The sequence below is a fragment of the Phycicoccus sp. CSK15P-2 genome, assembly GCF_016888005.1.
Taxonomy (GTDB): domain Bacteria; phylum Actinomycetota; class Actinomycetes; order Actinomycetales; family Dermatophilaceae; genus Phycicoccus.
On sequence record NZ_JAFDVE010000003.1, the window covers coordinates 1 to 113,799 of the forward strand.

Annotated in this window: 103 protein-coding genes and 3 tRNA genes (1 of these 106 only partly in view); 65 read left to right on the plus strand and 41 right to left on the minus strand. The window is 73.4% G+C overall.

Annotated elements, in window-relative coordinates; translation table 11 throughout:
* Positions 1-177: 177 nt before the first annotated feature.
* The 6 genes from JQN72_RS01705 to JQN72_RS01730 form a co-directional block, all read right to left on the minus strand.
* On the minus strand, positions 178-342 hold the full coding sequence (locus JQN72_RS01705; protein ID WP_204133435.1) for a hypothetical protein: 165 nt from the start codon (positions 340-342) through the stop codon (positions 178-180).
* Positions 343-418: 76 nt separating this feature from the next.
* A complete protein-coding gene (locus JQN72_RS01710) occupies positions 419-829 on the minus strand; it encodes a type II toxin-antitoxin system PemK/MazF family toxin (protein WP_307812365.1) in 411 nt (136 codons plus the stop codon).
* The gene (locus JQN72_RS01715) at positions 720-953 is read right to left on the minus strand and encodes a hypothetical protein (RefSeq protein ID WP_204133437.1); all 234 of its coding nucleotides are present in this window, start codon (positions 951-953) and stop codon (positions 720-722) included. The genes JQN72_RS01710 and JQN72_RS01715 overlap by 110 nt, the downstream gene beginning before the upstream one ends.
* An 89-nt stretch (positions 954-1,042) precedes the next feature.
* Positions 1,043-1,732 carry a DUF998 domain-containing protein gene (locus JQN72_RS01720; RefSeq protein ID WP_204133438.1) on the minus strand — a complete coding sequence of 230 codons (690 nt, stop codon included), beginning with the start codon at positions 1,730-1,732 and terminating at the stop codon, positions 1,043-1,045.
* Positions 1,729-2,937 (minus strand): glycosyltransferase, encoded by a 1,209-nt coding sequence (locus JQN72_RS01725; protein ID WP_204133439.1) that lies wholly within the window; start codon positions 2,935-2,937, stop codon positions 1,729-1,731. The genes JQN72_RS01720 and JQN72_RS01725 overlap by 4 nt, the downstream gene beginning before the upstream one ends.
* On the minus strand, positions 2,934-3,494 hold the full coding sequence (locus JQN72_RS01730; RefSeq protein ID WP_204133440.1) for a DedA family protein: 561 nt from the start codon (positions 3,492-3,494) through the stop codon (positions 2,934-2,936). Before JQN72_RS01730 ends, JQN72_RS01725 begins: the two co-directional genes overlap by 4 nt.
* A 320-nt stretch (positions 3,495-3,814) precedes the next feature.
* On the opposite strand from JQN72_RS01730, the gene JQN72_RS01735 reads away from it, so the two are divergent.
* The 4 genes from JQN72_RS01735 to JQN72_RS01750 all read left to right on the plus strand — a co-directional run bounded on the left by JQN72_RS01735 (position 3,815) and on the right by JQN72_RS01750 (position 7,248).
* Positions 3,815-5,092 (plus strand): sensor histidine kinase, encoded by a 1,278-nt coding sequence (locus JQN72_RS01735; protein ID WP_204133441.1) that lies wholly within the window; start codon positions 3,815-3,817, stop codon positions 5,090-5,092.
* Positions 5,089-5,766 carry a response regulator transcription factor gene (locus JQN72_RS01740; RefSeq protein WP_204133442.1) on the plus strand — a complete coding sequence of 226 codons (678 nt, stop codon included), beginning with the start codon at positions 5,089-5,091 and terminating at the stop codon, positions 5,764-5,766. The genes JQN72_RS01735 and JQN72_RS01740 overlap by 4 nt, the downstream gene beginning before the upstream one ends.
* Before the next feature lie 136 nt (positions 5,767-5,902).
* The gene (locus JQN72_RS01745; RefSeq protein WP_239099986.1) at positions 5,903-6,604 is read left to right on the plus strand and encodes a phosphatase PAP2 family protein; all 702 of its coding nucleotides are present in this window, start codon (positions 5,903-5,905) and stop codon (positions 6,602-6,604) included.
* Positions 6,601-7,248 (plus strand): DedA family protein, encoded by a 648-nt coding sequence (locus JQN72_RS01750; protein ID WP_204133443.1) that lies wholly within the window; start codon positions 6,601-6,603, stop codon positions 7,246-7,248. The genes JQN72_RS01745 and JQN72_RS01750 overlap by 4 nt, the downstream gene beginning before the upstream one ends.
* Before the next feature lie 66 nt (positions 7,249-7,314).
* On the opposite strand, the gene JQN72_RS01755 is transcribed toward JQN72_RS01750, so the two are convergent.
* Complete coding sequence (locus tag JQN72_RS01755; RefSeq protein WP_204133444.1) at positions 7,315-8,025, minus strand: alpha/beta fold hydrolase; 711 nt, start codon at positions 8,023-8,025, stop codon at positions 7,315-7,317.
* Positions 8,026-8,299: 274 nt separating this feature from the next.
* Here JQN72_RS01755 and JQN72_RS01760 point away from each other — a divergent pair, with 274 nt between their 5' ends.
* From JQN72_RS01760 to JQN72_RS01810, 11 genes are all read left to right on the plus strand, one after another.
* Positions 8,300-9,118 (plus strand): amidohydrolase family protein, encoded by an 819-nt coding sequence (locus JQN72_RS01760; RefSeq protein ID WP_204133445.1) that lies wholly within the window; start codon positions 8,300-8,302, stop codon positions 9,116-9,118.
* Positions 9,119-9,200: 82 nt separating this feature from the next.
* Complete coding sequence (locus tag JQN72_RS01765) at positions 9,201-9,725, plus strand: MSMEG_0572/Sll0783 family nitrogen starvation response protein (protein WP_204133446.1); 525 nt, start codon at positions 9,201-9,203, stop codon at positions 9,723-9,725.
* Between the two features lie 11 nt (positions 9,726-9,736).
* The gene (locus tag JQN72_RS01770) at positions 9,737-10,801 is read left to right on the plus strand and encodes an MSMEG_0568 family radical SAM protein (RefSeq protein ID WP_204133447.1); all 1,065 of its coding nucleotides are present in this window, start codon (positions 9,737-9,739) and stop codon (positions 10,799-10,801) included.
* On the plus strand, positions 10,801-12,243 hold the full coding sequence (locus JQN72_RS01775; protein WP_204133448.1) for an MSMEG_0567/sll0787 family protein: 1,443 nt from the start codon (positions 10,801-10,803) through the stop codon (positions 12,241-12,243). The genes JQN72_RS01770 and JQN72_RS01775 overlap by 1 nt, the downstream gene beginning before the upstream one ends.
* Positions 12,240-13,130 (plus strand): carbon-nitrogen hydrolase family protein, encoded by an 891-nt coding sequence (locus tag JQN72_RS01780; RefSeq protein ID WP_204133449.1) that lies wholly within the window; start codon positions 12,240-12,242, stop codon positions 13,128-13,130. Before JQN72_RS01775 ends, JQN72_RS01780 begins: the two co-directional genes overlap by 4 nt.
* Positions 13,123-13,428 carry an MSMEG_0570 family nitrogen starvation response protein gene (locus JQN72_RS01785; RefSeq protein ID WP_204133450.1) on the plus strand — a complete coding sequence of 102 codons (306 nt, stop codon included), beginning with the start codon at positions 13,123-13,125 and terminating at the stop codon, positions 13,426-13,428. Before JQN72_RS01780 ends, JQN72_RS01785 begins: the two co-directional genes overlap by 8 nt.
* A complete protein-coding gene (locus JQN72_RS01790; protein ID WP_204133451.1) occupies positions 13,425-14,720 on the plus strand; it encodes an MSMEG_0569 family flavin-dependent oxidoreductase in 1,296 nt (431 codons plus the stop codon). Before JQN72_RS01785 ends, JQN72_RS01790 begins: the two co-directional genes overlap by 4 nt.
* Before the next feature lies 1 nt (position 14,721).
* Positions 14,722-15,576, plus strand: coding sequence for a carbon-nitrogen hydrolase family protein (locus JQN72_RS01795; protein ID WP_204133452.1), 855 nt, complete (start codon positions 14,722-14,724; stop codon positions 15,574-15,576).
* Positions 15,573-16,685 carry an MSMEG_0565 family glycosyltransferase gene (locus JQN72_RS01800; protein ID WP_204133453.1) on the plus strand — a complete coding sequence of 371 codons (1,113 nt, stop codon included), beginning with the start codon at positions 15,573-15,575 and terminating at the stop codon, positions 16,683-16,685. Before JQN72_RS01795 ends, JQN72_RS01800 begins: the two co-directional genes overlap by 4 nt.
* 97 nt (positions 16,686-16,782) lie before the next feature.
* Positions 16,783-18,084: an alpha-amylase family glycosyl hydrolase gene (locus JQN72_RS01805; protein WP_204133454.1), complete on the plus strand. Its 1,302-nt coding sequence runs from the start codon at positions 16,783-16,785 to the stop codon at positions 18,082-18,084.
* Between the two features lie 180 nt (positions 18,085-18,264).
* Positions 18,265-19,734, plus strand: coding sequence for an alkaline phosphatase PhoX (locus JQN72_RS01810; RefSeq protein ID WP_204133455.1), 1,470 nt, complete (start codon positions 18,265-18,267; stop codon positions 19,732-19,734).
* Positions 19,735-19,840: 106 nt separating this feature from the next.
* Here the strand turns inward: JQN72_RS01810 and JQN72_RS01815 are convergent, their stop codons facing one another.
* Positions 19,841-20,455, minus strand: a complete 615-nt coding sequence (locus JQN72_RS01815) for a TetR family transcriptional regulator (RefSeq protein ID WP_204133456.1) — start codon at positions 20,453-20,455, stop codon at positions 19,841-19,843.
* 86 nt (positions 20,456-20,541) lie between these two features.
* Here JQN72_RS01815 and JQN72_RS01820 point away from each other — a divergent pair, with 86 nt between their 5' ends.
* Positions 20,542-21,396, plus strand: coding sequence for an SDR family oxidoreductase (locus tag JQN72_RS01820; protein WP_204133457.1), 855 nt, complete (start codon positions 20,542-20,544; stop codon positions 21,394-21,396).
* Positions 21,397-21,564: 168 nt separating this feature from the next.
* Positions 21,565-22,572 carry a formylglycine-generating enzyme family protein gene (locus JQN72_RS01825; protein ID WP_204133458.1) on the plus strand — a complete coding sequence of 336 codons (1,008 nt, stop codon included), beginning with the start codon at positions 21,565-21,567 and terminating at the stop codon, positions 22,570-22,572.
* Between the two features lie 9 nt (positions 22,573-22,581).
* On the opposite strand, the gene JQN72_RS01830 is transcribed toward JQN72_RS01825, so the two are convergent.
* Both JQN72_RS01830 and JQN72_RS01835 read right to left on the minus strand, forming a co-directional pair.
* On the minus strand, positions 22,582-24,102 hold the full coding sequence (locus JQN72_RS01830) for an MFS transporter (protein WP_204133459.1): 1,521 nt from the start codon (positions 24,100-24,102) through the stop codon (positions 22,582-22,584).
* Positions 24,103-24,178: 76 nt separating this feature from the next.
* Complete coding sequence (locus tag JQN72_RS01835; RefSeq protein WP_204133460.1) at positions 24,179-24,883, minus strand: SDR family NAD(P)-dependent oxidoreductase; 705 nt, start codon at positions 24,881-24,883, stop codon at positions 24,179-24,181.
* A 180-nt stretch (positions 24,884-25,063) separates the two neighbouring features.
* Here JQN72_RS01835 and JQN72_RS01840 point away from each other — a divergent pair, with 180 nt between their 5' ends.
* Genes JQN72_RS01840 through JQN72_RS01855 form a run of 4 tightly spaced genes read left to right on the plus strand, consistent with a single transcriptional unit; the run spans position 25,064 to position 27,973 of the window.
* On the plus strand, positions 25,064-25,561 hold the full coding sequence (locus JQN72_RS01840; protein WP_204133461.1) for a DoxX family protein: 498 nt from the start codon (positions 25,064-25,066) through the stop codon (positions 25,559-25,561).
* Positions 25,561-26,487 carry a glucosyl-3-phosphoglycerate synthase gene (locus tag JQN72_RS01845; RefSeq protein ID WP_204133462.1) on the plus strand — a complete coding sequence of 309 codons (927 nt, stop codon included), beginning with the start codon at positions 25,561-25,563 and terminating at the stop codon, positions 26,485-26,487. Before JQN72_RS01840 ends, JQN72_RS01845 begins: the two co-directional genes overlap by 1 nt.
* Positions 26,484-27,359, plus strand: coding sequence for a dihydropteroate synthase (gene folP, locus JQN72_RS01850; protein WP_204133463.1), 876 nt, complete (start codon positions 26,484-26,486; stop codon positions 27,357-27,359). The genes JQN72_RS01845 and folP overlap by 4 nt, the downstream gene beginning before the upstream one ends.
* Positions 27,356-27,973, plus strand: a complete 618-nt coding sequence (locus JQN72_RS01855) for a hypothetical protein (protein ID WP_204133464.1) — start codon at positions 27,356-27,358, stop codon at positions 27,971-27,973. The genes folP and JQN72_RS01855 overlap by 4 nt, the downstream gene beginning before the upstream one ends.
* 108 nt (positions 27,974-28,081) lie before the next feature.
* On the opposite strand, the gene JQN72_RS01860 is transcribed toward JQN72_RS01855, so the two are convergent.
* Positions 28,082-33,112: a GH92 family glycosyl hydrolase gene (locus JQN72_RS01860; RefSeq protein WP_307812369.1), complete on the minus strand. Its 5,031-nt coding sequence runs from the start codon at positions 33,110-33,112 to the stop codon at positions 28,082-28,084.
* Positions 33,113-33,425: 313 nt separating this feature from the next.
* Between JQN72_RS01860 and JQN72_RS01865 the strand changes: the two genes are divergently transcribed.
* The gene (locus tag JQN72_RS01865; RefSeq protein ID WP_204133645.1) at positions 33,426-34,397 is read left to right on the plus strand and encodes a LacI family DNA-binding transcriptional regulator; all 972 of its coding nucleotides are present in this window, start codon (positions 33,426-33,428) and stop codon (positions 34,395-34,397) included.
* A gap of 26 nt (positions 34,398-34,423) precedes the next feature.
* Here JQN72_RS01865 and JQN72_RS01870 read toward each other — a convergent pair whose 3' ends face one another.
* Complete coding sequence (locus JQN72_RS01870) at positions 34,424-34,618, minus strand: hypothetical protein (RefSeq protein ID WP_204133466.1); 195 nt, start codon at positions 34,616-34,618, stop codon at positions 34,424-34,426.
* A gap of 40 nt (positions 34,619-34,658) precedes the next feature.
* Here JQN72_RS01870 and JQN72_RS01875 point away from each other — a divergent pair, with 40 nt between their 5' ends.
* The gene (locus JQN72_RS01875) at positions 34,659-35,315 is read left to right on the plus strand and encodes a hypothetical protein (RefSeq protein WP_204133467.1); all 657 of its coding nucleotides are present in this window, start codon (positions 34,659-34,661) and stop codon (positions 35,313-35,315) included.
* Between the two features lie 133 nt (positions 35,316-35,448).
* Positions 35,449-37,185 (plus strand): S8 family serine peptidase, encoded by a 1,737-nt coding sequence (locus JQN72_RS01880; protein WP_204133468.1) that lies wholly within the window; start codon positions 35,449-35,451, stop codon positions 37,183-37,185.
* Positions 37,186-37,471: 286 nt separating this feature from the next.
* Here the strand turns inward: JQN72_RS01880 and JQN72_RS01885 are convergent, their stop codons facing one another.
* Genes JQN72_RS01885 through JQN72_RS01895 form a run of 3 tightly spaced genes read right to left on the minus strand, consistent with a single transcriptional unit; the run spans position 37,472 to position 39,461 of the window.
* Complete coding sequence (locus JQN72_RS01885) at positions 37,472-37,837, minus strand: CrcB family protein (RefSeq protein WP_204133469.1); 366 nt, start codon at positions 37,835-37,837, stop codon at positions 37,472-37,474.
* Positions 37,834-38,247 carry a CrcB family protein gene (locus JQN72_RS01890; RefSeq protein WP_204133470.1) on the minus strand — a complete coding sequence of 138 codons (414 nt, stop codon included), beginning with the start codon at positions 38,245-38,247 and terminating at the stop codon, positions 37,834-37,836. The genes JQN72_RS01885 and JQN72_RS01890 overlap by 4 nt, the downstream gene beginning before the upstream one ends.
* Positions 38,244-39,461: a pyridoxal phosphate-dependent aminotransferase gene (locus tag JQN72_RS01895; protein WP_204133471.1), complete on the minus strand. Its 1,218-nt coding sequence runs from the start codon at positions 39,459-39,461 to the stop codon at positions 38,244-38,246. The genes JQN72_RS01890 and JQN72_RS01895 overlap by 4 nt, the downstream gene beginning before the upstream one ends.
* A gap of 220 nt (positions 39,462-39,681) precedes the next feature.
* Here JQN72_RS01895 and JQN72_RS01900 point away from each other — a divergent pair, with 220 nt between their 5' ends.
* The 12 genes from JQN72_RS01900 to JQN72_RS01955 all read left to right on the plus strand — a co-directional run bounded on the left by JQN72_RS01900 (position 39,682) and on the right by JQN72_RS01955 (position 50,967).
* Entirely contained in the window at positions 39,682-40,437 is a 756-nt protein-coding gene (locus JQN72_RS01900) for a response regulator transcription factor (RefSeq protein WP_204133472.1), read from the plus strand.
* On the plus strand, positions 40,427-41,437 hold the full coding sequence (locus JQN72_RS01905) for a sensor histidine kinase KdpD (protein ID WP_204133473.1): 1,011 nt from the start codon (positions 40,427-40,429) through the stop codon (positions 41,435-41,437). Before JQN72_RS01900 ends, JQN72_RS01905 begins: the two co-directional genes overlap by 11 nt.
* Positions 41,438-41,545: 108 nt before the next feature.
* Complete coding sequence (locus JQN72_RS01910) at positions 41,546-42,034, plus strand: thioredoxin family protein (protein ID WP_204133474.1); 489 nt, start codon at positions 41,546-41,548, stop codon at positions 42,032-42,034.
* 1 nt (position 42,035) lies between these two features.
* Complete coding sequence (locus JQN72_RS01915) at positions 42,036-42,767, plus strand: cytochrome c biogenesis protein CcdA (RefSeq protein ID WP_204133475.1); 732 nt, start codon at positions 42,036-42,038, stop codon at positions 42,765-42,767.
* A gap of 124 nt (positions 42,768-42,891) precedes the next feature.
* Positions 42,892-43,896, plus strand: coding sequence for a 3-oxoacyl-ACP synthase III family protein (locus JQN72_RS01920; RefSeq protein ID WP_204133476.1), 1,005 nt, complete (start codon positions 42,892-42,894; stop codon positions 43,894-43,896).
* 2 nt (positions 43,897-43,898) lie between these two features.
* Positions 43,899-44,642, plus strand: coding sequence for a glycosyltransferase family A protein (locus JQN72_RS01925; RefSeq protein ID WP_204133646.1), 744 nt, complete (start codon positions 43,899-43,901; stop codon positions 44,640-44,642).
* Positions 44,639-46,138, plus strand: a complete 1,500-nt coding sequence (locus tag JQN72_RS01930) for a class I adenylate-forming enzyme family protein (RefSeq protein ID WP_204133477.1) — start codon at positions 44,639-44,641, stop codon at positions 46,136-46,138. Before JQN72_RS01925 ends, JQN72_RS01930 begins: the two co-directional genes overlap by 4 nt.
* Positions 46,139-46,224: 86 nt before the next feature.
* Positions 46,225-47,283, plus strand: a complete 1,059-nt coding sequence (locus JQN72_RS01935) for a hypothetical protein (protein ID WP_204133478.1) — start codon at positions 46,225-46,227, stop codon at positions 47,281-47,283.
* Entirely contained in the window at positions 47,280-48,212 is a 933-nt protein-coding gene (locus JQN72_RS01940; protein WP_204133479.1) for an SDR family oxidoreductase, read from the plus strand. The genes JQN72_RS01935 and JQN72_RS01940 overlap by 4 nt, the downstream gene beginning before the upstream one ends.
* A gap of 21 nt (positions 48,213-48,233) precedes the next feature.
* Entirely contained in the window at positions 48,234-48,569 is a 336-nt protein-coding gene (locus tag JQN72_RS01945) for an MGMT family protein (RefSeq protein ID WP_204133480.1), read from the plus strand.
* Positions 48,570-48,612: 43 nt separating this feature from the next.
* Positions 48,613-49,878: a sorbosone dehydrogenase family protein gene (locus JQN72_RS01950; RefSeq protein ID WP_204133481.1), complete on the plus strand. Its 1,266-nt coding sequence runs from the start codon at positions 48,613-48,615 to the stop codon at positions 49,876-49,878.
* Between the two features lie 168 nt (positions 49,879-50,046).
* Entirely contained in the window at positions 50,047-50,967 is a 921-nt protein-coding gene (locus JQN72_RS01955) for a hypothetical protein (RefSeq protein ID WP_204133482.1), read from the plus strand.
* Positions 50,968-51,168: 201 nt separating this feature from the next.
* On the opposite strand, the gene JQN72_RS01960 is transcribed toward JQN72_RS01955, so the two are convergent.
* Positions 51,169-51,777 carry a hypothetical protein gene (locus JQN72_RS01960; RefSeq protein WP_204133483.1) on the minus strand — a complete coding sequence of 203 codons (609 nt, stop codon included), beginning with the start codon at positions 51,775-51,777 and terminating at the stop codon, positions 51,169-51,171.
* Positions 51,778-51,806: 29 nt separating this feature from the next.
* On the opposite strand from JQN72_RS01960, the gene JQN72_RS01965 reads away from it, so the two are divergent.
* From JQN72_RS01965 to JQN72_RS01980, 4 genes are all read left to right on the plus strand, one after another.
* The gene (locus JQN72_RS01965) at positions 51,807-53,153 is read left to right on the plus strand and encodes an MFS transporter (RefSeq protein ID WP_204133484.1); all 1,347 of its coding nucleotides are present in this window, start codon (positions 51,807-51,809) and stop codon (positions 53,151-53,153) included.
* A complete protein-coding gene (locus JQN72_RS01970) occupies positions 53,150-54,619 on the plus strand; it encodes an aminotransferase class V-fold PLP-dependent enzyme (protein ID WP_204133485.1) in 1,470 nt (489 codons plus the stop codon). The genes JQN72_RS01965 and JQN72_RS01970 overlap by 4 nt, the downstream gene beginning before the upstream one ends.
* Positions 54,620-54,719: 100 nt before the next feature.
* On the plus strand, positions 54,720-56,348 hold the full coding sequence (locus JQN72_RS01975) for an AMP-binding protein (protein WP_204133486.1): 1,629 nt from the start codon (positions 54,720-54,722) through the stop codon (positions 56,346-56,348).
* 92 nt (positions 56,349-56,440) lie between these two features.
* Positions 56,441-59,197, plus strand: coding sequence for a hypothetical protein (locus JQN72_RS01980; protein ID WP_204133487.1), 2,757 nt, complete (start codon positions 56,441-56,443; stop codon positions 59,195-59,197).
* Between the two features lie 15 nt (positions 59,198-59,212).
* On the opposite strand, the gene glpK (JQN72_RS01985) is transcribed toward JQN72_RS01980, so the two are convergent.
* The 5 genes from glpK (JQN72_RS01985) to JQN72_RS02005 all read right to left on the minus strand — a co-directional run bounded on the left by glpK (JQN72_RS01985) (position 59,213) and on the right by JQN72_RS02005 (position 65,539).
* Entirely contained in the window at positions 59,213-60,706 is a 1,494-nt protein-coding gene (gene glpK / locus JQN72_RS01985; RefSeq protein WP_204133488.1) for a glycerol kinase GlpK, read from the minus strand.
* Complete coding sequence (locus JQN72_RS01990; protein ID WP_204133489.1) at positions 60,703-61,458, minus strand: IclR family transcriptional regulator; 756 nt, start codon at positions 61,456-61,458, stop codon at positions 60,703-60,705. The genes glpK (JQN72_RS01985) and JQN72_RS01990 overlap by 4 nt, the downstream gene beginning before the upstream one ends.
* Positions 61,459-61,474: 16 nt before the next feature.
* Positions 61,475-63,193, minus strand: coding sequence for a glycerol-3-phosphate dehydrogenase/oxidase (locus JQN72_RS01995; RefSeq protein ID WP_204133490.1), 1,719 nt, complete (start codon positions 63,191-63,193; stop codon positions 61,475-61,477).
* Positions 63,194-63,260: 67 nt separating this feature from the next.
* Positions 63,261-64,781, minus strand: a complete 1,521-nt coding sequence (gene glpK, locus JQN72_RS02000) for a glycerol kinase GlpK (RefSeq protein WP_204133491.1) — start codon at positions 64,779-64,781, stop codon at positions 63,261-63,263.
* A gap of 41 nt (positions 64,782-64,822) precedes the next feature.
* The gene (locus JQN72_RS02005) at positions 64,823-65,539 is read right to left on the minus strand and encodes an MIP/aquaporin family protein (RefSeq protein ID WP_204133647.1); all 717 of its coding nucleotides are present in this window, start codon (positions 65,537-65,539) and stop codon (positions 64,823-64,825) included.
* A gap of 302 nt (positions 65,540-65,841) precedes the next feature.
* Here JQN72_RS02005 and JQN72_RS02010 point away from each other — a divergent pair, with 302 nt between their 5' ends.
* Entirely contained in the window at positions 65,842-67,392 is a 1,551-nt protein-coding gene (locus JQN72_RS02010; RefSeq protein WP_204133492.1) for a Re/Si-specific NAD(P)(+) transhydrogenase subunit alpha, read from the plus strand.
* Positions 67,389-68,792: a Re/Si-specific NAD(P)(+) transhydrogenase subunit beta gene (gene pntB, locus JQN72_RS02015; protein ID WP_204133493.1), complete on the plus strand. Its 1,404-nt coding sequence runs from the start codon at positions 67,389-67,391 to the stop codon at positions 68,790-68,792. The genes JQN72_RS02010 and pntB overlap by 4 nt, the downstream gene beginning before the upstream one ends.
* 216 nt (positions 68,793-69,008) lie before the next feature.
* On the opposite strand, the gene JQN72_RS02020 is transcribed toward pntB, so the two are convergent.
* Both JQN72_RS02020 and JQN72_RS02025 read right to left on the minus strand, forming a co-directional pair.
* Complete coding sequence (locus JQN72_RS02020) at positions 69,009-69,659, minus strand: hypothetical protein (protein ID WP_204133494.1); 651 nt, start codon at positions 69,657-69,659, stop codon at positions 69,009-69,011.
* The gene (locus tag JQN72_RS02025; RefSeq protein WP_204133495.1) at positions 69,656-70,000 is read right to left on the minus strand and encodes a PadR family transcriptional regulator; all 345 of its coding nucleotides are present in this window, start codon (positions 69,998-70,000) and stop codon (positions 69,656-69,658) included. Before JQN72_RS02025 ends, JQN72_RS02020 begins: the two co-directional genes overlap by 4 nt.
* A gap of 251 nt (positions 70,001-70,251) precedes the next feature.
* On the opposite strand from JQN72_RS02025, the gene purM reads away from it, so the two are divergent.
* Positions 70,252-71,385 carry a phosphoribosylformylglycinamidine cyclo-ligase gene (purM, locus tag JQN72_RS02030; RefSeq protein WP_204133496.1) on the plus strand — a complete coding sequence of 378 codons (1,134 nt, stop codon included), beginning with the start codon at positions 70,252-70,254 and terminating at the stop codon, positions 71,383-71,385.
* Between the two features lie 68 nt (positions 71,386-71,453).
* Here the strand turns inward: purM and JQN72_RS02035 are convergent, their stop codons facing one another.
* From JQN72_RS02035 to JQN72_RS02050, 4 genes are all read right to left on the minus strand, one after another.
* Positions 71,454-71,981: a cysteine hydrolase family protein gene (locus tag JQN72_RS02035; RefSeq protein WP_204133497.1), complete on the minus strand. Its 528-nt coding sequence runs from the start codon at positions 71,979-71,981 to the stop codon at positions 71,454-71,456.
* Positions 71,978-73,513, minus strand: a complete 1,536-nt coding sequence (locus tag JQN72_RS02040; RefSeq protein ID WP_204133498.1) for a cytosine permease — start codon at positions 73,511-73,513, stop codon at positions 71,978-71,980. The genes JQN72_RS02035 and JQN72_RS02040 overlap by 4 nt, the downstream gene beginning before the upstream one ends.
* 102 nt (positions 73,514-73,615) lie before the next feature.
* Complete coding sequence (locus JQN72_RS02045; protein WP_204133499.1) at positions 73,616-73,804, minus strand: DUF3073 domain-containing protein; 189 nt, start codon at positions 73,802-73,804, stop codon at positions 73,616-73,618.
* 188 nt (positions 73,805-73,992) lie between these two features.
* Positions 73,993-75,090 (minus strand): Glu/Leu/Phe/Val dehydrogenase dimerization domain-containing protein, encoded by a 1,098-nt coding sequence (locus JQN72_RS02050; RefSeq protein ID WP_204133500.1) that lies wholly within the window; start codon positions 75,088-75,090, stop codon positions 73,993-73,995.
* 292 nt (positions 75,091-75,382) lie between these two features.
* On the opposite strand from JQN72_RS02050, the gene fgd reads away from it, so the two are divergent.
* From fgd to JQN72_RS02065, 3 genes are read left to right on the plus strand one after another with little or no spacing between them, the layout of a single operon-like run.
* On the plus strand, positions 75,383-76,420 hold the full coding sequence (fgd, locus tag JQN72_RS02055) for a glucose-6-phosphate dehydrogenase (coenzyme-F420) (RefSeq protein ID WP_204133501.1): 1,038 nt from the start codon (positions 75,383-75,385) through the stop codon (positions 76,418-76,420).
* Positions 76,417-77,562: a CaiB/BaiF CoA-transferase family protein gene (locus JQN72_RS02060; RefSeq protein WP_204133502.1), complete on the plus strand. Its 1,146-nt coding sequence runs from the start codon at positions 76,417-76,419 to the stop codon at positions 77,560-77,562. The genes fgd and JQN72_RS02060 overlap by 4 nt, the downstream gene beginning before the upstream one ends.
* A gap of 48 nt (positions 77,563-77,610) precedes the next feature.
* Positions 77,611-78,372 (plus strand): enoyl-CoA hydratase-related protein, encoded by a 762-nt coding sequence (locus JQN72_RS02065; RefSeq protein ID WP_204133503.1) that lies wholly within the window; start codon positions 77,611-77,613, stop codon positions 78,370-78,372.
* A 13-nt stretch (positions 78,373-78,385) separates the two neighbouring features.
* On the opposite strand, the gene JQN72_RS02070 is transcribed toward JQN72_RS02065, so the two are convergent.
* Positions 78,386-79,072 (minus strand): haloacid dehalogenase type II, encoded by a 687-nt coding sequence (locus JQN72_RS02070; protein ID WP_204133504.1) that lies wholly within the window; start codon positions 79,070-79,072, stop codon positions 78,386-78,388.
* 62 nt (positions 79,073-79,134) lie between these two features.
* Here JQN72_RS02070 and JQN72_RS02075 point away from each other — a divergent pair, with 62 nt between their 5' ends.
* From JQN72_RS02075 to JQN72_RS02085, 3 genes are read left to right on the plus strand one after another with little or no spacing between them, the layout of a single operon-like run.
* Positions 79,135-79,893 carry a (Fe-S)-binding protein gene (locus JQN72_RS02075; RefSeq protein WP_204133505.1) on the plus strand — a complete coding sequence of 253 codons (759 nt, stop codon included), beginning with the start codon at positions 79,135-79,137 and terminating at the stop codon, positions 79,891-79,893.
* Complete coding sequence (locus JQN72_RS02080; RefSeq protein WP_204133506.1) at positions 79,890-81,431, plus strand: lactate utilization protein B; 1,542 nt, start codon at positions 79,890-79,892, stop codon at positions 81,429-81,431. The genes JQN72_RS02075 and JQN72_RS02080 overlap by 4 nt, the downstream gene beginning before the upstream one ends.
* Complete coding sequence (locus JQN72_RS02085) at positions 81,424-82,017, plus strand: LUD domain-containing protein (protein ID WP_204133507.1); 594 nt, start codon at positions 81,424-81,426, stop codon at positions 82,015-82,017. The genes JQN72_RS02080 and JQN72_RS02085 overlap by 8 nt, the downstream gene beginning before the upstream one ends.
* A 30-nt stretch (positions 82,018-82,047) precedes the next feature.
* On the opposite strand, the gene JQN72_RS02090 is transcribed toward JQN72_RS02085, so the two are convergent.
* Positions 82,048-82,509 (minus strand): SRPBCC family protein, encoded by a 462-nt coding sequence (locus JQN72_RS02090; protein WP_204133508.1) that lies wholly within the window; start codon positions 82,507-82,509, stop codon positions 82,048-82,050.
* A 117-nt stretch (positions 82,510-82,626) separates the two neighbouring features.
* On the opposite strand from JQN72_RS02090, the gene JQN72_RS02095 reads away from it, so the two are divergent.
* The 7 genes from JQN72_RS02095 to JQN72_RS02125 all read left to right on the plus strand — a co-directional run bounded on the left by JQN72_RS02095 (position 82,627) and on the right by JQN72_RS02125 (position 92,033).
* The gene (locus JQN72_RS02095; RefSeq protein WP_204133509.1) at positions 82,627-83,061 is read left to right on the plus strand and encodes a GNAT family N-acetyltransferase; all 435 of its coding nucleotides are present in this window, start codon (positions 82,627-82,629) and stop codon (positions 83,059-83,061) included.
* A 122-nt stretch (positions 83,062-83,183) separates the two neighbouring features.
* Positions 83,184-84,716, plus strand: coding sequence for an ATP-dependent DNA ligase (locus JQN72_RS02100; protein WP_204133510.1), 1,533 nt, complete (start codon positions 83,184-83,186; stop codon positions 84,714-84,716).
* A 22-nt stretch (positions 84,717-84,738) separates the two neighbouring features.
* Positions 84,739-85,461: an HpcH/HpaI aldolase/citrate lyase family protein gene (locus JQN72_RS02105; protein WP_204133511.1), complete on the plus strand. Its 723-nt coding sequence runs from the start codon at positions 84,739-84,741 to the stop codon at positions 85,459-85,461.
* 81 nt (positions 85,462-85,542) lie between these two features.
* Positions 85,543-87,039, plus strand: coding sequence for a pyridoxal-dependent decarboxylase (locus JQN72_RS02110; protein WP_204133512.1), 1,497 nt, complete (start codon positions 85,543-85,545; stop codon positions 87,037-87,039).
* The gene (locus JQN72_RS02115; protein WP_204133513.1) at positions 87,036-88,358 is read left to right on the plus strand and encodes a lysine N(6)-hydroxylase/L-ornithine N(5)-oxygenase family protein; all 1,323 of its coding nucleotides are present in this window, start codon (positions 87,036-87,038) and stop codon (positions 88,356-88,358) included. The genes JQN72_RS02110 and JQN72_RS02115 overlap by 4 nt, the downstream gene beginning before the upstream one ends.
* The gene (locus JQN72_RS02120; RefSeq protein ID WP_204133514.1) at positions 88,355-90,703 is read left to right on the plus strand and encodes a GNAT family N-acetyltransferase; all 2,349 of its coding nucleotides are present in this window, start codon (positions 88,355-88,357) and stop codon (positions 90,701-90,703) included. Before JQN72_RS02115 ends, JQN72_RS02120 begins: the two co-directional genes overlap by 4 nt.
* Before the next feature lie 184 nt (positions 90,704-90,887).
* Positions 90,888-92,033 (plus strand): hypothetical protein, encoded by a 1,146-nt coding sequence (locus JQN72_RS02125; RefSeq protein ID WP_204133515.1) that lies wholly within the window; start codon positions 90,888-90,890, stop codon positions 92,031-92,033.
* 135 nt (positions 92,034-92,168) lie between these two features.
* On the opposite strand, the gene JQN72_RS02130 is transcribed toward JQN72_RS02125, so the two are convergent.
* Positions 92,169-92,774 carry a TetR/AcrR family transcriptional regulator gene (locus JQN72_RS02130; RefSeq protein ID WP_204133516.1) on the minus strand — a complete coding sequence of 202 codons (606 nt, stop codon included), beginning with the start codon at positions 92,772-92,774 and terminating at the stop codon, positions 92,169-92,171.
* 395 nt (positions 92,775-93,169) lie between these two features.
* On the opposite strand from JQN72_RS02130, the gene JQN72_RS02135 reads away from it, so the two are divergent.
* Genes JQN72_RS02135 through JQN72_RS02145 form a run of 3 tightly spaced genes read left to right on the plus strand, consistent with a single transcriptional unit; the run spans position 93,170 to position 98,384 of the window.
* Positions 93,170-94,429: an MFS transporter gene (locus tag JQN72_RS02135; protein WP_204133517.1), complete on the plus strand. Its 1,260-nt coding sequence runs from the start codon at positions 93,170-93,172 to the stop codon at positions 94,427-94,429.
* Positions 94,426-96,924 carry a glycoside hydrolase family 2 protein gene (locus tag JQN72_RS02140; protein ID WP_204133518.1) on the plus strand — a complete coding sequence of 833 codons (2,499 nt, stop codon included), beginning with the start codon at positions 94,426-94,428 and terminating at the stop codon, positions 96,922-96,924. Before JQN72_RS02135 ends, JQN72_RS02140 begins: the two co-directional genes overlap by 4 nt.
* Entirely contained in the window at positions 96,921-98,384 is a 1,464-nt protein-coding gene (locus tag JQN72_RS02145; protein WP_204133519.1) for a carboxylesterase/lipase family protein, read from the plus strand. The genes JQN72_RS02140 and JQN72_RS02145 overlap by 4 nt, the downstream gene beginning before the upstream one ends.
* Before the next feature lie 155 nt (positions 98,385-98,539).
* Here JQN72_RS02145 and JQN72_RS02150 read toward each other — a convergent pair whose 3' ends face one another.
* The 8 genes from JQN72_RS02150 to JQN72_RS02185 form a co-directional block, all read right to left on the minus strand.
* Positions 98,540-99,541 (minus strand): S9 family peptidase, encoded by a 1,002-nt coding sequence (locus tag JQN72_RS02150; protein WP_204133520.1) that lies wholly within the window; start codon positions 99,539-99,541, stop codon positions 98,540-98,542.
* A gap of 22 nt (positions 99,542-99,563) precedes the next feature.
* Entirely contained in the window at positions 99,564-100,289 is a 726-nt protein-coding gene (locus tag JQN72_RS02155) for a TetR/AcrR family transcriptional regulator (RefSeq protein ID WP_204133521.1), read from the minus strand.
* A gap of 189 nt (positions 100,290-100,478) precedes the next feature.
* Positions 100,479-101,573, minus strand: coding sequence for a lysylphosphatidylglycerol synthase transmembrane domain-containing protein (locus tag JQN72_RS02160; protein WP_204133522.1), 1,095 nt, complete (start codon positions 101,571-101,573; stop codon positions 100,479-100,481).
* Between the two features lie 519 nt (positions 101,574-102,092).
* Positions 102,093-102,166: transfer RNA gene (locus tag JQN72_RS02165), tRNA-Phe, on the minus strand.
* Between the two features lie 227 nt (positions 102,167-102,393).
* Positions 102,394-103,941: an alpha/beta hydrolase gene (locus JQN72_RS02170; protein WP_204133523.1), complete on the minus strand. Its 1,548-nt coding sequence runs from the start codon at positions 103,939-103,941 to the stop codon at positions 102,394-102,396.
* Positions 103,942-104,207: 266 nt separating this feature from the next.
* Positions 104,208-105,515: an aspartate aminotransferase family protein gene (locus JQN72_RS02175; protein WP_204133524.1), complete on the minus strand. Its 1,308-nt coding sequence runs from the start codon at positions 105,513-105,515 to the stop codon at positions 104,208-104,210.
* 404 nt (positions 105,516-105,919) lie between these two features.
* Positions 105,920-105,993: transfer RNA gene (locus JQN72_RS02180), tRNA-Asp, on the minus strand.
* An 18-nt stretch (positions 105,994-106,011) separates the two neighbouring features.
* A tRNA-Glu gene (locus tag JQN72_RS02185) sits at positions 106,012-106,084 on the minus strand.
* 220 nt (positions 106,085-106,304) lie between these two features.
* On the opposite strand from JQN72_RS02185, the gene JQN72_RS02190 reads away from it, so the two are divergent.
* A complete protein-coding gene (locus tag JQN72_RS02190) occupies positions 106,305-106,517 on the plus strand; it encodes a helix-turn-helix domain-containing protein (RefSeq protein ID WP_239099988.1) in 213 nt (70 codons plus the stop codon).
* 222 nt (positions 106,518-106,739) lie between these two features.
* Positions 106,740-107,108: a Clp protease N-terminal domain-containing protein gene (locus JQN72_RS18815; RefSeq protein WP_204133526.1), complete on the plus strand. Its 369-nt coding sequence runs from the start codon at positions 106,740-106,742 to the stop codon at positions 107,106-107,108.
* A gap of 52 nt (positions 107,109-107,160) precedes the next feature.
* Here the strand turns inward: JQN72_RS18815 and JQN72_RS02200 are convergent, their stop codons facing one another.
* Positions 107,161-108,216, minus strand: coding sequence for a PHP domain-containing protein (locus tag JQN72_RS02200; RefSeq protein ID WP_204133527.1), 1,056 nt, complete (start codon positions 108,214-108,216; stop codon positions 107,161-107,163).
* Positions 108,217-108,318: 102 nt separating this feature from the next.
* Between JQN72_RS02200 and JQN72_RS02205 the strand changes: the two genes are divergently transcribed.
* A complete protein-coding gene (locus JQN72_RS02205) occupies positions 108,319-108,831 on the plus strand; it encodes a DUF1990 domain-containing protein (protein ID WP_307812381.1) in 513 nt (170 codons plus the stop codon).
* On the opposite strand, the gene JQN72_RS02210 is transcribed toward JQN72_RS02205, so the two are convergent.
* A complete protein-coding gene (locus JQN72_RS02210) occupies positions 108,821-110,041 on the minus strand; it encodes a cysteine desulfurase-like protein (protein ID WP_204133528.1) in 1,221 nt (406 codons plus the stop codon). The genes JQN72_RS02205 and JQN72_RS02210 overlap by 11 nt on opposite strands.
* Before the next feature lie 166 nt (positions 110,042-110,207).
* Positions 110,208-111,644, minus strand: coding sequence for a GuaB1 family IMP dehydrogenase-related protein (locus JQN72_RS02215; RefSeq protein ID WP_204133529.1), 1,437 nt, complete (start codon positions 111,642-111,644; stop codon positions 110,208-110,210).
* A 239-nt stretch (positions 111,645-111,883) separates the two neighbouring features.
* Here JQN72_RS02215 and JQN72_RS02220 point away from each other — a divergent pair, with 239 nt between their 5' ends.
* The 3 genes from JQN72_RS02220 to JQN72_RS02230 form a co-directional block, all read left to right on the plus strand.
* Positions 111,884-113,131: a DUF445 domain-containing protein gene (locus tag JQN72_RS02220; RefSeq protein WP_239100012.1), complete on the plus strand. Its 1,248-nt coding sequence runs from the start codon at positions 111,884-111,886 to the stop codon at positions 113,129-113,131.
* A 107-nt stretch (positions 113,132-113,238) separates the two neighbouring features.
* A complete protein-coding gene (locus JQN72_RS02225) occupies positions 113,239-113,418 on the plus strand; it encodes a YegP family protein (RefSeq protein ID WP_204133530.1) in 180 nt (59 codons plus the stop codon).
* Between the two features lie 29 nt (positions 113,419-113,447).
* Positions 113,448-113,799, plus strand: partial view of a DUF2177 family protein gene (locus JQN72_RS02230; protein WP_204133531.1) — the 5' portion only. It continues 107 nt past the right edge of the window; the window shows 352 of its 459 coding nt (coding positions 1-352); it begins with the start codon at positions 113,448-113,450; its stop codon lies off the right edge, out of view.

The window sequence follows — 113,799 nt, forward strand, 5'->3', positions numbered from 1 at the left end:
CCTGGGAGAGACCCTGCACAGTGACCGCGGTGATGACCAGCCTGGCTTTCGACACCCCCGCATCGCACCCCCACCAGGGTTTCCTATGTCTTGAGACATGCGTTTCCTATGTCCTGAGACTCAACACCTTCGGGCGCGCAGTGTGATGTCTCAGGACATCCCGGACTCCCCGAACCCCTAGGGTTTCGGGGAGTTTCTCTTGCTGGGCTGGTATCGGCGTGTGGGGTCGAGGACCAGTTCGCGGAGGATCTCGCCGGTGTGGGTGTCGCTGATGGTGATGTCGAGGTCGTGGACCAGGGCGGTGACCTTGCGGCCGTTGTGAGCGCGGCGGGACTGCTGCACCGATAGTGACAGGGTGACCCGTGGTGCTCGCGGAGGCAGCTGTCGTCACGGGCTGCTCGTTCGGGGAGTCGGCCGGCTACAGGTCGAGAACGAGGCGTAGCGCTGCCTCGACACGTCGGAGCTCGTCGAACGCCAGCTGGCCCGTGCTGTCACCGAGGCGGCTGGGATCGACGGCGGTCGTCTGCTCGACAAGCACGACCGTCCGTCGGCCGCCGATCAGGACCTCGGGTCTGAAGCTGGCCGCGCGTGCCGAGGTGGAGGTGGGAGCGACCAGCCACGTCGAGAGCGGGAGCGAGTCGGACTGGACGACGACCGCGTACCGACGGTGTGCATGTTCGTCTCCTCGAGCGCCGCGGGGCGCGAGCAGCCGGAAGACCTCACCCCGCACGCAGCGTCTCCATGTCCCGAAGCACTTGTGCGGCTTCCGCGCGGTCCTGCTCGTCGGCCGCCAGCGCTTCGGCCTCGGCGCGCAGCGCCGTACGGGCACGGTCACGGGCTGCGGTGATCAGTGCGGCCCGCACCGCGGTGGATACCGACGTGCCATCTGCGGTCAACGCGACCAGCGCTCGAGCGGCGTCCTCGTCGGGGCGGAAGGTGATCGTACCGGCCATGGCGACAACCGTAACACTGCTTGTAAGACACTCGAGGCCTCGGGCTCCAGCGAGTGCTGGCCCCGCCCCGGTCGGGTTCGTCACCCAGGTCACTGCGGGCCTCTCCCGGTGGTGAGCGGAGGAGGGCTGACGCTGGCAAGGCACGCCGCGGCCAGCACCGCGGTGGCCGTCATGCCGGCCAGCATGAGCCGCTCGACCAGCCCGAAGCCCGACCCGGGCTCGGCGCCCAGGAGCACGACGGGTACGTGCAACGCCACGAAGAACGTGCCCAGACCGGCCTGACCGACCACCGCACGACGTAGCACCGTGCGTGCCCTGGGGGAGCACGCGTTCGAGATCAGCAGTCCGAGCGCTGGAGGACCCACAACGACCGCGGCCGCGGCCAGCTGGTGCACCCGTCCCGCCGCCGTGGTGGGGTCGCCGGGCACGTCGCTCGGGACCGCCGCCACAGCGGCCAGACCGACGGACCACAGGGTCAGGAGTCCGAAGGCCGTGGTGCGCAGCCGGCCGGTCGTGAGATGCCGGCGGACCCCGAGGGCCGTCCCGGCCGCGGCGATCTCCATCCCCACGACGCAGCCCGTCAGCCACCACCAGCCGGCGGGCCGGTGCACGGCATGGCTGAGCATGTCGTCGAGGGGGTTGCCGCCGGTGAGGTCGGTACCGATCGCGCCCACGACCGCGAGTGCGACCCCGAGCAGCACGACCGGGAACCATGGCGCGTCCGGCGCCGGACGCTGCTCCGGCGCCCGCCGCCGCTCCGGCGCGGAGACCGCGGTCATGCCGGCGTCAGGGCGTCACGTCGGGGACGCCACTCCGTCCGGGAGCCGAGGCACGCTTCGTAGAGACCGAGGAATGCCTCGAGGGTGGCGCCGAGGTCGTGGCCCGCCGCCACGGCGCCGGCGTTCCGGCCCATCCGCCGCGCGGACTCCGGGTCCTCCAGCAGGGCGGCCAGCCGCCCGGCGAGCTCCTCGACGTCGCCGTGGGGGTAGAGCCAGCCGGTGCGACCGTGCTGGACGAGGTGCGGCAGTGCGCCGGCGTCGACACCCAGGACCGGCAGCCCCGTGGCCATCGCCTCCAGCGTCACCAGGCTCTGCAGCTCGGCGGTGCCGGCGATGCCGAAGAAGTCGGCGGCGGCGTACGCCTCGGGCAGCTCGGCGTCGTCGAGCACGCCCGTGAAGGTGACGGAGTCCGCCACGCCGCGCTCGGCGGCCAACGCCTCGAGTCGCGGACGCTCGGCACCGTCACCGACGACGAGCAGATGGACGTCTCGGTGGGCCCGCACCAGGGCGAGGGCCTCGATGAACTCGTGGACGTTCTTCTCCGGGTCCAGGCGACCGACGGAGGCGAGCACGGGACCAGAGGGAAGGCCGTACTTCCGCCGGAACCGTGCCCCGTCCCGGGCGGAGGAGAACCGGTCCAGGTCCAGCCCGCAGGAGATGGGCAGGACCGGCCCGGGAACACCGGCCGACTCGGCCAACGCCGCGGCGAACGGCGTGGGGCTCGTGACGACGTCGGCCAGGGCGAGCACGCCGGCGGCGTCCTGCCAGGCCCACCCGTGTGCCCGGCGCCGAACGGCGGCGCCGCCCGGCACGTAGTGCAGCAGGTTCTCCGGCATGAAGTGGTTCGTGGCGACGACGGGGATGCCCATCTCGCGCGCCGCGTGCAGCACCGCCCGACCCACGAGGAAATGGCTCTGCACGTGCACCACGTCCGGCCGCACGGACCGGAGCACCGACCGGACGTGGCTCCCCAGCCCGACCGGCGGGCAGAACCGGAACCCGCGGGACAGCACCACCGGCAGGGAGCGCACCCGGTGCTCGGTGATACCCCCGGCTCCCGTCGAGGACGAGCTGCGCGCCGTCCGCGAGGGGGCGATCACGTGTACCTCGTGGTCGGTGGCGAGCCCGGCCGCCAATCGCTGGGCGAAGTAGGACGCACCGTTGACGTCCGGGGCGTAGGTGTCGGCGGCGATCAGGATCTTCACAGGATTTCTCCTCCGGTACGTCGGGACGAAAGCTTCTTTGCGGTGAGGGAGACGAGCAGGAGGGAACCGCCCAGTGCCGCGCTGAGCGAGGCGACCGTCGCAGGGCTGTTCGCCAAGGCGTCGAGCTGGTGCCCGGCGAGGACGCCGAGAGCGACCAGGACGGCGGCCCGGACGGCGCTGGTCAGCGCCGTCCAGACCACGAAACGGCGGTACGGGACGCCGGCCAGGCCCGCGGCCAGGAACGCGGGCACGGCGCTGACGTCGACCAGCTTCGCGCCGATCATCACCCTGGGGAGGTGACGACCGATGCCGTGCTGGAGCCGGTCGAGCCGCTCCGCGCCCAGTCCGAGCCGTGCGAGTATCCGGCGGACGCGCGGATGCCGGCCCCACCGCCCGACCCCGAAGAGCACGCTGTCGGCGACCACGTCGGCGCCGACCGCCAGCAGCCACACCGGCAGGAGCGCCAGCTGTCCGGCGCCCACCATCGAACCGGCCGCCAGGGTGGTGGCCGGTCCTTCCAACAGCATCAGCGTCGCGATGACGAGATATGCCTGCACGAGGTGACTGCTCCCTCCTGATCCGCCCCGTCGACGAGGCGGAGAAGCGCCGGACCATCCGGCGGCGAGAGAGAAGGTAGGTCCGACGGCCGGGCGCGGACATCGGTCCGGGGGGCCGTTCGCTCCCCCTCGCGCGGGGTTGACGCCGAGCGCCGACCCCCGACCGCGGTAGGGGGTCGTCTGGCTCCGCAGAGGGATCTCGCCGCGCCGCGAGCGCCCTACCATGGAGCGCGGAGCCGGACCGAGCGCCGCCCGAGGAGTCTCATCGAGGGCCGGCGCCGAGCCGGGAGGCAGAGGATCGGCGGTGGAGAGGTATGAGGGTGGACCGGCTGGTCGACCGTGACGCGGGGAGAACCTGGACGGCCGGAACGGCGCTGGTCGGGATCCTGCTGGTGCTGCTGCAGCTGCCCACCACCACGGGCATCTACGAGCTGCCGCTGCTCGCCGCGCTGCCGATCCACCTGCTGCAGGGGTTCGCTCTCCCGCTGGCGTTGCGCCGTCCGCTGCTCGCCACCGTCGTCCAGCTCGCGACGGCGGCGGCCACCGCCCTGGCGGTCGACCCCGTGGACGGGCAGGCCTGGCCGCTCACCGTCCCGGGTGTCCTGCTGCTCGTGGCGCACGTCGGGCTGGTCGCGGTCTCTCGTGGCTGGCGACCTGCCGCCATCGTGTGGGGCGCCTCGATCGTCGGACTCGCCGTCCTGATGACAGCTCAGGTGGGGGAGTGGGGCAGCGAGACCGTCGGCGACGTCACCGTCGCGATCTACGCGGCCAGCGCCTTGCTCGTCCTGATGGTGGGGTCGGTCTGGCGGCAACGGTCCCTGCTGGCCCACGAGCTGTCGGCCGCCCAGCGCGACGTCGGCATCGAGCAGGCGAAGCGGGCCCTGGTCGAGGAGCGCACTCGCATCGCCCGGGAGCTGCACGACGTGGTGGCGCACACGATGTCCGTCGTCCACATGCAGGCCAGCACCGCACGCTTCCGGCTGCCGGACCTCACGCCCGAGTCGGCGGCGGAGTTCCAGGAGATCGCGGCCGCTGCCAAGGCGGCCATGACGGAGATGCGCCAGCTGCTCGGCGTGCTGCGGGACGACGGCGCGAACGCTCCGGTCGCACCGACCCCCTCGTTGGCGGACCTGCCCGGGATGGTCGCCGGAACGGCCCGCGCCGGAACGGCCGCCCGCCTGTCGATCGACCCTGCGCTGGACACCCGGAAGATCCCGGAGATCCTGCAGGCGGCCACGTACCGCGTGATCCAGGAGGCGCTGAGCAACGTCGTGCGGCACGCCCCGGGAGCACCCGCGACCGTCGACGTCCGGCTCGCAGCGGACGGACGCGCACTCGAGGCGACGGTCACCAACCCGCCGTCCGCCTCGCCGCATGCAGGCGTGGCGCCTCGGGACCCCACGCGACCGCGCCACGGGCTCATCGGCATCCGCGAGCGCGCGGTCCTGCTCGGGGGCTGGTCGAGCGCAGGCTCGTTGCCGGCCGGAGGCTGGCAGGTCGGCCTCCACCTGCCGCTCGAGCCGGACGAGCCGGACGAGCCGGTCGCGGGCGACATGCGCGGCCACGGTGTCGCAGTCGAGCCCGGGGGCACCTCGTGATCCGGGTGCTCGTCGTGGACGACCAGTCGATGATCCGCCTGGGCATCCGCTCCGTCGTCGACGCCCAGGCGGACATGACCGTCGTCGACGAGGCGGAGAACGGGGAGCGGGCGCTCGCCCTCGCCCGGCGGCTGCGTCCGGACGTCGTGCTGATGGACGTGCGGATGCCCGTCCTCGACGGGCTGCAGGCCACTCGCGAGATGCTCGCGGACGACCAGCCGAGCAGCCACCGGCCGAAGGTCGTCGTGCTGACCACCTTCGACCTCGACGACTACGTCTACGCCGCGCTCCAGGCGGGAGCCAGCGCGTTCCTGCTCAAGGACAGCGAGCCCGAGGAGGTGCTGCGGGCGATCCGGGTGGTGGCCGGCGGACAGGCCCTCCTGGCGCCCGGGGTGACCCGTCGCCTCATCGAGCAGTTCGTCGACGCACGCACCACCGCACGTCCACCCGACCCGGCGCTCAACGGGCTCACCGAGCGCGAGCGCGAGGTGCTCACACTGCTGTCGGCCGGACGGTCCAACGCCGAGATCGCCGCGGAGCTGTTCATCGCCGAGCAGACGACCAAGAGCCACGTGAGTCGGGTTCTGCAGAAGCTGCACCTGCGTGACCGCGCCCAGGCCGTCGTGTACGGCTACGAGAACGGGCTCGTCCGCCCTGGGGAGTCGGACCTCTGAGCACCTGACACCGTGCCGTCGCGGTGTCGCTCGTGCGTACTACCCCGTCCAGTACCGGGGTTGGATGCTCTCCTGCACGGGTCGCGCCTAGCGTCCGCGCCATGGACGCCACACACAGCCTCACCTGCGAGCGACGATGCCCCGGACCCTGACGTGGTGGGGCTCCGCCGCGCTCGTCTCGGCGATGTCGCTCGGGGCCGCGATCGAGCTCGGACGCACCGAGCCTCCGGCACTCGACCGCTGGTGGAGTGGGGTGGTGGCCGTGCTCAGGGACGACTGGACGCTGTCGTCCGCGCTGCTGCTCGACCGGGTCGGCGGGGGCTGGCTGGCGGTGCTCGTCGTCCCCTCGATCGTGGTCATCGTGATGATCCTGGCCCGACGATGGCGCGGTGCGCTGTTCGCCGTCGGCGCGTTCCTCCTCAGTGCAGTGTTCGTGCAGGTCCTCAAGAACCTGTTCGGACGTGCCCGCCCGCAGGACATGCTCGTCTCGAGCGACGTCGGGGCCTTCCCGTCGGGCCATGTCGCGAACGCGACCACGATCGTGGTGGTGCTGTGCCTGCTCTTCCCGCGCCTGTGGGTGGCGGTCCTCGGCACCGGGTGGATCGTGGCCATGGCGCTCTCCCGCACGCTGCTCTCGGTGCACTGGGCCACCGACACCGTGGGTGGTGTCCTCGTGGGAGCAGGTGTTCCGCTGCTCCTCGCCGCATGGGTCCTCCCCTGGGCGCGAACCACCTCGGTGCGGGTCCCTCCTTCACCGGAGCGGCGGACGAAGGGCCGGGAGGCGGCACTCCACGCGGAGGACCGACGGGTCACGCGCGGGAAGCACCCCGCGTCATGAACGACCTCGTCATGAGCATTCTCGACATGGTGCAGAGCGTCGACCCGCCACTCCGGATCGTCGTGGCCGGTCTCGCGATCCTGCTGGAGACCAGCGTCCTCGTCGGCCTCGTCGTGCCCGGCGACACGATCGTCATCGTCGCCGGGACGGCCGTGTCCTCCTGGCCGGAGGGGGTCGTGCTCGGCGCCGCGATCGTCGCCGCCTCCGTGGCCGGAGAGAGCATCGGGTTCGTCCTGGGGCGACTCCTCGGCCCCCGGGTCCGTGCGTCGCGTCTCGGCGACCGCATCGGGCAGGCCGGCTGGGCGCGTGCGGAACGCTATCTGGAGCGACGCGGGGGGACGGCGATCTTCCTGTCGCGCTTCCTTCCCGTGCTGCACTCGCTCGTCCCCCTCACCGTCGGCATGAGCGGGTTCACGTACCTGAGGTTCATCGCCTGGACCCTCCCGGCATGCGTCATCTGGGCGGGTACGTACGTCACGGCTGCAGCGGTGGCCGCTGCGACCTTCCGTGAGCTCAGCGACACCGTCCACTACGCCGGGTACGTGTTCGTCGCGATGATCGTCGGCTTCCTCCTGCTGGTCACGACCGCGAAGAAGCTCGTTGCACGTTCCGAGCAACGTCGGGGAGGGGCAGCTCGTCGGTGAGGATGTGTCCCATGGTGGCGCCCACGGGTTCGGGGATGGCGCTCTCGCAGTGATGGCCGGTCGCGGTCAGTCCTGCAGACGCAGGATCGCCTCGGCCACCGCGTCCGGGTGGGTGAGCAAGGCCTCGTGCGTGCCGGGGACGGAGACCGGCTCCACACCCAGCCTCTCGGCGAGGTCGGGTCCGGGGACGGCGAGCCCCTGGTCGTCGTCGGCCAGCACGTAGGAAAGGGCGACGCCGAGGTCGCTGACGTCCGGGCCCGGGTAGGGGTCCAGGAAGTACCCGCCCGGAGTGGGCGTGAGCAGCTGGTAGATCAGTCGCGCTGCGACATCGGGCAGATCCTGCATCAAGGCGCTCTTGGCGAGGTCGTAGTCCGGGACGCCGACCGTGCCGTCGGCAGAGCCGTCGACCATGTCGGCCACGTACTGCCGGATCTCGGGGGCGTTGGCGTCGTTCATCGACCGGCCGGGGACGGGAACGAAGGCGTCGACGAAGACGAGACGCCGCAGCCTGTCCCGCAACGCCTCCGCAGCTGCCGAGATCATCAGACCGCCCAGACTGTGGCCCACCAGGACGAGGTCGTCCGCGAGCTGCCGGTCAGCCCTGGAGACGATGTGCCGGGTGGCGTCCGCGAGACCGATCCCGCGCCTGTCCTCTCCGTCACCCATCCCGGGCAGGGTCAGGCACTCGGCCTCGTGGCCGGCCGTGCGGAGGCGTTGCGCCACGGCGTGCCAGGCCCAGCCTCCGTGCCACGCGCCGGGAACGAGCAGGTACTTCATGACGGGTCCTCCCGGGTCCGACGGGTCTTGGGCGTCCTCGGGTGTCCGGGCTTCGGGCACGGCGAGGTCGTCGAACAGAGTAGACATCCGCCAGTGGGGGATTGGACACCCGGTGCCAGGTGCGCCGCCCGGGCGTACACCCTCCCCGCGCCGAGCCCCGCGCCCGGGTCGGGGGTGGCGGTCGAAACCGCGCCGACATCGATTCCTGCCACTCGTAGCCGAGCCTTCGTCCGGCCGAAACCAGCACGAAACGCACCCTCCGTGGAATGGTCCCATGCCGATCCGCGACGGGCACCGTCACATCGGGGTGCTGCCGGAGCACCCCTTCTACGGGGGCCCTCCGGTGCGCGCCGACCTCGGCGCCCGGGCGACGGTCGACGAGCTCGTCGCCGACCTCGACGCCGACGGCATCGAGCGTGCGCTCGTCCTGCCCAACTACGGGGTGCCCGTCCCGGACGTCGCGTTCGAGCTGAACCACCTGGCCCTCGACGCGGCGCAGCGTGACGACCGGATCCGGTGTGGCCTGTGGGTGTCACCGAAGGCCTCGGACCGTCGGCGCAACGACGCTGCCCTCGCGCTCGCCGCCGAGGACGGCGTCGCCGCGCTCAAGACGAGCTTCCTCCTCGGTGGCAGCCCGACGGACCCCGACTGCGCGGACGAGCTCGACCGGATCTTCACCACCGCGGCCCGGCTCGGGCTCGTCGTCCACGTCCACACCTCCCCGGGCGCGGCCTCCGACGTCGACCAGGTGGGCACCCTCGTCGAGCGCTACGGGGACGCGACGAAGATCCACCTCGTCCACCTGGGCGGTGGGATGAGCGGCCACCTGAAGCTCATCGGGGGCCGGTTCTTCGACTGGGTCGAGGCCGGCAAGCAGGTCTACACCGACACCAGCTGGACGATCGGCTTCGCCCCGCGCTGGCTCGTCGCCGAGATCGAGCGGCGCGGCGTCGGCCACGACCGGGTCCTCTTCGCGACCGACACCCCCTGGGGCGACTTCGCCGGCGAGCACGCCCGGCTCGCGGCCGCCGCGGGCGACGGTGAGCTGGCCCGCGCCTTCTTCCACGACAACTTCGCCACGCTCTACGGCTGACCCGCCCGGCCCGGCCGGCGACGGCCGGGCGCCACCCCGACCGCACCCCCGCAGCGCGCACCACACACCAAGGAGAGACACGATGAGCACGTTCGACGACGAGATCATGGCGAACATCGAGAAGTCGGTCGGTGAGATCCCGCACCCCTCGCAGGCCGCCGGCACCAACCTCTACGGCTCGACGAAGATCTTCCCCGACTACCAGGCGAGCGAAGGCCAGAGCTACCTCACGCTCGTGCACGGCATCCCGCACGAGAGCTCGGTGAGCTTCGTCGCGGTCCTCCAGGCCACCCGGGCGCTGCGCAAGGGCTTCGACTCCACCATCTACTTCTACGGCCCGGGGTCGCTGGCGTGCATGGACACCCGCGGCTTCCCGACGACCGGCGACGTGGCGTTCCCCGGGAACCAGAACATGAACGACTCCATCAAGACCTTCATCGGGGAGGGCGGCACGGTGTTCTGCTGCCGGTTCGGGATGGCGCTGCACGGCTGCCGCGAGGAGGACCTCATCGAGGGCGTCATCCCCGCGCACCCGCTCGACGTGCAGGACTGCGTCATCCACTTCGCCAACCGGGGCGCCATCATCAACTCGGTGTACAACCTCTGAGGCGGGACGTCATGGCCTCAGCTCCCTCCACCCGGGTCGACGTCGCGATCCAGGGCATCCGTCTGCTCGACGCCCCGGTCGCCCGACGCGCAGGCGCCGGGCCGAGCGACGACGGGCACCTCCTCCTCGACGGTGTCGGTGCCGCGATCCCGCTCAACCCGCGCAGCCCCTACTCGGTGCGCGGTGGCCGTCTGCTGCTCGACGGGGCGGACACCGGGATGGGGGTCGAGGCCGTGGCCCGGCCACGCTTCTACGACCTGCGCACCGCGGACGGCGTGCCGTACGAGCAGATCGCCCGGCTCCACTCCAGCCACGTGCTCGCGACGACGGTCGTGCAGACCTGCGTCCGTTACGAGGAGTCCGAGCGGTGTCGCTTCTGTGCCATCGAGGAGTCGCTCCGCCAGGGGTCCACGATCGCGGTGAAGACCCCGGCGATGATCGCCGAGGTCGCTCGCGCCGCGGCGGAGCTCGACGGCGTGACCCAGATGGTCATGACGACCGGGACCTCGAACGGCCGGGACCGGGGTGCGGTGCACCTCGCGCGCTGCGTCCGGGCCGTGCGCGAGGTGCTCCCGGACCTGCCCGTCCAGGTGCAGTGCGAACCGCCCGCGGACCTGGGTGTCATCGGGGACCTCCACGACGCCGGTGCCCGGTCCATCGGGATCCACGTCGAGTCGCTCGACGACGAGGTGCGACGCCGGTGGATGCCCGGGAAGGGGTCGGTGTCCCTCGCGGAGTACCGCGCCGCGTGGCGGGAGGCCGTCCGGGTCTTCGGGCACAACCAGGTCTCGACGTACCTCCTCGTCGGGCTCGGTGAGGACCCCGACGAGCTCGTCGCCGGCGCCGAGGAGCTCATCGACATGGGGGTCTACCCGTTCGTCGTCCCGTTCCGTCCCCTCGCAGGGACGCTCGCCACCGACGTGGACCGGGTACCGGCCCCGCCGCCGGCCCTCGTCGCCGACGTGACCGTCCGCGTCGCCGCCGCGCTGCGGGCGGCCGGGATGCTCGGCAGCGACCAGGCCGCCGGATGCGCCGCGTGCGGGGCCTGCTCGGCCCTGTCCTGCGAGGGCGCGTGATGGACCTCCGGTCCGGTGAGACGTCCTCCGGCGACGTCGTCATCGCCGGTCGGCCGGTGCGCACGGTGGCGCCACGCCCGTTCACGATCGGCGAGGCCGAGGACTCGGCCGGTCTCGCCGCCCACCGCGCGCTGCGCCATCGGGCCTTCGTCGAGGAGCAGCGACTGTTCGCCACCCACGACGTCGACCCGGCCGACGAGGACCCGCGGACCCGGGTCCTCGTGGCCCGCGTCCCGGACGGGACGGTCGTCGGCGGTGTGCGGGTCCACCCGGCCCTCCCCGGGCCGGACCTCGGATGGTGGCGAGGCAGCCGGCTCGTCGTCGTCCCCGGGCGCGGCACCGCCGGGGTCGCCGCCGCGCTCGTCACCGCCGCGTGCGCCCTCGCGGAGACGCTCGGTGCCCTGCGGTTCGACGCGACCGTCCAGGCCCGGAACGAGCGGCTCTTCCGCCGTCTCGGCTGGAGCGCCCGTCAGGCCGTCGAGCTGCACGGACGTCCGCACCTCCTGATGGAGTGGCCGGTCGGCAGGGTCCAGCGGCTGGTCGACGCGACCAAGGCACCGCTCGGGCCACTGCTGCGCGAGCTCGGCCGGCATCCTGCGGCAGGCGGCGGCCCCGGCTTCCGCGGCGACGACGGTGCCCCGGTCCCCGGCACCGCAGCGGGCTCGGGGATGGTCGCCGCCTGCGACGCGATCCTGCCCTCCATGGTCGAGCGCGACCCGGAGTGGGCCGGGTGGTGCGCCGTCCTCGTCAACCTCAACGACCTCTTCGCGATGGGGGCCCGGCCGGTCGGGCTGCTCGACGCCGTCGGTGCCCGGGACGCCAGCTTCGCCCGACGGATCCTTCGCGGGCTCGCCGAGGCCGCCGACGCGTGGGACGTCCCGGTGCTCGGCGGGCACACCCAGCTCGGGGTGCCGGCGGCGTTGTCGGTCACCGCGCTGGGCCGGACCGACGCGCCCGTGCGCGGTGGCGGAGGCCGTGCGGGGGAGCGGGTGCGGGTCACCGCCGACCTGAGCGGCGCCTGGCGGCCGGCCTACCGCGGCACCCAGTGGGACTCCTCGTCGACGCGGAGCCCGGCCCAGCTCCGCCGGCTCGCCGACGTGGTCCCGGCGCTCGCCCCGACCGCCGCCAAGGACGTGAGCATGAGCGGCCTCGTCGGCACGCTCGGGATGCTCGCCGAGGCCGGCGGGTGCGGTGCGGTCCTCGACGTCGCCGACGTCCCGACACCGGCCGGTGCCGGCACCGCCGAGTGGCTCACCTGCTTCCCGGGCTTCGCCGTCGTGAGCACCGAGCCCGCCGGCCACCGCCCCGACCCGCTGCCCGACCTCGTCACCTCCGCCCGCTGCGGCGAGCTCGTCCCCGGCAACGGTGTCGAGCTGCGCTGGCCGGACGGCCTCACCACACGTGCCGTGGCCTCGACCGTCACGGGGATGGGAGCAGCATGAGCACCGACCGGAGCATCGGGGTCGCGGCGGCCGCCGCCCCCTTCGGCCGTGACCTCGACGCCTGTCTGGCCCGCGTCCGCGACCTCGTGAGGCGCGCCCGCAGGCAGGACGTGCGGCTGCTCGCCCTGCCCGAGGCATGCCTCGGCGGGTACCTCTCGGTCCTGGGCCGAGGTCGGGACGGGAGCCACGACGAGACCCCCGAGTCCCTGCCACCGGTCGTCGACCTCGACGGCCCCGTGATGCGCGAGGTGGCGGAGGCCGCCCGTGAGATGACCGTCGTCGTCGGGTTCTGCGAGTCCGACGGGGTCAGCCGCTACAACAGCGCCGCGGCCGTCACCGGTGACGGGGTGCTGTCCGTGTACCGCAAGGTGCACCAGCCGCTCGGGGAGGAGCTGAGCTACGACGCGGGCGAGCAGCTCCGCGCCTTCGACTCCCCGGTCGGCCGGATGGGCCTGCAGATCTGCTACGACAAGGCCTTCCCCGAGTCGGCCAGGGCGCTCGCGCTGGACGGGGCCCGGGTCGTCGCGTGCATCTCGGCCTGGCCGGCGTCCCGCACGGCGTCCGCCGCCTCGCTCGCCGAAGACCGGTGGACCCGTCGCAACGCCCTCTTCGACCAGGCCCGTGCCCTGGAGAACCAGGTCGTCTGGGTGGCGGCCAACCAGACCGGGACGTTCGGGTCGCTGCGCTTCGTCGGCAGTGCCCGGGTCGTCGCTCCCGGTGGGGAGGTCCTCGCCGGCACCGGGGTCGACGCCGGTCTCGCCGTGGCCCACCTCGACCTGGAGGACGCCCTGCTCACGGCGCGACGGACCATGTTCCACCTCGGCGACCGGCGACCCGAGGTGTACGCCGCGGCGAACGAGCGCGTGGCGGAGGTCAGCCGTGCCTGAGGCGACCGTGACCGTCCGCTGGCCCGACGGTCGGGTCCAGTCCGTGTACTCGCCGAGCCTCGTCGTCCACGACCACCTGAGGGCCGGGGCCGGCTACCGGGTGGCCGAGTTCGTCCAGCGCACCCACCTGGCCCTGGACGAGGCGAGCGAGCGGGTCCGGGCCAGGTACGGCATGGCGTGCACCGCGGCCGCCGCATCCCAGGAGGACGTGCGTGCGGCGGGGTCCCGCCACGACCCGGACGCACGGGTCACGGTCCTCGACATCCAGCCGCCGCTGCCCGAAGGAGAACCACGATGAGCCCGGACGCACCCGACCACGAGACCGAGGTCGTCGTCGTCGGCGGGGGGCAGGCCGGCCTCGCGGTGAGCTGGTACCTCACCCGTGACGGGGTCGACCACGTCGTGCTCGAGGCGCACACGGCGACGCACGAGTGGGCCGACACCCGGTGGGACGCCTTCACCCTCGTCACGCCGAACTGGCACTGTCGGCTGCCCGGGTACGCCTACGACGGGTCGGACCCCGACGGCTTCATGACCCGCGACGAGGTCGTCGACTGGTTGCGCGGCTACCCCGCGACGTTCGGGCCGCCGCTGCGCGAGCACCACCGCGTCGTCGAGATGGTGCCGCGAAGTCCGGGCTACGCGCTCACCGTCGAGACCCCGCAGGGCACGAGGACCTGGCACGCCTCCCAGGTCGTCGTCGCCACCGGCGGCTACCACGTGCCGATCGTGCCGGCCTGGGCGCCGGCGCTCGACCCCTCGGTGCTCCAGGTGCGCTCCGGGGAGTACCGCCGTCCGCAGGCCCTCCCCGAGGGGGCCGTGCTCGTCGTCGGGTCGGGGCAGTCGGGCGCCCAGATCGCCGAGGACCTGCACCTCGCGGGTCGGCAGGTGCACCTCGCTCTCGGTGACGCCCCCCGGGTCGCCCGCACCTACCGCGGACGGGACTGCATGACGTGGCTCGCCGACATGGGCCTCTACGACACCCCGGTCGCCTCCTACCCCGGCGGCCTCGCGGCACGGGAGAAGACCAACCACTACGTCACCGGTCGGGACGGCGGCCGGGACATCGACCTGCGCGCGTTCGCCCGGGAGGGGATGCGGCTCTACGGGCTCCTCGACTCCGGGTCCGGCATGAGCGTGAGCTTCCGCCCCACCCTGGAGTCCTCGCTCGACGCCGCGGACGAGGTGTACCGGTCCATCTGCCGCGACATCGACCGGCACATCGACCGGACCGGACTCTCCGCGCCGCCGCCCTCGCAGTACGAGCCGGTGTGGCGACCCGAGCACGAGCCGACCCGTCTGGACCTCGCGGCCGAGGGAGTCACGAGCGTGGTGTGGGCGATCGGCTACCGCCCGGACTACCGGTGGGTGCGGGTCGGGGTGTTCGACGGAAGTGGCCGGCCGACGCACGAGCGCGGTGTCACCGGCGCGCGCGGGCTCTACGTCCTCGGGCTGCCCTGGCTCCACACGTGGGGGTCGGGTCGCTTCCACGGCATCGCACGCGACGCCGAGCACGTCGCCGCTCGGATCCTGGCCCTCCGCTCGCTCCGACGCGGCTCTTCGCTCGCACCGGCTCTCGAGGCCGGGTGACGTGACGACGCTGACGCTCGGCGCGGTCGCCGCGAACTTCGGCCGCGACCTCGAGCGGTGCGTCGAGAAGGCGGTCCGGATCATGGGCGACGCCCGCAACGCCGGGGTGGGTCTGCTCGTCCTGCCGCACGCCACCCTCGGGGGGTACCTCGGCGACCTCGCCCGGCCGGACCCACGGGCCCTGCCACCGGCGCTGCCGGAGTCCTCGCCGCAGCTCGAGCGGGTCCGCCGGATGGCGGGCGGGATGGTCGTCTGTCTCGGCTACACCGAGGTCGAGATCGTCGACGGGGCCGCGACGACGTACAACGCCGCGGTCTGCCTCAGTGGTGATGGCGTGCTGGGACGCCATCGCAAGGTCCACCAGCCGCTCGGCGAGGCCGAGGCCACCCGCGCCGGTGACGGTTTCACCGCCTTCGACACCCCGGTCGGCCGGATGGGCATGCTCATCGACTACGACAAGACCTTCCCCGAGGCGGCACGCAGCCTGGCGCTCGACGGTGCGCTCGTCCTCGCCTGTCTCAGCGCGTGGCCGGCGAGCGTCACCGACCGGACCGACCGGCTCTCCCAGGACCGCCAGTCCCGGCTGTTCGACATCTACGACACCGCCCGGGCCGCGGAGAACCAGGTGGTGTGGGTGTCGTCGAACCAGACCGGGACGATGGGCAGCCTGCGCTTCCTCGGCCAGGCCAAGATCGTCGGGCCGGGCGGTGACGTGCTCGCCCGCACCCGGAACAAGGGCGGCATGGCGACGGCCCGGATCGACGTCGCGGCCGAGGTCGCCCGGTCGCGCCGCACGTTGAGCCACCTCGTCGAGCGGGTGCCGTCGGCTTACCGGAACGAGGGGGCGAGGCGGTGAGGGTCGCCCTGCTCACGTACTCGACCAAGCCGCGCGGTGGGGTGGTGCACACCCTCGCGCTGGCCGAGAGCCTCGCCGCCCTCGGGGTCGAGGTCGAGGTCTGGACGCTCGGCCGAGGCGGGGACGCCGGGTTCTTCCGGCCGGTCGACCCCGCCGTGACCGTCCACGCGGTGCCGTTCCCGGAGCGCGCGGACGAGGACGTCGGGACGCGGATCGTCCGCTCGATCCACGTCTTGCGCGACGCGTTCGACCCCGGTCGCTACGACATCGTGCACGCCCAGGACTGCATCAGCGCGAATGCCGCCCTGCCCTGTCTGCGCACGGTCCACCACCTCGACACCTTCACGACCCCCGAGCTCGCGGCCTGTCACGAGCGGGCCCTCGTGGAGCCGACGCTCCGGATCTGCGTGTCGGCGGCGGTGGCCGAGGAGGTGCGCAGCGGCTGGGGGCTGGAGCCGGTCGTCATCCCCAACGGGGTCGACGCCGCACGCTTCGCCGCCGGCGCGGACGACCGGCCCGGGCGGGCACGCTGGGCCGACCGCCTCGGGCCCTACGTGCTCGCCCTCGGCGGGATCGAGCCGCGCAAGGGCAGTGTCGACCTCCTCCGCGCGATGGCGGCGACGCAGCAGGCCCGTCCCGACGTCCGCCTCGTGTACGCCGGTGGCGAGACACTTTTCGACTACCGCGACTACCGGGTGGAGTTCGACGCCGTGGCCGTGGAGCTCGGCATCGACGTCGAGGTGCTCGGCGTCATCGACGAGCCGGATCTGCCCGCGCTCGTCGCACAGGCCGAGGCGCTGGGATTCGTCTCGACCAAGGAGGGATTCGGGCTCGCGGCGATGGAGGCGCTGGCCGCCGGGGTCCCCGTCGTCGCCCGGGACCTTCCGGTGCTGCGGGAGGTGCTGGGCGAGGCCGTGACGTACGCGAGGACCCCGGACGACATCGCGGCGCGGCTGCTCGACGCGCTGGAGGGCCGCCACCCCGGACCGCAGCCGGGGCGGGACCTGGCGGCGAGGTTCACCTGGGCGGCCGCGGCCCGGGCGCACCTGGACCTCTACACCGCCCACCTGGCGCGCGGGACGGAGGGACCGGACGCACGCCGGCGCTGACGCTCGGCCGGCTGTCCCCGGCTCCCTACGGCCGGGCGCGGACGTCGGCGGCGACCGCCCGGTCCGCCGGTGTGGGGAGGCTGCGAGGATGTCGGCGATGAACTGGGTCGAGCACGTCATCTGGTGGCACGTCTACCCGCTCGGGTTCCTCGGAGCCGACACGACCGGGGAGGACCGCACCCCCGGGCGGGCCCTGCGCGACCTCGAGCCGTGGCTGGACCACCTCGTGGCGCTCGGTGCGAACGGTCTGGCCCTCGGCCCGGTGTTCGACTCCGCCACCCATGGGTACGACACGACGGACTGGTTCCACGTCGACCCCCGGCTCGGCACCGACGACGACCTCGTCCACCTCGTCGAGGCCGCTCACGCCCGCGGCGTGCGGGTCATGCTCGACGGTGTCTTCAACCACGTCGGCCCGCACTTCCCGGCGCTCGTGGCGGCGCGTCGGGACCCGGCGGCCCCGGAGCGGGCGTTGTTCCGCATCGACGACGGAGACTTCGCGACCTTCGAGGGGCACGGCGGCCTTGTCGCCCTCGACCACGACAACCCGGACGTCGCCCGCACCGTCGCCGAGGTCATGACGTCCTGGTGCGAGCGCGCGGGGGTGGACGCCTGGCGGCTCGACGCCGCCTACGCGGTGCCTCCGGCGTTCTGGGCCGGGGTGCTCCCGCAGGTCCGGGCGGCGCACCCGGACGTCTGGGTGGTCGGCGAGGTCATCCACGGCGACTACGTCGGCATCGTGCGCGACGGCGGGCTGGACTCGGTCACCCAGTACGAGCTGTGGCAGGGCGTCTGGCACGCCCTGCAGGACGTCAACCTCCACGAGCTCGCCTGGGCTCTGCAGCGCCACGAGGACTTCCTCGCCCACTTCGTGCCGATGACCTTCGTGGGCAACCACGACGTGACCCGCATCGCCAGCCAGGTCGACGACGGGCGCCACCACGCGCACGCCGCGGTGCTCCTGCTCCTGCTCGGCGGGACGCCCTCGCTCTACGCCGGTGACGAGTACGGGCTGCGCGCGGTCAAGGAGGAGCGCGTCGGTGGCGACGACGCGATCCGGCCGGCGTTCCCGCCGACGCCGGAGGAGATGGCCGAGGCCGAGCCCGGCCTCCTCGACCGCTGGCGCGCGCTCGTCGGGCTGCGCCGACGGTACCCGTGGCTGCACACCGCGCGGACCACGGTGAAGGCCGTCGCCAACGCGACGATGGTCCTCGAGTCGGCGCCCCGGGGCGAGGCGGGCGGGACCGGTCCGCTCGTCGTCGCCCTCAACCTCGGCGACGACGAGCTCGTGACCCCGCTGGGTGCGTCGGGGACCTACCTCGTGGGAGCCGACTCCGGCCTGCGCGGCGAGGACCTCGTCGTCGGCGCGCACGGATGGGCCGTCGCCGCTCGCGGCTGACGCCCTCTCCCCGACGGCTCCGTGGTCGTGACGGGTGGCACGGGCGACCCGCGGCCGATCGGCGGCCGTCCGGCGTTCACGACGACGTCACGAGCACTTCATGATCACCGAGGCCGTCCCCGCCGCTGTGTGCGCATTGAATGGCGCCGTCCCTCGACCCGCGATGCCAGGAGCCGATCCATGCCCACCACCCGTCGTTCCCTCCTCACCACCGGTGCCGCCGGCGTCGGCCTCGCCGCCACCGGGGCGATCCCGTCCCTGGCGCAGGCGACGCCGACGCGCCGACCGGACCCGAGCGGGCCGCGCGAGCCGTTCCCGGCACTGGTCGACGACCCTGACGGCATCCTCGCGCTCGCCGAGGGGTTCAGCTACTCGATCGTGACCCGCACCGGCGTGACGAGGCTCGACAAGGCCCAGGGCGTCACCCCGTCCGACCACGACGGCATGGCCGTCGTGGCAGCGCGACGCGGCCGCTACACCCTGATCCAGAACCACGAGATCGACCCCGGCGCGCAGTTCGGCGTCCCGCATGTCCGAGGCACGGTCTACGACCCGGGCGCCGTCGACGCCGGCGGCTGCACGGTCATCACGACCGACCGCGAGGGTCGCAACCACGGGGAGTTCGTGGCCCTGTCGGGCACCGCCTCGAACTGCGCCGGTGGCCCGACCCCGTGGGGCACCTGGCTGAGCTGCGAGGAGACCGAGGACCGTGCCGGTGCCCCGTGGGAGGAGGGCGACCGGACGGGCGTCTTCCAGAAGGACCACGGGTACGTCTTCGAGGTCTGGGCCGACGGGAGTGCCGACCCGCGCCCCGTCCGGTGCCTCGGCCGGTACGCGCACGAGGCTCTCGCCATCGACCACGACCGCACCCACGTCTACCTGTCGGAGGACGCCAGCGGACCCAACGGGCTCTTCTACCGGTGGACCGCGCCCCGGGGGCTGCGGCTGGGCCCGCGCGTCCTCACCCGCCTGGCCGCGGACGCCGGGACGCTCGAGGCCATGCAGATCATCATGGACGACGGCTCGGTCCTCCCCGACGTCGCGTACCTGACCTCCGCCCAGCTCGGTCGTCCCTTCCCCGTCCGCTGGGTGAAGGTCCCGGACCGTGACGCCAGGACGACCTCGGTGCGCGAGCAGTTCGACGACTCCGAGGTGACCCGTGGCCGCAAGTTCGAGGGCGTGTGGGGCACCGACGCAGGCGTGTACGTCGTCAACTCGTACGCCTGGAAGGACGGCGACCTGCCCTCCGACGCCGTGCCCCACGACGGCATGGTCTGGTTCTACGACTACCGCGCCCGGACCATCCAGCTCGTCACCTACTTCCCGCACCAGCCGACGACCGAGGACGGCTCGCCGGCCCGGTTCGACGGCATCAGCTTCGACGGACCCGACAACGTCACCGTCACGCCGTGGGGCAGCCTCGTCATGGCCGAGGACGGCGAGGGCGCCTCGCACGTCCTCGGTGCCTTCCCCGGCGGACCCACCTATGCCATCGCCCGCAACCAGCTCAACGACTCGGAGTTCTGCGGGCCGGTCTTCAGCGACGACGGGCGGGTCCTGTTCGTCAACATGCAGGATCCCGGCCTCACCCTCGCCATCACCGGTCCCTGGGAGCGGTACCTCGGCGGGGAGCCGGCCGGGAGCCGCTGACTGGTGCGGTGAGGGCGACACCGTCGAGCGGGTGCTCTGGCTGCCGGCCTCCTCGTCACCCCGGCGACTGGTCCGTGGTCGCCGTCATCGTGTCCATTCGGTCGTGTCAGCGGCTGTATGGCCCGAGCGCTCGGTGCACGGCATCCACGACGGCTGCGCGATGTTCGGCGAGCCGTGCGGCACCGTGCGGGTCGGAGTCGACCGCCGAGTGCAACGCCGGGGTGGCGGTCAGCCAGCCTCGAGCCAGCGCGAGGAGCATGGCCAGGAGGTCGACCGCAGCGATGTCGTCCCGGACCTTGCCCTCGGCCTGTGCGCTACGGATGGCGGCCAGCTTGCGGGCGAAGGACTCTCGCTCCGGCGCGGTGGGCTCGACGTGCTCGACGCTGCGCCACATCGTCAGCCGGAGCGCCTCCGGATCGGCAACGAGCTGGTCGAAGTAGCCCCCGACGTACGCCGGGAGGTCGTCCGCGGTGAAAGGCACCTCATCGAGCAGCCGACCGATCGTCGTGTCGATGACGGCGTCGAACAGGCCCTGCTTCGAGCCGAAGTAGACGTAGATCATCCGCTTGTTCGTCTCGGCCTGCTCGGCGATGCGGTCGACCCGGGCCCCGGCCAGGCCGCGTTCCGCGAACTCAGCTCTCGCCGAAGCCAGAAGCCGTGCTCGCGTGGCCGCGGCATCGCGTCGGCCCGATCGGGGTCGCCCGGTCGAGTCGCTGGTCATGACAGGACCTTAGTTGTCGTGGCCGGGCGACGAATGGAGGCCGTCGTGATATAACCATCTGGTTAGTTATCTATGCAGGAGACCTGATGCCCTCCACCTGGTTGATCACCGGCACGTCCAGCGGACTCGGACTCGAGCTCACCCGGCAGCTGCTGGCCCGCGGCGACCGTGTCATCGCCCTCCAGCGTCGTCCGGAGCGCCTGGATCGGCTGCTGCTCGACCACCCGGATGCGCTGTGGGTCCACGATGTCGACGTCACGGACGGCCTCCGCGTCCGCTCGGCCGTCGACGGGGCGTGGCGTGACCGAGGCCGGGTCGACGTGGTCGTCGCCAATGCCGGCTTCGGTCTCTTCGGTGCCCTGGAGGAGCTCGACGACGACGACATCCGCCGGCAGGTCGAGACCAACGTCATGGGGTCGCTGGCACTCATTCGGGCGGCCGTCCCCCATCTGCGCGAGCAGGGGGGCGGCAAGATCGTGCAGATCTCGAGCATGGCGGGCCAGATGGCCGCCCCCGGAATGTCGCTGTACCACTTGACGAAGTGGGCCAACGAGGGCTTGGTGGAGGCCCTGCGCGAGGAGCTGGCGCCGTTCGGCATCGAAACCTGCATCGTGGAGCCCGGTTCGGCGCGAACGGAGTTCGGCGGATCGTCGATGACCGTCGCGAGGTCGCTACCCGCCTACGACGACACCCCTGCCGCGGCCGTCCGAGGCCGCCGCGAGCGTAGTCGGGAGTCGATCCCCGGGGACGCCGGCCGGATGGCCGGAGCAGTCATCGACGCCACCGGGCACTCTCCGATGCCTCGCCGGCTTCTGCTGGGCTCGGACGCGTACGCGCTGGTCACGGCATCGGTCCGCGCTCGCCTGGCGGAGGCCGAGGCGCAGGAGGCCATCGCGCGCTCGACCGACGCGGACGACTACGACCCCACCGCACCACACTGACCGACCCGTCGGACAGAACGGCAAGGCGTCCGAGGAGGACCTCGTCGACTTCTGGGGGGTCCGGGTGGACGTACGGCAACAGGCCGGCCCGGAGACCCAGGTCGCGGGCCGCCGCGGAGGCGTTCCGACGGCGCGCCGGACGCGCGCGAGGCCTCGTACCGTGGCTCCATGAGTACGAGAGCGAGCATCCGGGACCTCACCGAGCTCGTCGAGGTCCCGGCAGGTCGGTTCACGATGGGCTCGGCGGACTTCTACCCGGACGAGGGGCCGGTGCGCGACGTCGACGTCTCGGGCTTCCGCATGGAACGCCACCCGGTGACGAACGCCCGGTTCGCCGTCTTCGTCGCCGAGACCGGGTACGTCACGGTGGCCGAGCAGGAGCTCGACCCCGCGGACTTCCCCGGGGCGGACCCCGAGCTGCTCGTCCCCGGCGGCCTCGTCTTCACCCCGACCCCCGGTCCGGTACCGCTGTCGGACTGGAGCCGCTGGTGGCGGTGGCAGCCCGGTGCGTCCTGGCGGCACCCCGGTGGTCCGGGCACCGACCTCGAGGGCCGTGACGAGCACCCGGTCGTCCTCGTCTCCTACGAGGACGCGCTGGCGTACGCCGCGTGGGCCGGGCGGGACCTGCCCACCGAGGTGGAGGCCGAGTACGCGGCACGCGGCGGGGGACCGGCGACGACCTACGCGTGGGGCGAGCAGCCGGACCCGGGTGGCCGGATCATGGCCAACACCTGGCAGGGCCGGTTCCCGTACCGCAACACCGGGGCGAAGGGATGGGCCGGCACCTCACCGGTGGGTGCCTTCCCCGCCAACGGGTACGGCCTCGTCGACACCATCGGGAACGTCTGGGAGTGGACCCGCACGCTCTACCTCGTCGGCGCCGACCGGGACGCCGCCGATGCGCTCGCGGCCGCGGGAGACGACGGCGCGAGGCCGGCGCCGGACCCCGGGGCCTCCTCGTGCTGCGCCCCGCAGCGCGCCGAGGCGCTCCCGGCGGCAGACCTCGCGGCGTCCAGCCGCGCCCCCGGAGAGACCCGTCCGCGCCGGGTCCTCAAGGGTGGCTCACACCTGTGCGCCCCCGAGTACTGCCTGCGCTACCGGCCCCCTGCACGCTCGCCGCAGTCCGAGGACTCCGCGACCACGCACATCGGCTTCCGCTGCGTCGTCCGCGGCTGACCACGGAGGTCAGCGGCCGCTGCCCTCCGCGGCCTGTCCGGGAACCCGCGCGTCGGTCGACGTCGTGAGCGGCGGAGCGCCCACCCCGCAGTGCCGCACGTGGTGGGTGGGCTCCTCTCGGGGCTCCGGCTCGAGCACGTCGTCGCGGATGGAGACCGCCGCCACGACGGCCCCGACGAGCAGGGCGCCGACGGCGACCCACATGGCCGTCGTGAAACCGGCGTCGAACGCGTCCGGGTCGTCGTACACCCGGCCGGTGAGGCCGGCCAACGCCGGGACCGCCGCGACGGCCACCAGGCCACCCGTACGGGCGACGGCGTTGTTGACGCCCGAGGCCAGCCCGGCGTGCTCGTCCGGTGCGGCACCGAGGGCCGTGGCGGTGAGCGGGGCGACCAGCACGGAGAGGCCGAGCCCGAACACGAGGACGGCGGGCAGGACGTCGCCGACGTAGCCGGCGTCCCGCCCGACCCGCAGCATGAGGACCAGGCCGGCCGCGCAGACGACCGGCCCGAGGGCCATCTGCAGCGGCGGCCCGATGCGTGCGGCGACCTCGCCGGACCACGCGGACAGCAGCAGCATCAGGCCGGTGACGGGCAGCAGGGCGACGCCGGCGGCGACGGGTCCGTAGCCCAAGACGACCTGGAGCTGGATGACCAGGAGGAAGAACACGACCCCGAACGCGCCGTAGACGATGAACGTGACGACGTTGGCCGCGCTGAACTGGGCCGACGAGAACACCGACAAGGGCAGCATGGGGTGGGCCGAGCGCCGCTCGACGACGACGAAGGCGGCGGCCGCCACCGCACCCAGGACCCCCGCGGCCACCACCGGGAGGGTCCACCCCTCGTCGCCCGCCGAGATGAGCGCATAGCTGGTTCCGGCGAGAGCCACCGCTCCGACGACCGCGCCGAGCCAGTCCACCCCGCCCGTGGCCGTCGGGTCCCGGGTGTCGGGCACGTGCCGGGTGGCGACCACCACGAGCACGACCGCGAGCGGGGCGTTGACGAGGAAGACCCACCGCCAGGAGACGGCGTCGACCAGCCATCCACCGAGGAACGGGCCGACCGCGGTCGCGACGCCGCTCAGCCCGGACCACGCCCCGATGGCCCGCGCCCGGTCCGCCGGGGTGACCGAGGCCTGGATGACCGCGAGGCTCGCGGGAGTCAGCAGGGCGCCGCCGACGCCCTGGAGTGCGCGCGCCAGGACGAGGACCTCCTCGGTGGGTGCCAGCCCGCACAGCAGCGAGGCAGCCGCGAACCACACCACGCCCACGACGAAGACCCGTCGCCGTCCGTAGCGGTCGCCAAGGACCCCGCCGACGAGGATGAAGGCCGCGAGTGTGAGGGCGTACGCGGTGACGACCCACTGGAGCGCCGTGAAGGACGCGTCGAAGGACTCGCCGATCGCCGGCAGGGCGACGTTGACGACCGTCGCGTCGATCCCGCTGAGGCCCGACCCGAGGACCGCCGCGAACAGCAGCCATCGTCCCTGAGCGCTCGACAGCGGCACACGCGCCGGAGCCTGGCCCATCCCGACCTCCTGACCGCGGTGGTCGACCGTGGCCGGGGACGCGCCGCTGCGCCGACGCTAGCGCCTTCGAGGCCGCTCAGCGTGCGCGGTGGCGCAGCAGGTAGGTGGTCCCGGCGGCGACGGCCGCGCCGGTCCCGACCGCACCGGCGCGGAGCAGCTGCGTCCGGCGGTCCTGCCGGCTCGTCGCGGCGACGACGTCGCGCGCGACCGTCAGTGGGTGGGCGTCCTCCGGCACCTGCACCAGCCGGACCCGGACGTGCGCGCCCTCCTCCCGGAGCTCGGCCGCCAGGGCCTCGTGGAACCCGCGCACCGCCGCGAACGCTCCCGACGCGGCCACGCTGCCGGAGACGCCGTGCGACGGGATCCGCGGGGCGAGGTGCACGACGACCCCGCGGTCGTGGTCGCGCATCCGCTCGATGTTGGCCATCGTCGCGTGCACCTGGCCGAGGTAGCACGTGTCCGTGACCCGTCGGAGCTCGCCGGGCTCGAGGTCGTCCAGAGCCACGGGTGGCGGAGCCACGGCCCCGTTGACCCAGACCTCCACCTCACCGAGCTCGTCCTCGATGCGGTCGAGTGTGGTCTCGACGTCGTCGGGGTTCCCGGCGTCGAGGACGTGCCCGAAGGCGGAGCCGCCGAGGCCACGGATCTCGGCCGTGACCCGCTCGGCGGCCTCCGGTCTCGGCGACAGTGCCGCGACGCGGTCCCCGCGTCGGGCGAACTCGTGGGCCGCCGCTCGGGCGACCTCCGTGCAGACGCCGGTGACGGCGACGACGCGTGACATCCCTGCTCCCTGCTGTACCGGGCCGGGACCCTGCGTGCCCGGCCCGCTGCCATCGTAGGAACGGGCGGCACCGTGAGTCGAGGGTGCTGGCCATCCTTGCCATGACGGGCGACCTAGAGTAAGGACGCCCGGAGCGACCGGGACCGCCCGGCCGCCGGACGGCAGACGGAACGGAGCGACATGGACGTCGACCTCGGGATGCTCGTGGTCCGGCTGGCCCTCGGGCCCATGCTCGTCGTCCACGGCGCCAACAAGGTGTGGGGTGGCGGCGGGCTGGTCGGCACGGCCGGCTGGTTCGAGTCGCTGGGCCTGCGTCCGGGGTGGCTTCACGCACGGGTCGCCGCCGGCACCGAGCTGGTGGCCGGCACGCTCGTCACCCTCGGCCTGCTCACCGCTCCGGCCGCTGCGGCCTTCGTCGGCCTGATGACGGTGGCGGCGCTCACCGACCACGCGGGCAAGGGGTTCTTCGTCTTCAAGGGCGGATGGGAGTACGTCGTCGTCGTCGCGACCGTCGCCGTCGGCCTCGCGGTCGTCGGCCCGGGCGGATGGTCCCTCGACGCCGCGCTCGGTCTGCCGTTCTCCGGGGTGTGGTGGGGTGCGGTCGCCGCTGTCGGTGGGGTGCTGGCCGGGCTCGGCCTCCTCGCGGTCTTCCGCCGGCCGTCCCCCGGCACCGCCTGATGGGGGTCCGCACCGTCGCCGTCGACTGGACGGGTGAGGACCTGCTGGCCGCCAAGGGCGGGACCCGGGTCAGCGTCGTCGTCCCTGCCCGGGACGAGGAGGCGACGGTCGCCGACGTCGTCTCGGGTGTCCGGAGGGCCTGGGTCGAGGACGTCCCGCTCGTCGACGAGCTCGTCGTCGTCGACTCCGACTCCACGGACCGTACGGCCGAGGTCGCGCGCAGCGCCGGGGCCACCGTGCACGCCGCGGCCGAGGTGCTGCCCGGCCTCGGCCCCGCCCGCGGGAAGGGCGAGGCGCTGTGGAAGTCGCTGCACGTGACCACCGGTGACGTCCTCGTCTTCCTCGACGCCGATCTCCTCGAGTGGGGCCCGCACTTCGTGAGCGGCCTCCTCGGGCCTCTGCTCCTCGACGCCGAGGTCGTGCTCGTCAAGGCGTTCTACGACCGCCCGCTGCTCGACGAGGCGGGCCGCGAGGCCGAGGCCGGCGGGCGGGTCACCGAGCTCGTCGCCCGGCCGCTCGTCGCCATGCACCACCCGGACCTCGCCGGTCTCGTCCAGCCGCTCGCAGGGGAGTGGGCCGTGCGCCGGTCGGCGTTCGAGCGGTTCTCCGTGCCGGTCGGCTACGGCGTCGAGGTCGCGGCCCTCGTCGACACCGCGGCGGCCCACGGACCGGAGGCCATCGCCCAGGTCGACCTCGGCCGGCGGGCTCACCGGCACCATCGGCACGACACCCTCGGGCCGATGGCGGTCCAGGTCATCGCCGCGGTCGAGGCCAGGCAGGGCCGGGCCGTCCCGGCGCGGGACCGGGTCGTGCTCACCCAGTACGACCGCACGCCGGCGGGTTTCGTCCCGTGCGACCGGGACGTCGACCTCACCGAGCGGCCGCCGGCGGTCTCGGTGCCCGGCTACGCGGGTGGTCGGCGATGACGTCCGGAGCGCCGCTGCGGCTCGGCCGTACCGAGTACCCGGCGACGGCCCGGCTCGTCATGGCCATCGTCAACCGCACCCCGGACTCGTTCTACGACAAGGGGCTCACCTGGGCCGCGGACGCCGCGCTCGACCGGGTGCGACAGGTGGTCGACGAAGGGGCGGACCTCGTCGACATCGGGGGGATCAAGGCCGCCCCCGGCGCCGAGGTCGACGCTGCCGAGGAGCGGCGCCGGGTCGTCGGCTTCGTCGAGCGGGTCCGGGCGGAGTACCCCGACCTCGTCGTCAGCGTCGACACCTGGCGCGCCGAGGTCGCCCGCGCCGTGCTGGAGGTCGGCGCCGACGTCATCAACGACGCCTGGGGAGGCGCCGACCCGGACTTGCCGGCCGTGGCGGCCGAGTTCGGGGCGTCACTGGTCTGCACCCACACCGGCGGGGTGACGCCACGGACCCGCCCGCACCGCATCGAGTACGACGACGTCGTCGCCGACGCCCGTGCCTCGTTGCTCGCCCAGGCCGAGCGCGCCGTCGCCGCGGGCGTCGAGCCGTCCCGGGTGGTCGTCGACCCCGCCCACGACTTCGGCAAGAACACCTGGCACAGCCTCGAGGTCACCCGTCGCCTCGAGGAGCTCACGACGCTCGGATGGCCGGTCCTCGTCTCGCTGTCGAACAAGGACTTCGTCGGCGAGGCGCTCGACCGGCCTGTGGGAGAACGGCTCACGGGCACCCTCGCTGCGACCGCCCTGTGCGCGTGGAAGGGAGCCCAGGTCTACCGGGTGCACGAGGTCCGCGAGACCCGGGAGGTCCTCGACCTCGTGTCCGTCGTCGCCGGGGACCTGCCGCCCGCCCGGACCGTCCGGGGGCTCGCGTGAGCACGCGGGTCGCCGTCGTGCCGAGCGCCCCGCTGCTCCTGCCCGAGTACACCGGCCGGGAGGACGTCGGGGCCGGCCTGCGGGCGCGGGCCGCCGAGGCGGTGGGGTGGGCCGGCGACGGCGGCGACGTCGTCCTCGTCGTCGCCACGGACCGTGAGCAGCGCGGCACCCGTCCACCGCTGGGCCAGCGGGTGGGCACCCACTTCGCCGGGACGGCCGGGGTCGGCGTGGCCGCGGTTGTCGTCGTCGGATGGGACGCCTCCCCCGCGGAGTGCGCGGCCCTCGGCGAGCACCTGGCCGGCTCGGCGCCGGGGCAGCCGCTCGTCGTCGTCGCCGACGGCAGCGCCCGGCGCGGCGAGAAGGCGCCCGGGCACCTCGACGAGCGGGCCTTCGCCGTGGACGGGTCGGTGGTGGCCGCGCTGCGCTCGGGTGACCTCGACCCGGTCCGCCGGCTGGACCCCGCGCTGTGCGCCGACCTCCTCCTGCACGGCCGGGCGCCGCTCCAGGTCCTCGCCGCCCGCTCGCCCGGGCCCGTCGTACCCGTCGCGCTGGAGGCCGACGACCCCTGGGGGGTGCTGCACGTCGTCGCTCGGCTCCAGCTGCCCGAGGACTGAGGACGGCCCGGCCGCGCGCACCCGGCACGGGACCGCTCGAGGTGGTTGCGTTCGGGTCCGGGACCCCGGACAGGGGGTGCGGGCGGGTCGGGTCGGGCCGGCCCTGCGTCAGCGGACGGTGACGGTGAGGCTCCCGAGGACGTCCGACCGAGAGTCGCCGACGAGGACCTGGACGCGGTACGTCCCCGACCGCGACCACGTGTGCGTGCCGGTGAGGGTGGCCGTGCCGTCCTCGGCGACCGACACGGTCGCGTCCTCGGTGTCGGAGCCGTCGCCCCACTCGACCCGGGCGGTGTAGCCGTCGCCCGGGACGCCGCCGGAGACCGCGCCGAGGGTGACCTCGGCGGCCTTCCCGCGGGCCGCCCTCGCGGCGGCGGCCGGGTCGAACGCCACCGGGGCGCCGTCGTCCGCGACCGCGAAGACGTGCACGCGACCGGCGGTCTGCGGGTCGCCGGTCTGCTCCGGCATGGTGACCGATGCGACCTGCTTGCCCTCCGGGATGTCGAGCGGGGCAGTCGCGAACAGCTTGAGCCGGCAGCTGTCCGTGCCGGTCCCGTTGAGCCGGTAGCCCATCTCGACCGCGAGGACGTTGTCGAACGTCACGCCGCCGCACCAGTCGCCGTAGCGCACCGGGTACTCGACGCTCGAGCCGTCGGTGAAGGTGACCGTCGCCGTCGTGTCCTGGTCCTTCTGGGTGGCGGTGCCGATGAGGGACATCTGCGTCGCCCCCGGTGCGAGCGTCACGTCGAGCGTCTGGCCCGCGCCCGTGGCGCTGTCCGGCTCACCCGCGGGGACCGCCGGGAGCGACCAGCGCAGGCCGGTCCCGGGGACCTCGACGAGCTTGCCCGGGACGACGCCCTCGTCGGCCAGGGCCTGCCGGGCGACGCCGGAGCGTCCGCCGTCGCACGGGACCGTCGTCCCGACGTCCCCGATGCACCGGAGGTCGAAGCCCTCCGCGTAGGAGGGGACGACCGCCTGGTGCACCGTCGCGGAGGCGAGCCCCGACGCGCTCTCGCGGCCCTGCGTCACGGTGACGGTGGGCCGGTAGGGCCCCGGGCCCTCCCACGTGTGCGTGCCGGACACGGACGACGTCCCGAGGTCGCCGGGCTCGACCGTGCCCTCGGAGGTCGTGCCGTCGCCCCACGCGATCGTCGCCGTGGCCTCGGAGTCGCCACGACCCCGTCCGCCCGCGAAGGTCGCGAGCACGCCCGACCACTCCTGGCCCTCGGAGACCTCGACCGGGTCGGTCGCGGTGACCGTGAGCGGGCCGACGGACGCCCTGGAGCCGTCCGTGAGCAGCTCGACCTCGGACAGGGTGACCGCGCCGGTCGCGGCCGTGACGACGAGCCGGTAGCTCGTGTACGTCCCGGGCCGGGCGACCCGGAACGGCCGGGTCTGGACCCGCCACGCGAAGGACTCGTGGCTCCGGCGGTCCAGGGTGCGCCAGGTCTTCCCGCCGTTCTTCGAGCCCTCGAGCCGCCAGGCCGTCGGGTCGCCGTCCTGCGGGCCGGAGGTCAGGGTGTACCAGGTGGCGCGCTGGCCGTTGCCGGACAGCTCGTAGGTCACCCGCGGCCGATCGGTCGAGAACGTCGCGGACGTCCTCGACGTGTTGTCGAACAGCGCGGTGGCCGCACTGCCGTCGGCGAGGTCGCTCGCCGACGCGCTGCCGCGGCCGGAGCCGGTCGCGTCGCGCAGCGGGTTGGGCGGCTCGCTCCCCGTCGTCAGCGACGGGGGTGCGTCCTCGGCCCGCGTGCCGAACGAGGACGGCTTCGGGCCCATCGAGAAGTCGACGCGGGTCCGTCCCCGCAGCTCGGACTGGTCGATCGAGAGGCTCCGGTGCTTCGTGCCGTCGATGCGCAGACCCTGGACGTAGATGTTCTCCTCGGAGTTGCGGGGTGCGTTGACCACGAGGTCGCCCTGCGTGCGGTGCACGGTCGTGCGCTCGAACTTCGGCGAGCCCACGGCCCACTCGGACGAGCCGACCTGGAGCGGATAGATGCCGAGCGCGGACAGGACGTACCAGGCCGACATCTCGCCGTTGTCCTCGTCACCGGGGTAGCCCTGGCCGATCTCGGCGCCGGTGTAGAGGCGGCGCATGATCTCGCGGACCTTCTCCGCGGTCTTCCACGGCTGCCCGGTCCAGTCGTACATGTACGGGATGTGGTGCGAGACCTGGTTGCTCTGCCCGAGCATCCCCATCCGCACGTCGCGGGCCTCGCGCATCTCGTGGATGACGCCGCCGTAGCCGCCGGGCTTGGTCGCCGTCTCGGGGGTGGCGAAGAACTCGTCGAGCTTGTCGGCGAGACCGTCCCGGCCGCCGTAGAGGTTCGCGAGGCCGACGCCGTCGTGCGGTGCGTGGAAGGCGAAGTTCCAGCCGTTGGTCTCGGTGAAGTCGTGGCCCCAGGACTCGGGGTCGAACTCCTCCGCGGGGAAGCGGCCGTCCGCCTGTCGGCCGCGGAAGAAGTCGACCTCGGGGTCGAAGCTGTTGACGTAGTGCGTCGCGCGCTCGAGGAAGTACGCGGACTCCTCGCGCAGCCTGGCCCGACGGGCGCGGGGCGTCGCCGGGTCCTTCGCGAGCCTGTCCGCCATCGTGCCGATGCCGAAGTCGTTGATGAAGCCCTCGAGGCCCCACGACACCGACTCACCGGTCTTCGTGCTCGTGTAGCCGATGAACGTCGAGGTGTCGATGCCCTTGCGGCCCACGGCGCTCGAGGTCGGCAGCACGGTCGCGTTCTTCACGGCCGCGTCGTACGCGCCGAGCGGGTCGGGCAGCGGCACACCCTTGACGTAGGCGTCGGCGAAGGCGACGTCCGAGCTCGTCCCGGTCATGAGGTCGGCGTAGCCCGGCGAGGACCAGCGGGCGACCCAGCCGCCGTCGCGGTACTGCTGGACGAAGCCGTCCGCGATCTCGGCGGCGACCTCCGGGTAGAGGAGGCTGTAGGCCGGCCAGACGGTGCGGTAGGTGTCCCAGAAGCCGTTGTTGACGTACACCTTGCCCTCGACGACCTTCGCGTTCGTCGTGGTCTCGGTGGCCTCGCCGGACGTCGGGGAGACCGGGCTCGCGTACTCGAAGACCGGGTCGGCGGCAGTGCCGGTGTTCTCGAACTGGCTGTTCGGGTAGAGGTTCAGCCGGTACAGGTTCGAGTACAGCGTCGTGCGGTCGCTGTCGTTCGCGCCCTCGACCTCGACGACACCGAGCCGCTCGTTCCACGCGGTGTTCGCCGCGTGGCGCACGGCGTCGAAGTCGCGGTCGGTGAGCTCGAGACCGAGGTTGCGCTCGGCCTGGTCGAGCGAGATGAACGACGTCGCGAGCCGCAGCACGACCTGCGTGTCCTCGCTCGTGTCGAACGTCGCGTACCGGGTGCCGGTGTGGCCGTCCGGGGCGACCCCGGAGACGGTCGGCGCGTGGTCGAAGGTGCCGTGCACGAACATCCGGCTGCGTCCGGCGGAGAGCCCGCTGCCGTTGTCGACCCAGCCGGTGACCGTGCCGTCGTCGTGGACCGTGAAGGCGCCGGAGTCGTCCACGGTGTCGAGGACGAGGTGCCCGGTGTCGGCGTCGTCCGGGAAGGTGAACCGGAAGACGCCGCCGTGGTCGGCCGGGGTGTGCTCGGCGACGATGCCGCCCGCGAGGACCGCGCGGTAGTAGTCGGGGCGGGCCACCTCGGTCGCGTGGTCGAACGCGAGGCCGCGGGCGTCGGCGTTGCCGGTGGGGGTCCCCGACGCGGTCGACGGCATGACCGAGAGCTGGTTGCGGTCACCCATCCACGGGCTCGGCTCGTGCGAGACCGCGAGCCCCTCCAGCACGGGGAGGTTCGCGTCGTTGTTCGCGGACTGCCACGAGTACTCCCACGACTGCGAGGTCGCGTTCGTCACGGGGGTGAGGAAGGTGAAGCCGTTGGGCAGCGCGCTGATCGGCAGGTTGTTGCCCCGGGAGAAGCTGCTCGAGGAGTTGGTGCCGCGCCGGACGTCGACGAAGCCCGTCAGGTCGGAGGCGTCGACCGCGGTGGGCGAGCCCTCGATGCCGAGGTCGTCGAGCCAGCCGCCGAACCGGGTGTCGGTCGAGGCCTCCGGGTTGTCGTAGCCGACGAGCACACGGTCGACCGTCCTCCCGGCGGCCACCGCACCGAGCTCGACGGTCACGGCGTTCCACTGGTTCGCGTAGAGGATCTTGCCGGCGCCCTGGCCGGACGGGCTCGCCGAGGTGCCGTGCACGTCCTCGGCACCGAGGTCGGAGAGATAGGTGCCGTCGGTGAAGCGCAGGTCGACAGCGCTGTACGTCGACGGGTAGGTGAGGTCGCCGCTCACCATGTCCGGGAAGATCCGGTAGGTGAGCCGGCTGTCCGGGCCGACCGGGACGTCCACGTCGAACAGCCGGTTCCAGGCGTAGCCGCGGCCCTCGGCGGTGTGCCCGCCGGAGAAGCGCATCGCCTTCAGGCCCGTCCAGCCGACGAGGGGCTTGATGTTGAAGCCGGAGATCGGGCCGGACCCGACCTTCGTGACCATCGGCGAGGCCGCGCCGTCGCCGGTCGAGCCGTCCGAGATGTCCCAGTCGGCGAGCTGGACGATGCCGCCCGAGTGGTTCGCCGTGACGTCGAGCCGATAGTGGAGGAACTCCTGCGACGGCTCGACCTCGAACTCGAGGGTCGCGTAGCGGTCCGGGAAGTCCAGCCCGGTCCGGCGGTCGAGGTCGGTCCACTCCTCGCCGTCGGTGGAGCCCTGGAGGGTGACGTCCTTCGGGTCGCGCTGCGGGGCGTCGTTGGCCGACGTCATCGACCAGCGGACGACGGCCGCGGGCCGGGCCAGCTCGTAGCGCACCCAGCCCGTGGGCTCGAACGCCAGCCACTTCGTGTCCGGGTTGGCGTCGGCGAGCGAGGCCGCGACCTCACCGGGGGCGTTCTCGGCGCTCGCGGTGACGTCGACGACCTGGCCGAGGAGGCTGCCGTCGCTCGCGGCCGTGCCACTGACGTTCTGCTGGCGGGGCCCGTCGTCGCCGACCTCGGCGGTCGACACCTCGGGCTGCGGCTGGCCGTCCTCGAACGACGTGAAGAAGTCGCCGGGTGCCGGATCGGCCGCTGCGACCACGCCCGCACCTCCCGTGAACGTCGTGGCCACGGCGACCGCCACGGCCGTCGTCGCCACCCGGATCCTCGTCAGTGCACCCATGGGTCCTCCGTGCTCGTCGTCGAGCGTGCCGCCGGCCTGTCCTGCGCGGCGACACGCGGCCGGACGGCCGCCGATGGGGGCGTCGCTGCACACCGGTGCGGCGAGCCTGGGGGTGCCCTCCGAGACCTGTCAAACGCGCGCCCAGGACTGTCCGGTGAGGACAGTCCGCCGGACATCAGATCCTCCGCGAGGGCGTCCGGACCCCGTTCCGTTGCCGGTCGCGTCGGTCTTCTGCTGTCATGGCGCGATGACATCGTGGCCGGACCACCGGACACCGGCGCGACCGACCATGGCGGAGGTGGCGGCCGAGGCGCACGTGTCGGTCAAGACCGTCTCCCGGGTCGTCAACCACCAGGCCGGGGTGCGTCCGGACACCGCCGAGCGGGTCCGCGCGGTCATCCAGCGCATCGGGTTCCGCCGGGGCGGAGGGGTGGCCATCCGCGAGGGACGCACGTTCACGATTGGGCTCGTCCTCGAGGACCTCGGCAACCCGTTCTACTCGCAGGTCTCCGCGGGGGTCGAGCGCGAGGCACGGATGCGGCAGTACCTCCTCGTCACGGCCTCGGCGGAGAACTCGCCGAACCGGGAGCGGGCGGTGCTCCAGGCCCTCGTCGCGCGCCGGGTCGACGGCGTGGTCGTCGTCCCGGCGGGGGAGACCCCGGAGGCCGACCCCGCCATCGAGTCGGCGGGGGTGCCGATCGTCCACCTGGACCGTCCCGTCCGGGGCTCCCGGCGCGACACCGTGCTGAGCGACAACCTCGGCGGGATGCGCAGCGCCGTGGAGCACCTCGTGGCCCACGGACACCGGCGGATCGGCTTCCTCGGCGACGACCCGGAGTTCTGGACCGCCCGGCAGCGGCGGGAGTCCTTCCTCGCGACGCACACCTCGATCGGGCTGCCGGAGCCGGCGCCCGTCGTCATGGGGCCGCACTCGGCCGAGACCGTGGGACGCTCGCTGCAGCGGTGGGCCGCGGACGCCGAGCCGGTCACGGCGGTCATCACCGGGAACAACCGCGTGACCGTCCTGGCTCTCGACGCCATGCGCCGGGCCGAGCGTCGGCCGGCACTCGTGGCCTACGACGACTTCGAGCTCGCGGCCGTCGTCGACCCGCCGGTCACCGCGGTCCACCAGGACCCGGTGGCGATGGGGGAGAAGGCGGCGCAGGTCCTCTTCGCGCGGCTGCTCGGCGACGAGTCGCCGCCCCGGACGATCGTCCTGCCCACCCGGCTCGTCGTGCGCGGGTCGGGCCGTCGGCACTGAGCCGCTCGCGGGGACGGCGGCGCCCGTCAGCCGGCCGGAGTGGTCGCCTGCCGGTCGTCGTGGCCCTCGGTCCCCGCCGCGCGCTCGCGGAGGCGGTCCCGCACCTCGTCCGGTGTGTACGCCCGCCGCTGCCGCTCGTCCCGTGCAACGAGAACCCCGGTGGCGACGACCCCCGCCACCCCGGCGACGCCGAGCAGCTTGACCCACCGGTTGCGCTCCACGCGCCAACCCTAGACCCGGGTCTGCGGGCAGACTGGCGCCATGACGCGCTCCGGACGGACCACGGTCCCCTTCGATGACGCCGTCGCGGCGACCCGGACGGGTGACCTCTGGATCTTCCGCGGCGGTACTGTCGCCGACCGGCTCATCCAGACCGCCAGCAACGCGCCGGTCAACCATGTGGGCATGGCCCTCGTCGTCGACGACCTGCCGCCCCTGATGTTCCACGCCGAGCTCGGCCGCTCCCTCCTGGACGTGTGGACCGGCGACCACCACCGGGGCGTCCAGCTGCACGACCTCGCCGAGGCGGTGACGACCTGGCAGCAGCGGTACGGCCAGCGGGCGTGGCTGCGCCAGCTCCGACCCGACGCGGGGCCGGCCGAGGAGGACGCCGCGCTGCGGGCGGTCGCCCGGCTCGACGGCGTGTCCTTCCCCTCGACGGTGCGGCTCGGCTGGCGCTGGCTGCGCGGCCGTGACGCCCATCTGACGCGTCGCGCCTCGGAGCGCAAGGGGCTGCGTCCGGAGGACGCCTACTGCGCCGAGGTCGTCGCCGCCACGCTCGAGGAGATGGGCGTGCTGCGCCCGGACGTGCCGACGAGCTGGTACGACCCGGGGCGTTTCTGGTCCGGGGACTCGCTGCCCCTCGCGCACGGGTGGTCCTACGGGCGCGAGGTCGAGGTCGGCGCCCCGGCGGAGTGAGCCGCGAGGCGCGACGTCCGGGCGGGTGCGGACCGCCGTCACGAAAGCCCCGTTGCGCCGTCCGCCCGAATAGCGTGGGCCGGCGGACGGTGCCACAGTGATGCCATCCACCCCCATCGATCGAGGAGAGACGATGCGACGATCTCGCATGGTGGCCCTGACCGGCGTCGCGGCCCTTGCCATGGCGACCGCCGGCGCGGCGACGACGGCACAGGCCCGGGAGTCCGGTGTCAGCTCGGAGAGCTCTGCGCGGACGAGCTACGCGGTGCTGGCGGAGAAGGGCGCCGACGTCGGCGAGCTGGCCTCCCGCCTCGAGAAGTCCGGCGCGAAGGTCGTGTCGGTCAACGAGGCGATCGGGATGGTCACCGTCTCGTCCGAGAAGTCCGGCTTCCTCGCCTCCGCGCGCTCCGTCGAGGGCGTCGACGTCGCAGCCCGTGAGGGCGTCGTCGGCCATGCGCCCCGCGACGCCGAGCCCGACCGCACCGTCGTGGAGCGGCTGCGCGGCCGGGGCCCGGCCTCCGGTCACGGCGAGAAGGGCCGCAAGGGGACGAAGGCCGAGAGCGACCCGCTCGACTCCTACCTGTGGGGCATGGACATGATCGGCGCGCCCGCGGCGCACAAGGTCGAGCGCGGCAACAAGAAGGTCCTCGTCGGGGTCATGGACACCGGTGTCGACGCCAGCCACCCCGACATCGCGCCGAACTTCGACCGGAAGCGCTCACGCAACTTCACGACCGACATGGAGGACGTCGACGGGCCGTGCGAGGAGGCCGACTGTGTCGACCCCGCCGACGTCGACCAGAACGGCCACGGCACGCACGTCGCCGGCACGATCGCCGGTGCGCTCAACGGCATCGGCGTCTCCGGTGTCGCGCCGGACGTGGGCATCGTCAACGTCCGCGCCGGCCAGGACAGCGGTTACTTCTTCCTCACGCCGACCGTCGACGCGCTCACCTACTCCGGTGACGTCGGCATCGACGTTGTCAACATGTCGTTCTACGTCGACCCGTGGGCGTACAACTGCATCGGCGGGGCCCCCGAGGACTCCCCGGAGGAGGCCGCGGAGCAGGCGGTCATCATCGAGGCGATGAACCGGGCGCTCGAGTACGCGCACGCCAAGGGCGTCACCCTCGTCGCCGCGCTCGGCAACGGGCACGACGACCTCGCGAACCCGCGTAACGACACCTCCAGCCCCGACTACCCGGGTGGTACGGAGCACGAGCGCACGATCGACGGGCAGACCTGCTTCGACCTGCCGACCGAGGGCCCGCACGTCATCGGCGTCTCGGCCGTCGGCCCGACGAAGCGCAAGTCGTACTTCTCGAACTACACGACCGACCTGAAGTCCGGCGAGATCGAGGTCTCGGCGCCCGGCGGCGACTACCGCGACAACTACGGCACCGACGAGTACGCCACCCCCGGCAACCTCATCCTCTCCGCGGCGCCGCTCGGCGTCCTGCAAGAGGCCGGCGACGTCGACGAGAACGGCGACATCACCGAGCAGGGCGAGGGCTGGGTCATGAAGGACTGCCGGACGGTCCGCACCCGTTGGCACCGCGAGGGCCGTGAGGAGTGCGGGTACTACCAGTACCTGCAGGGCACCTCGATGGCCGCGCCGCACGCGGCCGGCGTCGCGGCACTCGTCGTCTCGGCCCACGGCAGGTCCCAGGGCCGGAGCGGCTTCGGGCTCGCGCCGGACCGGACCGCGAGCTACCTCATGCGGACCGCGACCGACACCCCCTGTCCCGAGACCAACCCCTACGTCTACCCTGACCGCACCGACGAGTACACGGCGGAGTGCGTCGGGAACAAGAGGTTCAACGGTTTCTACGGGGACGGCATCGTCAACGCCCTGAGAGCCGTGCGCTGACCGTCCGTCGGGGCCGAGGGCCCACGGCTCCGTACGGACCACAGGAGGCCGCCCGCTCGACGACGCGCGGGCGGCCTTCGCACATCCGGGCCGGGCCGCGTCGCCGGTGCCGTCCCGACGGGTTCGTTGGTAGCTGGTCCTCCGGCTGACGAGGGCGATGCGGGGCCGGCCACACGGCTGTTCTCCCATCCGCACAGGCTGTCGTCATCCACACCGGCAGCATCCTGTGCGGATGACGACCCGGTGTGCGTCCGTTCCCGCGGTGTCCCGGGCGTGTGGCGCGAGCTCAGAGGTCGCCCGCGACGACGTAGCCGAGCGCGGCTGCGGTGAGGCCGAGGACGAGGGAGAGCCCGACGGTGCGGACGGCGTCGAGCGGACGCTCGTCCTCCATCGCGTCCCAGATCTCGAGGGCGAGCGACGAGAACGTCGTGAACGCCCCGCAGAAGCCCGTGCCGACGAGCGCCAGCCATCCGGGCTCCGCCCCGCCACCCACGAGCGCGCCGAGCACCAGCGACCCCGCGACGTTGACGACGAGCGTGCCGGTGGGCGCTCCGTTCCCCAGCCGGCGCCTGGCCCAGTGCCCGACGAGCATGCGGGCGGGAGCGCCGACGGCGGCCCCGGCGGCGACGAGCAGGGCGTGCGCGGCGGTCACGGGCCGGGCCAGACGCGTCGGCCGAGCCACATCCCGAGGGCGACGGCGAGCACCCCGACGAGGAACGTCCCCGCGACGTAGGCGATCCCGAGCTGCACGTGGTCGGAGTCGCCGAGCTGCACGGCGTCGACCGCCAGGGTGGAGAAGGTCGTCCATCCCCCGAGGACACCGACGCCGACGACGGGCCGGGCCAGCCGGTGCACCCCCGGGCGGTCCACGAGGAACGAGACGAGCAGGCCCATGGCGAAAGCCCCCGTGACGTTGACGAGGAACGTCGCCCACGGGAACGTGCCGACGCCGTGCGGCAGGGCCAGGCCGACCGCCCAGCGGCCGAGCGACCCGACCGCGCCACCGGCTGCGACCCCGCCCAGCAGGGCGAGGTCGCGGTGCGGGACGGGCAGGGCCGTCACGCGCGCAGCGTCGAGAGGTGGTCGGCGATCCGGCCGATGGCCTCGGTCAGGGTGTCGACGTCGGGCAGCGTGACGAGCCGGAAGTGGTCGGGCTCGAACCAGTTGAACCCGGTGCCGTGGGTCACGAGGATCTTCTTCGAGCGCAGGAGGTCGATGACGAACTCCTCGTCGGACTCGATGGGGTAGACGTCGGGGTCGAGGCGCGGGAAGCAGTACAGCGCACCTTGGGGCTCGACGCACGAGACGCCCGGGATGTCGTTGAGCAGCTGCCACGCGAGCTTGCTCTGCTCGCGGAAGCGACCACCCGGTCCGATGAGCTCGTTCACCGACTGGTAGCCGCCGAGAGCGGTCTGGATGGCGTGCTGCGCGGGCACGTTGGCGCACATCCGCATGTTCGCCAGGAGCGTCAGCCCCTCGAGGAAGTCCTCGGCGAGGTGCTTGGGCCCGCTCACCATGACCCAGCCGGCGCGGTACCCGCAGACCCGGTAGGCCTTGGACAGTCCGCTGAAGGTGAGGCAGAGGACGTCGTCGCCCGCGAAGGTCGCGGTGTGGTGGTGGACGGCGTCGTCGAAGAGGATCTTCTCGTAGATCTCGTCGGCCATGAGGACGAGGTCGTGGCGGCGCGCGATGTCCACGAGGCCGCGGACGGTGGCCTCCGAGTACACGGCGCCGGTGGGGTTGTTCGGGTTGATGACGACGAGCGCCTGGGTGTTCGGCGTGATCTTGGCCTCGATGTCGGCGAGGTCGGGGTCCCACCCGTTCGACTCGTCGCAGCGGTAGTGCACGGGCGTGCCGCCGGAGAGCGAGACGGCGCCGGTCCACAGCGGGTAGTCGGGTGCCGGGACGAGGATCTCGTTGCCGTCGTCGACGAAGGCCTGGAGCACCATCGTGATGAGCTCGGAGACGCCGTTGCCGATGTAGACGTCCTCGACGACGACGTCCTTGAGCCCGCGGGCCTGGTAGTACTGCGCCACCGCGGTGCGCGCCGAGTAGATGCCGCGGGAGTCGGCGTAGCCCTGGCTGTCGGGGAGGTTGTGGACCATGTCGGCGACGATGGCCTCGGGGGCCTCGAACCCGAACGGGGCCGTGTTGCCGATGTTGAGCTTGAGGATCTTGTGCCCCTCGGCCTCGAGGCGCTGCGCCTCGACGAGGATGGGTCCGCGCACGTCGTAGCGGACGTGCTGCAGCTTCTGGCTCTGGACGATCCGGCGCATGGCGGCCAGTCTTCCAGCCGCGGCCCCCTCCCTTCCTCGACATTTCGGGGTGACCCCGAAATGTGGACTAGACAAGGGTTCGGAGGTCGTGTCTGGTGGACGAACCGGGGTCTCGGCGACAGCCCCTCGGTGACCGAGGACCGACGACGCGTCTTTCGGGCGGGTTACCGGTGCCCTCGGATGCTCGGGCCGGCACGGCCGCGGCCCCTAGCCTGGGGCGGTGGCGCGCATCCTTCTCGTCGAGGACGACGCGACCGTCCGCGAGACGGTGGCGGCGTACCTGACCCGTGCCGGCCACGAGGTCGAGGCCGTCGCGGACGGCGAGGCGGGGGTCGAGGCCTTCACCCGCACACCGGCCGACCTCGTCCTCCTCGACCTCATGCTCCCCGGTCTCGGCGGCTTCGAGGTCACCCGGCGGCTGCGGTCGATGCGCCGCGACCTGCCGCTCGTCATGGTCACCGCGCGTGGCCAGGAGCACGAGCGGGTCCAGGGCCTGCAGCACGGGGCCGACGACTACGTGACCAAGCCGTTCAGCCTGCGCGAGCTCGAGCTGCGTGTCCGCTCCGTGCTGCGCCGCACGAGCGCGGCGCCCCCCGAGGTGACGGGTGTCCTGCGCGACGGCGACGTCGAGATCGACCTCGGCGCACGGTCCGCGACCCGGGCCGGGCGGCCTCTGCAGCTCACCTCGCGCGAGCTCGACCTCCTCGCCTGGTTCGTCCAGCACCCGGGCGTCGTCTGGTCCCGCGACCAGCTGATCCGCGAGGTGTGGGGCTGGGAGGTCGGGGACGCCTCGACGGTCACCGTGCACGTCCGGCGCGTCCGCGAGAAGGTCGAGGCCGACCCCGGGTCCCCGGCCCGGCTCGTCACCGTCTTCGGCCGCGGCTACCGCTGGGACCAGGCGCCTCTAGACGGCGCCACCGCACCCGACAGTGCCTCCGCACCTGACAACCCCACCGGGGGTGCCGGTGGGGCCTGAGGTCAGCGCCGTCGTCATCTGCGTCCTCGTGACGGCGGGGGTCGGCGCGCTCGGCTCGCTCGCGCTCATGCGGGTCTCGCGTTCGCGGGCCGACGTCGCCGCGTTCGGCGCGCCGCTCGTCGTCGTCGCGGCGCTGGCCGCGGGGGTCGCCACGGCCAGCGGGGCCATGCTCATCGCCGAGGACGACCAGCACACCATCCTCGTGGTGCTCCTCGCCGGGATGCCGGTCGCGGTCGCCGTCGGCTTCCTGCTGGCCCGCCGGGTCCGCCGGCTGGAGCAGGACTCCGCGCGGGTCCACGCCGCCCGCGAGCGCGACCGCGAGGTCGAGGAGTCCCGGCGCGAGACGATCCGCTGGCTGTCGCACGACCTGCGCACGCCCCTCGCGGGCATCCGGGCGCTCGCCGAGTCGCTCGAGGACGGCGCGGTCGAGCGGCCGGTGGAGGCCTACGGGCGGATCGTCCACGAGGTCGACCGGATGGACGGCATGGTCGACGACATCGCCGAGCTGTCCCGGCTGCACGGCCCCGCGGCGGTGCGCCGCGAGCCGGTCGACCTCGACGACGTCGTCTCCGACGCGGTGACCGGGGTCGTGCCGCTCGCCGACGCCGCGGGGGTGGAGGTCGTCGCCGGCGACCTCGCCGGCGAGGTCGTCCTCGGCGAGGCGCGCGCGCTGACGCGGGCGGTGAGCAACGTCGTGCGCAACGCCGTGCAGCACACCCCCGCCGGGGGCACGGTCACCGTCCGGACCGCCGCCGGAGACGGCCAGGTCGTCGTCGAGGTCGCCGACGGCTGCGGTGGCCTGGCGGACGAGGCCGCCGCGCGGGTCTTCGACGCCGGCTGGCGCGGCGACACCTCGCGGCACGAGCGCGGCATGGGGCTCGGGCTGACCATCACCCGCGAGGTCGCGCGGGCCCACGGTGGGGACGCCACGGTCGCCAACCGGCCGGAGGGGGGCGGGTGCGTCGTCGCCGTCCGCGTCCCGACATCGCCCGCCGGCTGACCCCTGGCGGGGTTCTTACCCGCATCTGACGGCTGACCCCTCCGGCTGGCCCACCCCGCCGTGGTCGCGGTCCACTGGACAGGACGCACCCGACCCCAGGAGAGCACCATGCGCATCCGCCCCGCCGTCCTCGCCGCGACCGCCGTCGCGGGCCTGACCCTCGCCGCCTGCGGGACCGAGACCCCGGACGCGGACGCCGGTGCCGGCTCCGGCGCGACGACCTCGAGCAGCGCGTCGTCCACGGCCGGCTCCACGAGCGGCACCGACGCCTCCGGCGACGCGGCCGCCGCCGGCTCCTACGTGTCCCTCGCCGACTACGACGCGGACCCCTCGGCCTACGAGGACACCAAGGTCGTCCTCTTCTTCCACGCCGACTGGTGCCCGTCGTGCCGCGCGACCGAGGCGGCGATCGCCGAGAAGGGCGTCCCGGCCGGGCTGACGGTCGTCGAGGTCGACTACGACAGCGAGACCGACCTGCGCAAGCAGTACGGCATCACCCAGCAGCACACCTTCGTGCAGGTCGACGGCAGCGGCGCCGAGCTCGGGAAGTGGAGCGGCAGCGCGGACGGCGCGGCCATCCTCGCCGAGACCGTCTGACGTGCTCGTCGCGCTCGCCGGGGCGCTGCTCGCCGGGGCCCTGACCACCCTCGCGCCCTGCGCCCTCTCGCTGCTGCCGGTCATCGTCGGCGGCTCGCTGGCCGGGACGCCCGGACGCGCCGCCACCCGTCGTGCGCTGCTCGTCGCCGGCTCGCTCGGTGCGTCGGTGTTCGTCTTCACGCTCGCGCTCAAGGCGACGACGGCGCTCATCGGCATCCCGCCGTCGGTCTGGCAGTGGGTGAGCGGGGGCCTGCTCGTCGTCCTCGGTCTCACCCAGGCCGTGCCCGAGCTGTGGGACCGGGTGTCGGTCGCCACCGGGCTCTCCAGCGGCAGCGCCCGTGGTCTGTCCGCGGCGCACCGGCGGGGCGGGACGCTCGGCGCGGTCCTCACCGGCGCCGCGCTCGGCCCGGTGTTCACCTCGTGCAGCCCGCTGTACGGCTACGTCGTCGTCACGGTGCTGCCGGCCGAGCCGGCACGCGGACTGGCCCTCCTCACCTCGTACGTCGTCGGGCTCGTCGCGGTGCTCCTCGCCGTCGCGGTCGGTGGGCAGCGCGCGGTGGGACGGATGCGCTGGGCCGCCGACCCGCACTCGCCCTTCCGTCGGGCGCTCGGCGTCCTCTTCGTCGTCGTCGGGGTCCTCGTCGCGACCGGTCTCATGCTGGAGCTCGAGGCGTGGGTCCTCGAGCACTCGCCGGTCGCCCCGTGGGAGGTCGGGTCCGAGATCGGTCGCTGACCGCTCGGGCGGAACATCGCGGCCGAAGGGAGTAGCCGTACTCATCCCCGGCGAACCCCTGCCTGCCTAGCCTCGGGAGCACCCGGACGGAGCACCTCCGGGCTCTCGCACACAGGGGTGACCCATGGACCACGACCGACAGCGACGGGCCGGCATCGTCGGCGCCGGCCATCACCTGCCCGCGCAGGTGCTCACGACCGAGGAGCTCGAGTCCCGCCTGAGCGGGGTGCGGGTGCCCGCGGGGATGCTCGGCTCGATCACCGGCATCCGGGAGCGCCGGGTCGTCGGCGAGGGGGAGTACGCCTCGACCCTCGCCGTCGCCGCCGCCCGGCAGGCACTCGCGCGGGCCGGGCGCGACGCCGCCGAGGTCGACCTCCTCCTCTTCGCGTCCGCCTCCCGGGACTTCGTCGAGCCGGCGACGGCGCACGTCGTCGCGCACGAGCTCGGGACGCGCGCCCACTGCCTCGACGTCTCGAACGCGTGCAACAGCTTCGTGAACGGCGTCGACCTCGCGCGGACGATGGTCGAGGCCGGACGCGCCCGAACCGCTCTCGTCGTCACCGGCGAGACGCCGAGCCTGTCGGCCCGGTGGGAGGTCGAGAACCTGCCGCAGGTGGTCGAGCACTTCGCCGGCTACACCTTCGGGGACGCGGGCGCCGCGGTCGTCGTCGAGCCCGTGGATCGCGGTGGGCTGGGGCACACCGAGACCGTCACCCGCAGCGAGCACTGGGAGGTCGGCGGCATCTTCGGCGGCGGCGCCCGCCACCCCCGCGACCTCGACAAGCTGTACTTCAGCGGCGCCGGCCACGAGCTGCGCACCGCGTTCGAGAAGCTCGGCCCGGCCGTCATCGAGTCGACGATGGCCCGCGCGGGCCTCGGCTGGGACGACCTGTCGAGGGTCCTCGTCCACCAGGTGACCCGGCCCTACCTCGACCGCTTCGTCGAGGTCACCGGCGCCCCGGAGCGGCTGCTCGACGTCACGGTCGAGGACCACGGGAACATCGCGTCCGCCACGCTCGGGCTCCAGCTGAGCCGGGCCTGGGACACCCTCGCCCCCGGCGACCGCGTCCTCATGGTCGGTCTCGGCGGGGGCATCTCCGTCATGACGATGCTCTGGGAGCGCTCGTGACGATGCCCGTCCGCACCCTGTGGGTCGTCGTCCCCGCCTTCGACGAGGAGGCCCGGCTGCCGGACACCCTGGCGGCGCTCGCGGCCCAGACCGACCGCGACCTGCACCTCGTCGTCGTCGACAACGGCTCGCGCGACCGCACGGGCGAGGTCGCGCGGGCGTTCGCCGCGACCGCGCCCTTCCCCGTCACGGTGCTCGACGAGCCCGAGAAGGGGGTCGGCTGTGCGGTCGACACCGGGGTCCGACACGCGATGGGTCACGGAGCGCGGCACGTCGCCCGGACCGACGCCGACTGCCTGCCGCGCCCGGACTGGGCCGCCCGGGCCCGCGCCGCCCTCGACGACGGCGCCGAGCTCGTCTGCGGCGGCATCGTCGCCCGGCAGGACGAGAACGGACGGCTGCGCCGGCTCGCCTTCGCGGGGATGGTCCGGCTGGCGGCCACGTTCGGCCGCTGGCGTCCGGCCAACCGCGGCCGCGAGTACCGCACGCCGTACACGATGCACGCGGGCAACAACATGGCGATGACGACCGACCTCTACCAGCGGTGCGGAGGGATGCCACGCCGTCCGTCGCCCACCGACCGCACCTTCCTCAACCGGGTCCGCCGGGTCACCGACCGCGTCGTGCAGTGCCCGGGGATGGTGTCGGAGAACTCCACCCGGCGGATCACCGCCTACGGCGTCGTCGGCACCGCCCGCTGGTACCTCGACCGCGGCCCCGGCGCCCTGACCCCGGACCCACGATGACGACCCGCGCCGCCGACACCCTCGACGGGCTGCACGACGAGCTCCGGCTCGACCCGCACGGACCCGCGTTCGTCCGGGCCTCGCGGGGTCGGGTGCGTCCGGTCCTCACCCGCGGCGAGCTCGCCGACCGTGCGCTCGGCGTCGCCGCCGACCTGCACCGGCGGGGCATCGGGCCGGGCGACACCGTGGCACTCGCCGTCCGGCCCGGGCCCGCAGCGCTGGCGGTCGTCCTCGCCGCACTGCGGCTGCGGGTCCGGATCGCCCTCGTCGACCCGACCGCCGGCCCCGAGCTCGTGACCGCCCGGCTCGCGTCGGTCTCCCCGCGGCTCCTCGTCGCCGACGCCGCCGCCCAGGCGGCCGCCGGATGGGCCGCACCGCTGGCCCGCCGGGCAGGCCTGCGGCTGCCCCGGCTCGACGCGATCGCCCCGGTCGCGACCCTGGGCCGGCGGGTGCCCGGCTGCGCGCCCGCGGTGTCGAGCACCCTCCCGACCTGCCGTTCCGTCGTCCCCGACCACCGTGGCGCGGATGCCGACGCGCTCGTCGTCTTCACCTCCGGCACGACCGCGCGGCCCCGGGCCGTCGTGCACACGACGGCCTCGGTCGGTGCCGGTCTCGCCACGGTGCGCGGTCTCGTGGACCCCTCGCCGGGCTCGCCGGTGCTCGGATCGACGTTCTTCGTCATGGGCCCGGCGCTCGCGGCCGGCGCACCGGTGGCCCTGCCGGCCCGGCGTCCGGGGGTGCTCGCGGGGCAGCTCCGGGCGCTGCGGCCCCAGGCCACGTACCTGACGCCACCCCAGGCCCGGGCCCTCCTCGACACCGGTGCTGCGGTGTCGGGGGCGTTCTTCGCGGGCTCCGCACCGGTCACGGCCCGGCTACTCGAGCGGCTGCGGGCCGCGGGGGCGGACCGTGCCCACGGCGTCTACGCGATGACCGAGGCGTTCCCGGTGGCGGCGGTCGAGGCGGCCGAGAAGTCCGCGTTCGAGGGGCCGGGCGACCTCCTCGGCACGCCGCTCGGACGGATGCGGGTGCGGTCCGACGTTTCCGGGAGGCTGTACGTCTCCGGTCCGGGGGCGTGCCACCGCTACCTCGGCGACGACCCCCTGGACGAGGTCGACACCGGCGACCTCGGACGGGTCGACGAGGCGGGGCGGGTCGTCCTCCACGGCCGCGCCAAGGACATGGTGCTGCGTGGTGCCGAGAACATCTACCCGGGCCTGTACGAGCCGGCGCTGCACGTGCCCGGGGTCGCGCTGGCCGTGCTCGTCGGCGTCCCGCGGGAGGACCTCGACGAGGCCCTCGTCCTCCTCGTCGAGCCCGAGCCCGGATGGTCCGAGGCCGCCGTGCGGGTCGCACTGCGCGCGGTCGTCGCCGGGTTGGGACCCGCCCGGCCCGACCATGTGCTCGTCGCCCCGGTCCCGCTCGCCGGACGCTCCCGCAAGCCCGACCGCCCCGCCGCGTCCGCCCTCGCCGCACGGATGATCGGCGAGACACCGTGACGGCGGCTGCACCGCGGTCGGCCCCCACCGCACGACCGACGCCGCCGGGCGCCGGGCACCGCCGGGCCCGGCGCCGCGACCGACGGGTGTACCTGGCGTCCCATCCGGTGCTGTTCGCGCTGCTCGCCCTCGCGCGGCACCGGCCCGTCGTGCGGCTCGGGCGGCGGGTCGTCGTCAACGACCCGGACGCCCTGCGCACCGTCCTCACCGCCGTCCCGCTCGACCGCACCTCGCCGCTGACCACCGGGGGCGTGGTGCACAGCCACGGCGGTCGCGGGCTGTTCGACGAGGAGGGCCCGGCGCACCGGACCGCGCGCCGCGAGCTCGGCGCGCGCCTGGACTCACGGGGTGTGGCGGCGCTGCGGCCGACGTGGCTCCCGGTGCTCGACGACGCGGCCGCCGCGCTGCGCCGTGGCGACACCGTGGACGTCGCCGCGCTCGCCGACACGGTGTCCGGACGGGCGACGGCCGTGCTGCTCGGCCGGCCCGACCTCGACGCCGCTGCCTGCCGGGCGCTCGCCTCGGCCGCCCGCGACCTCGCCGCCGTGACGGTCGCCGCGGAGCTGCCCGGGGTCCGGAGGGCGCGGCGAGGTGCCGCAGAGGGGCACCTCGCCGAGGTCTTCGGCCTGCTCGGCGGCCCGCCCGACCCGCTCGCCGCCACGCTCGCCGTCGCCGCGGTCACGACGACCCGGGTGGGGATGCCGCGCGCCGTCGCGTGGTGCGCCGACGCCGGTCTGTGGGACGCCGCCGCCGACCCGTCCCGGCGTGACGCGCTCGTCGGCGAGCTGCTGCGGGTCACGACCCCCACGCCCGTCCTGCCGCGGGTCCCCGCCGAGGACGCGGTCGTCTCGGGTTGCCCGGTGGCCCGGGGCCGTCAGCTCGTCCTCGTCGCCCGGCACGCCGTCGGAGCCCACCACCGGGACCCGGACCCCGACGCCCCGGCCCCGGCTGCGCTGGCCCAGCTGGTGTTCGGCGCCGGGCCGCACGCCTGCCCGGGCGCCGCGCTCGCCCGCGCGCAGCTCGCGGACGTCCTCGCGGTCCTCGCGCCGCTGCGTCCGGTCGTCGTGTCCGCCCGGGCCGACCGCCGCGCCGCGCTGCCGTCCTGGCGCGAGCTGCGTGTCCGGGCGGGTGAGGTGCCGCGATGAGGGTCGGCGTCACCGGTGCCGGCGGGTTCTGCGGGGGAGCCGCCGCGCGGGCGCTCGACGCGGCCGGGCACGAGGTCGTCACGCTCGGACGGTCCGGGCGGGTCCGTCCCGGCTGGGAGCACCGCACGTGGGACGCCGAGCTGCCGGACGTCCCCGACCTCGGGGGGCTCGACGCCGTCGTCCACCTCGCCGCGGCGGTCGGGGACCCGGTCACCCGCGCGGACGCGCGGCGCTGCGCCGTGGTGAACGTGGACGCTGCCCACCGGATGCTCGAGGCCGCCCGGGGCCTGCGGGTGGTGTGGGTCAGCTCGGCGAGCGTCTACGACCCGCGGCTCGACCGCTCGTGCGTCCCGGAGGAGCATCCGACCGCGGGCGGCCACGACAACGCCTACGGCCGGACCAAGGCCCTCGGCGACGCCGCCGCACGGGCGGCGGGCGCGGTCGTCCTGCGGCCCAGGGCGGTCTACGGGCCGGGGGACCCGCACCTGCTGCCGCGGCTGCGGCGCGCGGTCCGTGGTGGCACGCTCACCGTCCCCGGCGACGACGTGCCGCTCAGCCTGACCCACGTCGACACCCTCGCCGAGGCGTGCGTTCACGGCCTCACCGCGGCTCCGGGGGCGTACAACGTCGCCGACCCGGCCCCCCACCGCCGGGACGCGGTGCTCACCGACGTGCTCACGGCGGACCTCCGGCGTCCCGTGAGGCTCCGGCGCGTCCCCGTGCCGCTCGCCGGTGCGGCCGCCGCCCTGGCGACCGCGACGGCGCGGCTGCGGGGGGTGGAGCCCCTCCTCACCCGGTACGCCGTCGACCAGCTGGCCCGGCCGTGTGTCCTCGACACAGGGCGGTTGCGCGCCTCCGGCTACGACCCCCCGGAGCGGATGGCGCCGTTCCTCGCGGCACTCGCGGTCACCGCGTCCGTGCCCGCCTGACCGTCCGGCAGACTCCGGGGCATGGACGACGTCCTCGTCGAGCGCGTGCTGCGCGCCGTGGAGCAGGTGCCCCGCGGCCGGGTCGTCTCCTACGGCGACGTGGCGGCGCTCGTCGGCATCGGCCCCCGCCAGGTCGGCTCGATCATGAAGGCCTACGGCGGGAACGTCACCTGGTGGCGGGTGACCAACGCCTCGGGGGACCTCCCGGCGCCGCTGCGTGAGCGGGCGCGGCGGGCATGGGCCGAGGAGGGCATCCTCATGAAGCCCAACGGGCTCGGCTGCCGGATCGCCGAGTACCGTGCCGACCTCGCCGGGATGGCCGTCGCGTACGAGCGAGCCGTCGCCGACCTTCCCTGACCGGTGGCTGAGCGGTTCCCAGGCTCGGGTGTGAGACTGGGGTATGCGCCCGCGTACCGCGTCCGCCGCCCGTCCCCGCCCGCTCGCGTCCGTCGCCGCGCTGGCCCTCCTCGGGGTGGCGTCCTGCTCCTCCTCCGGGGGTGACGACCTCGGCGAGGTGCCGCCCCGGTCCTCCGGCACGGCCACGCCGACCGGCGAGGAGTCCCCGAGCCCGGCCCCGCGCAGCACCGTCGTGCCGGACCTCGTCGTCGAGGAGGTCGCGGACGGCCTCGAGCACGGCTGGGACATCGGCTTCCTCCCGGACGGCCGGGTCCTCGTCACCGAGCGCCCGGCCCGGATCTCGCTGCTCTCCGGCATGCGGAAGGGCGCCGAGGTCACCCGCGTGGACGCAGACCTCGACGACGTCTGGGTCCAGGGCGAGGGCGGGCTCATGGGGATGGTCGTCCATCCGGACTTCGCGGCGAGCCGGGAGTTCACGACCTGCCAGACGCACCTCGACGACGGTGAGCCCGACGACATCCGGCTCGTCACCTGGCGGCTGTCCGAGGACGGCGGGTCGGCGGAGCGGGTCGACACCCTGCTCGCCGGGCTGCCGTTGTCGACCGGCCGGCACTCGGGCTGTCGGCTCGAGATCGCGGACGACGGTGCGCTGCTCGTCGGCACCGGCGACACGGCCGTGGGGAGCATCCCGCAGGACCTCGACAGCCTCGGCGGCAAGACCCTGCGGCTCGACCTCGAGACCGGCGAGCCGCTGCCGGATAACCCGTGGGCGGGTGAGTCCGGGCCCCGGCGGTACGTCTGGAGCTACGGGCACCGCAACATCCAGGGCGTCGCGGTGCAGCCCGGCACGGGAGAGGTGTACACGGCGGAGCACGGTCCGGACAAGAACGACGAGGTCAACCTCATCGAGCGGGGGGCCAACTACGGCTGGGACCCCTCGCAGGGCGGCACCGTCGGGGGGTACGACGAGAGCGTCCCGATGACCGACCGCGAGCGCTTCCCCGACGCGGTGCCCGCCGTGTGGCAGTCGGGCAACTCCACCCAGGCGGTGTGCTCGGCCGAGTTCCTCGAGGGGGAGGAGTGGGGTGCCCTCGACGGCGCGCTCGTCGTGACCGCGCTCAAGGGGGCCAAGCTGCTCGTCCTCACGCTCGACGACGACGGGCAGTTCGCCGACGTCTCCATCCCCGAGGCGACGAACGGGCCGTACGGTCGGCTGCGCGCGGCACGGCTCGGCCCGGACGGCGCCCTCTACGTCACGACGACGAACGGCGACGACGACGAGCTGCTGCGCGTGGCTCCCCGCTCCTAGCCCGACCGGGTGGGGAGGCCGGGCCCCTGTCCCGGTCCCGGCCCGGGCGGGGGGGGGGGGGGGGCCGGGGGGGCGGCCGGGGGGGGGGGGGGCGCCCCCCCCCCCCCCCCCCCCGCGGCCTGTGGATGACGCCGGCGGCCAGGTCGCCGCACGTCGCACAGTGGGGCGATGCCCAGGGACCTGCCCGACGAGCTGGCGAGTACGCCGTTCACGGTCGCGCATGCCCGTGAGCTCGGGCTCCGGCAGTGCGACCTGCGCGCGCTGGGGCTGCACCGCCCGACCCACGCGGTGCGCGCCGCGCAGGCGCCGTCCACGGTCCTCGAGCGGGCCCGGGCCTGGGCCGCTGCGCTGCCGGCTGACGCCGCCTTCTCCCACGTCACGGCCGCCCAGCTGCTCGGTCTGCCACTCCCCGGCGACCTCGAGGGCAGCGTCGTCCTCGACGTCATGCGGCCGTCGGACAGCGTGGCGTCCCGGCGCCGGGGGTGCCGGGGACATCGGGGCCTGGAGTCCCGCGAGGTCGTGACCCGGCACGGCCTGCGGGTCGTCGCGGGCCCGGACACCTGGTGCGACCTCGCCGGCCTCAAGGAGCACGCCCTCTCGGTCCACGACCTCGTCGTCGTCGGCGGCGCGGTGCTCGGGTCGTCCGGTGACGAGGCCGGCGCCCTCGCGGCGGCGCTCGCGGGTCGCTGCCGGCCACGGGGTGCGGTCCGGCTCGCCGAGGCTCTCGCCCTGCTCCGCCCGGGTGTCCGCTCGCCGATGGAGACCCGGGCACGGCTCATGTTCGTCGACGCGGGCTTCCCGGAGCCCGAGGTCAACGGTGCGGTCGGGGACCGTCACGGAGGCCGGCTGCTCGAGGGCGACCTGGTGTGGCGGGACCAGCGGGTCGTCGGCGAGTACCAGGGGGAGGCGCACGCCGACCGGAGGCGGCGCAGCGCCGACGCGCATCGCGCCGGGATCGCCCGCGACGAGGGGTGGACGGTGCTCGAGCTCTGGGCCGAGGACGTGCTGCGCGGGCCGCGACGGAGGACGACGCTCACCCGGTTCGCCGTCGCGCTCGGGCTCGACGTCCGGACCCTTCGGATCTCCTGACCGCCGCCGGTGTGCAGGGTGCGCGACATGCCGGCGCACGAGTGGATGCACGGGAGCTGCGGATGCCCTGGTCCTCTACCCGCGGGTCGAGAGTGCGCGACATGCGGACGGACGGGCTCGTCGTTCGGCATGTCGCGCACCCTCGTCCGGTTCGGACCACGACGAACCGGTGGGACCAGGACGTACGCCGACCTCTCGATGTCAGGTGGCGTCGACGACGGTCGTCGTCACCGACGTGACGGACGGCCGGCGCGGCGTCGAGGAGAAGCCGAAGCGGCACGGCGGGTCCACGGGAGCCAGTGCCCCGAGGCCCACGCCGTCGAACGTGCCGCTCATCTCCGTGACGGCCCGGACGTCGGTGGCGCCGTAGTACTCACGCCGCCCCGCCCGGGCGACGCCGCGGGTCCGGACGCCGCGCAGGACGACCCTCGCCACGGGGTCGGCAGCCGCGGCGAACACGGTGCTCTCCGCGACCCGGGACGGCACGACCCGCAGCAGCCGCCCGAGTGCGGTCCGTCCGCCGACGGCCAGGTCGAGTGTCAGCGACGGCGACCGCACGGCCCACCGTGTGGCGTCCCCCTGCGTCCCCACCGGCTCGACCCGTACCTCGTCGAAGGTGTACGTCGTCGCGACGAGCTCGGCCACCTCGGGCGTGGGGGCGACGAGCACGCGGTGCCCCTCGGCGGTCTCGACCATCGCGTCGGTGAACTCCCCGTACGGCGACTCCATCCACCGGCCGACGACCACCCGTGTCCCGGAGGCCGACCCGACGCCGGCGATCCGCCCGCGGAACCTGCGACGTCGGGTCATCGGCCCATCATCCCGGCTAGGGTCCGGCCATGGTCCGGGAGCCCACGGCGTCGTCGCCGTCCGTCGCCTCCGCCGGACGGCTGCCCGCGTCGGTGCGGCGCGGCTACGGGCTCGGCTCGGTGGCCACGGGGTCGTTCGGAACCGTGCCGGGGCTGCTCCTGCTGCCGTACCTCACCGACCGGCTGGGGGTCGCCGCCGGGGTCGCGGGGCTCGTGGTCTTCCTCCCGAAGGCCTGGGACGTCCTGCTCAACCCGGTGGCCGGCCGGATCAGCGACCGGTCCGAGAACCCCGCCGGACGCCGGCGCCCGTTCCTCCTCCGGGCGGGGCTCGCCCTCGCGGTGGCGTTCGCGCTCATGTTCGCCGGGCCCACCGCACCCACCGCCCTCGCGACCACGTGGGTCGTCGTCCTCTTCCTCGCCTGCGCCACGGCCTACGCGTTCTTCCAGGTGCCGTACGTCGCGATGCCGGCCGAGATGACGGCCGACTACCACGAGCGCACCCGGCTGATGACGTGGCGCGTCGCCGTCCTCGCCCTGGCCATCCTCGTCTCGGGCGGGGTGTCGCCGCTCGTGCGCGACGCGCTGGGGCCGGAGTGGGGGTACCGCGGGGTCGGCGTGTTCGTCGGCGTGCTCGTCCTCGTCGGCGCGGTCGGCGCCTGGCGCGGCACCCGGGACGCCCCGGTCGCCCGCGGCGCCACGGCGGGCGGCAGCCTGCGCGAGCAGCTCGCCGTCGTCGTCGCGGCGCCGTCCTTCCGCACCCTGCTGGCGGTGTACGTGCTCCAGGCCCTCGCGACCGGCACGATGCTCGCCGGCGTCGACTACGTGGCGCGGGTGCTCCTCGGCAGCCAGGGCGCCTCGACCGTCCTGTTCGTCTGCTTCGTCGGGCCGGCGCTCCTCGTCACACCGCTCTGGCAGCGGCTCGGCGAGGCTCGCGGCAAGCGGGCGGGCTACGTCGCGGGGTCGGTCGTCCTCGGCGCCGGGGCGCTCGCGACGCTGGCCGCCGTCCGGTACGGCGTGGTGGCCACGGCGGCGACGGTCGCGGTCGTGGGCGTCGGCTACGCCGCGTGCCAGATGTTCCCGCTGGCGATGCTGCCCGACGTCGCGGCCGCGGACACCGCCCGGACCGGCGAGGACCGGGCCGGCACGTACACGGGGGTGTGGACCGCCGGGGAGACGCTCGGTCTGGCCCTCGGTCCCCTCCTCTACGCGGGGGTCCTCGCGGTCGGTGGCTACGTGTCGTCCACGGATGCCTCCGTGGTGCAGCCGGACACGGCCCGCACGGCCATCGCGCTCGGCTTCACGCTGCTCCCGGCGCTGCTCGTGGCCCTCTCGCTCGCCGCCCTGCGGCGCTACCGCCTCGAGGAGGCTCATCGATGACCGACCCCGTCCCCGCCGGACCCTCCCCGGACGAGGTGCTCGCCGAGCTCCGGGCCCTGCAGGCCGCCGACCTGCCCACCCACGGCGGCCGCACACTGGCGTACGTCTACGACTCGGGTCTCGCCGAGGCCGACGCCCTCGGACGGGAGGCGCTCGCGCTCTTCGCGTCGTCGAACGGCCTGGACCCCACCGCGTTCCCGTCGCTGCTGCGGATGGAGAACGACCTCGTGGCGCTCGCCGCGGGGCTGCTCGACGGCCCGGCCGGGGCCGTCGGGTCGGTGACCTCGGGTGGGACGGAGTCCATCCTGCTGGCCGTCCTCGCGGCCCGGAAGGGCGCCTCGCACGTCGACCACCCGAGCATGGTGCTGCCGTCCTCGGCGCACGCCGCCTTCCACAAGGCCGCGGCCTACCTCGGCGTCCGGCCGGTCGTGGTCGACGTCGACCCGGGCACGCTCCGCGCGGACCCGCGGGCCATGGCCTCGGCCGTCGACCAGACGACGGTGCTCGTCGTCGCGTCGGCCCCGTCCTACGCGCACGGGGTGGTCGACCCCGTCGCCGACATCGCGGCGCTCGCGGCGGCCCGCGGCGTCCGCTGCCACGTCGACGCCTGCATCGGCGGGTGGGTCCTGCCGTTCCTCGGCGACGTCCCGCCGTGGACCTTCGCCGTGGACGGCGTGACGAGCATCAGCGTCGACCTCCACAAGTACGCGTACACCCCGAAGGGCGTCTCGCTCCTGCTGCACCGCGACACCGGGCTGCGTCGTGGGCACCTGTTCGCCTCCGCGGCCTGGCCGGGCTACACGATGCTCAACAGCACGATGCAGTCGACGAGGTCGGGCGGGCCGCTGGCGGCCGCCTGGGCGGTCAGCCGCCATCTCGGTACCGCCGGCTACGCGCGGCTCGCCGCCCGGGCACGTACCGCGACCCTCGAGGTCACCGGGGCGGTGCGCGAGCTCGAGGGCCTGCGCGTCGTCGCCGAGCCCGACTCGACCCTGCTCGCGCTCGCCACCGACGGCAGCTGCGACGTCTTCACCATCGCCGACGAGATGCTCGCCCGCGGCTGGTACGTACAGCCGCAGATGGCCTTCGGGGACGTCCCGCCCACCCTGCACCTCACGTTCTCGGCGGCCACCGCAGCGTCCGTCCCGGAGCTCGTCGAGGCGCTGCGCGACGCGACGGCCGCGGCCCGGGCCGCCGGTCCCGCCCGGGTGGACCCAGGCCTCGCGGGGACGCTCGGCGGTCTCGACGCGGCCACGCTCGACGACGCCGCGTTCGCGGGCCTGCTCGGCGCGGCGGGGCTCGCCGGCGAGGACGGCGGCCTCGCCCTGCCGGAGCGGATGGCCCCGGTCAACGCGCTCCTCGACGCCTGCCCGGCAGAGCTCCGCGAGGAACTGCTCGTCGGTGTCCTCGACCGCCTCTCCCGCCCGACGGGCACCGCGACATCCGGCCGGGCGCCCGAGGCCTGAGCCGCTGGACGTGCCGCCGGGGGGCCGGGCGACCGGTTGCCGCCCGGCGCCCGGGCGTGTTGGCTGGTCCTCCAGGCACCGACGCCCGGAAGGACCGCCGATGGACCCCGCGCCCGACCCGTCCCTGTCGCACACCATCGGCCCCACCGAGCCGCCGCTGCTCGAGCAGACCATCGGCGACGCCCTCGACGCCACGGTGGCCGCGCACCCCGGCCGGGACGCCCTCGTCGACCGCGCGTCCGGCCTCCGGCTCACCTACGCCGAGCTCGGTTCCCGGGTCGACGACCTCGCCCGGGCGCTCGTCGCATCGGGGCTCGAGAAGGGCGACCGGGTCGGCATCTGGGCGCCGAACTGTGCGGAGTGGGTGCTCGTCCAGCTCGCCACCGCGAAGCTCGGTGCCGTCCTCGTCACCGTCAACCCGGCCTACCGCACGCACGAGCTCACCTTCGTGCTGCGTCAGGCGGGGGTCCGCGCCCTCGTCACGGCAGCGTCGTTCAGGTCGTCCGACCACGTCGCCATGGTCGAGCAGGCCCGCCCCGAGTGCCCCGCGCTCGAGCGGGTCGTCGTCCTCGGGCAGGAGTCGTGGGACGCACTCCTGGCGCGCGCCGACGAGGTGAGCCCGGAGCGGCTCGCGATGCTCCAGGGCGGGCTCGACCCGCACGAGCCGGTCAACATCCAGTACACCTCGGGCACGACCGGGTTCCCCAAGGGCGCGACCCTCTCGCACCACAACATCCTCAACAACGGCTACCTCGTCGGAGAGATGTGCCGCTACACGGAGGAGGACCGGATCTGCATCCCGGTGCCCTTCTACCACTGCTTCGGGATGGTCATGGGCAACCTCGCGGCGGTCACGCACGGGGCGTGCATGGTCGTCCCGGCGCCCGGGTTCGACCCCGCGCTGACCCTCGCCGCGGTCGCCGAGGAGCGCTGTACGTCGCTCTACGGCGTGCCGACGATGTTCATCGCCGAATGGGCGCTGCCGGACTTCGGCTCCTACGACATCTCCTCGGTGCGTACGGGGATCATGGCCGGCTCGCCCTGCCCGGCGTCGATGATGACCCGGCTCATCGAGTCCGGGATCGAGGAGATGACGATCGCCTACGGGATGACCGAGACCTCCCCGGTGTCGACGCAGAACCGCACCGACGACAGCTTCGAGCAGAAGGTCGAGACCGTCGGGTCGGTGCATCCGCACCTCGAGGTGAAGATCGTCGACCCCGCCACCGGCGAGACCGTGCCGCGTGGCGAGCCCGGCGAGCTCTGCACGGCGGGCTACTCGGTGATGCTCGGCTACTGGGAGGAGCCGGAGAAGACCGCCGAGGTGCTCGTCGACGGGTGGATGCGGACCGGCGACCTCGCCGTCATGGACGACGCCGGGTTCGTCCGGGTCACGGGCCGGATCAAGGACATGGTCATCCGCGGCGGGGAGAACGTCTACCCGCGCGAGGTCGAGGAGTTCCTCCACACCCACCCGGACGTCCAGGACGTGCAGGTCATCGGCGTGCCCGACCCGAAGTACGGGGAGGAGCTCATGGCCTGGGTGCGGATGAACGACGGGGCCGAGCCCCTGACCGTCGAGGCCGTCCGGGAGTTCTGCAGCGGCCGGCTGGCGCACTACAAGGTGCCCCGCTACGTCAAGGTCGTCGGCGAGTTCCCCATGACGGTGACCGGCAAGGTGCGCAAGGTGGAGATGCGCGAGAAGAGCGTCCGGGAGCTGGGCCTCTGACCTGCGTGGAGAGCCTCCCAGCGCGGGGCCTGCTCCGACGGTAGGTTGTCCGCCGACGCCTCGGGCGCGCGTCACCCTGAGAGGAAGGCCCCATGGAGACCGACAAGCTGCTGCTGATCCTTCTCGTGCTCGTGCTGGCCGTGCTCGCGGTGTCGCTCATCGTGCGTCGCTCGTCGGCACGGAAGGAGGAGGCGCACGCCCATGCCGAGGAGCTCCGCGCCGACGCCGCGCAGGCGGCGGTCGTGGCCGAGGGACAGCAGCAGTTCGCCCAGCAGGCCGAGGAGCGCGCGGCCGTGGCGCAGGCGGAGGCCGGTGACGCCGCGGAGCACGCGGACCGCCTCGCCGCCGAGGCCACCGAGCAGCGCGTGCTGGCCGACGAGGCCCGCGCCGAGCACGACCAGATCCTGCAGCGGGCGGACGAGGTCGACCCCTACGTCGACACCCCGCCCGACGCCCACACCGAGGAGCCTGTCGCCGAGGAGCCGACCGTCGAGAAGTCCGTCCCCACGGAGCCCACCCCCGACCCGACGGCCGAGGGGGCATCGGCCGAGGGGCGGATGCCGGAGGAGCCCGCGGTCGGAGAGGCTGTCGCGGAGCCGGCGGACGAGGAGCCCGTGGAGGAGCGGATGGTCGACGAGGGGACGCCCGAGCAGCCCGTCGAGGAGCACGTGGACCCGGACGACGAACGGGAGGGTGGGTCGGCCGCCCCCGTGGCCGGGGCTGCGGTCGCCGGTGGTGCTGCGGCCGCCGTTGCTGCCGCGTCGGACGAGCGTGCCCGCAGCGACGAGGAACGTGCGCGGAGCCTCTTCGAGCCGCACGAGCCCGACGACGACGGCGGCGAGCGCTTCTTCCACCCGCCGCCCCCGCTCGAGGACGACGACGAGGAGGAGGTCGCGGTCGAGGACGAGGTGGACGACACCCCGGCCGCGGCCGAGACGCCGGTCGACGAGCCTCCTGTCGGCGCGGCCGAGGATCCTTCTGACGACGAGGAGCCTGTCGAGGAGGAGCTCGCCGAGGTCGAGGACGCCACCGAGCGGACCCCCGCGCTCGTCCCCGTGGTGGGGCCCGCCGCGGCCGCCTACCCGGACAGGGACACCGGCACCGGCACAGACACCGACGAGGATGCCCCCGAGGTCGAGGACGCGATCCAGCAGACCCCCGCTCTCGCCCCCGTCGTGGGGACGCCCGCGGCCGTCGGCACGGACGAGGACACGGCCGAGGTCGAGGACGCTACCGAGCAGACCCCCGCTCTCGCCCCCGTCGTGGGGACGCCCGCGGCCGTCGGCACGGACGAGGACGCCGAGGTCGAGGAGCCCGAGGAGACGACCACGGCCGTCGCCCCGGACAGCGACACCGACGAGGACGATGAGGAGGACGAGGACGAGTACTGGGACGACGACTTCCCCATCGTCCTCGTGCTCGACGACGACGACCCGCCGCCCGGGAGTGGGGACGGTCCGCCGCTCACCCGGGCCGAGGCCCGCCGGCGTCGCGAGGACGCCGAGCGCGCCGCCTGGACGGCGGAGGACGAGACCGAGGACCCGGAGGCCGAGGAGGACACGGCGGCGGAGGACGCCGGCGAGCCGGGCGTCGCGGAGGAGCGCAGTGCCCGGATCGCCGCGGCCGAGGAGTACCGCGACGACCCCGACGCGGCGTGGGAGGAGACGGCGGACACCCGCCGCGGAGACACCTGGTGGTCCTCGGACCAGGCGTCGGACGCTTCGCACGGCCGCACGGCCGCCGGTGCGGCCGGCGGTTCGGCAGGAGCAGGGGTGTCGGCAGCCGCAGGAGCGGGTACTGACGACCCCATGACGACGGACCCCGAGGACGACGCCGCGGACGACGCCCGCACCCCTGCCCCCGAATGGGGCGGCCCGAGGTCCGAGGAACCGGCCGCCGACGTCGCCGCCGGTGAGGACGAGTCCGAGGTCGACGACGAGGACGAGGACGAGGACGGCCGCGCGGCGGATGCCGCGGTTGCGGAGGACGAGAAGGCGAAAGACTCCGACGAGCCTGACGAGGCCGAGGGTCCCGTCGAGCCGGCTGCGGCCGGGCCGAGCGGCGCCGCTGCCTCCGCGGACACCGACGGCGAGACCGAGGTGGACGACGAGACCGACACCGACGACGCGCCCGACGAGGACACGACGGCACCGGCCGGCGGGGACGACGCCGACGACGAGACCGAGGCGGACGAGCCGTCCGAGGACGCTGACGAGGAGCGCGACTGGGCTGCGGACGAGGACGCGCTGCTCGCGGAGAACGCCGACCGCGCCGACCGCCTGGCCGAGGACCGTGCCCAGATGCGCGAGGAGGCCGTGCAGGCCGGGATGCCGGCCGAGCAGGTTCCCGGGTACGACCTGGACGAGGCCGACGAAGGCACGACCGACGAGGCTGTGGACGACGAGACCGACGCCGCGGACGACGAGGTCGACACCCCCACCGAGCCGACGGCCCCGACGGCAGAGTCCGGTGCGGACACCGCAGACCAGACCGACGAGGACGAGGACGACGCGACGGCCGAGACCCCCGTCTCCGAGGACGCGGACGACGCCGCGGCCTCCGAGGACCAGCCTGTCTCCGAGGACGAGCCCGCACCGGGTTCCGACGAGGAGCTCGCGGATCGCCGGGTGTCGGAGTTCGACGAGATCCGGGACGGTGGCTTCGGGATCGGGTCGGCGGCGACGATCGACGACGGTGCCCAGCCGCTCGACCATCCCGTCCAGGCCTACCGGGACACGATGACCTTCCGCGTCCCCGGCGACCCGGGCTACGACTCGGCCGACCCCGACGTCTGGTTCTACGACGCCGGGGCCGCCGAGCGGGCGGGCTTCCGTCACTCCGACGGCTGACGCACCGGCGGCCGGTCAGGTCGTGAGCCAGCCCTTGGCGCGGTCCACGGCGTGCGCCCAGTGCGCGCGCTCGTGCTCGCGCGCCGACTCGTCCATCCGTGGCTCCCAGCTCGACGCCCGCCGCCAGAGCCGCCGCAGCGCGTCGAGGTCCGGCCACACCCCGGCGCTCAGCCCGGCGGCGTAGGCCGCCCCGACGGACACGGTCTCGGAGAACAGCGGGCGCTCGACGGTCACGTCCAGGACGTCGGCGACGGTCTGCATCAGCAGGTGGTTCGTCGTCATCCCGCCGTCGACCCGTAGCGTGTCCGGCCGGGTGCCGGACGTCTGCTCGACGGCGTCGACGACCTCGGCCGTCTGCCACGCCGTCGCCTCGAGCACCCCGCGCGCCAGATGCCCCCGCGACACGTACGACGTCAGCCCGACGATCACCCCACGGGCGTCGGCGTCCCACTGCGGCGCGTACAGGCCGGAGAAGGCGGGGACGACGTAGCAGCCGCCGTTGTCCTCGACGGTCGCGGCGAGCGTCTCGATGCGCGGGGCGGTCTCGACGAGGCCGATGTTGTCGCGGCACCACTGGACGAGAGAGCCGCTGACCGCCATGGACCCCTCGAGCGCGAACACCGGCTGCTCCCCGGGGAGGACGTAGGCGACCGTCGCGAGCAGACCGGTCGTGGACCGTGGCCGGGTGGTGCCCGTGTTGACGAGGAGGAACGCCCCGGTCCCGTAGGTGCACTTGCTCTGTCCCTCGTCGAAGCACGTCTGGCCGAAGAGCGCGGCCTGCTGGTCCCCCATCGTGGCGGCGATCGGCACTCCCGGCAGCACGTCGTCGCAGACGGCGTACGTCTCGGCGGTGGAGCGGATCTCGGGCAGCAGGGCCTCCGGCACCCCGAAGACGGACAGCAGCCGCGAGTCCCAGGCGAGGGTCTCGATGTTCATCAGGTTCGTCCGGCTCGCGTTCGTCACGTCCGTCACGTGCACGCCGCCGCCGAGGTTCCAGACGAGCCAGGTCTCCATCGTCCCGAACGCCACCTCGCCCGCCCGGGCCCGCTTCTCCAGGTCGGGGACGGTGTCGAGCAGCCAGCGCAGCCGGGAGGCCGCGAAGTACGTCGCGGGCGGGATGCCCGACAGCTCGAGCACCGTCGCGCCGTGGCCTGCGGCGACGACGTCGTCGACGACCCCGCTGGCCCGGGTGTCCTCCCAGGTGATGACGGGCGACAGCGGCCGGCCCGTCCGTCGGTCCCAGACGAGGCAGGACTCCCGCTGGTTCGCGATGCCGAGGGCGATGACGTCGGCCGGCGTGGCCCCGGCGTCGGACAGGGCCTGCGGCACGACCCGCCGCACGTTGCCCCAGATCTCGCTCGCGTCGTGCTCGGACCAGCCGGGCTGCGGGTGACGGTGCGAGTGCTCGCGCTGGGCGAGGCTGACGAGCCGGCCGGCCTCGTCGAACAGCAGGCATCGCGTCGACCCGGTGCCCTGGTCGATGGCCGCCACGTACCCGGCGCCGCTCACGGGAGCATCGCCATCGCCCGGGAGACGAAGCCGGCCGCCCGGACCAGGCAGGTCAGCACCTCCTTCGCGGCGTCGCCCCGCTCCAGCACCTCGTCCCGGGAACCGAGGGTCGCGAGGGCGGCGACGAGGTCGCCGAGGGCGTCCCGGACCGGGACCGCGATGGCGGTGATGTCGGGGAAGTACTCGCCGGACTCCACGGCGTAGCCGTCCCGGAGGATGCGGGTGGACTCCGCGGCGAGGTCGTCGTGGGAGGACAGGGTGAAGCGGGTGAACGTCTCGAGCCGGTCGGGCAGGACGGGCCGGCCGGGACGGGCGTGGGCGAGCAGCACCTTGCCGAGCGCGGTGGCGTGCAGCGGCAGCCCCTCGCCGACCCGGAGCCGCTGCGGGCTGTTGTCCGGCCGGTAGACGTGTTGGACGATGACGGCCTCGTCCCGGTCGGGCCACGCGAGCTGCACCTCGAGACCGGTCTCGGCCGCGAGCCGGTCCATCCACGGCGTGGCGGCACTGCGCAGGTCGGCGGGGTCGACGGAGCGTGCGAGCCCGTCGAGCCGGTGCGACACCCGGTAGCGGCTGGTCGACCGGTCCTGCTCGACCCATCCGGCCGAGCGCAGCGTCGCGAGCAGGCCGTGGACCGTGCTCTTGGGCAGCTCGACCGCTGCGGAGATCTCGACGAGGTCGAGGGGGCGCCCGGCACCGGCGAGCAGCGTCACGAGCGACGCTGCCCGCAGGACGGACTGGACCGGCCGGGTCACCGACGGCAGGGCCCGGTCACGACAGTGCCCGTTCGACGGCGCGCCGGCGGATGTCGGGGGCGACGAGGCGCTCGGCGTTGGCCTCCCGGTCCTCGGTGGCGCGCTGGGACTCGCGCTCGGCGTCCACCCTGGCCCGGTAGGCCCCGACCTCGTCGCGGGCGCGGGCCTCGTCCCAGCCGAGCACCGGCCCGACGATCGCCGCGACCTCCGGTGCGCACACGGTGCCCCGGTCGCGGGTCTCGATGGAGATGCGGGTGCGCCGGGCGAGGACGTCGTCGAGGTGCAGCGCACCCTCGTGCGTCACGGCGTGGAGCACCTCGACCCGCAGGTACTCCGGAGCCCCCTCGAGGGGCGCCCAGAGGTCGGGGTCGCCGGCGGCGACGTCGAAGAGCTCGGAGATGAGGGAACCATATCGACCGAGCAGGTGCTCGATGCGCCACACGGGCAGCCCGGTGTCCCGGGCGATCTGCACCGTACGGTGCACGAGAGCCGGGTAGCCCTCCGCGCCGAGCAGCGGGATGCGGTCGGTGACGCTGTCCGGGAGGGTGCCGGGCAGATCGGCCCCGGCGGCGTCGACGGCGTCCGCGGCCATCACCCGGTAGGTCGTGTACTTCCCTCCGGCGATCGTCACCAGACCCGGCTGCGGCCGGGCGACGGCGTGCTCGCGCGACAGCTGGGAGGTGGAGTCGCTCTCGCCCGCGAGCAGCGGCCGCAGCCCTGCGTAGACGCCCTCGATGTCGTCGTGGGTGAGCGGGGAGACGAGCACGGTGTTGACGTGCTCGAGGATGTAGTCGATGTCGGTCCGGCTGGCGGCGGGGTGGGCCTTGTCGAGGTCCCAGTCGGTGTCCGTCGTGCCGATGACCCAGTGCGTGCCCCACGGGATGACGAAGAGCACCGAGGTCTCGGTGCGCAGGATGATGCCGGTCTCGGCGTCGATCCGGTGTCGCGGGACGACCACGTGGACTCCCTTGGAGGCGCGGACGTGGAACCGGCCCCGGGACCCGGCGAGGGCCTGGACGTCGTCGGTCCACACCCCGGTGGCGTTGACGACGACGCTCGTGCGCACCTGCCCCTCCGCCCCGGTCTCGGCGTCGAGCAGCCGGGCGCCGACGACCCGTTCGCCCACCCTTTCCAGGCCCGTCACCTGCACCGAGGTGAGCACGGTCGCCCCGTAGGCGGCCGCGGTGCGGGCCAGGGTCATCGTGTGCCGGGCGTCGTCGGCCCGGGCGTCGTAGTAGCGCAGTGCCCCGATGCAGGCGTCCTCGCGGAGCCCCGGGGCGAGCTTGCGCACCCGTCTCCGGCTCAGCTGCTCGTGGCCGGGCACCGAGCGGGCGCCGCCCATCCGGTCGTAGAGCGTCAGCCCGGCCGTGACGTACGGCCGCTCCCACACCCGGTGGGTCAGCGGGTAGAGGAACGACACCGGCTTGACGAGGTGCGGTGCGAGTCGGGTCAGCATGAGCTCGCGCTCCCGCAGGGCCTCGCGCACGAGCGGGAAGTCCAGCTGCTCGAGGTAGCGCAGCCCGCCGTGGAACAGCTTCGAGGAGCGCGACGACGTGCCGGAGGCGAGGTCGGACTGTTCGACGAGGGCGACGCGCAGGCCGCGGGTCACGGCGTCGAGCGCGACCCCCGAGCCGGTGACCCCGCCACCGACGACGAGGACGTCGACCTCGGCGCCGTCCAGGGCGGTCCAGGCCTCCCGGCGGGCCTCGGGGGAGAGCGGTCGGTGGTCGGTCATCGTGCTCCTCGTCGGTGTGGGACGGGTGGTGCCGCGCCGGGGCCGGGCCCCGGGCCCCGACGCGGTGTCAGTCGACGTCGTCGTCGACCCAGTCGAGGGTCTTGGTGACGGCCTTCTTCCAGTTGCGGTACAGGCGCTCGCGCTCGGCCTCGTCCAGCTGCGGCGTCCAGCGCTTGTCCTCGCCCCAGTTCGCGGTGATCTCGTCGGTCGAGGACCAGTAGCCGACCGCGAGCCCTGCGGCGTACGCCGCACCGAGCGCGGTCGTCTCGGCCACCTTCGGCCGGACGACGTCGACGCCGAGGATGTCGGCCTGGAACTGCATGAGCGTCTCGTTGACGACCATGCCGCCGTCGACCTTGAGCTCGCTGAGCGTCACCCCGGAGTCGGCGTCCATCGCGTCGAGCACCTCCCGGGTCTGGAAGGCGGTCGACTCCAGCACGGCGCGGGCGATGTGCCCCTTGTTGACGTACCGGGTGAGGCCCACGAGCGCGCCGCGTGCGTCCGGGCGCCAGTGTGGCGCGAACAGTCCGGAGAACGCCGGGACGAAGTAGGCGCCGCCGTTGTCGTCGACGCTCGTCGCGAGGTCCTCGATCTCCGGGGCGCTCGAGATCATCCCGAGGTTGTCGCGCATCCACTGCACGAGCGACCCGGTGACGGCGATGGAGCCCTCGAGCGCGTACACGGTGTCGGCGTCCCCGAGCTTGTAGCAGACCGTCGTCAGCAGGCCGTTCTCGCTCGGCACCTGCTCGGTTCCCGTGTTGAGCAGCATGAAGTTGCCGGTGCCGTAGGTGTTCTTCGCCATGCCCTTCTCGAGGCACGCCTGGCCGAAGGTCGCGGCCTGCTGGTCGCCGAGGATGCCCGCCACCGGGGTGCCCTTGAGGACGCCCGGACGGCACTCGCCGTAGACCTCGGAGGAGGAGCGGATCTCGGGGAGCATCGACATCGGGATGCCCATGTCGGCGGCGATGCTCTCGTCCCAGGAGAGCGAGGAGAGGTCCATGAGCATCGTCCGGGACGCGTTCGTCACGTCGGTCACGTGGACGCCGTCGTTCTCGGCGCCGCCGGTGAGGTTCCACAGCACCCAGGTGTCGGTGTTGCCGAACAGGAGGTCGCCGGCCTCGGCCTTCTCGCGGGCACCCTCGACGTTGTCGAGGATCCACCGCACCTTCGGCCCCGAGAAGTAGGTGGCGAGCGGCAGGCCGCAGACGTCCTTGTACCGGTCGACGCCCGCGTCCCCGGCGAGCTCGTCGACGATCTTCTGGGTGCGGGTGTCCTGCCAGACGATGGCGTTGTACACCGGCTGGCCGTTCGTGCGGTCCCAGACGATCGCGGTCTCGCGCTGGTTGGTGATGCCGACCGCCTCGATGTCGTCGGCGTCGAGGTTGGCCTTCGACAGCGCGCCGCCGATGACCTTGCGGGTATTGTCCCAGATCTCGATGCCGTCGTGCTCGACCCAGCCGGCCCTGGGGAAGATCTGCTCGTGCTCGACCTGGTCGCTCGCGACGATCGACCCGGTGTGGTCGAAGACGATCGCCCGGCTCGACGTCGTGCCTTGGTCGATGGCCAGGATGTACGTGCTGTCACTCATGACTGCTCCTTCGCAGAGGTGCTCGGGGGGACGACGGACGGTCAGGCGAACGCCAGGGCGTGTGCCGCGAATCCTCCCAGCACACCACCGATGGCCGGGCCGACGACGGGGACCCACGCATAACCCCAGTTGCTGCTGCCCTTCCCCTTCATCGGCAGGAGGGCGTGCGCGATGCGCGGGCCGAGGTCGCGCGCCGGGTTGATCGCGTACCCGGTGGGACCGCCGAGGCTGGCCCCGATGCCGACGACGAGGAGGCTCACGGCGAGCGGCCCGAGCCCGGAGGGTGTCTTGCCGAAGGCGATGACGACGAACACGAGGACGAAGGTGCCGATGACCTCGGTGACGACGTTCCAGGCCGTCGAGGGGATGCCGGGGCCGGTCGAGAAGCAGGCGAGCTGGTCCTCGGGCGCCTCGGCCGCGTCGAAGTGCCGGCGGTAGGCGAGCCAGGCGAGGGTCGCGCCGAGGACGGCCCCGACCATCTGGGCCGTGAGGTAGAGGAGGACCTTGACGGCCGTGTCGCCGCCGAGGTCGTCCCCGGAGGCCACGAGGCCGAGGGTGACGGCCGGGTTGATGTGCGCTCCCGACCGGTAGGCGACGTAGACGCCGGCGAAGACGCCGATGCCCCAGCCGAAGTTGATCATGAGGAAGCCGCCACCGTTGCCCGTGGTCTTCGGCAGCACGGCGTTGGCGACGACGCCGACGCCGAACAGCAGCAGCGTGGCCGTCCCGATCGCCTCGGGGATGAAGATGTCAGTCAACACCGACCGACCCCTTTCGTCCGGCGGCGCCTCGCGGCGCCGGATCTTCGACGTCTCTGCTGGTCGGGCGGGCCCGGGGGCCGGACGGCCACGGTGGCGTCTCGTGTGCCGATGCTGTCCGAGCGGCAGGAGAGCCCACCATCGGCGACGTTCGACATCGTCGGACGCCGGTCCGACGACCGCTCCGGAGCGGCAGCGGGTCGGCGACCGGCCGGTGCCGTGATCCGCGCGATACCCGCGCCGTCGCGAACGGGTCGACCCGCTAGGTTCGGACGGGACTGCCCCCACGGAGAGGAACCACTGTGCGCATCGGCGTCCCCCGCGAGTCCCGGTCCGGCGAGACCCGGGTCGCCGCGACACCCGCGACGGTCGGCAAGCTGCTCGGCCTCGGCTACACCGTGTTCGTGGAGGAGGGTGCCGGTCGCGCGGCGAGCTTCGACGACGACGCCTACCGGGACGCCGGCGCGGACGTCATCGACGACGCGGTGTGGAACGCCGACGTCGTCCTCAAGGTGACGTCACCGACCGATGCCGAGGTCGCGCGGCTGCGATCCGGTCAGATCCTCGCGTGTCTGCTGGCCCCCGCCCTGAGCCCTGAGCTCGTCGAGAAGCTGGCGAAGCGCGGCGTCACGGCCCTCGCGATGGACGCCGTCCCGCGCATCTCCCGGGCCCAGTCGCTCGACGTCCTGTCCTCGATGGCGAACATCGGCGGCTACCGGGCGGTCGTCGAGGCCGCGCACGAGTTCGGCTCGTTCTTCACCGGGCAGGTCACGGCCGCCGGGAAGGTGCCGCCGGCGAAGGTCCTCGTCGTCGGGGCCGGGGTGGCCGGGCTCGCCGCGATCGGGACGGCGAGCAGCCTCGGCGCGGTGGTCCGCGCCTTCGACGCGCGCCCCGAGGTCGCCGAGCAGGTCGAGTCGATGGGGGCCCAGTTCCTGCGGGTCGACGTCGAGGACGAGGGGCCGTCGGCCGATGGCTACGCGAAGGAGACCAGCGCCGACTTCGACGCGGCCGCGGCGGCCCTCTACGCGGAGCAGGCGAAGGACGTCGACATCGTCGTGACGACCGCCCTCATCCCGGGCCGTCCCGCCCCGCGGCTGCTCACCGAGGAGATGGTGGCGTCGATGAAGCCGGGCTCGGTCGTCGTCGACATGGCGGCGGCCAACGGCGGGAACGTCGCGGGCACGGTGGCGGGCGAGAAGGTCGTCACCGAGAACGGCGTGACCATCCTCGGCTACACCGACCTCCCGGGCCGGCTGCCGACCCAGTCGAGCCAGCTGTTCGGCACCAACCTCGTCAACCTCATGACGCTGCTGACCCCCGAGAAGGACGGTGAGGTCGTCCTCGACCTCGAGGACACCGTGCAGCGGGGGATGACCGTCGTCCGGGAGGGCGAGGTGCTGTGGCCGCCGCCCCCGGTGCAGGTCTCGGCCGCCCCCGCCCTCGGGACGGACGTCGTCACGGTCGACACGAACAAGAAGGAGCGCGGGCCGCTGCTCACCCCGCAGCGCAGGCTCGGCCTGGCCGTCGCCGCCGGGGCCCTGTTCCTCCTCGTGTCGGCCTTCGCGCCTGCAGAGTTCCTCGGGCACTTCATGGTGTTCATGCTCTCGGTCGTCGTCGGGTTCTACGTCATCGGCAACGTCCATCACGCACTGCACACGCCGCTCATGTCGGTGACGAACGCGATCAGCGGCATCATCGTCGTCGGGGCCCTGCTCCAGGTGGGTCGGGGGAACGTCTGGGTGTCCGTGCTCGCCTTCGTCGGCATCCTCGTGGCGAGCATCAACGTCTTCGGCGGGTTCCGGGTGACCGCGCGAATGCTCGAGATGTTCAAGCGCGAGGAGGTCGCCCGATGAGCGCGACGCTCGCGCAGGGCGCCTACATCGTCGCCGGGCTGCTCTTCATCCTCGCCCTCGCCGGGCTGTCGCGGCACGAGTCGGCGCGGGCGGGCGTCCGCTTCGGTGTGGCGGGCATGGCCGTCGCGCTCGTCTTCACGGTGTTCCTCGCCACCGCGGGGGAGGGCGGGTCCGGCTGGCTCGGGCTGCTGCTCATCGTCGTCGCGATGGCGGCCGGGGCGGTCATCGGGCTGGACCGTGCGCGCAAGGTCGAGATGACCGGCATGCCCGAGCTCATCGCGATGCTGCACAGCTTCGTCGGGCTGGCGGCGGTGCTCGTCGGCTGGAACAGCTCGTACGAGGAGTCGCCCTACCCGGCCATCCACGACGTCGAGGTCTTCGTCGGGGTCTTCATCGGCGCCGTGACGTTCACCGGCTCGATCGTCGCGTTCCTCAAGCTGTCGGCGCGGATCGCGTCCAAACCGCTGACGCTGCCCTTCCGCAACCAGCTGAACCTCGCGGCGATCGCGGTGTTCGTCGTGCTCACCGTGGTCTACGTCGTGCTGCCCGAGGAGTCCGTCTTCGGGCGGCACCTGCTGCTCGGCGTCGTCACCGTGCTCGCGCTCGCGCTCGGCTGGCATCTCGTGGCGTCGATCGGCGGCGGCGACATGCCGGTGGTCGTCTCGATGCTCAACAGCTACTCGGGGTGGGCGGCGGCCGCCGCGGGCTTCCTCCTCGGCAACGACCTGCTCATCATCACCGGTGCCCTCGTCGGGTCGTCGGGTGCGTACCTCAGCTACATCATGTGCCGCGCGATGAACCGGTCGTTCGTCTCGGTCATCGCGGGTGGTTTCGGGGTCGAGAGCGGTACGGCGGCCAGTGGCGACGAGGACTACGGCGAGCACCGCGAGGTGGGTGCCGAGGGCGCTGCGGCGCTGCTCTCGGGGGCGAAGAGCGTCGTCATCACGCCCGGCTACGGGATGGCCGTCGCGCAGGCGCAGTACCCCGTGGCGTCGCTCACGAAGGCGCTGCGCGACAAGGGCGTCGACGTCCGGTTCGGCATCCATCCGGTGGCGGGCCGTCTGCCGGGCCACATGAACGTCCTGCTGGCCGAGGCCAAGGTGCCCTACGACATCGTCCTCGAGATGGACGAGATCAACGACGACCTCGCGGACACCGACGTCGTGCTCGTCATCGGCGCGAACGACACGGTGAACCCCGCGGCGGCCGAGGACCCGAACAGCCCGATCGCGGGGATGCCGGTGCTGCGGGTGTGGGAGGCCGCGGACGTCGTCGTCTTCAAGCGGTCGATGGCCACCGGGTACGCGGGGGTGCAGAACCCGCTGTTCTTCCGGGAGAACACCCAGATGCTGTTCGGCGACGCCAAGGAGCGGGTCGAGGACATCCTCAGGGCCCTCTGACCCCGGCGAGACCGCTTCAGGCCGCCGAGCCCACCTGCGATGGCGAGGCACACAGGCTGTCGCCATCCGCACCGGCAATGTCCTGTGCGGATGGCGACACGGTGTGCGTCTGCGCCCCGGGTGCGCCACGGGGGTGGCCTCGGGGCGACGGTCAGGGCGCGGGGTGTGGCGCCCTGCTGCCCGTCGACTCCCGCCAGGCGGCCGCCTCTCGGACGCTCATGACATCGCCTCCTTCCACCCGAGGCGGCACGCGATGGTGACGCCCACCGCGACGGCCATCGGGATCACCGCTGCTGCGACCAGCCTGCTGTCCGTGTTTCCCAGCGCGAGGGCGGTCGACGCCCAGCGTGATGCGAGTGTTGCCGGCCCGCAGACCGCGAGCAGCATCCGCGTCCGTCGGGTGAACCGGGGCGACACGACCACGGCGACGAGGCCCGCCAGCCAGATCGGGGTCGCCCACGACGCCGACGCGAGGATGCTCAACCCGCCCAGGTAGAGCTCGTCCGCGACGCGGTCTCCGAAGATGCCGATCAGGTAGGTCATCGACTCGAGCACGAGGAACGGTGCGGTGGCGACTCCCGTGGCCAGGACCCCCACCGAGGCCCACGCGACCGCCCCCGGGCCCCAGCGTCGGGACGGGGGCGGGGCCCCACCACTCCGTGCGTCGGCCGCGACGTGTTCGGGCGGGCCGAGTCGCAGGAGTGCGTCGTTGAGGGCCCTGGGGTCCTCCGGGTGTTCGGCGAGGGTGGCGTCGAGGTGCTCGCGGATGCCGGCGAGCACGTCGTCGCGGGTGGCCGGGTCGAGGCCGGCGAGCATCCGGTCGAGCTCGCCCAGGTAGCTCTCGACACGGGCGTGCGCGGTGGTCATCGAGGTCCCCCTTCGAGTGTGGTGTCGACGGCGTCGCGGAAGCTCTTCCACGTGCGCCGGAACGTGGCGAGGGCGACCTCGCCGGTGGGCGTGAGCTCGTAGTACCGGCGAGGTGGGCCGGACGGCGACTCGACCCAGCTCGTGTCGACGAGGCCCTGTTTGCGTAGCCGCGACAGGAGCGGGTAGAGCGTCCCCTCGCCGGCCAGCAGCACCTCGTCCTCGCCGAGGCGACGTGCGATGTCGAGCCCGTACATCGGCTCGCCGTCGAGCAGCGCGAGCACGCAGTGCTCGAGGGCGCCGCGGCGCAGATGCGTCAGGATAGCGCTGTCGCCGGGATCCATGCGTCACAAGGTAGCGGTCGTGAGCATCATCCGGCAAGGCGATCTCCGCGGGGTGGTTGCGATGTGACTCCGTGCCCCGAGTGTGCGGTTCCCGGCCGGCCCAGGAGGGAGAAGGGGGTTGGCAGAACCGCTACCGCGGCGGAAGGGAACACCTCACGAGCGGTAGCACTTCTGCAGAGGGGGTATCCCCTGGCGGGCGACCACGGGACGCCCGGAGCCGGGCGCGCACTCGCGTCGGTAGGCTTCCCGGCGTGAGCGAGCCCACCGCGCCCGACCGTCCCGCCGGCATCACCTACGCGGAGGCCGGAGTCGACGTCGAGGCCGGTGACAAGGCCGTCGAGCTGATGAAGGAGTCGGTCCGCCGCGCCACCCGCCCCGAGGTCCTCGGCGGCCTCGGGGGGTTCGCCGGCATGTTCGACGCGAGCGGCCTCGCCCGCTACCGGCACCCCGTCCTCGCGACGTCCACCGACGGCGTCGGCACCAAGGTCGCCATCGCCCAGGCCCTCGACCGGCACGACACGATCGGCTTCGACCTCGTCGGGATGGTCGTCGACGACATCGTCGTCTGCGGCGCCGAGGCGCTGTTCATGACCGACTACATCGCCTGCGGCAAGGTCGTCCCCGAGCGAATCGCCGCCGTCGTCTCGGGCATCGCCGCCGCGTGCGAGCAGGCCCGCGTCGCGCTCGTCGGCGGCGAGACCGCCGAGCACCCCGGCCTCCTCGGCCCCGACGACTACGACGTCGCGGGCGCCGCCACCGGCGTCGTCGAGCACGACGACCTCCTCGGCCCCCAGCGTGTCCGCCCGGGGGACGTCGTCCTCGGCCTGGCCTCCAGCGGCCTGCACTCCAACGGCTACTCGCTCGTCCGCCGCGTCGTCAGGCACGCCGGCTGGGCGCTGGACCGCCACGTCGACGACTTCGGACGCACCCTGGGGGAGGAGCTGCTCGAGCCCACGCGCGTGTACGCGGCCGACCTGCTCGACCTCGTGCGCACCGACGGCGTCGACGTCCACGCCCTCTCGCACGTGACGGGTGGCGGCCTGGCGGCGAACCTGGCCCGGGTGCTGCCGCCGGAGGTGCACGCCCGCCTCGACCGCGGATGTTGGACGCCACCGCCGGTGTTCTCGACGGTCGGCGGCCTCGGCGGCGTGCCGCGCGCCGACCTCGAGCGCACCCTCAACATGGGGGTCGGCTTCGCCGCCGTCGTCCCCGCCGACTCCGTCGACGCCGCGACCGCGCACCTGACGGGCCGCGGCATCGCGACGTGGGTCATGGGCGAGGTCTTCGACGCCTCCGTCGCCGAGATGGCGGCCGGCGAGGTCGCCCGCGGCGCCAAGGGTGTCGACGGCGGCTCCGTCGAGCTCGTCGGGGACCACCCTGCCTGACCTGGGCCCCGGCGGTGGTCGTCCTCCCCGCCGTGGGGCACTTCTGACGACGAAGCCACCGACGGGCGTCAGACGACGGCGACCTGCGGGCCGAACAGCGCCATGGCGTCCAGGGCCCGCCGGTGGTTCTCGGGGGTCGAGCCGGCGCACGCCGCCCCCACCACCTCGACCGTCACCCCGGCGTCCGCCATCGGCAGCACCGTGGACAGCACGCAGCAGTCGGTGGCCACCCCGCACACCGTGACGTGGCCCCCGGCCCCGAGGACGTCGGCGAGCACCGGCCACTTCCCGAACGTCCCGGCCGTCACGACCTGCCCGGCGAGCCCGCTCAGCTCGGGCACGACGGCGTAGAGCGGGTCCTCGTCGGGGACCAGGGCGAAGCCCCACTCCTCGTAGTACGGACCCCACGAGCCGCCGAGCGAGGGGTCCGCGACGAACCGGGTGAACACCGTCCGTTCCGGTCCGAACGCCTCCGCCAGCTCACGCATCCGCCCGGCGGCAACCCCGAACATCGGTGAGCCCCATGGCGAGGTGGACGGGTCGGCGAAGACCACCTGCGGGTCGACGACGACGAGCCGGTCGCGGCGCGAGGTCACGCGGCGGGCTCTCGGGCCGCGGACGCCGGCATGGCCTCCTGGCGGCGCACGGTCCCGCGCCGGGCGAGGTAGGTGACGCCGAAGCCGATCGCGAGCGCGAGGAGCACCCCGATGTTCGAGTACGGCCAGGCGCCGTCCCAGTACGGCCCGCCCTCGGACGCCGGGACGAAGGTGCCGAGCCCGAGCGGCTCGATGAGGTAGCCCTGCCAGTTGTTCCACCCGGCGTCGGCCGCGAACGCGTTGACGACGAGCCCCCACCCGACCACCGAGGCGAGCGCCATCGTCCCGATCGAGGTCAGGTCCCAGGCTCCGTACCGGCCCCGGGAGTCGAAGAGGGCGTCCGCGCCGTGCGGGCCGGCGTCGTAGTCACGGCGGCGCAGCGCGAGGTCGGCGATGAAGATGCCCGCCCACGCCGCGAGCGGCACCCCGAGGGTGATGAGGAAGGACTGGAACGGCCCGAGGAAGCTCTGCGCGAAGAAGACGACCCAGACCGTGCCGAGGGTGAGGATGACGCCGTCGACGAGCGCGGCGGCCGGTCGCGGGATGCGCACCCCGAGCGACAGCAGGGTCAGCCCCGAGCTGTAGATGCCGAGCACGGCACCGGACACGAGTGAGAGGATGACCGCCACGAGGAACGGGACGAGGAACCACGTGGGGAGGACGGTGGCGAGCGTGCCGATCGGGTCGTCCGGGATGCCGTCGAGCACGGCCTGGTCCGACGCGGCGAGCAGCAGCCCGAAGAGCACGAGCAGCACCGGTGCGGTGGCCCCACCCACGGTGTTCCACAGGACGATCCGCGAGCCGGCGGCGTCCCGGCGCTGGTAGCGCGACCAGTCGGCGGCGATGTTGACCCAGCCCAACCCGAAGCCGGTCATGAGCATGACGAACGCCCCGACGACCGCCTGCGGCGGGCCGCCGGGCACCGCGGTGACCGCCGACCAGTCGATGTGGCCGGCCGCGACGGCGAGGAAGAGCACGGTGACGGCACCGGTGACCCAGGTGAGGACCGACTGCATCCGCATGATGACGTGGTACCCCGCGACCGATGCGGCCACGATGAGGGCCGCGACGACGACCGCCGCGACGACCTTGGTGGCGGTGCCCCCGCCCCAGCCAAGCCGCTCGACGATCGTCGCCGTCGCCAGGACGGCGAGGATGGCGAGGAAGGTCTCCCAGCCGATGGAGACGAGCCACGAGATGACGCCGGGCACCCTCTGGCCGACGACGCCGAAGGAGGCTCGCGACAGGACCATCGTCGGGGCCGAGCCGCGTTTGCCTCCCACGGCGACGAGGCCGCACAGGAGGAAGGACACGACGATCCCGAGGACGGTGACGACGGCGCCCTGCCAGACCGAGATGCCGAACTGGAGGACGAACGCGGCGTAGGAGATGCCGAACACCGACACGTTGGCCGCGAACCACGGCCAGAAGAGGTCACGCGGGACGGCGGTGCGCTCGCGTTCCTCGACGATCTCGATACCCGTGGTCTCGACACCGAGCCGTGAGGTCTCGGCCGCGGTGGGGGCGCTCATGGCCCGAGCATGGCAGAGCAGATCGCGTGGGGACGTCGCGCGCGCACGACGTCCCGTGCGGTTCCCTTGGATACCGGCGCGGAGGGGGAGGTCAGGGCGGCGTCACCGCTGCCCGTTGGCCCACTGCCCGTAGTCGTCCTCGTCGTCCCAGTCGCGTTCCGCGGCTGGCTCGCCGTGGTGCGTCTGTGTGTGAAGTTCCCGCTCAAGCGCGGAGAGGTCGGTGTCGGGGCTGAAGTACTTCAGCTCACGGGCGACCTTCGTCTGCTTGGCTTTGGCCCGGCCGCGCCCCATGGCGTGACCCCCTCATGCGTCTGCCGGGGCGGCATCGCTGGTCGGACGGCCCCGGTTCGGGGTCATCCCACGTCGCGGAGCGGCTCCGGGAATGGTGTGTTTTTCGTGGGTCCAACGGTACATGAGTCGCTGCGGTTGCGGCGACGTCACCGGATACAAACGACGTCGAGAGTGCTCCTGTTCCGGACTCACGGGACGGGTCCCTGCGCCGCACGCAGCCAGGGGGTGCGGCCCCCGGCGGCCATCCGCTCCTCGGCGAGGCGGTCCGCGGCCACCGCGGGGCTCACGCCGTCGGCCCGCGCGGCGTCGAGGACGGCGAGCGTGCTGTCGAAGATGGCCTGGGTGCGAGCGGCGGCGCGGTCCATGTCGAAGCCGTGCAGCTCGTCGCTGACCTGGATGACACCGCCGGCGTTGACGAGGAAGTCGGGCGCGTAGACGATGCCGCGCTCGGCGAGCCGGTCCCCCGTGCCGCCGGACCCGTTCGTCACGAGCTGGTTGTTCGCACCGCCGCACACGACCTCGGCGCGCAGCGCGTCGACGGTGACGTCGTCGAGCGCCCCGCCGAGGGCGTTCGGGCTGAACACGTCGAGCTCGGCGCGCGCGACGTCCTCGGCGTCGGCGGCCGCGGTGACCCCGGGATGGGCGGCCACGACGCGTTCGACGGCCTCCCGGTCGACGTCGGTCACGAGCACCTCGGCACCGTCGGCCAGGAGGTGCTCGGTGAGCTTCGCGCCCACCTTGCCGACGCCGACGACGCCCACCCGGCGGCCCGACAGGGTCGGCTCCCCCCACACGTGCTGCGCCGCGGCCCGCATCCCCTGGTAGACGCCGAGCGCGGTGAGGACGGAGGAGTCGCCGGCGCCGCCGCGGTCGGGGGAGCGTCCCGTGGCCCAGCGGGTCTCCTCGGCGACGACGTCCATGTCGGCGACGTACGTGCCGACGTCGCACGCCGTGACGTAGCGGCCCCCGAGCGACTCGACGAAGCGGCCGTACGCGCGCAGGACGTCCGGCGTCTTGTCCCGCCCGGGGTCGCCGACGATGACCGCCTTGCCGCCGCCGTGGTCCAGGCCCGCGAGGGCGTTCTTGTAGGACATCGCCCGAGAGAGCCGCAGCACGTCGGCGACGGCCGCGTCCATCGTCGGGTAGGGGTGGAAGCGGGTACCACCGAGGCCGGGGCCGAGCGCCGTGGAGTGCAGGGCGATGACTGCCCGGAGCCCGGAGCCGGGGTCGGAGCAGAACGCGACCTGCTCGTGCCCGGCGAGGTCGACGAGGTCGAGGGGCGCCATGACGTTCACGCTAGACCCTGCCGTCCGGCGCCATCTCCCGGGAGCCGGGAGCCGGGAGCCGGGAGCGGGGAGGCCGGGCCGGCACGCGCAGTGGATTCACAGCGCAGCCGTAGCCCCGCCCGGCAGAGTGGTTCCCACGAGGTTCCCGGGGGGACGGGACACCTCTTCGGGCCGGACCGCCGGGGGGATGGCGGTCCGGCCCGCACCATCTCATCGGGTGCGGACCGTGCGAGGGGGACGGTCCGCACCCGCGGCCCTGTCGGGTCGGCGCGCGCTGTAGCAGGATGGCGGCGTGACCGGAGCACGAGATGTCAGGGTCGGGTACAAGGCGTCGGCGGAGCAGTTCGCTCCCGGGGAGCTCGCCGGGTACGCGGTGCTCGCCGAGCAGCTCGGGCTGGACTCGGTGACGATCAGCGACCACTTCCAGCCGTGGCGCCTCGAGGGAGGGCACGCGCCGAGCTCCGTCCCGTGGATGGCCTGGGTGCTCGCCCGGACCGAACGGGTCCTGCTCGGGACGTCGGTCATGACGCCGACCTTCCGGTACAACCCACCTGTCGTCGCCCAGGCGTTCGCGACGATGGCCTGTCTCGCGCCGGACCGGGTGATGCTCGGGGTGGGCACGGGCGAGGCGCTCAACGAGATCGCGGTGGGCTCGGTCGCGGAGGGCGAGTGGCCGGAGTTCAAGGAGCGGTTCGCCCGGCTCCGCGAGGCGGTGACGCTCATGCGCCGGCTGTGGACCGAGCCGCGGGTCACCTTCGAGGGCGAGTACTACCGCACCGAGGACGCCGCGGTGTACGACCGACCGGACGAGCCGGTGCCGGTGTACGTCGCCGCGGGTGGGCCGATGGTCGCCCGGTATGCCGGCCGGCATGGGGACGGGTTCATCTGCACGTCCGGCAAGGGCGAGGAGCTGTACCGCGACACGCTCGTCCCGGCCGTCGACGAGGGCCTGGACAAGGCCGGCCGGGACCACGGCGAGATCGACCGGATGATCGAGGTCAAGGTCTCCTACGACCCCGACCCGGAGCGGGCCCTGGAGAACTGCCGCTTCTGGGCGCCGCTGTCGCTCACCGCCGAGCAGAAGCACTCCATCCACTCGCCCGCGGAGATGGAGCGGGCCGCCGACGAGCTGCCCATCGAGCAGGTCGCCCAGCGGTGGGTCGTGGCGTCCGAGCCGCAGGAGGTGGTCGAGGCGCTGCGCTTCTACACCGACCTCGGGTTCGACCATCTCGTCGTCCACGGCCCCGGCCACGACCAGGAGCGCTTCCTGCGGACCTTCGCCGAGCAGGTGCTCCCCGGGCTGCGCGAGCTCGTCCCCGCATCGCGGTGACCGAGCCGCCGGCTGCCGGTCCGCTGGCGGGCGTCCGGGTCGTCGAGCTGGGCGCCATCGGTCCGGTGCCGTTCGCGGCCATGTACCTCGCCGAGCTCGGGGCCGACGTCGTCCGGGTCGACCGGCCCGGGGAGGCGAACCCGCTGGCGCTCCTCGGGGGCCTGCGACGCTCGCGGCCCAGCATCGCGGTCGACCTCAAGCGCACGGAGGGCGTCGAGGTCGTGCGGCGGCTGCTCGACGACGCCGACGTCCTGCTCGAGGGGTACCGTCCCGGCGCCCTGGAGCGGATGGGCCTCGCACCGGACGATCTGCTCGCCCGGGCGCCGCGCCTCGTCGTCGCGCGGATGACCGGCTGGGGGCAGGACGGGCCGTGGGCGCAGCGGGCCGGGCACGACATCACCTACGCGGCGGTGTCCGGGGCGCTCCACACCATGGGGACGGCGGAGCGCCCGGTGGTGCCGCCGCCGCTCGTGGGGGACTTCGCCGGAGGGGCGATGTACCTCGTCGCGGGGGTGCTCGCGGCCCTGGTGTCGCGAGGGGCGACAGGGCGCGGCCAGGTCGTGGACGCCGCGATGGTCGAGGGCGCGGCGCACCTGCTGAGCCTCGTGCACGGGATGACCGGGGTCGGGGCGTGGCGTGCGGAGCGTGCCGGCAACCTGCTCGACGGTGGGGCTCCGTTCTACGACGTGTACCGGTGCGCGGACGGGAGGTTCGTCGCTGTCGGGGCGCTCGAGCCGCAGTTCTGGCAGGAGCTCGTGGAGGTCCTCGGGGTCGAGGTCGGCGAGCAGGACGACGAGTCGACCTGGCCGGCGCAGCGAGCGGCCTTCGCGGACGTCTTCGGGAGGCGGTCGCGCGACGAGTGGGCGGCGGTCTTCGAGGGGACGGACGCCTGTGTGGCGCCGGTGCTCACTCCTGCCGAGGCGGCGGAGCATCCGCAGCTCGTCGCGCGGCGCGCGTTCGTCGTGCGGTCCGACGGGGTGCGGGTGCCGCGCCCGGGGCCGCGGTTCTCGGAGACGCCTGTGCGTGAGCCGGGTCCGGAGCCACGGCCTGGCGCGGACACCGTCGCCCACCTGACGGCGAACGGGTTCTCGACCGAGGAGGTCGAGGCACTGCTCGCGTCCGGAGTGGTCTCCCGGCCCTGACCACCGCCCCCCTCCCGCCCAGGGGCCGCGGGAGTGTTGGATGGGGCGATGAGCACCGCGACGGTCCGCAGCGAGGCGGACGGACCCATCGGCCGGATCACGATCGACGCTCCCGAGCGGCTGGGCGCCGTCGACCCCGACATGTGCGACGCGATCGTCGCCGCGCTCACCGGCTTCGACGCCGACCCCGACATCCGCGTCGTCGCCCTCGGCGGCACCGGGCGGGGCTTCTGCTCCGGGGCGCCGCTCACCGCCGACGGCGCGACGATGGGCGTCCTCGAGGCGGGCGAGCGGCTCGTCCGGTCCGTCGTCGCCGCCCGCACGCCCGTCGTGGCGCTCGTGCACGGTGTCGCGGCCGGGATCGGCGTCCCGATGGCGCTGGCCTGCGACTACGTGCTGACCCGCGACGACGCCCCGTTCGTCCTCGCCTTCAGCCGGATCGGCCTCATGCCTGACGGCGGGGCGACCGCCCTGGTCACCGCGGCGGTCGGGCGGGCCCGCGCGATGCGGCTCGCGCTCACCGGCGAGGCCGTCGACGGCGCCACCGCGGCCGCCTGGGGGCTCGTCGCCGAGAGCGTCCCGGCCGAGGACTTCGACGCCCGCGCCGCAGCGCTGCTCGCCGCGTTCGCGGCCGGCCCGCCGCTGGCGTACGCCGAGACCAAGGCCGCGGTCAACGCGGCGGCCCTCGACCTGGACGGCGCGTTCGCCCGCGAGGGGAAGGGGCAGCGCCGGCTCGGGGCGACCGAGGACCACCGGGAGGGTGCGGCGGCGTTCGTCGGCAAGCGCAGGCCCGAGTTCCGCGGTCGCTGAGGCCCGGCGTGGGTCAGCCCGTCAGGCGCTCCGCGAGGTCGGTGATGGACGTCACGACGAGCTCGGGTGCCTCCATCGTCGGCGGGTACGGCGCCTCGGCCCGCGCCACGTAGGCCGTGCGCAGGCCGGCGCACGCCGCACCGTGGATGTCCCAGGGGTGCACCGCCACGAGCATCGCGTCGCCCGCGTCGACCCCGCAGACCTCCAGCGCGTACCGGTAGGCGGAGGCGTCCGGCTTCCAGCGCGGCGCGTCCGCCACCGACAGTGTCCGCTCGACCACCCCGGCGAGCCCGGCCCGCTCGAACAGACCGTCGGCCACCGCGGTCGCCCCGTTGCTCAGGGTGACCAGCCGGATGCCGGCGTCGGCGAGGGCGCGCAGTCCCGGTGCCACGTCCGGGTGCAGCGAGAGCCCCATGAACGCCTCGAGGACGGAGTCGGCCGCCGCGTCCCGATCGGCCGGGCCGTCCGGCATCCGCGCCATGAGCCCGTGCAGCGAGGCGCGGGCGAGGTCGGCGAACGACGGGTTGCCTCCCGTCACCGTGATCGCCATGCCGTCGCGGAGCAGCCCGGCGAACCACGTGGGCGCGAGGTGGGCGGGCATCCCGAGGTCGGTGAACCGGTCGGCGACCGGTGCCATGTCGGACAGCGTCTCGTTGACGTCTAGGACGACGACGGCCGGGGCCGGTGCGGTGGCGCTCATCCGGCCATTCTCCGCGACCCGGCGTGGACCGCGACCCGGGGGCCGCCCGTCGATCGTGGAGGATGGGCCCCGTGAAGGTCGCCCTTCAGGTCACCTGTCTCAACGACGCCCTGTTCCCCGATGTCGGGAAGGCGGTCGTCACGCTGCTGCGCCGGCTCGGGGTGGACGTCGACTTCCCCGAGGCGCAGACCTGCTGCGGCCAGCCCATGGTCAACACCGGCTACCTCGATGAGGCCGTGCCCGCCGTGCGGCGGTTCGTCGAGGCCTTCGACGGCTACGACGCCGTCGTCACCCCGTCCGGCTCGTGCGCCGGGTCGGCCCGCCACCAGCAGCGGCTCATCGCCGCCCGCGCCGGTGACCCGGCCCTGGCCTCCGCGGTCGAGCGGACCTCCCCGCTGGTGCACGAGCTCTCCGAGTTCCTCGTCGACGTCCTCGGCGTCACCGACGTCGGCGCCTACTTCCCGCACACGGTCACCTACCACCCGACGTGCCACTCGCTGCGGATGCTCGGTGTCGGCGACCGGCCGCGGCGCTTGCTCGAGGCAGTACGCGGGCTGCGGCTCCGCGAGCTCCCGGCGGCCCGGGAGTGCTGCGGGTTCGGCGGCACCTTCGCGGTGAAGAACGCCGACACCTCCGTCGCGATGGGCTCGGACAAGGCGCGGCACGTCCGGGAGACCGGCGCCGAGGTGCTCGTCGCGGGTGACTCCTCGTGCCTCGTGCACATCGGCGGTCTGCTGTCCCGCCAGCGCTCGGGCGTGCGCACGATGCACCTCGCCGAGGTCCTGGCATCCACCGAGGACCGGGCGGAGGCCGTCCGATGAGCCGCACCTTCGTCGGCATGCCGGCCTTCCCCGTCGCGGCGCGGACCGCCCTGGCCGACACCCAGCTGCGGCACAACCTCGCACACGCCACGGGGGTCATCCGCGACAAGCGGGCCCGGGTCGTCGCCGAGGTCGACGGCTGGGAGGAGCTGCGGCTCGCCGGGGCGGCCGTCAAGGAACGGGCGCTGCACGGCCTCGACGAGCACCTGCTCACCCTCGAGCGCAAGCTCACGGCGAACGGCGCCACCGTGCACTGGGCCCGGGACGCCGAGGAGGCGTGCGCGGTCGTCGCGCAGGTGGCGAAGGCCCACGGGGCGGACGAGGTCGTCAAGGTGAAGTCGATGGCGACCGCCGAGATCGGGCTCAACGAGGCCCTCGAGGCAGAGGGCGTCGCCGCCTGGGAGACCGACCTCGCCGAGCTCATCGTCCAGCTCGGCGAGGACCTGCCGAGCCACATCCTCGTGCCGGCCATCCACCGCAACCGGGCCGAGATCCGCGAGATATTCCTGCGCCGAATGGCCGTCGTCGGGCGCCCTGCCCCGGACGACCTCACCGACGAGCCCGCCGTGCTCGCCGCGGCGGCGCGCGAGCACCTCCGCGAGAAGTTCCTGCGCGCCCGGGTCGGGGTGAGCGGCGCCAACTTCGCCGTGGCCGAGACGGGCACGCTCGTCGTCGTCGAGTCCGAGGGCAACGGCCGGATGTGTCTGACGCTGCCCGAGGTGCTCGTCTCGGTCGTCGGGATCGAGAAGGTCGTCCCCACGTGGGGCGAGCTCGACCCGCTGCTGCGGCTGCTGCCGCGCTCGTCCACGGGAGAGCGGATGAACCCGTACACCTCGACCTGGTCCGGGGTGACCCCGGGGGACGGCCCGCAGGAGGTGCACGTCATCCTCCTCGACAACGGCCGCACCCGCGCGCTCGCCGACGAGGTCGGGCGGCAGGCGCTGCGCTGCATCCGCTGCTCGGCCTGCCTCAACGTCTGTCCGGTGTACGAGCGGGTCGGCGGGCACGCGTACGGGTCGGTCTACCCCGGCCCGATCGGGGCGATCCTGGGCCCGCTCATGCGCGGGACGGGTGACCCGCAGACCGACTCGTTGCCGTACGCGTCGTCGCTCTGCGGGGCGTGCTTCGAGGTGTGCCCGGTGCGGATCGACATCCCCGAGGTCCTCGTCCACCTGCGCTCGAAGGTCGTCGACGCCCACCGCGACGAGCCCGTCCCGAAGCCCGAGGCCGTGGCGATGCGCGGCACCGGGTGGGCGTTCGGGGACGCGGCGCGGCTCGGGCTCGCGGAGCGTGCGTCCGGGCTCGTGGGGCGGGTGATGGGTCGGCTCGGCCGCTCGTCGCTCCCCGGGGGCCGTCGTGCCGCGGGACGGCTGCCCGGGCCGGGCGCCGCATGGACCGGTGCCCGCGACCTGCCGGCGCCGCCGGCCGAGTCGTTCCGGCAGTGGTGGGCCCGCACCGACGGCGGCCGGGCGGACGGGGGCCGCACCGACGGGGAACGCGCCGACGAGGGCCACGTCGAGGAGGCCCGTGATGGCTGACGCGCGGGCCGACATCCTCGCGGCGGTGCGCGCCGCGCTCGCCGGGGTCGAGGCGTCCGTCGATCCCGCCGCGTCCCCGCCCGGGGTGGCGGCCGGGCCGGGGACGCTAGACCTGTTCTGCGAGCGGGTCGCCGACTACCGGGCGGTCGTGCAGCGGTGCGGCCCGGAAGAGGTCGCCGCGACGGTCGCGGCCGCGCTGCCCGAGGGGGACGTCGTCGTGCCGGAGGGGCTGCCCGTCGAGGTCGAGGGCGCCCGGGTCGACGACGGCCTCACCGCGCTCGAGCTCGACGCCGTGGCCGCCGTCGTCACGGGGTGCGCGGTCGCGGTCGCCGAGACGGGCACGATCGTCCTCGACCACGGGCCCGGGCAGGGCCGGCGCGCCATCAGCCTCGTTCCGGACGTGCACGTGTGCGTCGTCCGCGCCGACCAGGTCGTCCCGGACGTCCCCGACGCGCTCGCGGCGCTCGACCCCGCCCGCCCGCTCACCTGGGTCAGCGGGCCGTCGGCGACGAGCGACATCGAGCTCGACCGGGTCGAGGGCGTGCACGGCCCCCGGACACTGCACGTCGTCGTCGTGGAGGGCTAGGGCGAGTCTCGAGGGGTCGATGGCGGCCGGTCAGCCCACCGTGGCGGCGAGCTTGCTCAGGCTGTCCTCCATCTGCTCCTGGGAGACCAGCGGGAAGGAGACCTTCTGGAGCAGCTCCTTGTCGGTGACCTGGCTCCAGTCGTAGGTGCACGTCACCTCGGTGCTGTCCGGGCCCTGCGGGGTCAGCTCCCAGACCCACTCCCACCCGGGCGGCTCGGTGCCGGCCGGAGCGGTCTTCCAGGCGAGCAGCTTGTTCGGCTCGTACCCGACCACATGGTTGTCGGTCTTGTAGTCGCCACCCATGTGGTCGCCGGTCATGTTCATCGTGAACACCTGGCCGGTTCCGGTGATGCGGTCGCCGTGCTCGTCGGACACCACGAACCCGGAGCCGTCGAGCTGCACGTGGTTCCGGGGGAGGGTGAGCACGTCGAACACCGCGTTCGCGGGGGCGTCGATCGTGCGGCTGACAGTGATCCTCTTGTCGTCGTCCATGTCCCGATCCTGCCTCCTGTCCCGCCCGAGCGGTCCGGCAGGTGCGGCCCGGTCCCTGCGGGACGAGACCGGGGGGGTCTGCGGTGCCCTCGCGCCGGACTGCGCCAGGATGGCCCGATGACCGTGGTCCGTTCCGCCCCCACCGCCGAGCTCCCGGCGGTCGTCCTGCACGAGCTGCTCCGGCTGCGTCAGGACGTCTTCGTGCTCGAGCAGGAGTGCCTCTACCCGGACATCGACGGCCGCGACCTCGAGCCCGGGGCGCTGCAGTTCTGGGCGGAGGGCGAGGACGGCGGGGTCACCGCCACCTTGCGCGTGCTGGACGACGGGGGTGGGGTCGTCCGGGTCGGACGGGTGGCCACGGCACGGGCCGCGCGCGGTGCCGGCGTGGCGGCTGCTCTCGTCCAGGCCGTGCTGGCGGCGACGCGCGGGCCGGTGGTCCTCGACGCGCAAGCCCACCTCGAGCATTGGTACGCGCGGTTCGGCTTCGAGCGCGACGGGGCCGAGTTCCTCGAGGACGGCATCTCGCACGTGCCGATGCGCCTCTACCGCTGACCGTTTCCCCGACCTCTGCTCCGTACGTCCGCGCCCCACGGTGGTCTCCTACGGCGTGTCGGCGGATGCCGGGAGCGGACGTCGGGGGAGGGCGTGTCGGTGGTAGGCGGCAGGATGACGGGATGGACGTCGCGCTCGCCGACCTCGTGGCCGTCTCGGCCGAGGTCGCGGCCACCCGGTCGCGCACCGCGAAGACCGAGGCCATCGCCGCGCTGCTCGCGCGGGCTGACGCGGCCGAGGTGGCCACCGTCGTCGCCTTCCTCTCCGGGGTGCTGCCGCAGCGGCGGCTCGGGGTGGGCTACCGCTCGCTGTCCTCGCTGCCGGAGGCCGCGGACGAGCCGTCGCTCACCGTGGCCGAGGTCGACGCCGCGTTCGACCGCCTGGCCACGACGGCGGGCGCCGGCTCCACGGCCGCCCGCAGGGCCGAGCTCGCCGCGCTGTTCGGCCGCGCCACCACCGACGAGCAGCGCTTCCTCCGCGCGCTGATGACCGGCAACCTCCGTCAGGGCGCTCTCGACGGCGTCGTCCTCGCCGCGGTCGCCCGCGCCTACGACGTCCCGGATGCCTCCGTCCGCCGGGCGGTCATGCTCGCCGGCTTCACCCACGACGTCGCCGAGATCGCCGCCGGCGGCGGGCAGGACGCCCTGGACGCCGTGGGGCTCGTCGTGGGCCGGCCGTTGCGCCCGATGCTCGCCGCCTCCGCCAAGACCGTCGAGGAGGCGGCCGGCTCGTTCGACGGCGCCGAGATGCTCGTCGACGGCAAGCTCGACGGCATCCGGGTCCAGGTGCACCGCCGGGACGGCGAGGTCACCGTCTTCACCCGCAGCCTCGACGTCATCACCGAGCGGGTGCCCGAGGTCGTCGAGGCCGTGGCCGGGCTGCCCGGCGGCGACCTCGTCCTCGACGGCGAGGCCATCGTCGTCCGCGACGGCCGCCCGGCGCCGTTCCAGGTCACCGGGGCCCGCACGGCCAGCTCGGCCGACGTCGCGACGCTGATGGCCGAGGTGCCGCTCACCACGTACCTGTTCGACGTCCTGCACGCCGACGGCCGCGACCTCGTCGACACCCCGGCCATCGAGCGCCACGAGGTGCTCGCCGCCCTCGCGCCGCACCTCGTCGTGCCGCGGGTCGTCACCACCGACCCCGCCGAGGCGCAGACGTTCTTCGACGACCTCGTCGCGGCCGGGCAGGAGGGCGTCGTCGTCAAGGACGCCGCGAGCCCCTACGCCGCCGGGCGGCGCGGCAGCGGCTGGGTCAAGGTCAAGCCCATCCACACCCTCGACCTCGTCGTCCTCGCCGTCGAGCGGGGCTCCGGCCGCCGCACGGGCTGGCTGTCCAACATCCACCTCGGCGCCCGCGACCCCGAGGGCGGCGGCTTCGTCATGGTCGGCAAGACCTTCAAGGGGATGACCGACGAGATGCTGCGCTGGCAGACCGAGCGCTTCACCGAGCTCGCCGATGGTCCGACCGACGGGTACGTGGTGACCGTGCGTCCGGAGCAGGTCGTCGAGATCGCGCTGGACGGCGTGCAGCGCTCCTCCCGCTACGAGGGCAAGGTGGCGCTGCGGTTCGCCCGGGTGCTGCGCTACCGCGACGACAAGCGCCCCGACGAGACCGACACCATCGACGCCGTCCGGGCCCTCGGCGGCGAGTGAGCCCGGTGGCACGATGACCGTCGTGGACGGAACCCGCGGCATCTGGACCTGCACCACCGACCTCGACCTCCTGCGCCGGCTCGCCCGCGGGGAGTTCGACTGGCTCGTCGTCGACGCCCAGCACGGGCCCGTCGGCCGCGGTGACCTGTACGCGGTCGGCCGCGCCCTCGACGGCGCCCCGGCCCCGTTCCTCGTCCGGCTCCCCGCGGTCGACGCCGCCTGGGCGGGAGCGGCCCTCGACGCCGGGGCCGCGGGCGTCATCGTCCCCTCGGTCACCGGGGCCGCCGACGCCGAACGGGCCGCACTCGCCGCCCGCTACCCGCCGCTCGGTGAGCGTAGCTGGGGCCCGTTCCCTCCGCTGTGGGGAGGCGAGGCACCCACCCCGGAGGCCGCGAACGACACCGTCCGGTGCTGGGTCATGGTCGAGACGCCGGGAGCGCTCGACGAGGTCGACGCCATCGCCGCCACGCCGGGCGTCGACGGCCTGTTCGTCGGGCCGTTCGACCTCGCGCTGTCGCTCGGGACCACCCCGGACGCGCTGCTCGACGACGACTCACCCGACGGGCCGCTCGCCCGGGTCGTGGCGGCGGCGCGGCGCCAGGGCCTCCTCGCCGGCGGCTTTGCCGGGACCCCCGACCGGGCCCGGCGGATGCGGGCGCACGGGCTCGACCACCTCGCGGTCACGAACGACGCCGAGGTCGTCGACGCCGGTCTTCGGTCGCTGCTGACCGACTCCGAGGACTGATCGCGGCCGTCCGCGACCTCTCGAGTTGCGCGTCGGCATCCTTCCGAGTTAGGTAAGGCTTACCTAATCGGAAGGATGCTCATGACCGCTCAGCTCCTGACCCGCGACACGGCCGGGGACCTGCTCCTCGCAACCCGTCTGGCCGTGGCCGAGGTCGCCGACGCGATGGCTCGGGCCGCGCGGCCGGTCGCCCCGACCGACCCCGCGACCGCCCGCAGACGCATCGCCCGCGTCGACCTCGACCGTCCCCTGCCGTCCTGGGACGCCGTGCTCGCCGAGCTCCGCCGGGTCTGGCTCGACGATGCCGTGTGGTTCCACCACCCGCGGTACCAGGCGCACCTCAACTGCCCCGTCACGGTCGAGTCCGTCGCGGCCGACGTCATGGCCACGGCGGTCAACACCTCGATGGACACCTGGGACCAGAGCACGAGCGCGACGATGGTCGAGCGGCGCCTCCTCGCGTGGGTCGCCGGTCGCCTCCGGCTGCCCGACGAGGCGGGCGGGGTGTTCACGACCGGGGGCACGCAGTCCAACCTGCACGGTCTGCTGCTCGCCCGCGAGCACGCGGTCGCCGTTCACGGCGGACGGGCCGGGCTCCTGCCCCGGCTGCGGGTGCTCTGCTCGGTCGACGCGCACGACAGCATCCGGCGCGGGGCGCATCTCCTCGGCCTCGGCTCGGACGCGGTGGTCGAGGTGGGGGTCGACGTGCGGCGCCGGATGGACCCCCACGCCCTGGCGTCGGCGCTCGACGCCGTCCGGGCCGAGGGCGGCGTGCCGATGGCGGTCGTCGCCACCGCGGGCACCACCGACGCCGGGGCCGTCGACCCGCTCGCCGATGTCGTCGCCCAGGCCCGGGGCGCGGGCGCCTGGGCGCACGTCGACGCCGCCTACGGCGGTGGTCTCGTGACGAGCCACCGGCACCGTGGGCTCCTCGACGGCGTGCAGCACGCCGACTCCGTGACCGTCGACTTCCACAAGACCTTCTTCCTCCCCGTCGCGGCGAGCGCCCTGGTCGTCCGCGACGCCGCGCTGCTGGAGCTGGCCGTCCACCACTCCGACTACCTCAACCCGGAGGGCGCCGACGACGATCGGCGGCCCAACCAGGTGGACGTCACGCTCCAGACGACGCGCCGGTTCGACGCGCTCAAGCTGTGGTGCACGCTGCGGGCCAGCGGGGCCGACGCCATCGGTGAGCACCTCGACACCGTGGTCGACCTCGCCCGGACGGCGGCGCGTCACGTCGCCGCCGCACCGGACTGCGAGATCCTCGTGGCACCCCAGCTGAGCACCGTGCTGTTCCGCGTCGTCACCGCGGGGCAGCCCGAGGAGGACGACCGGCTCAACGACCGTGCCCGCGAGGGCCTCTTCGACGACGGCGTCGCCGCGGTCGGCGCGACCCGGGTCGACGGCCGGACCTGGCTCAAGCTCACCCTGCTCAACCCGGCCACGACCCCCGACGAGGTGGCCGAGGTGGTCGACCTCGTCCGAGACCGGGTCCATGCCCTGGCGGCGGACGACCCGGGCGGCGCGCGGTCCCGGCAGGCGGTCGTCACCACGCGTGGGGAGGGGGCCCGATGAGCCGCGTCCACGACGTCCTCGCCGTCGGTCTCGGGCCGTTCAACCTCGGTCTGGCCGCGCTGGCCGAGCCGCACGACCTCGACCTCGTCGTCCTCGAGTCCCGCGGTGCCTTCGACTGGCACCCCGGGATGATGCTCCCGGACGCAAGCCTCCAGGTGCCCTTCCTCGCCGACCTCGTGAGCCTGGCCGACCCCACGTCCCGCTACTCCTTCCTCGCCTGGCTCAAGCGCACCGGCCGCCTCTACCCGTTCTACGTCCGGGAGACGTTCCACCCGCTGCGGGCCGAGTACACGGCCTACTGCCGCTGGGTGGCCGAGCAGCTGCCGGGCATCGAGACCGGCCGCCGCGTCGAGCGGGTGCAGCACGACGGCGAGCACTACGTCGTCGTCTCCCGGGACCCGGTGACGGGCGAGCGGCACCACCACCGCACGCGCCGGCTCGTCGTCGGCACCGGGACCCCGGTCCACGTGCCGGACGGGCTGCGGCCGGCCGTCGAGGCCGCCGGGCCGTCGTGCCACACGAGCGACTACACCGGCCACCGGGAGGCGCTGCACCGGCTCGGGCACGTCACCGTCGTCGGCGGTGGGCAGAGCGCGGCCGAGGTGGTCGCCGACCTGCTCGACGCCGCCGAGGCCGGGCGTGGCCCGCGGGTCACCTGGGTCACCCGCTCGCCCCGGTTCCTCCCGCTCGACGTCAGCAAGCTGACGCTCGAGATGACCTCCCCCGAGTACGTCCGGCACTTCCACGGGCTGCCGCCGGCCCAGCGCGACCGCCTGCTCGCCTCCCAGCAAGGGCTCTACAAGGGGATCAGCGCCGACCTCGTCGACGCGCTGCACGAGCGGCTGTACCGGATGAGCCTCGACGGCCCACCGCCGTGCCGGCTGCTCACCTGCACCGAGGTGACCGGCGCCGAGCCGGGCGGCGCCGGCGTCGGGCTCGACCTGCGGCACACCGAGACGGGCGAGGCCATGCGGCTGGACACGGACGCGGTCATCGCCGCCACGGGGTACCGGGCCGGCACGCCGCCGGTCCTCGACGGCATCGCCGACCGGCTGCGCTTCGACGCGCGCGGACGCCTCGACGTCCTGCCCCACTACGCGGTCGACCACGCCGGTGACGAGGTATTCGTCCAGAACGCGGAGCTGCACACCCACGGCTTCACCGCCCCCGACCTCGGCATGGGTGCCCACCGCAACTCGGTCATCCTCAACCGCGTGCTCGGGCGCGAGGTCTACCGCGTCGAGGAGCGGATCGCGTTCCAGGAGTTCGGGGTCCCCGCCGACCTCGCGGTGCGTGCCCGGACGGAGGTCGGCGCATGACGACGACGACCGCCACCGCTCCGTCGCGGGTGCACGACCTGGCCCGCGCGTTCACCCTGCGGCCGGTCGACCCGGACGCCGACGCTCCGCTGCTGCACGGCTGGCTCACCCACCCGCGGTCGCACTACTGGGGGATGCTCGACGCGAGCCCGGACGACGTGCGCGCCGCGTACGCGCAGATCGCGGCCGACCCGCACCAGAGTGCACTCGTCGGCGAGCTCGACGGACAGCCGGCCTTCCTCGCCGAGCTCTACGACCCGCAACGGCACCTGCTCTCCGACGTGCCCGAGGTGGCCGAGGGGGACGTCGGGATGCACGTCCTCGTCGCCCCGCCGGACGGCCACGTGCCCGGGCTGACCCGCGCGGTGCTGCGCCGCGTCGTCGCCGAGTGCCTGGCCAGGCCCGGGGCGCTGCGGGTGGTCGTCGAGCCGGACGTCGGCAACACGGCCGTCCACGCCCTCAACGCCGACGTCGGGTTCCGGGTCCTGCGCACCCTCGACCTGCCCGACAAGACGGCGCTGCTGTCGGTCTGCACCGCAGCCGACTTCGCGGCATCCGGCGGCCTCGAGCCCTCGCCGGGCCGGCTCGGGACGCACCTGGCCCCCGAGCGGCTGGCCCGTGCTGCGCGGCACGTCACGGCCAAGGCGCTCGCCGAGCTGTCGCACGAGCGGGTCCTCGTCCCCGAACGTGCCGCGGACGGATGGGTGGTGCGCGGCGACGACCCGTCCGTGGAGTGGACGTTCGCGGCCCGCGTCCTGCCGCTCGAGCACTGGGACGTCGACCCGGGCAGCATCCGCCGCACGTGCGCCGGCGTCCCGGGCGAGCCCGACCCGCGGCGGCTCGTCCTCGACGTGCGCTCCCGCCTGGACATGCCGGACGACGTCGTCCCCGTCTACCTCGAGGAGCTGGCGAGCACCGTCGAGGGCCGGATGCGCAAGGACGGGCCGGAGGCGCCGGGGGTCGACCGTCTCGTCGACGCCACCTTCGCCGAGATCGAGGCGGCGATGACGGAGGGCCATCCCGGCTTCGTCGCGAACAACGGACGGCTCGGTCTCGGCGCGCGCGGCAACGCCGCGTACACGCCCGAGGCCGCGCGGCCGGTGCGCCTGCTCTGGGTCGCGGTCCGCCGGGACCACGCCGTCGTCGCCACCCGGCGGGGCCTGCGGATGGAGGACCTGCTCGTGGCCGAGCTCGGCGCGGACGGCCTGGCACGGCTACGGCAACCGCTCGTGGACCGGGGCGCCGACCCGGACGAGTACGTGCTCGTGCCGTGTCATCCGTGGCAGTGGGAGCACAAGCTCGCGGTGACCTACGCACCCGAGGTCGCGGCCGGGGACCTCGTCCTGCTCGGGGAGTCCTCCGACGTGTACCGGGCCCAGCAGTCGCTGCGGACGTTCCACAACGCGACCCGGCCGGACCGGCACTACGTCAAGACCGCGCTGTCGGTGCTGAACATGGGCTTCATGCGCGGGCTGTCCGCCGCGTACATGGAGCACACCCCGGCCATCAACGACTGGGTGCACGACGTCGTCGCCGGTGACCCCGAGCTCGCCGCGCGCGGCTTCTCCGTGCTGCGGGAGGTCGCCGCCGTCGGCTACCGGCACCCGCTGTACGAGGAGCTCGGCCCGTCCGGCTACACGAAGATGCTCGCGGCGCTCTGGCGGGAGACACCGTCGGCGGCCGAGGGCGAGCGGCTGACGACGATGGCGGCCCTGCTGCACGTGGACGGGGACGGGCGCTCGCTCGCCGCGGCGTGGGTCCGGGCGTCCGGGCTGGCACCGCGGGAGTGGCTGCGGCGCTACCTCGGGGCCTACCTCGTGCCGGTCGTGCACCTGCTGCACGCGCACGGGCTCGTGACGATGCCGCACGGCGAGAACCTCATCCTCGCGATGCGCGGGTACGTCCCGGTACGTGCCGTCCTCAAGGACATCGGCGAGGAGGTCGCCGTGCTCGACCCGGAGGTCCCGCTGCCTCCGGGCGTCGACCGGGTCCGGGCCGACGTGCCCGACGAGCTGCACGTGCTGTCGGTGCTCACGGATGTCGTCGACGGTGTGCTGCGTCATCTGGCGGGCCTGCTCGACCGCGAGGGCGTGCTGGGCGCCGACGCCTTCTGGGACGAGGCGGCTCGGGTGGTGCAGGGCTACCGGGAGCGCCATCCGGAGCTGGCGGAGTCCTTCGCGCGGCACGACGAGCTCGCACCCGACTTCCCGCACTCGTGCCTCAACCGGCTGCAGCTGCGGAACAACCGGCAGATGGTCGACCTCTCCGACCCGGCGAGCGCTCTGGCCCTGGCCGGCCGGATGCCCAACCCACTGGCCCGGGGAGGGGGCGCTGCGATGTCGTGACGCCGGGCAGGGCGCGGTCGGGCCCGGACGGCGTGCCTGAGGGGGTCGTCCGGACCCGTCGGGTGCCGAGCGCCAGCTTGGGTGGCATGATCCTTGCCCACCACCTCCACCTTCCGGGTGCCACTCTCCGGAGTGCCTCACCGGGGCTCTGACCGAAGCCCCGGGCACGCGTACGGTTCGTCGCGTGGCTGCTTCATCGCGCGTCCCGGCCGAGCTGCATGCTGCGGTGGCGAAGGGAAAGTGGTACTCGGTGGACGTCGTCGTCGACGATGCCGGCGGGGCGATGACGTCCGACGAGCTGCTGCGCCTCGTCGAGGACGCGGTGGGGCAGGCCGACCGGGCGGCGCGCGAGCGGATGCCGGAGCATCCCGCGCGCGGAGCGGTGGACTACGGGGTGGCGGGGTCGTGTCTGGTGGCGTTGAGCAACCCGACACGATCCGAGCAGGAGGCTCTGGCCTGGCTGGATGAGCTCGTCGAGGCCCTGTCGGGCACACCCGCGATGCAGGTCCGGCCGTTCATTCGCCCACGGCGGATCGCGACAGGAGAAGATCTGTGGGAGGCCCCTCCGGCGCTGGCGGGGTTCGCGCAGCTCACGACGTCGCACGAGACGCGGACGACGTCTGGGCCTCCGTCCGGGGTGCTGACCGAGACCACGGACGAGATCCGTGACTGGCTGCGATTTCCTGGTGCTGACCTCTCCTACGTCCGTAACCGAGGCGTGCGCCGCGTCGCTCCCGCGGACTTTCCGCGAGAGCTCCTCGTCCGGTGGCCGGACGATCCGATCCGCATCTTCGCAGCGGACCTGAAGAGCCCGCGCCGACGGAGAAGTCTTCTCATCGGGCCCAAGGCGGAGGCTCACATGCAGGTCATCGACACCTCACGCAGCCCGGTGGACAACCTCGCCGTCCTGATCGAGGGTCTGAAGATCTGCGCCCCGTGGGCCGAGCTGGGCTTCGTCCGTCATGCCTCGCCGGCCATGCCGGACCTGTGGGACATCCCCTACCACCTGGCCCGGCAGCCGACCCCGCAGGAGAACGCCCTGGCGTCGGGACGCATCGACCACCTACTCGGTGAGTATGTGGCCGAGGCCTCCGTCGCGCAGGTCCTCACCGCATCCCACCTGGCCAAGGCGCGTGACCTCGAGGACTTCCACGTCGAGCCCCTGCCTGCGGGCCGCTTCCTGGTCCAGGCCAAGGACCCCGAACCGTGGGTGCGCGACATCAACCCCGACCCGGCCGTCCTGCAGCGGGCGCGTGAGGCCTTCGGCGACATGATCGTCACCGAGGAGACCATCGCCACGACCGTCGAGCCCTGGCGCCGCAACCTCTGACCCGGCTGCTCTCGCCCGGTCACACGGCGAGCCCTCCTCTCAGGCGGTCGTGCACGTGGTGCACGCGCGAGGCGGCGCTGTGATGTCGTGACGACGCGCGCGGCCGGTGACGGTGAACGGCACCTCGTCCCGACACTATGCCTCGAGCATGTGATGCGCCGCGCGGCGCCAGACGTCGAGATGCGGGTCGGTGGCGATGTCCCGCGGGTCGAAGGAGTAGGTGAGCGCGACGCCGCGCATGCTGTTGTGCATGAGCGAGATCAGGTCGTTGAAGCGCGGGTGGCTCGTGTGCCGAGGGCCGAACAGCCGCTGGATGCGAGCGCGGTTGCGACGGCCGAGCTCCCGCTCGCGAGGGCCGAGGGCCGCTGCGAGCGCCGGGTCGTGCGCGGATGCGACCCAGAGCTCGAGAGACGCGCGGAACAGCGCGCCGTGGAACATGCTCCACATCACGTCGATGGCGCGATCGATGTCGCCGCCGACGTCGAGCGTCTCCTCGTCGAGGTCGAGGCCGCCGTCTCGTTGCGCGGCGAGGTGCTGGACGGCCGCGATCAGCAGATCCTCCCGGGAGGGGAACTGGTGCAGGATGCTGCCGCGGGACACCCCCGCGATCTCTTGGATTCGCGATGTCGTCGTAGCGCTGTAGCCCTCGTCGGCGAGGCACGTCACCGCCGCTGTGAGGATGCGCTCGCGCGTGTCCCACGCACGAGCTTGCACGGGCAGGGTCGGAGGCGAGAGCGCCATGGCGACACCATAGCTGTGTAAGACGGGCTGACTAGTACGCCTTGACTAGTTTGTTCGAGGGTGTCAGAGTTCCGGGAGCCGCCAGAGGTGTCGGCGCGTAGAGGAGCTTCCAGATGACGATTTCCCGTATCGCTGCGGCGGATGACGGACGAGCAGTGGGGCCGCGGTGCTCGACCTCCACGGGACGACGCCCTTCCGGACACTCCGCGCGGCGCATCCGGTGATCGCCACCGTCGCGCTCTCTGTCTTCCCGAGTCCGACGACATCACCGTCGAGGCACTCGTCTGCGGTGGCGGATGGAACGGCTGGGCTCACGGAGAAGCAGCATGACTGAACCCCCGTCCGGTCCCCCCGGCACAGCCCTTGTCGGGCAGACGCCCACCGCGGGTGAGGCTGTGCAGGCTGTCCACACCGACACTCCCTTCCGCCGCGCGATGGCGGGCATGGTCTCGTCGTACGTCGGCGGGGTCATCGCCCTGGGCGTGCCCGCCGCGGTGCTGTTGACCCTTCACCTCATCGACCTCGTCGGTGAAGGCGAGGTCGCAGTCTCGCTCGGCATCGTCACGGGTTCGGGCGCGGTCGCGGGCCTCATCGTGAACCCCATCTCCGGGCGTGTCAGCGACCGCACGCGCTGGAGGTTCGGCCGCCGCCGCACATGGATCCTCGCCGGGGGGCTCGCGGGTGCGAGCGTGATCACCGCGATCACCCTCACCACGGAGGTCTGGCAGGTCGTGGTGCTGTGGTGCCTGGCCGAGATCTGCATCGGATTCCAGATGGGGGCAACCGGAGCGCTCATGGTCGACCAGGTGCCGGCGGCGCGGCGAGGTTCAATCTCAGGTGCGCTCGGGTTCATCGTCGCACTGGGTCCTGTCATGGGCCTCGCGATCGTGACCCCCTTCGAGGGCGCGGCCCAATGGGTCATCGTGGGTGCACTCGTCGTGACGGGAGCGGTGCTCGCCGTGGCCGTCCTTCGTGAGACCGTGCCTGCCGACGACCCGGGGCGCCTCCGCGTCGGAGATCTGATGAGGTCCTTCTGGGTGGATCCCCGTCGCCACCCGGCGTTCGGCTGGGCGTGGTTGGTGCGGTTCTTCGTGGGGGCGGTCGGCGCTGCCGGCGTCTACAACGGCGTCTACCTGCTCCAGCAGCACGGCGTCTCCCGGGACGAGCTCGACTCGACGCTACTGGGGCTCACCACGGTGTACGTGCTCATCGGAGGCGTCGCGTGCCTTGCCGCGGGCATCTTCTCCGACAGGATCCGCCGGCAGAAGCCGTTCGTGCTCCTCGGCGGCGTGCTGGGCGCGGCGGGGCTCACCATCCAAGGGCTCGCGACGACGATGCCGATGGTGTACGCCGCGATCGCCGTGAGCGCGGTGGGCGTCGGCATCTTCCTCTCCGTCGACGTCGCCCTGAGCTCCCGGATGCTCCCCAACCCGGACGACATCGGCAAGGACTGGGGCGTCATGATGCTCGCGGGTTCGATCCCACCCGCCATCGTCCCCTTCTTCGCGCCCGCCCTGCTCGAGCTCGGCGGCTTCCGCCTGCTCTACTCGATCCTCGCCGCGATCGGGGCGATCGGCGGCTTGCTCGTGCTGAGGCTTCCCGAGCTCGGGCGCGAAGGCGACCCCCGGTGGGCGCAGTTGACGGTGGACGAGTGAACCTCACCGCGTGGGACCTGCGGGACGTGCCGGTCGGCACGGGCGACCCGACCACACTGAGCGCCGACGCCGAGGGCGACTGGATCCGCGCCGTCGTCCCCGGCGGTGTCCATGAGTCCCTCATCTCGGCGGGGCGCCTCGTCGACCCGCTGAGTGCCAACGGCATCGACGCGGCGCGCTGGGTGGAGCACCGAGACTGGTGGTACCGCTCGCGATTCGTCGCACCGGATGCCGGCTGCGGGGGAGCGGTCGTGCTCGTCGCCGACCGGCTCGACACGGTCGCCGAGCTGTGGCTCGACGGAGAGCCGATCGGCGGTCATCGCAACCAGTTCCGGCCGGCGCAGTTCGACCTGACGGATCGCCTCGGCGACCCGGGTGACGAGCACGTGTTGCTGGTGCGGTTCTCGCCGCCGCTGCCCCCAGGCGATGCGGGCCTCGACGACGGGCTGTGGGGTGCAGCGCGCCACGCCGCGGCGGTGCGCAAGGCGTCGTTCTCGTGGGGGTGGGACTTCGCGCCGCGTCTTCCCTCGGTCGGCATCGCCGGGCCCGTGCGACTCGAGGTGCGTCGCGTCGCGCGGATCGTCGGTCACCACGCGGCCACCTCGTTCCTCGCGTCCGACCACTCCCACGCCGATGTCCTCCTGCAGGCCGATGTCGAGGGCGTGGACGCTTCGTCTCCGCATGTCGTGTTCACCCTGACGACGCCGGGCGGTCGGGTACACCGCACCGAGGTGCCCGTCGTCGAGGGGGTCGCGAGTGCGACGGTCGGGATTCCGGACCCCGAGCTGTGGTGGACGCACGATCTCGGCGTCCCTGCGCTGCATCGTCTGGACATCGAGCTTCGCGACGCCGACCGGGCCCTCGACCGGCTCGAGGCAGGCGTGGGTGTACGCACGATCACTCTCGATCGCTCTCACGAGCCGGTCGAGGGAGGCCGCCTGTTCCGGTTCGTGCTCAACGGCGTGCCGATGTTCGTCCGCGGAGCGAACTGGGTACCGCCCAGTCCGCTCGTCGGCGCCCCCGACGAGCCGATGCGCCGCGAGCTCGTCCTGCGGGCCCGCGAAGGCGGGATGTCGATGTTGCGCGTGTGGGGCGGCGGCATCTACGAGCACGAGGCGTTCTACGACGCCTGCGACGAGCTGGGCATCCTCGTCTGGCAGGACTTCATGTTCGCGTGCGTGGCCTATCCCGGGGACGACCCCGCGTTCGTCGCCGAGGTGGAGGCGGAAGCACGGCACCAGGTGCGACGTCTGCGCGGGCGCGCGTGCCTCGCGTTGTGGTGCGGCAACAACGAGGTCGAGGCGCTCGAGCTCATCGCTCGCGCGAACGGCTCCCCCGCGCGCGAGTGGGGCGAGAGGATATTCCACGACCTGCTGCCGGCGGTCGTCGCCGAGGTGGACCCGTCCACGGCGTACTGGCCGGGTAGCCCCTGGGGCGAACCAGCCGACGTCGAGGTGAACGGGGTGTGCGACGGCGACCGCCACGACTGGGAGGTGTGGCACGGCAACACCCTCGCGCCGTACTTCACCGGCAGCGACCGCTCGTACCCGACCGACGGCGATCGCCGCCACTGGCGCCGATATGCCGACGACACCGGCCGGTTCGTGAGCGAGTTCGGCATCCTGGCCGCGCCCGAGCGCGCGACACTCGATCGATGGATGCCGGGAGCCGAGCTGCACGACGAGATGTTCGACGCGCATCTCACCGATCGCCCGAAGACGAAGGTCGAGGAGCTCCTCGCCGTGACCACGGGACTTCCGGCGGATCTCGACGAGTACGTCTCGCTCACCCAGGCGGTGCAGGCCGAGGCGCTCCAGTTCGCCTGCGAACACTTCCGTCGCCGTCAGCCCCTCACGGCGGGCGCTCTCGTCTGGCAGCTCAACGACTGCTGGCCCGCTGTGTCCTGGTCGATGCTCGACGTCGACGGCGTCCCCAAGGCGGCGTACTACGCATTCTCACGCGCTGCCGCACCGCTCGTCGTGAGTCTGCGAGCGGCCGATGACGAAGGCGTCGAGCTGTGGCTCGTCAACAACACGCGCGCGCGACGGACTGTCGATCTCGATGTCGAGCTCGGCACCTTCGACGGTGTCGACCGCCGGACCGAACGCGTCAGCGCGCAAGCCGATCCCGGCGAGTCCCGAGTCGTCTGGACCGGTCACGTGGCTCATGACGCGCGGCACTACGCCTGGGCGTCGAGCCCTGCCGGAGCCTTCCCCTCGGCACGTCTTCACTTCGCCCAGCTCGGCGCCCTCGAGCTCGGCGCGAGCCGCCTCGACGTGGTCGCTGGCGACGGCCGCCTCGACATCACGTCGCACGGCTACAGCTACGGCGTGCGCATCTCGCAGCCGGCGCCCGGCATGCGGCTGAGCGACAACCACTTCGACCTGCGCGACGGCGAGTGCCGCCGCGTCCGGGTCACCGGCGTCGACCCCGAGTCCCTGACCGTTGCCGCCACCATCCCCCGCGCTCGGGCAGGTCTGAGGAGGACGACATGACCGCGACGACGATCACGACCCTCGTCTCGACGGGGAAGCTGCGGGGCATCCGGGAGAACGGCGTCGACAGGTACCTCGCCATCCCCTATGCGGCCGCTCCGGTGGGCAGGCTGCGATTCGCTGCCCCCGCTCCCGTACCGGGGTGGCCGGAGGTGCGCGATGCGACGGCGATGGGTCCGACGTCGCCGCAGAACGAGATGTCACCCGTCTCGCAGAAGTACCTGCCGAACGTCATCATTCCCGGGGACGACTACCTCAACGTCAACGTCTGGACACCGGAGGGCGCCCAGGGGCTCCCTGTCATGGTGTGGTTCCACGGCGGCTCGCTCAAGCATGGTTCGAACGCGCTCGACGGCTACGACGGCAGGGCCTTCGCCCGCGACGGCGTCGTCTTCGTGAGCGTGAACTACCGGCTCGGGTTCGAGGGGTTCTCGGTACTCGACGACGCGCCGGAGAACATCGGCTACGCCGACATGGTGGCCTCGTTGCGCTGGGTACACGACGAGATCGTCGCGTTCGGCGGGGACCCCGGCAGGGTGACGATCCTCGGCGAGTCGGCAGGCGGGGTCGCCGTGGCGAACCTCCTCGCCGGCACGCACGCAGGGACGCTCTTCCAGCAGGTGATCGTGCAGAGCGGCATGCCGGCGGCGTCCTCGCGCCGGGACGCGGCGGTCGTGACGCGGTCCGAGGCGAAGATGCTCGGCATCCCGACCACGCGCACCGCGTTCTCGGCGGTGCCGATGGAGCGCATGCTCGAGGCGGACCGCGCGGTGACCCGCAACCCCGGCCGGATGATCAGCGGGACCGGATACGCGCCGGTCATCGGGGGGCCGGAGGTCGAGAAGGACCCGATGGCCGCCGTGCTCGACGGTGCAGGCGACCACGTGCCGGTGATGGCCGGATGGACGAGTGAAGAGCACACGTACTTCATGCTCCCCGGAGCGTTCGACAGGATCGGGCGGCTCCTGTTCGGTCTCGTGCGGCTCAAGTTCGGCGCGACCCGCAACGTCGTGAAGGCGTACCGAGACGCCTACCCCGGTGCGGCGCGCGGCTACCTCACTGCCGTCATGACGATCGACCGGATCCTCCGCATCCCGATGCACCGCATCGCTGACGGGCGCCGCGCCCGCGGCGCCGCGCCCACGTGGTTCTACGAGTTCGACTGGAAGAGCCCGGTGGATGGACTCGGCGCCACGCATGCGATGGACGTCCCGTTCGTGTTCGACACCCTGGGCTCGCCCGACTGGCCGCAGTTCACGGGACCGAACCCCCCGCAGCGCATTGCCGACGAGATGCACGCGGCGTGGGTGCGGTTCGCGACAACGGGCGACCCCGGCTGGCGCGCGTGGGACGACTCACGTCCGACCCTGGTCTTCGGCGACCCCGCCTCACGTCTCGTGGAGGATCCGCGTGGTGCCCAGCTGCGAGTCTGGAAGAAGAGACGCGGGGACCGGTCGTGACTGTCGTCAGCTCGTTCGCGTCACCGCATCGACCCGACGTGCACCCGAACGAAGTCATGCTCTGCTGAGGCGAGCCCGCAGCCAACACCGACAGCACTCACCGTCGCGGAGCAGTGGGGCGGCCGTGGGAGACGCGTGTCCGTTGTCGGAAGGTGTCATGCCATGTGGCGTGCGAGGAAGTCGAGCTTGGGCTGCGGGTTCCGCTGGAAGTCGAGGTAACCGTCCCAGCGCGCGGTCGTGCCCTCGATCCAGTGCAGTTCCTTGTCCTCGATGGGGATGTTGTCGTACATGGCCTGCACGTCACTCGGGTCCGTCATCAGGTCGTTTCTGACCTGGTACAGGTAGGTGGGGGTACGGACGCTCTTCGCCCAGGTCACGGGCGTCATCTCGTCGAAGGAGAAGCTGACGTGCCGGTGGATCTCCTGCTCGAGCTCGTCGATGCGGTGGGAGATGCCGAACATCTCGAGGGCCCGCTGCATGGTGGCGCTGACCGACAACGGCTGGGGGGCGAGCACGCATCGGACGTCCGTGAACTGTTCGGGATGCTCCTGCATCGCGAACATCGTGGCGTTCATGCCCTGACAGCGGCTGAACAGTCCGATGGTCATCCCGCTGGTCCGGGCGTCGGCGCGCGCGAAGAGCAAGGAGCCGACGACATCGCGAGCCTCGAAGCGACCCCCGCTTCCGCCTCCGCTGTTGGCGCTGCCGCTCTGTCCCAGATTCCGAGTGTCGTAGGTCAGGACGTTGTAGCCGGCATCGTGGAGGATTCGGTAATCGGGCACGTAGTCGACCTCGAAGTCATTGCCGGCCGCGCCGCCGATCGACTTCCATGGCTCAAGGTGGGAGGGGAACCCATAACGGTTGAACCACAACGGGTGGTTGGCGATGATGAGCTTCGTGGAGCTCTCGCGGGGAATCCACCACGCTTCGAGCGGTGTGCCGTCGGAGGCGAAGAACGTGATGTTCTCGTAGTGAAGGCCGTAGTCACCGGGATTCTTGAGGAGTGGTGACCGCAAGAGGGTGCCGTAACCCGCGGCGATGGCCTTGATGATCCGCCGCCCCATGAAGCGCCCGATCACCTGGCGCGCGACGGACCCCGAGGAGGGTCCGCCTGCCACTGGGGCGGCCGTGCGAGTCTGCTCTGATATGTCCGTCATGTGTCCTTCTCCTCGAGCTGGGTCATTCGGTGGTGGCACTGAGGGACGTGAGCCATTCGCGCAGAAGTGCGACCTCCGTCGGACGCAAGGGCGCCGGGGAGCCTGGCGGCAACGCGTCCAGGAGGAGACGCGCGGGACGTGAGACGCCCACCGCTGCGTCGTCGCCCGCGTCCCGAGGATGGAACAGCGCCTGGGCGACGGTGTCGCGAACGTTCGTGGAGATCGGATGGGTGCTGTCGGCCCGCAAGGCGATCAGCTGCAGCGCCACTCCGACCGCCGCCGCCGAGATCGTCTGCGTCGCCGCGTCGACCGGGATCTTCAGATGACCATCAGCTCCCCATGCGGCGACCGTGTGAGCGACCTCGTCCCGTGCCACCGACGCGGCAGGAGCGACCTGATCCGCCCGAGGGTTGCCGAACATCAACCGGTAGTGAGCCGGATGTTCGCAGCCGAAGGACACGTGCATGTCCCAACCCGCGCGGAAGTCCTCGAGCACGTCGCCGCTCCACGCGACGGCGCGCTTCTGCGCGAGGTAGGTGTTGAACCCTTCCAGGACCACCGCGTCCAGCAGCGCTTCCTTGTCCTTGAAGTGGTGGTAGAGGGTCGGGGCCGTGACACCCGCTCGTGAGCAGATCTCGCGCGTGGAGATGCGGCCATCGGCCGACGACGCCAGCAGCAGCTCCGCGGCACGCATCAGCCTGGTGCGGACGCCGCCGTCGATCGCCTCTGTGGGTCGGTTCGCGCTCATGGGTAGCAACGATACCCTATTTTCAGGGAATGAGTGTATCGGTGATATACAGCCCGATCACGGACAGGCCGCCCAGTATCTGGCGGGCGGAGGGTTCGACCGACCCGCTGCCTCCTGGTCCATGCCGAGGACCCGACCCGTGGGTCCTCGCCGACCCGGCGAGCGCGCTCGCCCTGGCGGGGCGAACGCCTAACCCGCTGGCCGGGCGAGGGGGCGTCGCGCTGTCGTGACGCCGGGCCGGGCGTGGACGGGCCCGGACGGCGAACCGGAGGGGGTCGTCCGGACCCGTCGGGTGCCGAGCCACCACCCGAGCAGCGCGAGGCCACCGACGGGAACCTCCATGCCCAGGACGAAGAACCGGTAGAGGAGCACGCCCGCTGCCGCGGCGGCCGGGGTCACCCCGAAGCCGGCGAGGGCGCCGGCCATCCCGACCTCGACGATGCCGGCGGCCCCCGGGGTCAGCACGACCATGGAGAGCAGCCGCTCGACGACGAAGGCCGAGGCGACGACCACGGGGTCGGCGCGCACCCCGACGGCGGCGAGGCACGCCCAGAGCAGCGCCGCCTGGAGGGCCGCGTACCCGAGCTTGCCGCCGAGCATCCGGCCCCATCCGTGCCGGACGAGCCCGGCGCTGTCCGCGCGGAACCGGGCGCCGCGCTCGCCCCAGCCCTCGGGGGCGGCAGGCAGCCGGCGGATGCGGCGTGCGGCGGCGTCCATCCATCCGCCGAGGCGGCGTACCGCGCGGTCGTCGCGGGCGATGAGGGCGACCGCGCCGCCGGCGACGACGAGGAGGGCGACACCGACGAGTGCGGGCGTGACGAGCCGGCCGGTGGGCGCGTCGGCCGAGAGCGCGAACCAGCAGAGGACGACGCCGGGCAGCAGGAGCTTGGTCAGGGTGTCGAAGAGGTTCGTCACGAGCGCCCATCGGGCGTAGGCCGCCGACCCGAACCCCCATCCACGCGCCATCCGCCAGTTGAGGACCGTGCCGGCGGCCCCGCCGAGCGGCAGCAGGTTCGAGACGCACGACCCCGTGAGGTTGAGCAGCAGCGCACGGCGGTGCGACAGGCCGGGGAGTGCGGTGGTGAGGGCCGGGGTGTGCACCCACAGGCCGGCGAGCCACAGCACCGACAAGGCGAGAAGCGGCGCGCTTCCCACGCGTCCCAGGGTGGCGGCGATGTCCGCCCAGTCCGTGCCCGTGACCCGCGGCAGCGCCGCCGCGACGACGGCCACGCCGAGCGCCCCGGAGAGTGCGCACCGGACGAGTCCACCCCTGTTGGTCGCCATGACCCTCACGGTGGCGCGGGTGGGCACGCGCGCGCATCGGGGAGACCCCGGGGCCGGACCCCGGTCCGGCGAATGCCCCCTCAGGGTCGGCCGGGCCGGGCCGCTCCGGTCGGCAGGATCGTGGTGCTGAGGCTGTCGCGACGCCCTGGCTCAGAAGCCGGCGCATCGACCACGGGGTCGCGCGGCACCCGGGCGAGCCCGACGGTCGCCATCGCGACCCCTCGCTGCGCGGACACCTGCTCGACCGCCCCCATGATGTGCGCGTCGGAGTGCTGGCACAGGCGCCTTGCCGAACTCGTCGGTGTCCGAGCGGGCGGTCTGCTCGCCCCACGGGTGGGCGACCCGGCCGCGGGCGCGTGATGCCGTCGGTGACGTGATCGTCACCGAGGAGATCATCGCCCCGGCTGTCCAGCCCTGGCGTCGCAACCTCTGGTCAGGTCGATCGTGCTGCGGTAACGGGCCCGAGGCGAATACGAAGAAGCCACAGGCCAGGAGAACTCTGGGCTCAGGCTGTCGACGTGGCCAGGGGCGGGGTCGAACCGCCGACCTTCCGATTTTCAGTCGGACGCTCGTACCAACTGAGCTACCTGGCCGGGTGTGCGCTTCACACACGTCCGCGACGGGTCTGACGTGGGTGTGAGCCCCGTTCAGGCCTGTCGCGTGCTGTCGAGAATACCGCATGGTCGGACCTCCGCATGACGTCGGTCGGTGTCAGGAGGTGCTGCGTGTACCGGCCGTCGCCGTCCGGGCGTCTCCCCGCTTCCGCGCGGCGGGCGCGTCCCGGCCACGGCCCCCTGTGACCGTGGCCGGAAACGTGGTCTCAGAGGCTGCACCGGGCCCCGTCGTCGGGCATCTGCAGCTGGAGGACGAACGCCTCGACGATCTCGTCGACGCAGTCGCTTCCCCCGCGCATGTACGCTCCGTGCTGGTTGCCGTCGACGGTGAGCAGTCCGCCGCCGAGCTCCCGGGCCATCGCCACGCCGCCCTCGTGGGGCGTCGCCGGGTCGCCCGTCACGGACACGGTGAGGGTCGGCGGGACGTCGACGCCCTCTGCGTCGAGCCACGGCTCGTCGCGGCTGGGAGCCTCCGGCCAGGCCTCGCACTCGTGGTGGAACCGGGTATCTCCGTCCTCACGGTCGAGGATCGGGGCGGAATCGACGATCCGCCGCGCGAGATCGGTCTGCTCGTCCGCACTGCGGGCCGGCCAGTCCATGCACCGGATCGCGACGTTCGCGTCCGGATCGGAGGCATAGGTCCCGTCCTCTCCACGACCCTGGAACAGGTCCCGGAGGGCCATGAGCGCATCACCGTGGCCGGCCGCCGCTTCGCGCAGGCCGGTGATGACCTGTGGCCACTGCGACTCCGCGTAGAGGCCGGAGGTCACCGCGAAGAGCGCGTCCTGCTCCGTCAGCTCCCGCCCTCCGGATACCGGCAAGGGATCGGACCGCAAGGGTCGCAGGATCTCGTGCAGGCGGTCGGTGGCGTCCTGCGGTTCCGTCCCCAGGGGGCACGTCTCGTCCCTGGCGCACACTGCCGCCAACTTCTCGAACGTGGCCTGGAACCCGGCGAACTGGCTCAGGCGGAACTCCTCCGCAGTGAGGTCGGGGGCGACGACGCCGTCGAGCACGACCGCTCGGACGTTGTCCGGGTAGGCGGTCGCGTACATCGCGCCGACCTCGGTGCCGTAGCTGTACCCGAGGTAGGTCAGCTTCTCCTCGCCGAGAGCGTCGCGGATGACGTCGAGGTCTCGGACGACGTCGACGGTCCCGACGCTGGTGAGCTGATCGATGCCGCCGGAGCCTTCGATGCACCGTTCGGCGACCGCCTGGGCCTGCTCGGAGCTCGTGATGTCGTAAACGGCCCCACCGCGGAAACCCTCGCCCGCGTCGTACTCCTCGTCGTCGTAGCAGTCGACGCGTGGGGTCGAGGCCCCGACCCCACGCGGGTCGAAGCCGACGATGTCGTAGTGCTCGTTGATCGGGTTGGTCGCCCAGGCGGGCGCGAAGAGCGCGACGTCGCTGTTCCCGGAGATCCCGGGGCCGCCGGGATTCATGACGAGCGCCCCCTCACGCTCACCGACGGCCGGCTTGCGGAGCACGGAGATGCTGGCGCGGTCATCGTCCGGCCGGTCGTAGTCGAGGGGGACCTCGACGGTCGCACACTCCAGATCGGGGTTCGCGTAGAGGGCGGCGTCGGCCGCGGTGGTCGCCGTGTCGACGCAGGGTCCCCACTCCGGCTCCTGCCCGTAGAAGGCGCCGAGTGATGCGGTCGGTGCCGCTGTCGGGGCGTCGTCTCCGCTCGGGCCCGTCGTCGTGCACCCGGCGAGCAGCACGAGCGTGGTCGCGGCACCGGCAGTCAGCGCGGTCATCGGTCGGATGGGTCGGTCGGATGGGTCGTGAGGTTGTCGCATGCCGTCGACGGTAGGGACGGGCCACCCCGCCCGGCATCGGCCCGAGGTATCCCGTCACCCGGGCCGATGTAGCCGATGGTCGGTATCGGCGGCTCCGACCCCCGTCCAACGGAGACGGTCAGAGGGACGGGCCGGGACTGCCCGTCGTGGGTCCGCCCCTCGCCGGGACCGTGCCTCGGGTGCCCCGACCTCGGGTGCGGCACGACGGGGACGGTGCCGACGCGCTATTCCTGACGTGCCACCGCCCCCCGGATGGCGCCCTCGAGGACGTCCAGACCCTGGTGGAGCTCGTCCTCGGAGATCGTGAGGGGCGGCGCGATCCGGAAGATCCCGCCCATGCCGGGTAGCTGAACGATGTTCACGTGCAGTCCGGCGTCGAGGCACGCGGCGGTGACCTCGGCCCCCAGGGCGTCCGCCGGTTCCTTGCTGCTCGAGCTCCGGACGAGCTCGATCCCCTGGAGCAGGCCACGCCCTCGAACGTCACCGACGACGTCGAACGCATCGTGCATGGCCTGAAGTCGATGACCCAGCTGCTGGCCGAGCGCGGCCGCCCGATCGGCCAGCCCGTCGCGCTCGACCACGTCGAGGACCGTCATGGCGACCGAGGCCGCGAGCGGGTCGGACACGTGAGTCGTGTAGAAGAGGAACCCCTTGTCCGCGCACCGCTGTTCGATCTCGGCGCTCGTGACCACCGCGGCCACGGGCAGGCCGGCCCCCAGGGTCTTCGAGAGGGTGATGATGTCAGGGGTCACGCCGTCCCGTTCGAAGGCGTACATGTGTCCCGTCCGACCGATCCCGGTCTGCGCCTCGTCGAGGATCAGGAGCATCCCCCGTTCGTCACACAGCTGCCGTAGCCGCGCCAGGTAGCCCCGGGGGAGGTCGACGATGCCGCCGGACGAGAGGATCGGTTCGACGAGGCAGGCGGCCAGTGAGCCGGTGGACTGGGCGTCGACGGACGCGAAGCCGAAGGCCAGCTCGCTCTCCCAGTCGTGGGAGCCGTCGGAGTGGCGGAACGGCGACCGGTAGGCGTTCGGGGTCGGAAGCGTGAGGTTGCCGGGCAGGACGGGGCCGTAGCCGCGGCGTCCTGCCGAGAACGTCGCCGCGGCCGCGCCGGATGTCATCCCGTGCCACGAGCGGTCGAAGGACACGATCTCGTACCGTCCGGTGGAGAGCTTGGCCATCTTGATGGCGGCCTCGTTCGACTCTGCGCCGGTGCTCAGGAGAAGCACCTTGGACAGCGGGTCCGGGAGGCTCTCCGCGAGGCGCCGCCCGAGCATGATCACGTCCGGGCAGAGCATGCCGCTGAAGAGGTGGTCGAGCCGCGCGACCGAGTTGCTCACCGCCGCGACGATGTCGGGATGGGAGTGGCCCAGGACCGCGCTCATCTGGCCGGACGTGAAGTCGAGGATGGCGCGGCCGTCGGTGTCGAAGACGTAGGAGCCCTCGGCGCGTTCGATGATGCGAGGGGTGAACGTCGGGATGTACCGAACGAGATGCTGCTGAGCCTGCTGCCACATGGTGTGCGTGTCCATCGTCGCCCCTCCGGTGATGCGTTCACCTGCAGTCGCCGCGGGTCCGGCCGGACCGCCGTCGCGTGACGTATGCAACTCGGGCGGCGGAGTTTCCGCAAGGGGCTCCGTCGTCGAGACACCAGGCGGTCGGTAGGGCTACCGGCCGCGCGACCGACAGCACCCGCGGCGATCGACCTCCGCGGAGTCGTCGACGCCCCGGCCACGACTCTCGGTGCTGGGGGGCGGCTTGCCCTGGTCGCCGCAGCGCCGCCGTGGCGCTGCTGTCGGGCGCCGGAACTGCGTCCGCGACCGTCGGGCTGAGGTGGGGGAGGACGTGTGGGGGGCGGTCGGTGACGTCCGTGGCCTCGAACGGGTTCGGGCCCGAGGGCATTTGGCCCGGACGAACCGGGCCCGACATGGAGGAGCGACCCCGACGGGACTCGAACCCGCGACCTCCGCCGTGACAGGGCGGCGCGCTAACCAACTGCGCTACGGGGCCTTGACTGGTGCAAGACCGTATCCCCAACGGGATTCGAACCCGTGCTACCGCCGTGAAAGGGCGGGGTCCTGGGCCGCTAGACGATGGGGACCCGACTCTCGTCGGACCATTCGTCGTCACGCAGACCGGCGCCCGGATCCGTCGAGGACTCCGAAAGCATAGGGGACGGCGGCCTCGCGACCAAAACCGGCGGAGCGGGGGTCCGCCTCCGCCCTCATCGGGGGCGGCGGGGGTGGTCGGTGGCGCGCCCGCCGACCGCGGACCGTCAGCACATGTTGACAGGGCGTAGCCGTCAGCATATGCTGACACTCATGACTCGTTCCACGACCGACCTCGTCGGTGACCTCGACAGCACCGACCCCGCGGTGGGGCTGCGCGCCGTCGCTGCGCTCGGCCGCCTCCTCGGCCGTCTCGAGGACCTGCACGTCCGCCATGCTCGCGAGCAGGGGTGGTCGTGGCAGGAGATCGCCGAGGCGCTCGGGGTCACCAAGCAGACCGTCCACCGCAAGCACGCTCGGAGGTAGTGCCATGTTCGAACGCTTCACCCAGGACGCCCGGGCAGCCGTCGTCGGCGCCCAGGAGGTCGCCCGCGCGCGTGGCGACGACGACCTCCGTGCGGTCCACCTGCTCGTCGCCCTCGGCGCGCCGGAGGCCCGACCGAGGGCGTCCTCCACGCCCACGGGCTGGATCCCGACGCGGTCCTCGCGGCACTGCGGGCAGACGAGCCGCCGGTCGCGGGGGACCCCGTGTTCGAGGACGGTGACGCCGAGGCGCTGCGCTCGCTCGGCATCGACCTCGACTCCGTCCGTGACGCTGTCGAGTCCTCCTTCGGCACCGGAGCGCTGGACGCCTCCAGCCCCTCCGGCGACGACGGTCCGCGCCGCACAGGGCTCTTCGCCGGGCACCGGCCCGTCGCCGCAAGCACGAAGAAGGCTCTCGAGCTGGCCTTGCGGGAGGCGCTGCGCCAAGGGGTGCGGGAGATCCGTGCCGAGCACGTGGCACTCGGTCTCCTCCGGTGCGGTGACAAGGAGCTGCGGCGCGTCCTGCAGCACGTGGGCGCGGACGAGCGCTCCCTGCGCGCCGAGCTCGAAGGCCGCGGCCGCCGCAGCGCCTGACGTGATCGCGGCCGGGGGCGGCGACGGCGGGACGGCCGACGCCCTTCCCGGGTCAGGTCGACGGGGAAGCCCACGCACGCAGCCGGTCGACGTCCCACGTCGTGACGACGCGGTCGGCCGGCACCCCCAGCCGCTCCGCCCGCTCGCACCCGTAGGCCTTCATGTCGAGCTGCCCGGGGGCGTGGGCGTCGGAGTCGATGCTGAACAGGCAGCCGATCTCCAGGGCGAGCGAGACGAGCCCGTCCGGCGGGTCGCAACGCTCGGGGCGGCTGTTGATCTCGACCGCCGTGTCGTGCTCGGCGCACGCCTCGAAGACCGCGCGGGCGTCGAACTCCGACTCCGGCCGGGTGCCGCGCGACCCGGTGACGAGCCGTCCGGTGCAGTGCCCGAGGACGTTGACCCGTGGGTTGCTCACGGCGGCCACCATCCGCGTGGTCATCGGCGCCCGGTTCATCCGCAGCTTGCTGTGCACGGACGCCGTGACGAGATCGAGCCGGCCGAGCATGTCGTCGGTCTGGTCGAGCGAGCCGTCGTCGAGGATGTCGACCTCGATGCCCTTGAGCAGCGTGAACTGCCCCCCGAGCGAGCGGTTCACGCCGTCGACGATCTTCAGCTGGGTGCGCAGCCGCTCGCCCGACAGCCCGTTGGCGACCCTCAGCGACGGGCTGTGGTCGGTGAGCACCATCCAGTCGTGGCCCAGCTCGACGCCGGTGAGGACCATCTCGTCGATGGGCGAGCCGCCGTCGCTCCAGTCCGAGTGCAGGTGGCAGTCGCCGCGCAGCGCCGCGTACATCCCCTCGCCGCCCTCGACGAGTGGCCCACCGGACTTCTCCTGCAGCGAGGCCAGGTAGGACGGCAGCTCGCCCGCGACGGCCTCGGCGACGACGCCCGACGTCGACTTGCCGATGCCGTCGATCTCCTGGAGCGTCCCGGCCTCGGCGCGCTCGCGGACCTCGTCGTCGTCCAGCCGCCGCAGCGTGCCGACCGCCTTGCGGAACGCCTCGACCCGGTACGTCCCGGCACGCGTGCGTTCGAGGAGGAACGCGATCCGGCGGAGGGCGTCGATGGGGTCGACCGGCGCCTGCAGCGGCTCGAGCAGCGCGACCATGCGCCGATGCTGTCACAGGGCATGGGTGGGCGGGCTCGGCAGTGCGAGCATGGCGGGGTGCGCGTCTTCGCCCGGAGCTCCCCGACCCTGACCTATACGGCTGTGGGAGCGACCGGCCACCCCGATCTGATGCAGAAGCCGCCGCGGGGCTTCCGCCCCGACGAGAGGTGGGGGGTGCTGGGCCGTGGGGACGAGCTGTTCGAGCGGGTGGCCGACGACCTGTTGCGGTGGGGTATGCAGCGCGGTTCGGGCATCCGGGTCGCGGCCCGCGACGATGCCGGGAACGCCTACGACCCCGACCGGCGGCGGCTGCGCGTCGGGGACACGGCCGTGCTGCGGATCGGGCGGTGGCCGGTGGACGTGCCCGTGCGTGTCCTCGCGGTCGTCGACGAGCCCGACCGTGCGTCGTTCACGTACGGCACGCTGACCGGGCATCCCGAGAGCGGCGAGGAGCTGTTCGAGGTCGTCCGGGACCGGGATGGGCTGGTTCGGGCCCACCTGCGCGCGTTCTCGCGCCCGGGGCGAGCGCTGGCATGGTTCGGGTACCCGGTGCTTCGCGCCGTGCAGGAGGCCTACTCCCGGCGCTACCTCGAGGCGCTGCCGCTCACCCGGTGATCGTGTGCAGGGCCTCGAGGAGGCGGTCGACGTCGTCCTCGGTCGTGTACGGCGCGAGACCCACCCGGACGCCGCCGGTGTCGCCGAGGCCGAGGTGGCGCGAGCACTCGACGGCGTAGAAGTGGCTGGCCGGCGCGTTGACCCCGCGCTCGGCGAGCGCCCGGTAGACGTCCTGGGGGCTCGTGCCGGCGACCGTGAACAGCAGTGTCGGTGTGCGGCGCCCGGCGTTGGAGTGGACGGTGACGCCGGGCAGGGCCCGCAGCGCCGGCTCGAGCCGGGCGAGGAGGCCCTGCTCGTGCTCCTCGAGCGCCGCCATGGATGCCACGAGCCGCGCTCTCCGGGTCTCCGGTGTGACCGGGGTCTCGAGGTCGTCCAGCCCGGCGAGGAAGTCGACGGCGGCGGTGGCTCCGGCGAGCAGCTCGTACGGGAGGGTGCCGAGCTCGAAGCGCTCGGGTACGGCATCGGACGACGGCAGCAGCTTGTCCGGCCGCAGCGTCTCGAGCAGCTCGGGCGACGCCGCGAGCACACCACAGTGCGGGCCGAGGAACTTGTACGGCGAGCAGGTCCAGACATCCGCCCCGAGGTGGCCGATGTCGACCGACGCGTGCGCCGTGGCGTGCACACCGTCGACCCAGTGCAGCGCGCCGACCGCGTGCACCGCCTCGGAGATCTGGCGGGTCGGCGGGCGGGTCCCGACGAGGTTGGACGCCGCGGTCGTCGCGACGAGCCGGGTGCGCTCGGTGAGGACGGCCTCGACGTCCTCGGCCATGAGCTCGCCGGTGGCGGGGTCGAAGTCGACCCAGCGGACGGTGGCTCCCGCGGCCTCGGCCAGCTGCAGCCACGGCCGGATGTTCGAGTCGTGGTCGAGCCGGGTGACGACGACCTCGTCGCCGGGGACCCAGGTGCGGGCGAGGGCGCGGCCGACGTCGTACGTGAGCGCGGTGGCGCTGCGGCCGAAGACGACACCTCGCGGGTCGGCGGCGAGGAGCTCGGCGAGCGCGGCGCGTCCGGCCCGGACCACCGTCTCGGCGCGCTGCTCGGACGCCGTGACCGTGCCGCGGTTGGAGATGGCCGAGGTCAGGGTGCGGGCGACGGCCTCGCCGACGACGCCCGGCACCTGGCTGCCGCCGGGGCCGTCGAAGTGCGCGGCGGCCTCGGGCCCGGAGAGGGAGGGGAAGTGCGACCGGATGCGTGCGACGTCGTAGGCCATGCCGCCATCCTCGCCCATCCGCCCCGCAGCCGGCCCCTGCCTCATTTTCGCCTCATGCCGGAAGGTCCGGTCACGCAACCCGAACTTCGAGGTGTGTGACCGGATGTTCCCGCACCAGGCGAGAAAGGTGGGACGACGGGCTGCGAAAGAACGCGGACCGGCCGGCTCACCAGGAGGTGTGCAGCGGACGGCCCTCGGCGAAACCGGCGGTCGACTGGATGCCGACCGTAGCGCGCTCGTGGAACTCCTCGAGCGTCCGCGCGCCGGCGTACGTGCACGACGAGCGCAGCCCCGCGACGATCTGGTCGATGACGTCCTCGACGCTCGGCCGGGCCGGGTCGACGTACATCCGGGCGCTGCTGATGCCTTCCTCGAACAGCGCCTTGCGGGCGCGGTCGTAGGCCGAGTCGGTGGCCGTGCGGTTGCGGACCGCCCGCGCCGACGCCATCCCGAACGACTCCTTGTACTGGCGGCCCTGCTCGTCGGTGTAGAGGTCGCCCGGCGACTCGAGCGTCCCGGCGAACCACGACCCGACCATGACGTTGGAGGCCCCGGCGGCCAGCGCCAGCGCCACGTCGCGCGGATGACGCACCCCGCCGTCCGCCCAGACGTGCTTGCCGAGCTCGCGTGCGGCAGCGGCGCACTCGAGAACGGCCGAGAACTGCGGGCGCCCGACCGCGGTCATCATCCGGGTCGTGCACATCGCGCCCGGGCCGACCCCGACCTTGACGATGTCCGCGCCCGCCTCGACCAGGTCGCGTGTGCCCGAGGCCGACACGACGTTGCCCGCGACGAGCGGCACCCCGAGGTCGAGCGCCCGCACCGAGCGCAGCACCTCGACCATCTTCTCCTGGTGGCCGTGCGCGGTGTCGATGACGATGACGTCGGCCCCGGCGTCGACGAGCGCCTTCGCCTTGGCCGGGACGTCGCCGTTGATGCCGACCGCGGCCCCGACCCGCAGCCGCCCGTGGTCGTCGACCGCCGGCGAGTACAGGTGCGCCCGCAGCGCGCCGGAGCGGGTGAGCAGCCCGACGAGCCGACCGTCCGGACCCACGACCGGGGCGAGCCGGCGCCGCGCGTGCGACAGCGTGTCGAAGGCCTCCTCGACGTCGACGCCGTCCGGCACGGTCACCATCTCCCGCACCATGACGTCGGCGACCTGCGTGAAGCGGTCGACCCCCGTGAGGTCGGTCTCGGTGACGATCCCGACCGGCCGGTCGTCGGAGAGAACGACCCCGGCACCGTGGGCGCGCTTGTGCAGCAGGACGAGCGCCTCACCGGCCGTGGTCGTCGGGTCGAGGGTGATCGGGGTGTCGTAGACGAGGTGGCGCGACTTCTGCCAGGCGATGACGTCGGCGACGATGTCGACCGGGATGTCCTGCGGGATGACGGTCAGCGCGCCGCGGCGGGCGGTCGTCTCGGCCATCCGGCGCCCGGCGATCGCCGTCATGTTCGCGACGACGAGCGGGATGGTCGTCCCCGTGCCGTCGGCGGAGCGCAGGTCGACGTCGAGCCGGCTCGTGACCGCCGAGCGGTTCGGCACCATGAAGACGTCGTCGTACGTGAGGTCGGTCTGCGGGGTCATGCCGTTGAGGAAGTGCACCGTCCCAGGGTAGGTCCGGCCGTGGCCGGGCGGCGGTCCGTCCTTCCCGGCACGTCGGATGTCCGTCCCGAGCCGTCGGCGGGCGCTCGTCCGCGTCGGCGTGCGGTGGTGAGGCACGGGTTCGTCCACGAGACACGACCTCGCAACCCTTGTCTCGTGGACATTTCGGGGTGACCCCGAAATGTCCGCGGGGGTCAGGGGGGAGAAGTGCGTGGGGCAGGATCGGGGTCGTGAGCCTCATGGAGCCCTCGCCGGCCGACGCCCAGCGTCGGTCCGGGCTGCGCCGGATGCGGCTCGTCGCCCTCTCGCTGCTGCTCCTCGCCGCGGTCGTCTTCCTCGCCACGGTCCGCCTCGACCACGACGGCGTCTGGGGCTACGTCAACACCGCGGCCGAGGCGGCGATGGTCGGTGCGCTGGCCGACTGGTTCGCCGTCACGGCCCTGTTCCGGCACCCGCTCGGGCTGCCGGTGCCGCACACGGCGATCATCCCGAGGCGCAAGAACGAGATCGGCCGCAACCTCCAGGAGTTCGTCACCGAGAACTTCCTCACCGAGGAGATCGCCCGCGAACGACTCGAGGCGGCGCACGTCAGCGACCGCGTGGGCCGGTGGCTCGCCGACCCGGCGAACCGGCGGACGGTGCTCGTGGAGGTCGTCCGGGTCGCGCGCGCCGGGCTGGGGAGGCTCGACGACGACGAGGTGCGTCACGTCGTGGACGACCTCCTCGTCCCCCGCCTCGCCAAGGAGCCGGTGAGCCCGATCGCCGGGGCGCTCCTCGAGGGCATCGTCGCCGAGCAGACCCACCACGGGCTCGTCGACCTCGCGCTCGAGCAGCTGCACGACTGGCTCGGCGAGAACCCCGGCACCTACGCACAGGTGCTCGGCGCCCGGGCGCCGTGGTGGAGCCCGCCGTGGCTCGACGACCGCGTCATCGGGTGGAGCTACGAGCAGGTGATCGCCTTCCTGCGCGACATCCACGAGGACCCGCGGCACCCGGCCCGCCGCGCCCTCGACGACCTCCTCTCCCGCCTCGCCGACGACCTGCAGCACGACCCGGACGTCATGGCCCGCGCGGAGGCCCTCAAGGAGCGCCTGCTCCTCCATCCGCGGACGAGCGAGACGGCACTCGGCCTCTGGCGGTCGTTCCGGGCCGCGCTCGAGACGGCGATGGACGACGAGGACTCCTACTTCCACACCCGCGGCGACGAGCTGCTCGAGCACCTCGGCCGGCACCTCGAGACCGACCCGGTCTGGCGCTCGCGGATGGAGGCCCGTCTGGCGGAGGCGGTCTCGTTCGTCGTCAACACCTACGGCGACGAGCTCGCCGAGGTCATCTCGGTCACCGTCGACCGCTGGGACGGCCGTCAGGCGGCCGAGCGCATCGAGCTGCACGTCGGGCGTGACCTCCAGTTCATCCGGATCAACGGCACCGTCGTCGGCGCGCTCGCCGGGCTCGTCATCCACGCCGCGGCACAGCTGCTGTCCTGACCTCGCCGACGGGAAGTCCCCGAGGTCGTGTCTGCACCCGTTGGCAGAGACACGGGTCGTCGATACCGTGAGTCGGGCACCGTGACACCCAACGAAGGGACCGGGTCATGCCAGGCAAGTTCGAGGTGTACAAGGACCGGGCGGGCAAGTTCCGTTTTCGCCTCAAGGCCGGCAACGGGCAGGTCATCGCGGTCGGTGAGGCCTACGAGAGCAAGGCCAGCGCGATGAAGGGGGTCCATTCGGTGCAGAAGAACGCGCCGGCCGCACTGGTCGACGACCAGACCTGAGGCCGCCGCGGCGCGGCTACCCTCGGGGGATGTCCGCCACCGGCACCGATCGAGCGCCTCGTCCGCCGGTGCTCGCCGTGGTGTCGACGGCCGTGGTCTTCGGCGCGCTCGACGCGCTGTGGCTGGGCGTCCTGTCCGGCGACCTCTACACCGAACAGCTCGGCCACCTGCTGGCCGCGTCCGGGAACCCTTGGGCCGCAGCGGCCTTCTACGTCGTGTTCGTCGCCGGCCTGGTGCACTTCGTCGTCCGGCCCGCGCTGGCCCGCGAGGGTCTGGGCCGCAGCGTGCTGGAGGCCGCGGCGTTCGGTCTCGTCACGTACGGCACGTTCGACCTGACGTCGATGGCCGTCTTCCGCGACTTCCCCCTCGTCGTCGTCCTCG

Coding starts and splice junctions, on each gene's coding strand:
- JQN72_RS01715 (WP_204133437.1), bottom strand. CDS start 953: ATGGCCGGTACGATCACCTTCCGCCCCGACGAGGACGCCGCTCGAGCG.
- JQN72_RS01720 (WP_204133438.1), bottom strand. CDS start 1,732: ATGACCGCGGTCTCCGCGCCGGAGCGGCGGCGGGCGCCGGAGCAGCGT.
- JQN72_RS01745 (WP_239099986.1), top strand. CDS start 5,903: ATGCCCCGGACCCTGACGTGGTGGGGCTCCGCCGCGCTCGTCTCGGCG.
- JQN72_RS01750 (WP_204133443.1), top strand. CDS start 6,601: ATGAACGACCTCGTCATGAGCATTCTCGACATGGTGCAGAGCGTCGAC.
- JQN72_RS01755 (WP_204133444.1), bottom strand. CDS start 8,025: ATGAAGTACCTGCTCGTTCCCGGCGCGTGGCACGGAGGCTGGGCCTGG.
- JQN72_RS01760 (WP_204133445.1), top strand. CDS start 8,300: ATGCCGATCCGCGACGGGCACCGTCACATCGGGGTGCTGCCGGAGCAC.
- JQN72_RS01765 (WP_204133446.1), top strand. CDS start 9,201: ATGAGCACGTTCGACGACGAGATCATGGCGAACATCGAGAAGTCGGTC.
- JQN72_RS01770 (WP_204133447.1), top strand. CDS start 9,737: ATGGCCTCAGCTCCCTCCACCCGGGTCGACGTCGCGATCCAGGGCATC.
- JQN72_RS01775 (WP_204133448.1), top strand. CDS start 10,801: ATGGACCTCCGGTCCGGTGAGACGTCCTCCGGCGACGTCGTCATCGCC.
- JQN72_RS01780 (WP_204133449.1), top strand. CDS start 12,240: ATGAGCACCGACCGGAGCATCGGGGTCGCGGCGGCCGCCGCCCCCTTC.
- JQN72_RS01790 (WP_204133451.1), top strand. CDS start 13,425: ATGAGCCCGGACGCACCCGACCACGAGACCGAGGTCGTCGTCGTCGGC.
- JQN72_RS01805 (WP_204133454.1), top strand. CDS start 16,783: ATGAACTGGGTCGAGCACGTCATCTGGTGGCACGTCTACCCGCTCGGG.
- JQN72_RS01810 (WP_204133455.1), top strand. CDS start 18,265: ATGCCCACCACCCGTCGTTCCCTCCTCACCACCGGTGCCGCCGGCGTC.
- JQN72_RS01815 (WP_204133456.1), bottom strand. CDS start 20,455: ATGACCAGCGACTCGACCGGGCGACCCCGATCGGGCCGACGCGATGCC.
- JQN72_RS01820 (WP_204133457.1), top strand. CDS start 20,542: ATGCCCTCCACCTGGTTGATCACCGGCACGTCCAGCGGACTCGGACTC.
- JQN72_RS01825 (WP_204133458.1), top strand. CDS start 21,565: ATGAGTACGAGAGCGAGCATCCGGGACCTCACCGAGCTCGTCGAGGTC.
- JQN72_RS01830 (WP_204133459.1), bottom strand. CDS start 24,102: ATGGGCCAGGCTCCGGCGCGTGTGCCGCTGTCGAGCGCTCAGGGACGA.
- JQN72_RS01835 (WP_204133460.1), bottom strand. CDS start 24,883: ATGTCACGCGTCGTCGCCGTCACCGGCGTCTGCACGGAGGTCGCCCGA.
- JQN72_RS01840 (WP_204133461.1), top strand. CDS start 25,064: ATGGACGTCGACCTCGGGATGCTCGTGGTCCGGCTGGCCCTCGGGCCC.
- JQN72_RS01845 (WP_204133462.1), top strand. CDS start 25,561: ATGGGGGTCCGCACCGTCGCCGTCGACTGGACGGGTGAGGACCTGCTG.
- folP (WP_204133463.1), top strand. CDS start 26,484: ATGACGTCCGGAGCGCCGCTGCGGCTCGGCCGTACCGAGTACCCGGCG.
- JQN72_RS01865 (WP_204133645.1), top strand. CDS start 33,426: ATGGCGGAGGTGGCGGCCGAGGCGCACGTGTCGGTCAAGACCGTCTCC.
- JQN72_RS01875 (WP_204133467.1), top strand. CDS start 34,659: ATGACGCGCTCCGGACGGACCACGGTCCCCTTCGATGACGCCGTCGCG.
- JQN72_RS01880 (WP_204133468.1), top strand. CDS start 35,449: ATGCGACGATCTCGCATGGTGGCCCTGACCGGCGTCGCGGCCCTTGCC.
- JQN72_RS01895 (WP_204133471.1), bottom strand. CDS start 39,461: ATGCGCCGGATCGTCCAGAGCCAGAAGCTGCAGCACGTCCGCTACGAC.
- JQN72_RS01910 (WP_204133474.1), top strand. CDS start 41,546: ATGCGCATCCGCCCCGCCGTCCTCGCCGCGACCGCCGTCGCGGGCCTG.
- JQN72_RS01920 (WP_204133476.1), top strand. CDS start 42,892: ATGGACCACGACCGACAGCGACGGGCCGGCATCGTCGGCGCCGGCCAT.
- JQN72_RS01925 (WP_204133646.1), top strand. CDS start 43,899: ATGCCCGTCCGCACCCTGTGGGTCGTCGTCCCCGCCTTCGACGAGGAG.
- JQN72_RS01930 (WP_204133477.1), top strand. CDS start 44,639: ATGACGACCCGCGCCGCCGACACCCTCGACGGGCTGCACGACGAGCTC.
- JQN72_RS01940 (WP_204133479.1), top strand. CDS start 47,280: ATGAGGGTCGGCGTCACCGGTGCCGGCGGGTTCTGCGGGGGAGCCGCC.
- JQN72_RS01945 (WP_204133480.1), top strand. CDS start 48,234: ATGGACGACGTCCTCGTCGAGCGCGTGCTGCGCGCCGTGGAGCAGGTG.
- JQN72_RS01950 (WP_204133481.1), top strand. CDS start 48,613: ATGCGCCCGCGTACCGCGTCCGCCGCCCGTCCCCGCCCGCTCGCGTCC.
- JQN72_RS01955 (WP_204133482.1), top strand. CDS start 50,047: ATGCCCAGGGACCTGCCCGACGAGCTGGCGAGTACGCCGTTCACGGTC.
- JQN72_RS01960 (WP_204133483.1), bottom strand. CDS start 51,777: ATGACCCGACGTCGCAGGTTCCGCGGGCGGATCGCCGGCGTCGGGTCG.
- JQN72_RS01965 (WP_204133484.1), top strand. CDS start 51,807: ATGGTCCGGGAGCCCACGGCGTCGTCGCCGTCCGTCGCCTCCGCCGGA.
- JQN72_RS01970 (WP_204133485.1), top strand. CDS start 53,150: ATGACCGACCCCGTCCCCGCCGGACCCTCCCCGGACGAGGTGCTCGCC.
- JQN72_RS01975 (WP_204133486.1), top strand. CDS start 54,720: ATGGACCCCGCGCCCGACCCGTCCCTGTCGCACACCATCGGCCCCACC.
- JQN72_RS01980 (WP_204133487.1), top strand. CDS start 56,441: ATGGAGACCGACAAGCTGCTGCTGATCCTTCTCGTGCTCGTGCTGGCC.
- JQN72_RS01995 (WP_204133490.1), bottom strand. CDS start 63,193: ATGACCGACCACCGACCGCTCTCCCCCGAGGCCCGCCGGGAGGCCTGG.
- glpK (WP_204133491.1), bottom strand. CDS start 64,781: ATGAGTGACAGCACGTACATCCTGGCCATCGACCAAGGCACGACGTCG.
- pntB (WP_204133493.1), top strand. CDS start 67,389: ATGAGCGCGACGCTCGCGCAGGGCGCCTACATCGTCGCCGGGCTGCTC.
- JQN72_RS02020 (WP_204133494.1), bottom strand. CDS start 69,659: ATGACCACCGCGCACGCCCGTGTCGAGAGCTACCTGGGCGAGCTCGAC.
- JQN72_RS02025 (WP_204133495.1), bottom strand. CDS start 70,000: ATGGATCCCGGCGACAGCGCTATCCTGACGCATCTGCGCCGCGGCGCC.
- JQN72_RS02040 (WP_204133498.1), bottom strand. CDS start 73,513: ATGAGCGCCCCCACCGCGGCCGAGACCTCACGGCTCGGTGTCGAGACC.
- JQN72_RS02045 (WP_204133499.1), bottom strand. CDS start 73,804: ATGGGGCGCGGCCGGGCCAAAGCCAAGCAGACGAAGGTCGCCCGTGAG.
- JQN72_RS02050 (WP_204133500.1), bottom strand. CDS start 75,090: ATGGCGCCCCTCGACCTCGTCGACCTCGCCGGGCACGAGCAGGTCGCG.
- JQN72_RS02065 (WP_204133503.1), top strand. CDS start 77,611: ATGAGCACCGCGACGGTCCGCAGCGAGGCGGACGGACCCATCGGCCGG.
- JQN72_RS02070 (WP_204133504.1), bottom strand. CDS start 79,072: ATGAGCGCCACCGCACCGGCCCCGGCCGTCGTCGTCCTAGACGTCAAC.
- JQN72_RS02075 (WP_204133505.1), top strand. CDS start 79,135: ATGGGCCCCGTGAAGGTCGCCCTTCAGGTCACCTGTCTCAACGACGCC.
- JQN72_RS02080 (WP_204133506.1), top strand. CDS start 79,890: ATGAGCCGCACCTTCGTCGGCATGCCGGCCTTCCCCGTCGCGGCGCGG.
- JQN72_RS02085 (WP_204133507.1), top strand. CDS start 81,424: ATGGCTGACGCGCGGGCCGACATCCTCGCGGCGGTGCGCGCCGCGCTC.
- JQN72_RS02090 (WP_204133508.1), bottom strand. CDS start 82,509: ATGGACGACGACAAGAGGATCACTGTCAGCCGCACGATCGACGCCCCC.
- JQN72_RS02095 (WP_204133509.1), top strand. CDS start 82,627: ATGACCGTGGTCCGTTCCGCCCCCACCGCCGAGCTCCCGGCGGTCGTC.
- JQN72_RS02100 (WP_204133510.1), top strand. CDS start 83,184: ATGGACGTCGCGCTCGCCGACCTCGTGGCCGTCTCGGCCGAGGTCGCG.
- JQN72_RS02110 (WP_204133512.1), top strand. CDS start 85,543: ATGACCGCTCAGCTCCTGACCCGCGACACGGCCGGGGACCTGCTCCTC.
- JQN72_RS02115 (WP_204133513.1), top strand. CDS start 87,036: ATGAGCCGCGTCCACGACGTCCTCGCCGTCGGTCTCGGGCCGTTCAAC.
- JQN72_RS02120 (WP_204133514.1), top strand. CDS start 88,355: ATGACGACGACGACCGCCACCGCTCCGTCGCGGGTGCACGACCTGGCC.
- JQN72_RS02130 (WP_204133516.1), bottom strand. CDS start 92,774: ATGGCGCTCTCGCCTCCGACCCTGCCCGTGCAAGCTCGTGCGTGGGAC.
- JQN72_RS02145 (WP_204133519.1), top strand. CDS start 96,921: ATGACCGCGACGACGATCACGACCCTCGTCTCGACGGGGAAGCTGCGG.
- JQN72_RS02150 (WP_204133520.1), bottom strand. CDS start 99,541: ATGACGGACATATCAGAGCAGACTCGCACGGCCGCCCCAGTGGCAGGC.
- JQN72_RS02155 (WP_204133521.1), bottom strand. CDS start 100,289: ATGAGCGCGAACCGACCCACAGAGGCGATCGACGGCGGCGTCCGCACC.
- JQN72_RS02160 (WP_204133522.1), bottom strand. CDS start 101,573: ATGGCGACCAACAGGGGTGGACTCGTCCGGTGCGCACTCTCCGGGGCG.
- JQN72_RS02170 (WP_204133523.1), bottom strand. CDS start 103,941: ATGACCGCGCTGACTGCCGGTGCCGCGACCACGCTCGTGCTGCTCGCC.
- JQN72_RS02175 (WP_204133524.1), bottom strand. CDS start 105,515: ATGGACACGCACACCATGTGGCAGCAGGCTCAGCAGCATCTCGTTCGG.
- JQN72_RS02190 (WP_239099988.1), top strand. CDS start 106,305: ATGACTCGTTCCACGACCGACCTCGTCGGTGACCTCGACAGCACCGAC.
- JQN72_RS02200 (WP_204133527.1), bottom strand. CDS start 108,216: ATGGTCGCGCTGCTCGAGCCGCTGCAGGCGCCGGTCGACCCCATCGAC.
- JQN72_RS02210 (WP_204133528.1), bottom strand. CDS start 110,041: ATGGCCTACGACGTCGCACGCATCCGGTCGCACTTCCCCTCCCTCTCC.
- JQN72_RS02220 (WP_239100012.1), top strand. CDS start 111,884: ATGGAGCCCTCGCCGGCCGACGCCCAGCGTCGGTCCGGGCTGCGCCGG.
- JQN72_RS02225 (WP_204133530.1), top strand. CDS start 113,239: ATGCCAGGCAAGTTCGAGGTGTACAAGGACCGGGCGGGCAAGTTCCGT.